The sequence below is a fragment of the Klebsiella sp. BIGb0138 genome (assembly GCF_004342285.1).
Lineage (GTDB): Bacteria > Pseudomonadota > Gammaproteobacteria > Enterobacterales > Enterobacteriaceae > Klebsiella.
Genome location: NZ_SMCV01000005.1, coordinates 1 through 113,448, shown reverse-complemented (window position 1 = coordinate 113,448; position 113,448 = coordinate 1). Strand labels below are relative to the sequence as shown.

Here is a 113,448-nt window from a genome sequence, read left to right as displayed (position 1 = left end):
GGCACTGGCAGGAGTGGCGCCGGAAGATGCCATTCATATGGCATCGCTTCACCCTGCCCGCCTGCTGGGTATCGACGATCGGCTAGGATCGCTACGGACAGGAAAATGCGCGAACGTTATTGCGCTGGACGACAGGCTACAGCTTCAGCAGATCTGGATTCAGGGCCAGGCTCTCCCCCTTTAGCCCTTTCACTATGTATCATGTTGGCCTTCGGTCTCGCCCCGCAAGGCCTTTCTTTTCCTTTCTTAAATCACGTTAAACAACACGTCACCTCAAATAAAAAATATATAAATCAATAAAATAAATAAACCTGTCGCTCTTTGATCACAGTTTTCGTTTTATTTCTTGTTTCTTTGATTGAACTTTCGATTTCTTTCCTATAAATTTTATCTAACTGATTACGTGAAAAAGTGAAACGAAACGAAAGATAGCGACAATTTTGCCAGCGTCTGATGTGGAATTCACACGACTAAGGACTGAGTTATGCCTGAAACCTATACCGCTACCTCCGCCACGACCGGCACCTGGACAGAAGCAGAGATCCGTCAGCAGCCCGCCAGCTGGATCCGCTCGCTCAACAACATCGACAATATGCGTTCGGCGATCGATAACTTCCTCGCGCCATTGCTGTGCAAAAACGATCTACGCATTGTGCTGACGGGCGCAGGGACCTCCGCCTTTATCGGCGAGATCATCTCTCCCTGGCTGTCGCGCCAGACCGGCAAAAACATCTGCGCCGTGCCGACGACCGACCTGGTCACCAATCCTATGGACTACCTGAACGCCGCGCACCCGCTGCTGCTGGTCTCCTTTGCCCGCTCCGGCAATAGCCCGGAGAGCGTCGCCGCCGTTGAGCTGGCCAACCAGTTCGTACCGGAATGCTATCACCTGTCGATCACCTGTAATGAAGCCGGCAGCCTGTACCAAAACGCGATCAACAGCGATAACGCCTTTGCGCTATTGATGCCGGCAGAAACACATGACCGCGGCTTTGCAATGACCAGCAGTATTACCACCATGATGGCGAGCTGCCTGGCGGTGTTCGCGCCTGCTGCGATCAACAGCAAAACCTTCCGCGACGTGGCGGATCGCTGTCAGACGATCCTCACGTCGCTCGGGGATTTTAGCGATGGCGTATTTGGTCATGCGCCGTGGAAACGGATCGTCTATCTCGGCAGCGGCGGGTTACAAGGCGCGGCACGCGAATCGGCCCTGAAGGTGCTGGAGCTGACCGCCGGTAAGCTGGCGGCGTTTTATGACTCGCCAACCGGCTTTCGCCACGGGCCGAAATCCCTGGTGGATAGCGCGACGCTGGTCGTGGTGTTTGTCTCCAGCCACCCGTATACGCGCCAGTACGACCTCGATCTGCTGGCAGAACTGCGTCGCGACCAACAGGCAATGCGCGTGGTAGCGATTGCCGCCGAAACCGATGCCGTTGTCGAAGCCGGTCCGCACATCCTGCTCCCGTCTGCCCGCGCCTTTATCGATGTCGAGCAGGCTTTCTGCTTCCTGATGTATGCCCAGGTGTTCGCGCTCACGCAATCCATCGGCATGGGTAATACCCCGGATACCCCTTCCGCCAGCGGTACGGTCAACCGCGTGGTGCAAGGTGTTGTCATTCACCCCTGGAATGCTTAAGAGGATCGCATCATGAGCATCATTTCCACGAAATATCTTCTGCTGGATGCCCAGGCAAAAGGCTATGCGGTACCTGCATTTAACATTCATAACGCCGAGACGATCCAGGCGATCCTCGAGGTCTGCGGCGAAATGCGATCGCCGGTGATCCTCGCCGGTACCCCGGGTACCTTTAAACATATTGCGCTGGAGGAGATCTACGCTTTATGCAGCGCTTACTCCACCAGCTATGAGATGCCGCTGGCGCTGCATCTCGATCATCATGAATCGCTGACAGATATTATCCATAAAGTGAACGCCGGCGTTCGCAGTGCGATGATCGATGGCAGCCACTTCCCGTTTGCCGAGAATGTCAGCCTGGTGAAATCGGTCGTGGATTTTTGCCACGCGCGTGATTGCAGCGTAGAGGCTGAACTCGGTCGCCTGGGCGGGGTGGAAGATGATATGAGCGTTGATGCTGAAAGCGCTTTTCTGACCGACCCACAGGAGGCCAAACGCTTTGTCGAACTGACCGGCGTTGACAGCCTGGCGGTGGCTATCGGCACCGCGCACGGACTCTATACCAAAACGCCGAAAATTGATTTCCGCCGCCTGGCGGAGATCCGCGAAGTCGTCGATGTGCCCCTGGTGCTGCACGGCGCGAGCGATGTGCCTGACGACTACGTACGCCGTACAATCGAGCTCGGGGTATGCAAAGTCAACGTCGCCACCGAGCTGAAAATCGCTTTTGCCGCAGCGGTCAAAAAATGGTTCGCCGACAACCCGCAGGGTAACGATCCCCGCTATTACATGCGCGTCGGCATGGACGCGATGCAAGAGGTGGTGCGAAGCAAAATCACCATTTGCGGCTCGGCAAACCGTCTGCTGCCCGCTGAAGCCTGATCGCCATTTTACGCCCGCTCCACAGCGTTATTCGCGGCAGGATAACGCTGACAACCGCTGATAAAACAAAAATAAAGGACCTCTGCCCCATGAACAAAGCGCTCAATATTTCGTTGCTCGCCCTCTTTATCTCTCATAGTGCCTTTGCGGCGGATTATGCACTGAATAACGACAATATGGCTTTCTCGTTCGATGATGCCAGCTCTGCTGTGGTGGTTAAAGATACGCGCTCCAGCCATCAGCTGTCGCCGCAGGAGCCGTTCTTTCTGACGCTGCCGGATGAGACCGTCATTCATACGGCCGACTTTAAAATCAAACAGGTCGAGAAAAAAGAGAATGCGCTGGTGGTGGAATATACCCATCCTGATTTCAACGTAACCATGACGCTGAGTCTGCTGAAGGGTAAGTACGCCAGTATTGATTACGCCATTGCCGCCGTCGGTAAAGCGCAGAAGGTCGCGAAAATCACCTTCTTCCCCACCAAAAAGCAGTCGCAGGCCCCCTACGTCGATGGCGCAATTAATAGCTCGCCGATTATTGCCGACGTCTTTTTCATGTTACCGGACAAACCCATCGTCAACACCTACGCCTATGAAGGCACCACGAACCTCAACGTCGAGCTCAAAACCCCCATTCAGCCGGAAACTCCGGTCAGCTACACCACCTGGTTCGGAACCGTGGCGGAAACCAGCCAGCTACGCCGCAGCGTAAACCAGTTTATCGATGCCGTGCGTCCACGCCCGTACAAACCGTACCTGCATTACAACAGCTGGATGGATATCGGCTTCTTTACCACCTACACCGAGCAGGACGTGCTGGGACGCATGGATGAATGGAATAAAGCGTTTATTACCGGCCGCGGCGTGCCTCTTGATGCCTTCCTGCTGGATGACGGCTGGGACGACCGTACCGGAAGGTGGCTATTTGGTCCGGCGTTCAGCCACGGTTTCGCTAAGGTCAAAGAGAAGGCAGATAGCCTGCATAGCTCGGTTGGTTTATGGCTCTCGCCATGGGGTGGTTACAATAAACCGCGCGATATCCGCGTTTCACATGCCAAAGAGTATGGCTTCGAAACGGTCGACGGAAAATTCGCCCTCTCCGGGCCAAATTATTTCAAAAACTTCAATGAACAAATCGCGAAGCTGATTAAGAATGAGCACATCACCTCCTTCAAACTGGACGGGATGGGTAACGCCAACTCGCATATCAAAGGCAGCCGGTTCGCCTCCGATTTTGATGCTTCCATCGCCCTGCTGCACAACATGCGCAGCGCCAATCCGAATCTGTTTATCAACCTGACGACCGGCACCGATGCCAGCCCGTCGTGGCTGTTCTATGCCGATTCTATCTGGCGCCAGGGCGATGATATCAACCTGTATGGCCCCGGCACGCCGGTACAGCAGTGGATGACCTACCGCGATGCGGAAACCTACCGTTCAATTGTAAGAAAGGGTCCGCTATTCCCACTTAATTCATTGATGTATCACGGGATTGTTAGTGCAGAGAATGCCTATTACGGTCTGGAAAAAGTGCAGACGGACGGTGATTTTGCCGATCAGGTATGGAGCTATTTCGCCACCGGAACCCAGCTACAGGAGCTCTACATCACGCCATCGATGTTGAACAACGCCAAATGGGACGTCCTGGCACAGGCGGCAAAATGGTCACGAGAAAATGCGCATGTGCTGGTGGATACCCACTGGGTCGGCGGTGACCCTACGGCGCTTGAGGTATATGGCTGGGCATCCTGGAACAAAGACAAGGCTATCCTGGGCCTACGTAACCCTTCTGATAAGCCACAAAGCTACTATCTGAATCTGACGAAGGACTTCGAAATCCCTCAGGGGGAAGCGACCCATTTCGCGATGAAAGCCGTCTATGGCCGTAACTCAACGGTACCGGAGAATTACAAAGACGCCGTAGTGATTACGCTGCAACCGCTACAAACGCTGGTCTTTGAAGCAACGCCGATGAAATAAGTGACACGGCCCGGTTTCACCGGGCCACTCGCTTATCCCTGCTGCTCGAGCGCGTACTTGTACAGGGCATTTTTCTTCACCCCGTGAATTTCTGCGGCCAACGCGGCGGCTTTTTTCAGCGGCAGCTCCGCCTGCAGTAAAGCCAGCGTGCGTAACGCGTCTGCGGGAAGGGCTTCCTCCTGGGCTTTAAATCCCTCGACAATCAGCACCATCTCGCCTTTACGCCGGTTCTCGTCCTCTTTCACCCACGCCAGCAGTTCGCCTATCGGTGCGCCGTGAATAGATTCCCAGGTTTTGGTCAGCTCGCGCGCCAGCACCACGTAGCGGGATGCACCCAGCACCGTACAGATGTCTTCCAGGCTTTCCAGCAGACGGTGGGTTGATTCGTAAAAAATCAGCGTCCTCGGCTCTTCTTCCAGCGCCTTCAGCGTGTCGCGGCGTCCTTTCGCTTTTGCCGGCAGGAACCCTTCATAGCAAAAACGATCGGAAGGCAACCCCGCCGCGCTCAGTGCCGCAATTGCCGCGCAAGGCCCTGGCAGCGGCACCACGCGAATATTCGCCTCACGACAGGCCCGCACCAGGTGATAGCCCGGATCGTTGATAAGCGGGGTACCGGCGTCAGAGACCAGAGCGATGCTTTGCCCCTCTTTTAATTTCGCCAGAAGTGTTTCGGCTTTTTGCTGTTCATTATGGTCATGCAGCGCAAATAAACGGGCGTTAATCGCAAAATGCTGGAGCAGCAAGCCGGTATGGCGGGTATCTTCCGCAGCAATCAAATCAACGGTTTGCAACACTTCCAGGGCGCGCTGCGTGATATCAGACAGATTTCCTATCGGAGTGGGCACAATATAGAGCTGCCCCTGAGAATTATCTGCTGATTCGTGTTGTTTCATTGTCTCGTCCGTATTGCCGAATTAATATTGAGCATTGAGCCAAAAAAATATCACTGGATACATATGGTACCGTCAACATTTCTTCGTTCTAAACCCGCGCGTTGTCTGCCCGTACTGCTGGCTGCTCTGATCTTTGCTGGCTGCGGCACCCATACCCCGGACCAAAGCACGGCGTTTTTACAGGGTACGGCACAGGCAGACTCCAGTTACTACCTACAGCAAATGCAGCAAAGCACGAATGATAGCAAGACCAACTGGCAATTACTCGCCATTCGTGCACTGCTCCAGGAAGGCAAAAAGCCGCAGGCCATCGACCTGTTCAATCAGCTGCCGTCTAACCTGAACAAAACCCAGGCCCGCGAGCAGTCTCTGCTGGCGGTAGAGGTGAAGCTGGCGCAGAACGATTTCCAGGGCGCTCAGGCTCTGCTGAATAAGCTTGATCCTGCCAGTTTTGAGCAGAATCAGCAGCCACGCTACTGGCAGGCGCAAATCGATGCCAGCCAGGGCCGCCCGTCAATAACGCTGCTGCGCGCCCTTATCGCCCAACAGCCGCTGCTGGGCCAGCCGAAACAGCAGCAACAGAATATCGACGCGACGTGGAAAGCGCTCACCGCCATGACCCAGGAGCAGGCCAACGCGCTGGTCATCAATGCCGATGAAAACGTGCTGCAAGGCTGGCTGGATCTGCAGCGTATGTGGTTCGACAACCGTAACGATCCCGCCCTGCTGAAAGCCGCGGTAAAAGACTGGCAGACCCGCTACCCGCAAAATCCGGGGGCCAAAATGCTGCCAACGGCGCTAGTGAATATGCAAAATTATAAACCGGCATCGGCCAATAAAATCGCCCTGCTGCTGCCATTAAACGGTCAGGCGGCGGTATTTGGCCGGACGATTCAGCAAGGTTTTGAAGCGGCGAAAAACGGCGCGCCTGCCGTTGCCGGTAGCGCCGTTCCTGTTCAGGTCGCCCAGGCGGCTAACGTTGTCAGTAACGACGTGGTGAGCCCCTCACAGGCTGAAGTAGGCGATCTGACCTCGGCCAATGCCGCACAGGCGCCGGTGCAGACCCCTGCGGCCGAACGCGTTCCGACAGCGGTTACCGCACCAGCGGAAACTCAGGCCGCGACAACGCCGGATCCGGCCGCCGCCAGCGACAGCGCAGCGACAACCGCGCAACCACCGGTGACCGCGCCGCAGGCTCAAACGGTGGCCGCTACGCCGGCAAACCCCGCTGCGGAACTGAAAATCTACGACACCACCACGCAGCCGATGAGCCAGCTGTTAGCGCAGGTACAACAGGACGGGGCGACTATCGTCGTTGGCCCGCTGCTCAAAGATAACGTCGAGGATGTCATCAAGAGCAATACTTCGCTAAACGTCCTGGCGCTGAACCAGCCGGAGAAAGTTGAGAACCGCGCCAATATTTGCTATTTCGCCCTGTCGCCAGAAGACGAAGCGCGCGATGCGGCGCACCACATTCACGAGCAAGGCAAACAAACGCCGCTGCTGCTGGCGCCTCGCGGGACGCTCGGCGATCGCGTGGTTAGCGCCTTTGCCAACGAGTGGTTAAAGCTGGGCGGCGGTACCGTTTTGCAGCAGCGTTTCGGCTCCACTTCTGAGCTGAGATCCAGCGTCAACAGCGGCATCTCCTTGACCGGCACCCCGGTCTCTACGCTGCCGTCCGCGCAGGCCCAGGATAGCGTCTCCGGTAATCAGGAAGATGCCCCCATCAGCAGCGCAGGTAGCGTCGATGCGGCCTGGATCCTCGCCACCCCGGAGCAGATTGCCTACATCAAACCGATGATTGCCCTACGCAACGGGAGCCAAAGCAATGTCACCCTGTATGCCAGTTCCCGGAGTGCCCAGGGTACCTCAGGTCCGGATTTTCGTCTGGAGATGGAAGGGTTACAGTATAGCGAGATCCCGATGCTGGCCGGCAGCAACCCGGCGCTGATGCAGCAGGCGCTGTCCGCCGTACGTAACGATTATTCGCTGGCGCGCCTGTATGCGATGGGCGCCGATGCCTGGTCACTGGCCAACCATTTCTCCCAGATGCGCCAGACCCCGGGCTTTGCGCTGAACGGTAATACCGGCGATCTGACGGCCACGCAGGACTGCGTGATCAACAGGAAAATGTCATGGCTCAAGTACCAGCACGGACAGATCGTCGCAGCCAACTAACCAAACAGACCGGCGACGCCTGGGAAGCCCAGGCTCGTCGCTGGCTGGAGAGCCAGCGGCTGCATTTTATCGCCGCCAACGTCCGTGAGCGGGGCGGCGAAATTGACCTCATCATGCGCGACGGCGCGGTAACCGTCTTTGTGGAAGTGCGCTATCGTCGCAGCGCAAACTATGGTGATGCCGCGGCCAGCGTCACGTTGAAAAAGCAACAACGCCTCCTCCACGCCGCTCGTCTGTGGCTCTCCCGACATAATGGGAGCTTTGACACTGTGGATTGCCGTTTCGATGTGGTAGCCTTCACCGGAAACGACATCCAATGGCTGAAAAACGCCTTTGGCGAATAGCGTAAATGAATTAAGGGATACCGTGCTCGATAGAATTAAAGCCTGCTTCACTGAAAGCATTCAAACCCAAATTGCAGCAGCGGAAGCCCTCCCGGATGCCATCTCCCGTGCGGCCATGACCCTGGTACAATCGCTGCTGAATGGCAACAAAATCCTCTGTTGTGGCAACGGCACCTCTGCCGCCAATGCACAGCATTTTGCTGCCAGTATGATTAATCGTTTTGAAACAGAGCGCCCTGGTTTACCCGCCATTGCACTAAATACCGATAATGTGGTCTTAACCGCAATTGCCAACGATCGCCTGCACGACGAAATTTACGCCAAGCAGGTCCGCGCGTTGGGTCACGCTGGCGACGTTCTGCTGGCGATCTCCACACGAGGCAATAGTCGGGACATCGTGAAAGCCGTTGAAGCCGCCGTGACCCGCGATATGACCATCGTCGCGCTCACCGGCTACGACGGCGGTGAGCTGGCAGGCCTGCTGGGTCAGCAGGATGTCGAAATCCGCATTCCGTCTCATCGCAGCGCGCGTATTCAGGAGATGCATATGCTCACCGTCAACTGTCTGTGCGATTTGATTGATAACACGCTTTTTCCACACCAGGACGATTAAGGAGATCACATGAAGGCTCTCTCGCCCCTCGCCATCATTCTTTCTGCCCTACTGCTACAAGGATGCGTTGCCGCAGCGGTAGTCGGAACGGCAGCTGTCGGCACCAAAGCCGCAACGGACCCGCGTACGGTGGGGACTCAGGTTGATGACAGCACGCTGGAACTGCGCGTCAACAGCGCGCTGGCAAAAGACGAACAAATTAAGAAACAGGCGCGGATTAACGTCACCGCCTATCAGGGCAAAGTCCTGCTGACCGGCCAGTCTCCGACGGCAGATCTCTCCGCCCGCGCGAAACAAATAGCGATGGGCGTCGAAGGCGCCACGGAAGTGTTTAACGAAGTACGTCAGGGTCAGCCGATTGGCTTAGGCACCGCCTCTTCAGATACCTGGATCACCACCAAGGTTCGCTCTCAGCTGCTGGGCACCGACCAGGTGAAATCGTCAAATGTCAAAGTGACGACGGAAAATGGCGAAGTGTTCCTGATGGGACTGGTCACGGATCGCGAAGGTCGCGCGGCGGCAGATATTGCCAGCCGGGTCAGCGGCGTCTCTCGCGTGACCACCGCCTTTACCTATATCCAGTAAGTGTGAAAATCGTCCCGGCTCGCGCACTGCTGAGCCGGGTGACGAACCGGGCAAGGCGTCAGCCGCCGCCCGGGATTTCACCAGATTAACGCCAGCCCACCGACAATCATGCCGCACAACGCCACCAGCCCACCGGTCAGCCACAGCGCTTTCGCCGGAAAAGCCTTACGCAGCATAATCAACGACGGCACGCTGACCGCAGGCAGCGTAATCAGCAGGGCCAGCGCCGGCGCAAAGCCCATTCCCGCCAGCATCATGGTCTGAACGATAGGGATCTCCGCCGCCGTCGGGATGACAAACAGACAGCCGGCAATCGCCATCGCCACCACCCAGAATAAGGTGTTATCTACCGCGCCATCGGCATGCGGGAACAGCCAGACGCGCGCCGCCCCCAGCGCCAGCACCGCCAGAATATAGACCGGGATAGTGTTCCAGAACAGGATCCATAGCGCCCTCAGCCAGCGGGCAAAAAAGTGGCCCTGTTCGGTCTCAACGCCAGCGGGCACGGTTGACGGCTGTACCGCCGCTTCTTGCACCCATTTTTGCACCAGCGTCGCGACAATCAGCACCGTTGCCAGACCCGCCACCAGACGAATTAGCGCAAACTGCCAGCCCAGCACAAAGCCCATGAACACCAGCGTCGCCGGGTTAAGCAGCGGGTTGCCCATCCAGAACGCCAGCGCGCCGCCCATCGACACCTGCTGCTTACGCATCCCCGCCGCCACCGGCGCGGCGCAGCAGGTACACATCATACCGGGCAGAGAAAAGAGCGTGCCTAACAGCGTTCCGCGAAAGCGCGATTGCCCCAGGGTGCGCAGCAGCCAGTCGCGCGGGATCAGCACCTGAATCAACGACCCCAGCAGTACACCCAGCACCGCCGCTTTCCAGACGGCCAGAAAGTAGACCAGCGCGTAGTCCCATGCCGCTTTCAGCGGAGAGGTCGCGGCCTGAGCCAGAATAGATTGACCGATGCTGTGGGTTTCTGCCGCCGTGAAAGCCTTGCCATAGTAAGGCTGCCATTTGACGAACCATAATCCAACGATAACAACCAGAAAAAAGAGCGCGGGCTTCCACCATTGAAACGGTGATGCCGCCTGAGATGAAGACTGACCCGTCATAGCATTCCCCAGGAAAGGTGTGGTGATGGAGTGAAGCGCAGAATACTACTCTTCGCGTGCGGCGATTTCACGCAGTTTTGCCGACGGCAGAACGGTGACGCCCTCTAGCCCAGGGGCCAGCGCTTCAGACAGCATGGCGCGTGCCACATCCTGAGCGCTGATGGATTTCCAGTTCCCCGGCAGCAGGCGAAACAGCGGCGCCAGCACCACTTCATTCGACCTTTTGTTCTCCCGCTCGCCCAGCAGCATCGAGGGACGCGCAATCGTCAGCCGCTGCCACGCCTGCGCCCGCAGCGCCTCTTCCATTTCGCCTTTCACCCGGTTGTAGAAGAACATCGACCGGGGGTTGGCCCCCATCGCGCTGACTACCAGCATATGTTTTGCCCCCAGACGCAGCCCCGTCAGCGCCGTATCGACCACCAGCGTATAGTCGGCCTGAATAAACGCCGCTTTGCTGCCCGCCTCCCGTAGCGTGGTTCCCAGGCAGCAAAAGACAATATCGACCGGGTCGACAACCTGGGCCAGGGCATCGCTCAGCTGCGGGTCATGGGGATTGAAAACGCCTTCGGCATCCGTCAACGGACGGCGGGTCACGGCGGCGATTGCCGCAATGTGCGGCTCCTGGATTAACATCCGAAGTAAGTGCCCACCAACCAAACCGGTGGCCCCTGTTATTAGCACCTGGCTCATTATCCCCCCTAAGAAATCACCCCTTCAGCGGCAGTCGCCGCGGTAACAAGAGTATGCAGGAAACGGGGAATTCTGCACGCCAGACCGCGCTTCACTCGCCCTCAGGGTGACGTAGCCAGTGCAGCTTGGTGCCAAAACCTAGCGTGTTATCGGTGAATTTAAGTTCATCAGGGCGGATTTCCCAGACCGGCGCCGGGAGCATGCGGGCTACCGGGAAGCGGCTGACATACCGCTGGCGCATCGCGGCTTCCTCTTCACCAGCAAGGCGACGGATCTGGCCTTTGAACTGCACGCCACGAATGCGGGCGACGGTTTTCGGCTGGCCATTGACGGTACCCGCGACCTGCGCCCGCTGGCCGGTCATCTGTCCGTGGCGGGTGTTCTCATCACTCAGGAGATAAAAGGCGACGTTTTGCGGGTCATACACGTAAAACGCATTGGCGCACCACAGTTCACCCTCGCGGGCGACACACCAGGTAATCACATGCTGTTTGCTGAGCCAGCGGCTGATAGCAGCGAGCGTATCCATCTTTACTCTCCAGTATGTTATGGTGCACACACCTTAACATACCGACCTTTGTACCGTGCGCTGGTTTCTCTATCTGATACGTACCGCCGATAATCGCCTCTATACCGGGATTACCACCGATGTCACACGTCGTTTTTGCCAGCACCAGGATGGCAAGGGAGCGAAAGCGCTGCGTGGCAAAGGAGAGCTGCAGCTGGCGTTTAGCCAGGAAGTTGGTGACCACTCACTTGCACTACGACTGGAGTATCGTATTAAGCAGCTAACGAAGCGCCAGAAAGAGCGCCTCGTTGCCGGAGATGGTTCTTTCGAGACCCTGCTGGAGAGCCTCAGAAGCGATTGAAGTGGTCGCTATACTCAACCAGCCCGTGTACCCCTTCCAGCGCGTCATCGGCCAGAGGGCGAATCTGAAACGCCTCAGCGGTATCCGGCCAGCGGCAACGCAGGTCGAAGCGGGCTGCCGGTTCAAACCCCAGACGGCTGTACAGGGCCGGGTCGCCCAGGGTGACGACGGCGGCATAGCTAAACTCATTCAGCGAATCCAGCCCTTCGTAGACCAGCTGGCGCCCGATGCCCTGCCCGCGGTAGCTTTCATCCACCGCCAGCGGAGCCAGACCGACCCATTGCAACTCCTCGCCTTCAACGGAGACCGGGCTAAAAGCGGCATAGCCAATAACCTGCCCTTCATCATCCGTCGCCACCACGCCCAGCGTGATCAGGCCATCTTCTCGTAGATCGTGCACCAGCTGCGCTTCAGCGTCGCTGCCAAAGGTACGACGCAACAACGCGTCAATTCCCGGCGCATCAATCCCAATTTCAACTCGAATCAGCATGCCTCACCTACCGATGTCTGTTCAGGTTTCCGCGGGCTGCGCAGCCCCGCTTCAACAAAATCCGCCAGTTGCAGCAGCATCATGCGTAGCGCTTTCGGCATCTGCTCCAGCTCAATGGCATCCATCAGGTTTTTTACATACAGCCCCAGCTCGGTATCGCCTTCGATAACCAGCCGACGCTGGAAGAACAGCGTATCCGGATCCTGCTTACGCGCGGCAATCATCAGCAGATCGCTGGCATCGGCGCTGAAGCTGACATCCGCCTCGGCCGTCTGGCTGACCACCAGCCGCCCCTCATTCACCGAGGTATACCACAGCAAACCGATATCACGCACATTAATACTTAACCAGCGGCCTTCGAGAAAATCCAGCTCTCCATCTTCCAGTGCCTGCCGGAACTGCCAGCGTAATACCTGTTCCAGCACCTGGCGCTTGAGGGCAAAAGGCGCCAGCTTAACCGGCACGCTCATTAAAGACGGACCAAAGTGGACCAGCCGGGAACGCAATTTATCCAACACAAGCCTTACTCCATGAAAGCAATAGTTTCACTATTGTGCCATATCAAATAAACGACATAGCGGCGTAAATCAACAAAATCGCGACGACGGGTGTCTATTATTGGCGCCGCCAATCCGCTTTTAACTGCCTCAAATCAAAAATTGTCACCAGAAGGTTAACTAAAATCCCTGCTCGTTAACCATTCAGCGTCCCTGACGGGCCGCGTTTTTCAGGAAAAATTATGGAGCTGCTCTGCCCAGCCGGTAACCTTCCGGCGCTTAAGGCGGCCATCGAAAACGGCGCCGATGCCGTCTATATCGGGCTGAAAGATGACACCAATGCCCGCCACTTTGCCGGCCTTAATTTCACCGAAAAGAAACTGCAGGAAGCCGTCAGCTTTGTGCATCAGCATCGTCGTAAGCTGCATATTGCGATCAATACCTTCGCGCATCCGGACGGCTACGTCCGCTGGCAGCGAGCGGTGGATATGGCGGCACAGCTCGGTGCTGACGCCTTAATCCTTGCCGATGTCGCCATGCTGGAGTATGCCGCCGAACGCTATCCGCATATTGAGCGTCACGTCTCGGTTCAGGCCTCGGCCACTAACGAAGAGGCGGTGCGTTTCTATCACCGCAATTTCGACGTTGCCCGCGTGGTGCTGCCCCGCGTGCTCTCTATCCATCAGGTGAAGCAGCTGGCCCGCGCCACGCCGGTTCCCCTGGAGGTCTTCGCCTTCGGCAGCCTGTGCATTATGGCGGAAGGCCGCTGTTATCTTTCCTCCTACCTGACCGGCGAATCGCCGAATACCGTCGGCGCCTGTTCGCCTGCGCGCTTCGTCCGCTGGCAGCAAACGCCGCAGGGGCTGGAGTCTCGCCTGAACGAAGTGCTGATTGACCGCTACCAGGATGGCGAAAACGCCGGCTATCCGACGTTGTGCAAAGGCCGCTATCTGGTCGATGGCGAGCGCTATCATGCCATGGAGGAGCCAACCAGCCTGAATACGCTGGAGCTGCTGCCGGAGCTGATGGCGGCCAATATTGCCTCGGTGAAAATCGAAGGCCGCCAGCGTAGCCCGGCCTATGTCACTCAGGTCGCGAAAGTCTGGCGTCAGGCGATCGATCGCTGCAAAGCCGATCCGCAAAACTTTGTTCCACAATCCGCATGGATGGAGGCGCTCGGCGCCATGTCGGAAGGGACACAAACCACCCTTGGCGCCTACCACCGTAAATGGCAGTGAGAAAAGTGATGAAATATTCATTAGGGCCGGTGCTTTACTACTGGTCAAAAGAGACGCTGGAAGATTTTTACCAGCAGGCAGCCCGCTCCAGCGCCGATACGATTTATCTGGGCGAAGCGGTGTGCAGCAAACGTCGCGCCACCAAATCCGGCGACTGGATTGAGATGGCCAAAGCGCTGGCGAGCAGCGGCAAGCAGGTGGTGCTCTCCACCCTCGCCCTGGTGCAAGCCTCCTCCGAGCTGGGCGAGCTGAAACGTTATGTCGACAACGGCGAGTTCCTGATCGAAGCCAGCGACCTCGGGGTGGTAAATATGTGTGCCGAGCGCAAACTGCCGTTTGTCGCCGGCCACGCGCTCAACTGCTATAACGCCGTTACCCTGCGCCTGCTGCGTAAGCAAGGTATGGTTCGCTGGTGCATGCCGGTTGAGCTTTCCCGCGACTGGCTGGTCAATCTGCTGACGCAGTGCGAAACCCTGGGGATCCGCGAGCAATTTGAAGTGGAAGTGCTGAGCTATGGTCATCTGCCGCTAGCCTACTCTGCCCGCTGCTTCACCGCCCGTTCCGAGGATCGGCCAAAAGACGAATGCGAAACCTGCTGCATCAAATATCCGAACGGGCGCAGCATGCTTTCTCAGGAAAATCAGCAGGTATTCGTCCTCAACGGCATTCAGACCATGAGCGGCTATGTTTACAACCTCGGTAACGAACTGACATCGATGCAGGGGCTGGTCGATATGGTGCGCCTGTCACCGCTTGGCACCGACACCTTTGCCATGCTCGACGCTTTCCGCGCCAATGAAAACGGGGCTTGCCCTTTACCGCTGACCGCCAACAGCGACTGTAACGGTTACTGGAAACGGCTGGCCGGACTGGAACTGCAGTCCTGATAAACAGCTCGCTTTGTTAACAGCAACAGCGCTCTTTTCATGCAGTATTAAAAGCTGCAGCTTTTCTGGCTGACGCGCGCTGAATGCGCCAGGCTGGAAGAAGACCTTCAATCTGATGACGATGCTGTAACAAAGTGAGCCTTTATGACTGACAAATCTATTCCGTTCTCGGTGCTCGACCTGGCGCCGATCCCTCAGGGTTCCAGCGCCAAAGAGGCCTTCTCGCACTCGCTGGAGCTCGCGCAGCAGGCTGAAAAACGCGGCTATCACCGCTACTGGCTGGCGGAACACCATAATATGGTCGGGATCGCCAGTGCCGCAACGTCGGTGCTGATCGGCTATCTGGCCGCCAATACCACCACGCTGCACCTGGGCTCCGGCGGGGTAATGCTCCCCAACCACTCGCCGCTGGTCATTGCCGAGCAGTTCGGTACGCTCAATACCCTCTATCCCGGCCGCATTGACCTCGGCCTGGGGCGCGCGCCGGGCAGCGATCAGCGCACGATGATGGCGCTACGTCGCCATATGAGCGGCGATGTGGATAACTTCCCGCGCGATGTCGCCGAACTGGTGGACTGGTTTGATGCCCGCGATCCCCATCCGCACGTGCGTCCGGTTCCCGGCTACGGAGAGAAGATCCCGGTGTGGCTGTTAGGCTCCAGTCTGTACAGCGCGCAGCTGGCGGCCCAGCTTGGGCTGCCCTTTGCCTTCGCCTCGCACTTCGCGCCGGATATGTTATTCCAGGCGCTGCATCTCTACCGCACCCAGTTCAAACCGTCTGAGCGCCTGGCGAAGCCGTACGCCATGGTATGTATTAATATCATCGCCGCCGACAGCAACCGGGATGCGGAGTTCCTGTTTACCTCGATGCAGCAGGCATTCGTGAAACTGCGTCGCGGCGAAACCGGCCAGCTTCCGCCGCCGGTGGACAATATGCACCAGCTGTGGTCCGCCGCTGAACAGTATGGCGTCCAGCAGGCGCTGAGCATGTCGCTGGTCGGCGACAAAACCAAGGTGCGCCACGGGCTGGAGTCCGTCTTGCGTGAAACCCAGGCCGATGAGCTGATGGTGAACGGCCAGATCTTCGACCATCAGGCGCGTTTGCATTCGTTTGATTTAGCGATGCAGGTGAAAGAAGAGCTGCTGGGATAACGTCTGTTGTCAAATGCGAAGGGCGACTCACGGAGTAGCCCTTCGCATCGTAGGCGGATTTACTGATAGACCGGCAGAACGTTGAAGCTCGATAAGAAATGCACCACCACGTTACCGACGCCGAACAACAGGATCAGCGCAATCATCGGTTTTCCGCCCCAGACGCGAAACTGTGGGCTGCCGAAGCGTTTGCGCGATGCGCGAGCCAGCAGCGCCGGCACAATCGCCGCCCAGATGGTTGCCGCGAGCCCGGCGTAGCCGATAGCGTACAGAAAACCATTCGGCTGCAGCAGGCCGCCAATGACCGGCGGAACGAAGGTCAGAAGCGCGGTCTTAAAGCGCCCCAGCGCAGAATCATCGAAACCGAAGAGATCCGCCAGGTAGTCAAACAGGCCCAGGGTTACCCCAAGGAATGAGCTGGCGACGGCAAAGTTCGAGAACACCACCAGCAGCAGATCCAGACTACGGCTGTTGAGCACCCCGCTTAATGCCTGTACCAGCACATCAATATTACCGCCCTTCTGTGCGATGCCGATAAACTCCTGACGCGGAATATTGCCCATCGTCACCAGCAGCCAGACTACGTACAACCCCAGCGCCAGCAGGGTACCGTAAACCAGGCAGCGGGTAATGGTGCGGGGATCCTTGCCATAGTACTTCATCAGGCTCGGCACGTTACCGTGGTAGCCAAAGGAGGCCAGGCAAAATGGCAGCGTCATCAGCAGGTACGGCGTGTAGGAGGCGTTTTGTTCACCGACGTTGAACAGCGTCGTCGGCTCGACATGCCCCAGCAGGCTACCGAAGGTCAGGAAAAAGGTGATGACTTTAGCCCCCAGGACGATTGCCGTCATCCGGCTTACCGCCCTGGTACTCAACCACACGATAAACGCCACCAGCAGGGCAAAACCAAACCCCGCGGCCCGCGCCGGTACATTCAGCGACAGCGCCGAGAAGGTATGATGCAGAATGGAACCGCTGGCCGAGATATAGGCATAGGTCAGAATATAGAGGACAAAGGCAATCGAGATGCCATTGACCAGGTTCCAGCCTTTGCCGAGCAGATCTTTGGTGATGGTGTCAAAGCTGGAGCCGATACGGTAGTTGAGGTTCGCTTCGAGAATCATCAGCCCGGAATGCAGCATACAGAACCAGGTGAAGACCAGCGCCGCCAGCGACCAGAAGAACCACGCACCGGACATGACCACCGGCAGCGAAAACATGCCCGCGCCAATAATGGTCCCGCCGATAATCACCACGCCGCCAAACAGGGACGGCCGGGTTGCCGTAGTGGTAAGTGTCGCCATTTGCCGAAATCTCCAGTCAATTATTCTTTTCGTTATTAACGCGCAGCACTGTACCAGTACACGAGTACGAAGGGAATAAAAAAAGCCCCAATCATCACGATCGGGGCTGTATTATTTACTTTACGCTAGCGGAATGCGCTGATTACGCATCGCCACCGAAACGACGACGGCCTGCGGAATCATCACGGCGCGGAGCCGCTGCTGCATCATCACGACGCGGAGCACGGGCGCCGTCACGACGTTCGCCGCTGAAACGACGACCATCACCGCGGCCACCTTCACGACGCTCACCACCGAATGCACGACCGCCTTCGCGACGTTCGCCGCCGAATGCACGGCCGCCTTCACGACGTTCACCACCGCCACGACGCTCGCCGCCACGGTCAGGACGCGGCTGCGCATCGCCCAGCAGCTGCATGTTCATCGGCTTATTCAGGATCCGGGTGCGGGTAAAGTGCTGCAGAACTTCGCCCGGCATGCCCTTCGGCAGCTCGATGGTGGAGTGGGTACCGAACAGCTTGATGTTACCGATATAACGGCTGCTGATGTCGCCTTCGTTAGCGATAGCGCCAACGATGTGACGAACTTCAACACCATCATCACGGCCCACTTCAATGCGATACAGTTCCATATCGCCCACGTCGCGACGTTCGCGTTTCGGACGATCTTCTCCACCACGTTCCGCACGGTCACCGCGCGGGCCACGGTCGTTGCGATCGCCGCGGCGTTCGAAACGATCATCACGGTCGCGGAATTCACGCTTAGGACGCATTGGCGCATCCGGCGGCAGAATCAGCGGACGTTCGCCCTGAGCCATTTTCAGCAGTGCCGCGGCCAGCGTTTCGATATCCAGCTCTTCACCTTCAGCCGTCGGCTGGATTTTCGCCAGCAGGGCACGGTACTGATCCAGATCGCTGCTTTCCAGCTGCTGCTGAACTTTAGCGGCGAATTTTTCCAGGCGACGTTTGCCCAGCAGCTCCGCGTTCGGCAGTTCAACTTCCGGAATCGTCAGCTTCATGGTGCGTTCGATGTTCCGCAGCAGGCGGCGTTCGCGGTTCTCAACGAACAGCAGCGCGCGACCCGCGCGGCCCGCACGACCGGTACGGCCGATACGGTGAACGTAAGACTCAGAGTCCATCGGGATATCGTAGTTAACAACCAGGCTGATACGCTCAACGTCAAGGCCACGGGCCGCAACGTCGGTCGCAATCAGGATGTCCAGACGACCATCTTTCAGACGCTCCAGAGTCTGCTCACGCAGGGCCTGGTTCATGTCACCGTTCAGCGCGGCGCTGTTGTAGCCGCTACGCTCCAGCGCTTCAGCCACTTCCAGGGTCGCGTTTTTGGTACGTACGAAGATGATCGCCGCATCAAAATCTTCCGCTTCCAGGAAACGCACCAGCGCTTCGTTTTTACGCATACCGTAAGCAGTCCAGTAGCTCTGGCTGATGTCCGGGCGAGTGGTAACGCTGGACTGGATGCGCACTTCCTGCGGCTCTTTCATAAAGCGGCGGGTAATGCGACGGATCGCTTCCGGCATGGTGGCAGAGAACAGAGCGGTCTGATGACCTTCCGGGATCTGCGCCATAATCGTTTCTACGTCTTCGATGAAGCCCATACGCAACATTTCGTCGGCTTCATCCAGTACCAGACCGCTCAGTTTAGAGAGATCCAGAGTCCCGCGTTTCAGGTGGTCAAGCAGACGACCCGGGGTACCCACAACGATTTGTGGTCCCTGGCGCAGAGCACGCAGCTGCACGTCATAACGCTGGCCGCCGTAAAGGGCCACCACGTTTACGCCGCGCATATGTTTAGAGAAGTCCGTCATCGCTTCAGCAACCTGTACCGCCAGTTCGCGGGTCGGCGCCAGCACCAGAATTTGCGGTGCTTTGAGCTCAGGATCAAGATTGTTCAGCAGCGGTAAAGAGAACGCTGCGGTTTTACCGCTACCCGTCTGGGCCATACCCAGAACATCGCGGCCGCCCAGCAGGTGCGGAATGCACTCAGCCTGGATCGGAGATGGTTTTTCGTAACCCAGATCGTTAAGGGCTTCAAGGATAGGAGCCTTCAGGCCCAGATCTGCAAAAGTGGTTTCGAATTCAGCCATGTAGTACGTGTGCCTCAAAATTAATGGCGGCCAGTCTACATAACTCAACGTGAAAATTTAGAGTAATTTTCATTGAAAAGTGTGAACCGGCTCAAAGTAGGTGTATTAACGAACAACAACGCCCTCACCCGTGAAGGTGATGGCAAACAAAAAAATGGGCTGATGTGTTCGTCAGCTATTGCTGGTCCGATTCTGCCAGGTCATCTTGCTCCTGGCCCAGGAGCGATAATTCCAACAATGCGTATCGGTGCTCAACGTAGTTGTGTACGTTGTTTGCGACCGCCAGTTTGAACAGTGCCGTAGCGCTGTCCCTGTCCCCCAGACTTAGGTAGTACTTACCTAAATAGAAGTTGGTTTCACTGAGATGCTCAGCGAGCGAGGTGTTATCCGTTGCGTCTGCCTTCAAACGGTCCATCAGCGTTTTTTCACTGATGTCGCTAAGGTAGAACTCGACAATGTTCCATCCCCATTGCTCTTTGTCCGATTTGTCGAAGCGCTGCTTCAGTGCTTCGAGTGCCTGCTTCTCGTCGAGTTTGCGCTCAGCGAGGTAAAGCCACAGGCTACGGAAAGGATCATTGGGATCGTCTTGATAAAACGCCAGCAGATCATCTTGCGCTAACTTAGCGCGACCGCCGTAATACAGGGCGATGCCGCGGTTTAAGTGCGCGTAGTTGTAAGTTGGATCAAGCTCAAGTACAGAATCAAACGCTTCATAGGCAGCATCAAAATTGCCTGCCTGCGTTAAATAAATGCCTAAGTAATTGAATACTTCAGGCATATCTGGTCGGATTGCCAGCGCTTGTGAAAAATCATTTCGCGCTAATGCCCTCAGACCGAGACTATCATACAACACTCCGCGCTCATATAAAAGCTGTGCGCGTTCGTCATCGGTTAAAGCCCGACTGGCAAGAATTTGTTCCATGCGCGCCAGAATCACTTCTTGCTGCAAAGTCGGTTGCAATGGCACCGCGAGGACTGCGTCTTTACGCCAGGCAGAATTGCTGCATCCTGCCAGCGTGAGAGCTGTCGCCACGAAACACCAGCGCAAAAAAGGCTTCATTTCCCACTCCCGAAGACAACGATTGGATGAACGTCCAGTTCCCCGGCTGCAAACAAGGCGTCCTGCCCGTAATACGCCCTCCGCCCACGCGGAGGGCAAACGGCAACCTTACTCGCCCTGCTCAGCAACCGGAGCTTCCGGCGCAGCGGCAGGCTGAGTTTGTTCAGCTGCTTCTTTGATGCTCAGACGAACGCGGCCCTGACGGTCAACTTCCAGAACCTTAACCGGGACTTCCTGACCCATCTGCAGGTAATCGGTCACTTTCTCGACGCGCTTGTCGGCAATCTGAGAAATATGAACCAGACCTTCTTTACCGCCGCCGATGGCAACAAACGCGCCAAAGTCAACGATACGGGTCACTTTACCATTGTAGATGCGGCCCACTTCGATCTCAGCGGTGATCTCTTCGATACGACGGATAGCATGCTGCGCTTTATCGCCGTCGGTTGCTGCGATCTTCACGGTACCGTCATCTTCGATTTCGATGGTGGTGCCGGTTTCTTCAGTCAGCGCACGGATCACCGAACCGCCTTTACCGATCACGTCTTTGATCTTGTCCGGGCTGATCTTGATGGTGTGGATACGCGGTGCGAACTCGGAGATGTCGCCGCGCGGCGCGTTAATCGCCTGCTCCATCACGCCCAGGATGTGCAGACGCGCACCTTTAGCCTGGTTCAATGCAACCTGCATGATCTCTTTGGTGATACCTTCAATTTTGATATCCATCTGCAGGGCAGAGATACCGTCGCGGGAACCCGCAACTTTGAAGTCCATATCACCCAGGTGGTCTTCATCACCCAGAATGTCAGACAGAACGACGTAGTTGTCGCCTTCTTTCACCAGACCCATCGCGATACCCGCAACGGCGGCTTTCACCGGTACGCCTGCGTCCATCAGCGCCAGGGAAGCGCCGCACACGGAAGCCATGGAAGAAGAACCGTTAGATTCGGTGATTTCAGAAACCACGCGAACGGTGTACGGGAACTCTTCAGTGGTCGGCATCACGGCCAGTACGCCACGCTTAGCCAGACGACCGTGACCGATTTCACGACGCTTCGGCGAACCCACCATGCCCGTTTCGCCTACGGAGTACGGAGGGAAGTTGTAGTGGAACAGGAAGGAGTCAGTACGCTCACCCATCAGTTCATCGATGTTCTGCGCGTCACGTGCGGTGCCCAGCGTCGCGGTCACCAGCGCCTGAGTTTCACCACGGGTGAACAGTGCGGAACCGTGAGTACGCGGCAGGACGCCGGTACGCACGTCCAGGCCACGAATCATATCTTTTTCACGGCCATCGATACGCGGTTCGCCAGCCAGTACGCGGCTACGCACGGCATTCTTCTCGATAGCGTGCAGGATTTCGCCCAGTTCGTTAGCGTCCAGGGTTTCATCTTCTGCGGTCAGCGTGGCGATGGTTTCCGCTTTGATCACATCAATCTGAGCATAGCGCTCTTGTTTGTCAGTGATACGGTAAGCATCGCTCAGACGCGCTTCGGCCAGCGCAGCGACGCGCGCGTTCAGCGCTTCGTTGACGGCTTCCGGCTGCCAGTCCCAGCGCGGTTTACCCGCTTCTTTAACCAGGTCATTGATGTTCTGAATGACAATCTGCTGCTGCTCGTGGCCAAAGACCACTGCGCCCAGCATCTGGTCTTCGCTCAGCAGTTCTGCTTCAGATTCAACCATCAGCACTGCCGCTTCGGTACCGGCAACCACCAGGTCCAGCTTACTTTCTTTCAGCTCATCCTGAGTCGGGTTCAGAACGTACTGGTCGTTGATATAACCAACGCGAGCAGAACCGATAGGACCGTTGAACGGAATACCGGACAGGGACAGCGCTGCGGAAGCACCAATCATCGCCACGATATCCGGGTTAACCTGCGGGTTAACGGAAACAACGGTGGCAATAACCTGAACTTCGTTGACGAAGCCTTCCGGGAACAGCGGGCGAACCGGGCGGTCAATCAGACGCGCGATCAGGGTTTCGCCTTCGCTTGGACGGCCTTCACGACGGAAGAAACCACCCGGAATTTTACCTGCTGCGTAGGTACGTTCTTGATAGTTAACGGTCAGCGGGAAGAAGTCCTGACCTGGCTTCGCTTTTTTCTGACCCACAACGGTAACGAATACCGCGGTGTCATCCATGCTAACCATGACAGCGGCAGTGGCCTGACGAGCCATCATGCCGGTTTCCAGCGTTACGGTATGTTGGCCGTACTGGAATTTACGAACGATCGGATTTAGCAAAATTCTATCCTTTATATCAATAGGTGACGCTATATCCACGACATAGCGTCAGTTGACCCGATCTCCTGCATCCTCGCGACTAATGACAACCTTTACCCGCCCCTGCGGATCAAGCCTCTCATTAGCCGCGCGAACCTCTGCACGAAGATCATTAATAGCAACAATACATGAGTTTTTAGCGAATTGCTGCCGCCTGGTCGAAAAAAGGGGCCCTGAGGCCCCTTTTTCTGAAACTCGCAGAATTAGCGACGCAGACCCAGACGCTCGATCAGCGAAGAGTAACGTGCAACATCTTTACGTTTCAGGTAGTCGAGCAGTTTACGACGCTGGGAAACCATGCGCAGCAGACCACGACGGCTGTGGTGATCTTTTTTATGCTCGGAGAAGTGACCCTGCAGATGGTTAATCTGTGCAGTCAGCAGTGCAACCTGAACTTCGGTAGAACCGCTGTCGTTTTCGCCACGACCAAACTCAGAAACGATTTTTGCTTTAGCTTCAACGCTTAGAGACATTTTAAAACTCCAAATTTAAAAGAAAGAAAGGGTGCCGATCTCTAATTCAGCGACCCCTGATGCAACGCCCGAAAATGTTAAAACACTTTTGCGGACGTTAAGCGGCGATATTCTACCCGCAGCCGGCTTTTATCGCAAGAACAGCCCTCAGCCTGGATATTCAACCACCAGACGACGCGGCGCCACGCGGCCTTCGTCGTCAATTTCACCCATACCGAGAAACTTCTCTTCTACGCCTTCCGTTACCCGCACCAACCCCTGGAGCGGCGCGCCTGAGGTGCGAACCGGGTTACCATTTTTAAAGTAAACCGCCGATGTTTCGGGAATATTAACCAACGGATAATCCGACGCCGGGCTGTCCATTGGCATCAGCAGCGGATCGAGCAGCTGCGCGGCGGGAATATCCTGCGCCGCCGCCTGTTCAACCAGCGCCTGTAACTGTTCCAGAGTGACCATCCGCTCTACCGGATATTTGCTGACGGCGAGACGACGCAGGAAAATAACGTGCGCACCGCAGCCCAGCTTTTCCCCCAAATCGTCGATAATCGTCCGAATATAGGTGCCTTTCGAGCAGTGAATCTCCAGCTCCAGTTCATCCCCTTCATGACGGATAAACAGCAGCTCGTAAACGGTAATCGGCCGGGCTTCACGCGGGACGTCGATACCCTGACGAGCATATTCGTACAGCTTTTTCCCCTGATACTTCAGCGCCGAATACATCGACGGTACCTGTTGGGTTTCGCCGCGGAAACTGTCCAGCGCCGTCGCCAGCTGTTCATCGCTGAAGGTCAGCGGGCGCTCTTCCACCACCTGACCATCGGCATCGGAGGTATCTGTACGCTGGCCCAGCTTCGCAATCACGCGATAGCGCTTATCGGAGTCGAGCAGATATTGGGAGAACTTGGTGGCCTCCCCAAGGCAAATCGGCAGCATGCCGGTTGCCAGCGGATCCAGCGCGCCGGTGTGCCCTGCCCGATTCGCGTTATAAAGGCGTTTTACTTTTTGCAGTACATCGTTGCTGGATGCGCCCTGTGGCTTATCCAGCAGCAGTACGCCGTGCACATCGCGACCGCGACGACGAGGACGACTCATCAGTCCTCCTTGCTGTCGTCCGGATTCACACGACGCTCATCGTCATGCTTCACCACGCTGGTCACCAGGTTGGACATGCGCATCCCTTCGACCAGCGAGTTGTCGTAGAAGAAGGTCAGCTCCGGCACGATACGTAGACGCATCGCTTTGCCCAGCAGTGAACGGATAAAGCCGGAGGCTTCCTGCAACGCTTTGATACCCGCCTTCACGGCGGCTTCGTCTTTGTCGTTCAGGAAGGTCACAAAGACTTTGGCATAAGCCAGATCGCGAGACATTTCCACACCGGAAACGGTGGTCATCATGCCCAGACGCGGGTCTTTAATTTCGCGCTGCAGGATGATCGCAATCTCTTTTTGCATCTCCTGAGCCACACGCTGCGGGCGACCAAATTCTTTCGCCATAATAAATTCTCCAGGTAAAGACAAAAAGGGGCTATAAGCCCCTTTTTAGAATTATTGCCGGGTGGCGCTTCGCTAACCCGGCCTGTCATCCACGATGGATTCTGCAGCACCGCTCACGCGGATACTGCGGAAACGACGCAGATTAATCGATGCTGCGCTGAATCTCGATGATCTCGAACACTTCGATCATATCGCCAACGCGAACGTCGTTGTAGTTCTTCACGCCTATACCACATTCCATGCCGTTACGGACTTCGTTAACGTCATCTTTGAAGCGGCGCAGGGATTCCAGCTCGCCTTCATAGATAACCACGTTGTCGCGCAGTACGCGGATTGGGTTATGACGCTTAATCGTGCCTTCAGTAACCATACAGCCCGCGATGGCGCCGAATTTCGGCGATTTGAACACATCACGCACTTCAGCCAGACCAATGATCTGCTGTTTCAGTTCCGGAGACAGCATGCCGCTCATCGCCGCTTTCACTTCGTCGATCAGGTTATAGATGACGGAGTAGTAGCGCAGATCCAGGCTTTCAGCTTCAATCACTTTACGTGCTGAGGCGTCAGCACGGACGTTGAAGCCAACCAGGATGGCGTTGGACGCCGCAGCCAGGGTGGCGTCGGTTTCGGTGATACCACCTACGCCAGAACCAATGATCTTCACTTTGACTTCGTCGGTAGACAGTTTCAGTAAAGAGTCGGAGATGGCTTCTACAGAACCCTGAACGTCCGCTTTCAGTACGACGTTCACTTCGTGAACTTCGCCTTCAGTCATGTTAGCGAACATGTTCTCAAGTTTAGATTTCTGCTGACGCGCCAGTTTGACTTCACGGAATTTGCCCTGACGATACAAAGCAACTTCACGCGCTTTTTTCTCGTCACGCACAACGGTCACTTCATCACCCGCAGCCGGAACGCCGGACAGACCGAGGATTTCCACCGGAATGGACGGACCTGCTTCCAGAACTTCCTGACCCAGTTCGTTACGCATTGCACGCACGCGGCCATATTCGAAGCCGCACAGTACGATGTCGCCCTTATTCAGGGTGCCTTCACGAACCAGAACGGTAGCCACCGGACCACGACCTTTATCCAGGAAGGATTCGATAACCGCGCCGCTAGCCATACCGTTACGAACGGCTTTCAGTTCCAGAACTTCAGCCTGCAGCAGGATAGCGTTCAGCAGGTCATCAATACCGGTACCCGCTTTCGCAGAAACCGGGATGAACTGGGATTCGCCGCCCCACTCTTCCGGCATCACGCCGTACTGAGACAGTTCGTTTTTAACGCGATCCATATCCGCTTCTGGTTTGTCGATCTTGTTGACCGCAACCACAACCGGAACCTGAGCCGCTTTCGCGTGCTGGATAGCTTCAATAGTCTGTGGCATTACGCCATCGTCTGCCGCAACCACCAGAACAACGATATCCGTTGCCTGAGCACCACGAGCACGCATTGAGGTAAACGCGGCGTGACCCGGAGTATCCAGGAAGGTGATCATCCCGTTTTCAGTTTCAACGTGATAGGCACCGATGTGCTGTGTAATGCCGCCTGCTTCGCCGGAGGCCACTTTGGTTGAGCGAATGTAGTCAAGCAGAGAGGTTTTACCGTGGTCAACGTGACCCATGATGGTCACCACCGGTGCACGGGCTTCCGCCGCCGCGCCGGTGTCACGGTCGCTCATTACCGCTTCTTCCAGTTCGTTCTCACGACGCAGGATAACTTTGTGGCCCATCTCTTCGGCAACCAGCTGTGCGGTTTCCTGGTCGATGACCTGGTTGATGGTCGCCATCGCGCCCAGCTTCATCATAGCTTTGATGACCTGAGAACCTTTGACCGCCATCTTGTTAGCCAGCTCGCCAACGGTGATGGTTTCACCGATGATAACGTCACGGTTTACCGCCTGCGCAGGCTTCTGGAAGCCCTGTTGCAGAGAAGAACCTTTACGCTTGCCGCCTTTGCCGCCACGAACGGCTGCACGGGCTTCTTCACGATCGGCTTTTGATTCGGCGTGCTTGTTGCCTTTCTTCGGACGCGCAGCTTTGCTGTTGCGACCGCGGCCACGACCGCCTTCAACTTCGCGATCGTTGTCATCTTCAGCCTGACGAGCGTGCTGAGACGTCGTCACGTGATAATCGCTGGTTTCTTCTGGAGCTTCTGGCGTTTCGGTCCAGTTCTTTTCGTTTTCTGCAGCCATACGGCGTGCTTCGTCCGCTACGCGGCGCGCTTCTTCTTCAAGCTTGCGACGTGCTTCTTCTTCCGCTTTACGTTTCAGCTCTGCTGCTTCGTTTTCACGGCGGATCTTTTCAGCCTGGGCGCTTTTTGTCATGTCGTCGGTTTGTTGATTGCTCACTTTGTCTTTTTCCGCAGCTTCACGTTTCGCTTTCTCAGCGACTTCACGTTTAGCTTGTTCTGCGGCCTCACGTTCAGCTTTTAATTGCGCCTCTCGCCTGGCTGCTTCTTCCGCCTCGCGATGGGCTTTCTCTTCCGCTTCACGCTGCGCCTGCTCTTCCGCGGCAAGGCGTTCTGCCTCTTGCGGGTCGCGTTTCACAAAGGTGCGCTTCTTGCGGACTTCGATTTGTACCGATTTACTTTTACCACCGGTACCTGGAATATTTAAGGTGCTACGCGTTTTGCGCTGCAGCGTCAACTTGTCGGGCGCCGAACCGTGTTCGCGGTTCAGGTGTGTCAACAAGGTTTGCTTCTCTTGCGCCGTCACAGAATCATCAGCCGATTTGCGAATCCCTGCATCAGCAAATTGCTGTATCAGGCGATCCACAGAGGTCTGAATCTCTGAGGCCAGCGCTTTAATGGTCACATCTGTCATGCTGTTCCTTCCTGCTACAGTTTATTACGCTTCGTCGCCGAACCAACAAATATTACGGGCGGCCATGATGAGCTCTCCGGCTTTTTCGTCGGTCAACCCTTCGATATCAGCCAGATCATCAATGCCCTGCTCGGCGAGATCTTCCAGCGTACAAACACCACGGGCAGCCAGTTTGAAAGCCATCAAACGTTCTAAACCTTCCAGATTTAACAAATCATCGGCAGGTTTAGTCTCTCCCAGGCTTTCTTCCTGAGCCAGCGCCAACGTGGTCAGCGCGTTTTTCGCACGCTCACGAAGTGCTTCAACGGTGGCTTCATCCAGACCGTCGATTTCCAGCAGTTCTTTCACCGGCACATAGGCCAGCTCTTCCAGCGTTGCGAAGCCTTCTTCAACCAACAGAGTGGCGAAATCTTCATCAATATCAAGATATTTAGTGAAGGTATCGATCGCCGCGTGGGCTTCAGCCTGGTGCTTCGCCTGCAGGTCGTCAACGGTCATTACGTTGAGTTCCCAGCCGCTCAGCTGTGAAGCCAGACGGACGTTCTGACCATTACGGCCAATCGCCTGCGCCAGGTTACCCGCTTCAACCGCAATATCCATGGTGTGTTTGTCTTCATCCACCACGATAGAGGCGACGTCAGCCGGAGCCATCGCGTTAATCACGAACTGCGCCGGGTTGTCATCCCACAGGACGATATCGATACGCTCGCCGCCCAGTTCGGTAGAAACCGCCTGAACGCGCGCGCCACGCATACCTACGCAAGCGCCAACCGGGTCGATACGCTTATCGTTGGTTTTTACCGCAATCTTCGCACGGGAACCCGGATCGCGAGCTGCGGCTTTAATTTCGAGAACTTCTTCGCCGATTTCCGGTACTTCAATACGGAACAGTTCGACCAGCATTTCCGGTTTAGAACGGGTGACGAACAGCTGAGCGCCGCGCGCTTCCGGACGTACCGCATACAGGACACCGCGAATACGGTCGCCTGGGCGGAAGTTTTCGCGCGGCAGCATATCTTCACGCAGGATCACGGCTTCAGCATTGCTGCCCAGATCCAGAGTGATGTTGTCGCGGTTTACTTTCTTCACCACGCCGGTGATGATTTCACCTTCGTGCTCGCGGAACTGATCGACGACCATGGCGCGTTCAGCTTCACGTACTTTCTGTACGATAACCTGTTTCGCCGTTTGCGTGGTGATACGGTCGAAGGTAACCGATTCAATCTGGTCTTCAACGTAGTCGCCAGGATTCATGCTTTCGTCTTCGTAGCGCGCCGCTTCAAGCGTAATTTCGCGAGTTGGCTGGGTGACTTCTTCGACGACCAGCCAACGACGGAAGGTGTCAAAATCACCGCTACGACGATCGATGCTCACACGCACGTCGATCTCTTGTTCGTATTTTTTCTTGGTAGCCGTTGCCAGAGCACTTTCCAGAGCTTCGAAAATCTTTTCGCGCGGCAGCGCCTTTTCGTTGGAAACGGCTTCAACAACAGCCAAAATTTCTTTGTTCATCGGGGCCTTTCACCTCAATCCAGACTGTTAAAAGTGGGGAACCAGGTTCGCCTTCTGGATGTTACTCAGCGCGAACACTTCATCTTTGCCTTCGACGGTTACCGTGATCATCTCACCGTCTACCGCTTTGATAATGCCCTGCCATTTGCGACGGTTCTGCACCGCCATACGCAATACCAGCGCGACTTCCTCACCGGAAAAACGCTCATAGTGCTCGGCGGTAAACATCGGGCGATCGAGACCAGGTGAAGACACTTCCAGGTTGTAAGCTACGGTGATTGGATCTTCGACATCCATGACAGCGCTGACCTGGTGGCTCACATCAGCACAATCATCAACATTGATGCCATCATCACTATCAATATAGATGCGCAGTGTGGATGTGCGACCGCGAATGAATTCGATGCCGACCAGCTCAAAGCCAAGCGCTTCAACCGGCGCCGTGAGCATCTCTGTTAATTTTTGCTCTAATGTGGACAAACCCACCCCCAAGACATAAAAAAAGGGCGTATAGCCCAGTTATTCTGAAGTCAGATAACAAAAAACCCCGATAAATCGGGGTTTTAGATAACTGAACCCTGCGATCGCAACTGCGATCTGGAACACCTTCCAGGAGAATTCTTTCAAATTCGGATACGAAGGACCAGGTCCTCACAGTATATTTGAAAAAGTACTCAATGGGAAAGTGGTTGCGGGGGCCGGATTTGAACCGACGACCTTCGGGTTATGAGCCCGACGAGCTACCAGGCTGCTCCACCCCGCGCCTGAAACGTGGCACATTTTACTCTTATTGAGCAAAAGACGCAAATACTGCTGGGATTTGGTACCGAGGACGGGACATAAAATCGTGGTAAAGTTTATTGATAAACCCTATATTTTGTCAACATGTATTTCACATTCTCCGGTTCTCGTTTGTGCTGACATGTCGCTCTTTTTTAGCAAAAAAGTCATGAAGCACTTCCTGTCATCCGCAAAAGATGATTAAATGAAAACTCACAATTAATGCATAAACATGCAATAAGAGTTTATTCCATTTGACGTCATTGTTGCCAACCATTCAGGCATGGACAGCGCGCAGTCACCGGGTCGCACCGACAGGGCCACATGATTTTGCGCACCGCCCGGGGCAAACATGGCAAACAGAATAGTCAAATGGGATAAGTTCGACGACCTGATAAACCGAACTCACAACAGTCTCTCTAGCAGGGTTTTATTTTATGACGACGATTCTTAAGCATCTCCCGGTTGGTCAACGTATTGGTATCGCTTTCTCTGGTGGGCTGGATACCAGCGCCGCGCTGCTGTGGATGCGTAAAAAAGGCGCGGTTCCTTATGCCTATACCGCTAACCTGGGTCAGCCGGACGAAGAAGATTACGATGCCATTCCTCGCCGCGCCAAAGAGTACGGTGCCGAGGGCGCTCGTCTGATCGACTGCCGTAAACAGCTGGTCGCAGAAGGTATCGCGGCTATCCAGTGCGGCGCCTTCCATAACACCACCGGCGGTCTGACCTACTTCAACACCACTCCGCTGGGCCGTGCGGTAACCGGCACAATGCTGGTTGCGGCGATGAAAGAAGATGGCGTAAACATCTGGGGCGACGGCAGTACTTACAAAGGCAACGATATTGAGCGTTTCTATCGCTATGGCCTGCTGACCAATGCCGAACTGAAAATTTACAAACCGTGGCTGGATAGCGACTTTATCGATGAGCTGGGCGGCCGTCAGGAAATGTCCGAGTTTATGATCGCCTGCGGCTTTGACTACAAAATGTCCGTTGAAAAAGCCTACTCCACCGACTCCAACATGCTGGGCGCCACGCACGAAGCCAAGGATCTGGAATTTCTCAACTCCAGCGTCAAAATCGTCAACCCGATTATGGGCGTCAAATTCTGGGACGAAAATGTGAAAATCCCGGCGGAAGAAGTGACGATCCGCTTTGAGCAGGGTCATCCTGTCGCCTTAAACGGTAAAACTTTCAGCGATGATGTTGAGCTGATGCTGGAAGCGAACCGCATCGGCGGCCGTCACGGTCTGGGCATGAGCGACCAGATCGAAAACCGCATCATCGAAGCGAAAAGCCGTGGCATCTATGAAGCCCCGGGGATGGCGCTGCTGCATATTGCTTATGAGCGCCTGCTGACCGGTATTCATAACGAAGATACCATTGAGCAATATCACGCTCATGGCCGCCAGCTGGGCCGTCTGCTGTACCAGGGCCGCTGGTTTGACTCACAGGCGCTGATGCTGCGTGACGCCCTGCAGCGTTGGGTCGCAAGCGCCATTACCGGCGAAGTCACGCTGGAACTCCGTCGCGGTAACGACTATTCGATCCTGAATACCGTCTCCGACAACCTGACTTACAAAGCAGAGCGTTTGACGATGGAAAAAGGTGATTCGATGTTCTCGGCAGAAGACCGTATCGGCCAGCTGACGATGCGTAATCTGGATATCACCGATACCCGCGACAAACTGTTTGGTTATGCACAATCCGGTCTGCTGAGCGCCTCTTCAGCCACCGGCGTACCGCAGGTCGAAAACCTGGAAAACAGGGATAAATAAACCCATTTATGCTCCGCTCTCAGCCGACGCTAAGCCGTCGGCTTTTTTTTACCCTCTGCCGGGAAAAGCCGCGGACGGCTCAGGTTCTCTGTCACGCGTGGTCAAAGACTCACCTCTTGCCCGGTACAAGGGTTATCGCGTCCACTTTCAGACCACCGCCCCAACCGTCCGGCAAGAATACGCGAGACGGCCTATGAACGCCCTTTCTTTGATGGTGGAAGGCATTCGCCATCGCCGGTGATTGCGGCAACGAAGTAAATCAACGCAAGGGAGCGAGCGGGACGAAAAGTGCGGTGTCGGCAAAGCAGCAGACGGCAATGACGGGCAAAAAAAAAGACGCTTTTCAGCGTCTTTTCTTCGGAATGTTGGTACCGAGGACGGGACTTGAACCCGTAAGCCCAATCGGGCACTACCACCTCAAGGTAGCGTGTCTACCAATTCCACCACCTCGGCACAGATACAACTTTTAGTGCGGGATATCGCTGCTCGGCTGCGCCGGCGCTGCTGGCTGAGTCTGCTCGGTTTTCGGCGCGCTCAGATTATCCCACTCACTTCCTTTATTGGTTTTGTTGCTATTGATATTACCCAGCACCAGACTGATGATGAAGAACAACGCTGCCAGGATACCGGTCATACGGGTCATGAAGTTACCCGAACCGCTGGAACCAAACAACGTGCCGGAAGCGCCTGCTCCGAAGGAGGCTCCCATATCAGCGCCTTTACCTTGCTGCAGCATGATCAGACCAACAAGGGCAATCGCTACAATAAGGAAAACAACTAAAAGAGCTTCTTGCATAATCAACCTGTTCCTTGCGGATTCGCCGCATACCAATTGCTTCAACCAATAAAGCGGGACGTTTTAACGTTTCCCACTGAAGCGGGTGTGAATACTAACCAAAGCGAATGACCTTCGCAAGGGCAATTTCGGTGCATTGTATCAACTGCGGAAAAAAACAGCAAAAAACGATTTTTTGGCGAATAAAAAGGCGGCAAGCGCCGCCTTTTTAAACACTTAGCGCCACGTATTATGCGTTTTTCACCGCATCGGCAATACGGTGCGCAAATTCATGCACCTGCTCTTCGTGTTCACCTTCCACCATCACCCGAATCAGCGGTTCTGTGCCGGATTTACGCAGCAGTACGCGGCCACGGTTGCCTAATGCGGCTTCAACCTCGGCCATGACCGCTTTGACGTTTTCATGCTCCAGCGGGTTGCCGCTGCCTTCGGTGAAGCGCACGTTGACCAGAATCTGCGGGAACATTTTCATCCCGCTGCACAGGTCATGCAGGCTCATGTGGTTACGTACCATCGCAGCAACAACCTGCAGGCTGGCGACGATACCGTCACCGGTGGTGGTTTTATCCAGCAGGATAACGTGCCCGGAGTTTTCCGCCCCGATACGCCAGCCTTTCTCCTGTAGCTTCTCGAGGACATAGCGGTCACCCACTTTAGCCCGGGCAAACGGAATGCCCAGCTGCTTGAGCGCCAGCTCCAGCCCCATGTTGCTCATCAGCGTTCCCACCGCGCCGCCGCGCAGCTGGCCCTGCCGCAGACCTTCCCGGGCGATGATATACAGAATCTGATCGCCATCGACCTTATTACCTTCATGGTCGACCATAATGACGCGGTCGCCATCGCCATCATAGGCGATACCCAGATCGGCTTTTTCGGCCAGCACGCGTGCCTGGAGGGCGCGTACGTCGGTTGCCCCGACCTCTTCGTTGATGTTGAGCCCGTTCGGCTCACAACCCATCGCGATCACCTGAGCACCCAACTCGCGGAACACATTCGGGGCGATGTGATAGGTCGCGCCATGGGCGCAGTCGACAACCACTTTGAGCGCATTCAAACTCAGTTCGTTCGGGAAGGTGCCTTTGCAGAATTCAATATAACGCCCCGCGGCATCCACAATACGGCTGGCTTTCCCCAGCTCAGCAGAATCGACGCAGGTGAGTTCTTTCTCCATTTCCGCTTCGATGGCTTCTTCCACATTGTCCGGCAGCTTGGTGCCTTCAATAGAAAAGAATTTGATGCCATTGTCATAGAACGGGTTATGCGACGCTGAAATCACGATCCCGGCCTCAGCACGGAAAGCGCGGGTCAGATAGGCCACCGCCGGCGTTGGCATCGGGCCGGTGAAAGAGGCTGAAAGCCCCGCAGCGGCCAGCCCCGCCTCCAGGGCCGACTCCAGCATATAGCCAGAGATACGGGTATCTTTCCCGATAATGATTTTGCGTGAACCGTGACGCGCCAGCACCTTCCCCGCCGCCCAGCCCAGTTTGAGCACGAATTCCGGGGTGATGGGCGCATCGCCTACGCGCCCACGGATACCATCGGTGCCAAAATATTTGCGGTTACTCATAACGTTTATTTTCCTTTGTGCTCAGAGTCGCTTCCACCACGCGTAGCGCTTCTACCGTTTCTTTGACGTCGTGGACGCGAATTATCTGCGCGCCCTGCATCGCTGCAATGACTGCACAAGCCAGACTGCCGCTAAGGCGTTCCGTCGGTCCGACGTTAAGCAGTTGCCCAACCATCGATTTACGCGACATACCGACCAACAGCGGGAGACCGAAATGGTGGAACTCGCCGAGCCGGGCAAGCAGCTCATAATTATGGGCAAGATTTTTACCGAAACCGAACCCCGGGTCGAGCAACAATTTCTCTTTTGCGATACCTGCCCGCTCACAACGCACGATGTGTTCGCTGAAAAAGCGCGCGACGTCGGCAAAAACATCGTCATACTTCGGCGCTTCCTGCATCGTTTTTGGCTGGCCTTGCATATGCATCAGGCATACCGGCAGCCCGGTTTGCGCAGCGGCCTCCAGCGCGCCGGGTTCGGTCAGGGAGCGGATATCATTGATAATATGTGCCCCTGCCCGCGCGGACTCGCGAATCACTTCAGGCTTCGAGGTGTCCACGGAAATCCAGACCTCAAAGCGCTGAGCTACCGCCTCGACGACCGGAATGACTCGCGCCAGCTCTTCCTCAACGCTGACATCCAATGCCCCCGGACGCGTCGACTCGCCGCCGATATCAATGATAGTTGCTCCCGCGTTAATCATCAGATTGGCGTGTTTGACCGCTTCTACCAGCGAATTGTGCGTCCCGCCGTCGGAGAAGGAGTCAGGGGTAACGTTAAGGATCCCCATCACGTGCGGATGGGAGAGATCGAGGGTTGAGCCCTGGGCTACGAGTTTCATCACGGAATCCCTGAATCAGGAGAGGTTAATCAAAAGAAAAACCCCGGAGCGGCGAACGCCCCGGGGTTGAGATATGCACAACAACGTCAACAGCGGTTAACTTATTTGTCGCCCAGCTGCTCTGACATGGTGTTACCCGGGTTCGGCGTACGCGGTTCATCGACCGGACGCGGCGCACTCGGGGTGCCATTGTTGCCAGAATTATTGGTGCCGTTTGGATCTTCCCAACCCGCAGGTGGGCGAACGGCACGGCGCGCCATCAGGTCATCAATCTGCGGTGCGTCGATGGTCTCATATTTCATGAGCGCATCTTTCATCGAATGCAGGATGTCCATGTTGTCGTTCAAAATCTGACGAGCACGGTTGTAGTTACGCTCAACCAGTGATTTTACTTCCTGGTCGATGATACGTGCTGTCTCATCGGACATATGTTTCGCTTTCGCGACGCTACGGCCGAGGAACACTTCACCCTCTTCCTCTGCATACAGCAGCGGACCGAGTTTGTCAGAGAAGCCCCACTGCGTCACCATGTTACGCGCCAGGTTGGTCGCGACTTTAATGTCGTTCGACGCCCCGGTAGAGACATGTTCTACGCCGTAGATAATCTCTTCCGCCAGACGACCGCCGTAGAGGGTAGAAATCTGGCTTTCCAGTTTCTGACGACTGGCGCTGATAGCATCGCCTTCCGGCAGGAAGAAGGTCACACCCAACGCGCGACCGCGCGGAATAATCGTCACTTTATGCACCGGATCGTGTTCCGGTACCAGGCGGCCGATAATCGCATGGCCCGCTTCGTGGTAAGCGGTGGATTCTTTTTGCGCTTCCGTCATCACCATGGAGCGACGTTCCGCACCCATCATGATTTTGTCTTTCGCTTTTTCGAACTCGACCATCGATACCACGCGTTTGTTGCCACGGGCAGCAAACAGTGCGGCTTCGTTAACCAGGTTCGCCAGGTCAGCGCCCGAGAAGCCCGGGGTCCCGCGCGCAATGATTGCCGCGTCGATATCCGGCGACAGCGGTACGCGACGCATGTGAACTTTCAGAATCTGTTCACGACCACGGACGTCCGGCAGACCCACGACAACCTGACGGTCGAAACGACCAGGACGCAGCAGCGCAGGGTCAAGAACGTCCGGACGGTTTGTCGCCGCGATAACGATAATACCTTCGTTACCTTCGAAACCATCCATCTCAACCAGCATCTGGTTCAGGGTCTGTTCACGTTCGTCATGACCACCGCCCAGGCCAGCGCCACGCTGGCGACCGACGGCGTCGATTTCATCGATGAAGATAATGCACGGTGCCGCTTTCTTGGCCTGTTCGAACATGTCACGCACGCGAGATGCGCCTACGCCGACGAACATTTCAACGAAGTCGGAACCGGAAATGGTGAAGAACGGCACTTTCGCTTCACCGGCGATAGCTTTCGCCAGCAGCGTTTTACCGGTACCCGGAGGGCCGACCATCAGGACGCCTTTCGGGATTTTACCGCCCAGCTTCTGGAAGCGGCTCGGTTCACGCAGGTATTCAACCAGTTCACCCACTTCCTCTTTCGCCTCGTCGCAACCGGCAACATCAGCAAAAGTGGTTTTGATCTGGTCTTCCGTCAGCATACGGGCTTTGCTTTTGCCGAAGGACATCGCGCCCTTTCCGCCGCCGCCCTGCATTTGACGCATGAAGAAGATCCAGACACCGATCAGCAAGAGCATCGGGAACCAGGAAATAAAGATGGAAGCCAGCAGGCTAGGTTCTTCCGGCGGTTCGCCAACCACTTTGACGTTTTTCGTCAACAGGTTATCGAGCAGCTTCGGATCGTTAACCGGAATGTAAGTCGTGTAACGGTTACTATCTTTCTTGGTAACGTTGATCTCACGTCCGTTGATACGCGCTTCGCGAACCTGGTCCTGGTTGACCTCTTGCAGGAAGGTTGAATAATCCACCTTACGGCCATTAGACTCGCTGGGCCCAAAGCTCTGGAATACTGACATCAGCACAACGGCAATGACCAGCCAGAGTATTAGGTTTTTCGCCATGTCACTCAAGGGATTAACCTCTTATTACAACTGTGTTAAAAACAGCGTCAGGATACTCTATATCCAGTGTCTTTCAAACTTTCGTTTGAAATCTACCGGTTATGGTTTACGCCCGGTCGCTACAATGTACACTTCACGCGAACGTGCGCGAGAAGAGTCCGGCTTACGAACTTTGACCTTCGTAAACAGGGAGCGAATCTCTCTTAGATACTCATCGAAGCCTTCGCCCTGGAACACCTTCACTACAAAACTACCACCCGGCGCTAATACATCACGAGCCATTCCAAGCGCCAGTTCCACCAAATACATGGCCCGGGGAATATCCACCGCCGGTGTTCCACACATGTTTGGCGCCATATCGGACATGACAACTTGTACTTTACTGTCACCTACGCGCTCAAGTAACGCTTTCAGGACTAATTCATCACGAAAATCGCCCTGAAGGAAGTCCACACCAACGATTGGATCCATCGGTAAAAGATCGCAAGCGATGATGCGGCCGCTGTTTCCGATCTGCGTAACCGCATATTGCGACCAGCCACCGGGTGCAGCGCCGAGGTCAACAATCGTCATCCCCGGTTTAAAAATCTTGTCACTTTGCTGTATTTCATCAAGTTTAAACCAGGCGCGGGAACGTAACCCCTTTTTCTGCGCCTGTTGAACATATTTATCGCTAAAGTGTTCCTGAAGCCAGCGGCTTGAGCTGGCAGAACGCTTTTTACCTGTCATTTAACATTCCCGTTTCGGGTTCATCATACTTTGCGACGTAAAAATCGACACGGTAGTTTGGCGATATATGGGAGATGGCGGTAGAATGAACCGTTTTCAATCCCAACGTAAGCAAAAAAATACGATGAATCTGAGTACTAAACAAAAACAGCACCTGAAAGGTCTGGCACATCCGCTCAAGCCGGTAGTTATGCTTGGCAACAATGGTTTGACCGAAGGGGTACTGGCCGAGATCGAACAAGCGTTAGAGCACCATGAGCTCATCAAGGTGAAAATCGCATCGGAAGACCGCGAAACTAAAACCTTGATCGTGGAAGCTATCGTGCGCGAAACCGGCGCCTGTAACGTACAGGTCATCGGTAAAACGCTGGTCCTGTATCGCCCAACTCAAGAGCGTAAAATCTCGCTGCCACGCTAAGAATATCCTGAATCTCGACACAACTTTGTGTAAAACGAGGGATTTCTACGGGTAGACGAGCAAAATGCCATGCTCCGGACGTTGATAAAAGGCCGCTATGCGGCCTTTTTCCTTTCTTTACAATCCATCAACATGGTAGCGGGAAATACGGATTAAAGGTACTCGACCTTGATAATTTCGTATTCTACTTCGCCGCCTGGCGTGCGGATTGTCACCACGTCATCCTGTTCTTTACCGATCAAACCACGCGCAATCGGTGAGTTCACAGAGATCAGATTCTGCTTAAAATCAGCTTCGTCATCACCCACGATGCGGTAAGTCTGCTCCTCATCGGTATCGAGGTTGAGGACTTTGACCGTCGCCCCAAAAATCACCCGCCCGTTGTTCGGCATTTTGGTGATATCGATAACCTGCGCATTAGACAGTTTGGCTTCAATATCCTTGATACGGCCTTCACAGAAGCCTTGCTGCTCGCGGGCGGCGTGATACTCGGCGTTCTCTTTCAGATCGCCATGTTCGCGCGCATCGGCAATAGCAGCAATGATTTCAGGGCGACGAACGGACTTGAGAAAATCCAGCTCTTCACGCAATTTTTCAGCGCCACGTAAGGTCATCGGAATAGCTTGCATTTGTTATACCTCTTTATCATTCCTTCATGGAACGGACATCTCCGTTCCGCAACCGGCCAGGCCTTAGGCAGGACAGGAGCAAAAAGAAAACCAACCCGGGAAACATTCCCCAGGTCAGCAGCAATTTTCAATTTGATACGTATTTTACCCTGAAGTTCACTATGGGTCATCGTTTACTTTACAGGGTGTTGCACCGTAGTATGACGGCTTGGTTTCAGGTTGTTAGCGCGAGATTATGCGATTTTCCAGATTTATCATCGGATTGACCGCCGGTATAGCGTTTAGCGCTCAGGCGGCGAACATTGACGAGTACATCACCCAGCTTCCTGCGGGTGCTAACCTCGCCTTTATGGCGCAGAAGGTTGGCTCCCCGACGCCGGAGATAGACTTTCACAGTCAGCAGATGGCGCTTCCCGCCAGTACCCAGAAGGTGATCACCGCGCTGGCCGCTCTGCTGCAGCTCGGGCCAAACTTCCGTTTCACCACAACCCTGGAAAGCAAGGGCACGGTTGATGGCGGCGTGTTAAAAGGCGACCTGATTGCGCGCTTTAGCGGCGATCCGACGCTCAAACGCCAGGATATCCGCAATATGGTGGCCACGCTGAAAAAAGCGGGCGTTCAGCGGATCGAAGGCAACGTTCTGATTGATACCTCGGTCTTCGCCAGCCACGACAAAGCGCCCGGCTGGCCGTGGAACGACATGACCCAATGCTTTAGCGCGCCGCCAGCGGCGGCCATCGTCGACCGCAACTGTTTTTCTATCTCGCTATACAGCGCGCAAAAACCAGGCGATCTGGCCTTTATTCGCGTCGCCTCATACTACCCGGTAACCATGTTCAGCCAGGTACGGACGCTGGCACGCGGCTCCGCGGAGGCGCAGTATTGCGAGCTCGACGTGGTGCCAGGCGACCTGAACCGCTATACCTTAACCGGCTGCCTGCCGCAGCGCAGCGAGCCGTTGCCGCTGGCCTTCGCCATTCAGGACGGCGCCAGCTATGCCGGCGTGATTCTGAAGTCCGAACTGACTCAGGCCGGCATTACCTATAGCGGTACGCTGCTGCGCCAGACGCTGGCGGACGATCCCGGTACCGTACTGGCCTCTACCCAATCCGCGCCGCTGCACGATCTTCTGCGAACCATGTTGAAAAAATCCGACAACATGATCGCCGATACCGTTTTCCGCACAATTGGCCATGCGCGCCTTGGCGTTCCGGGAACCTGGCGTGCCGGTTCAGATGCCGTGCGTCAGATCCTGCGTCAGCAGGCCGGCATCGATTTGGGCAACACCCTGATTGCCGATGGTTCCGGCCTGTCGCGGCATAACCTGATTGCCCCTGCGACCATGATGCAGGTGCTGCAATATATCGCCCAGCACGATAATGAACTCAACTTTATTTCCATGCTGCCGCTGGCCGGTCACGACGGTTCGCTACAGTACCGTGCGGGCCTGCATCAGGCCGGGGTGGATGGTAAAGTCTCGGCCAAAACCGGTTCGCTGCAGGGGGTCTATAACCTGGCAGGCTTTATCACGGCCGCCAGCGGGCAGAAAATCGCCTTTGTGCAATATTTGTCAGGGTATGCGGTGCCGCCTGCGGACCAGCGCAACCGGCGCATTCCGCTGGTGCGCTTCGAAAGTCGCTTATATAAGGACCTGTACCAGAACAACTAAAACAAAAGGGCCGCATCGGATGCGGCCCTTTTCGTTGACTCTGGATAGCCCCGGCAAGCTGAGTGCAGCCGGGGTGCCCCCAGCGGATTAACGCTTGTAGATGAACTCAACGCCTTCTTCGTCGTCTTCGTCCCAGTCGTCATCCCAGTCTTCGTCATCTTCGACTTCAACTTCCGCTTCTTCAAGCTGCTGACGATGGTAGTCATCCCACATAAACTCGACTTTTTCCGCCGGCTTCTCTTCCTGGGCGTGCACGATGGGGTTTTCGATGATAAAGGTCATCACGTCCCAGCACAGATCTTTTACCCCCTGCTGGCTTGCTGCGGAGATCAGATAGAACTTATCTTGCCAACCCAGCGCTTCGGCAATGGCTTTCGCCTTCGCTTCTGCTTCCGCTTTATCCATCAGGTCAATCTTGTTGAAGACTAACCAGCGCGGCTTCTCAGCCAGCTTCTCGCTGTATTTCTCCAGCTCACCGATGATAATGCGCGCGTTTTCTACCGGATCGGATCCGTCGATAGGCTCAATATCAATAAGGTGCAGCAGGACGCGGCAGCGCTCGAGGTGCTTCAGGAAGCGGATGCCCAGGCCTGCGCCTTCCGCTGCGCCTTCGATAAGCCCAGGGATGTCGGCGACAACGAAGCTCTTCTCGTTGTCCATACGCACTACGCCGAGGCTTGGCACCAGCGTGGTAAACGGATAATCGGCCACTTTCGGCTTCGCCGCAGAAACGGCGCGGATGAAGGTGGATTTGCCCGCATTCGGCATTCCCAGCATCCCGACGTCTGCCAGCAGCATCAGCTCCAGCTGCAGATCGCGCTTGTCGCCCGGCGTCCCCATCGTTTTCTGACGCGGAGTGCGGTTAACGGACGATTTAAAACGGGTATTGCCCAGACCGTGCCAGCCGCCTTTAGCGACCATCAGACGCTGACCATGTTTGGTCATGTCACCCATGACCTCGCCGGTCCCCTGATCGATAACACGGGTCCCTACAGGCACTTTTACCGAAACGTCTTTACCACGTTTACCGGTACAGTCGCGGCTCTGGCCATTCTGTCCGCGCTCGGCGCGGAAGGATTTTTCAAAGCGGTAGTCGATCAGGGTGTTCAGGTTCTCGTCCGCTTCCAGCCAGACATCACCGCCATCACCACCGTCACCGCCGTCCGGGCCGCCTCTCGGGATATATTTTTCACGGCGGAAGCTAACGCAACCATTGCCGCCATCACCTGCTACGACCAGGATCGTTGCTTCATCAACAAACTTCATTTTACTCTCCGAAAATCATTCGCCTGAGCGGGGCAGCGGCACAACCGCGTCACGCTTACGTAAGCGGCCCCAAAGACGGTGGCCTATGGCGGAATACATCGCGCCCGCAACCACGACAAACGCACCGAGATAACCTAACAGGTTCAACATCGGTCTGGCGAAAACATCGGGCCAGGCCAGTGATAACAAATCTGAAAAAAGCAGCGTAAACAACGGCGTTAAGGTAATCAACGCGCTCACCTGCGCCGCCTGCCAGCGCGCCATGGCTTCCGCCAGCGCACCGTAGCCTACCAGGGTATTTAACCCGCAGAAAATCAGGCACGCGAGCTGCCAGTCGCTTAACGCCAGCGCCTGCGAAGGCGTTGCCAACGGCAATAACGCTATCGTACATAAAGTGTACAGCAAAAAAAGGATCTGCTGTGACGCCAGACGGCGTAATAACACCTTTTGCGCGACGCCATAGCTAACCCAAACTGCGGTCGCTCCGACGCCAAAAATTACCCCCCACGTGTAATCCGTGAGACGGGTAAAAATTTCAATCAGGCTGGTGTTAAAGAACATCACCAGTCCGCTAATCAGCATCAATGCTCCCACGACCTGGGTACCGCGCATTCTCTCTTTGAGGATAAATACGCTGGCCACCATCATACCGACCGGAGACAGCTGGCCGATCACCTGAGACGCCGTGGGGCTAAGATATTGCAAGGAAGAGCTGAACAGAATGAAGTTACCGAACAGGCCACCTGTCGCAATGGCCAACAGCACCAGCCAGCGCGGTTTGCGAAACAGGCGCAGCGGCGGTAGTTTTCCTTTGATAGCCAGGATTGCGCCAAGGCCAATACTTGCCATCAAAAAGCGATAAAAGACCACCGTCGGCGGTTCCATCACTTCAAGGACCTGCTTCATGGCAATGGGCAATGCCCCCCAGCACATCGCGGTGGTGAGCGCCAATACAATGCCAATGCCGGCCTGCTGCTTCATACCCGTTTTCCCTGCAGAAAAATATCCGGGATTCTAATGTAAAAAGCCCCGCAACAGGTTGCGGGGCTTTAATCCGTTACCGGACCACGAAAAACTTACTCAGCAACGATGCTGATGTATTTACGGTTGTTCGGGCCTTTAACTTCAAATTTCACTTTACCGTCTGCTTTAGCAAACAGAGTGTGGTCACGACCGCAACCTACGTTAGTGCCGGCGTGGAATTTGGTGCCACGCTGACGAACGATGATGCTACCCGCCAGAACGGTTTCGCCACCGAAACGCTTAACGCCAAGGCGTTTAGCTTCTGAATCGCGACCGTTACGAGTTGAGCCGCCAGCCTTTTTATGTGCCATTTAAATCTCTCCTCAGGTCTTAGGCGCTGATGCCAGTAATTTTCACATCAGTGAACCACTGACGATGGCCCTGCTGCTTACGGTAGTGTTTACGACGACGAAACTTAACAATTTTAACTTTCTCGCCACGACCGTGAGCAACAACTTCAGCTTTGATCACGCCGCCCTCAACGAAAGGAACGCCGATCTTGATTTCTTCACCGTTTGCGATCATCAGCACTTCAGCGAACTCAACAGCTTCGCCAGTTGCGATGTCCAGCTTTTCCAGGCGAATGGTCTGACCTTCGCTTACTCGGTGTTGTTTACCACCACTTTGGAAAACCGCGTACATATAAAACTCCGCTTCCGCGCACCTCTTAGTGTGATTCAGAGTGCGCTATAAATATTCACAATAGGGCGCGAATATTACGCAAAACGCGAGCCTTTGACAAGAGCGATCCGCGATCAACGCAGAAAAAAAACACAACTTTCACGCCAACGTTTATCTATGGCAATTTTTCAGTACAATCATAGCTTCTTTTAATTCTATCTTAATCCTTCTGTGAACCCACCTGGATTCGCGGTAACAGGACATGTGGCCCGGCTTTTGCGATGAATTTAGAAAAAATCAATGAGTTAACCGCGCAAGATATGGCGGGTGTCAATGCGACAATCCTTGAGCAACTTGACTCAGATGTTCAGCTTATCAATCAGTTAGGCTATTACATCGTTAGCGGAGGCGGGAAACGTATTCGTCCGATGATTGCGGTCCTTTCCGCCCGGGCTGTCGGTTATCAGGGCGACGCGCACATCACCATCGCTGCGCTGATCGAATTTATCCATACCGCCACCCTGCTGCATGATGATGTCGTTGATGAGTCGGATATGCGTCGTGGTAAAGCCACGGCAAACGCCGCTTTTGGCAACGCCGCCAGCGTACTGGTGGGTGATTTTATCTATACCCGCTCTTTCCAGATGATGACCAGCCTCGGCTCGCTGAAAGTGCTGGAAGTGATGTCGAAAGCCGTCAACGTCATTGCTGAAGGCGAAGTGCTGCAGCTGATGAACGTAAATGACCCGGACATCACTGAAGAAAACTACATGCGGGTGATTTACAGCAAAACCGCCCGTCTGTTTGAAGCCGCTGCGCAATGTTCCGGCATCCTGGCGGGCTGTACCCCGGAGCAGGAACAGGCGCTGCAGGACTACGGTCGCTACCTGGGTACCGCTTTCCAGCTGATCGACGATCTGCTGGACTATAGCTCCGACGGCGAGCGCCTCGGTAAGAACGTCGGTGATGACCTGAACGAAGGGAAACCGACGCTGCCGTTACTGCACGCCATGCGTCACGGTACGCCTGAGCAGTCCGCCATGATTCGCGGAGCGATTGAACAAGGTAACGGGCGCCATCTGCTGGAGGCAGTTCTGGAAACGATGGCAACCTGCGGTTCGCTGGAATGGACACGCCAGCGCGCGGAAGAAGAAGCGGATAAGGCGATTGCCGTCCTTCAGGTGTTACCGGATTCTCCATGGCGCGAAGCGCTTATCGGTCTTGCTCATATTGCGGTACAACGCGACCACTGATTTCCCCCTCCCCTGTTCCCGCGCACCGCGCGGGAAAGCTCCATAAAATTCCAGTAATTGTTAAAAATTGCCCGATATCTTGATATATTCTGAATATTCAATCAACTTACCAGAACTTGTTAGAACCATACTGAATCAAGGGGTATAGTCATTCCGTCGTCCGCTTGGGGCGAACTGGATCCTTATCACCAGGAGAAGTTATGGATAAGTTCATCGACTGGCATCCGGCGGATATTATTGCCGGATTGCGCAAAAAAGGAACATCGCTGGCCGCGGAATCACGGCGTAACGGCTTAAGTTCTTCAACGCTGGCGAATGCCCTGACCCGGCCGTGGCCAAAAGGCGAGCTGATTATTGCTAATGCGCTGGATACCACGCCATGGCTCATCTGGCCGTCGCGCTATCACGACCCGGTAACCCATCAATTTATCGACAGAACGCAGAAGATACGCCCAAAGAAAAACCAGAAATGCAGAGAGTGAAGTGAGGAAGTGTAGATAACAGCCCCCGGACTGACGTCAGAGGGCTGCCGCTACGACAGGTTTACTCGCCTTTTACGCGTTCGATATTCGCGCCCAGCGCCTGCAGTTTATCTTCGATACGCTCATACCCACGGTCGATGTGGTAAATACGATCGACAATCGTCGTGCCTTCTGCGATACAGCCCGCCAGCACCAGGCTTGCGGATGCGCGCAGGTCGGTCGCCATCACCTGCGCACCGGAAAGCTGCGCCACGCCGTGGCAGATCGCCGTATTGCTTTCGATCTCCGCGTGCGCCCCCATACGGATCAGCTCCGGAATGTGCATAAAGCGGTTTTCGAAGATGGTCTCGGTAATGACGCCAGTCCCTTCTGCGACAAGGTTCAGCAGCGTGAACTGGGCCTGCATGTCCGTTGGGAAGCCGGGGTGCGGCGCGGTACGCACGTTGACGGCCTTCGGACGGTTGCCGTGCATATTGAGGCTAATCCAGTCTTCACCGGTTTCGATATCGGCACCCGCATCGCGCAGCTTGGCCAGCACGGCATCCAGAGTATCAGGCTGGGCATTACGGCACAGAATTTTACCGCCGGAGATCGCCGCCGCCACCAGGAAAGTACCGGTTTCGATACGGTCCGGCAGAACGCGATAGACGCCGCCGCCCAGACGTTCCACGCCTTCAATAGTAATGCGGTCGGTGCCCTGACCTTTAATTTTCGCGCCCAGCGTGTTGAGGAAGTTCGCCGTATCGACGATTTCCGGCTCGCGGGCGGCGTTTTCGATAACGGTGGTTCCTTCCGCCAGCGTCGCTGCGCTCATAATGGTCACGGTCGCGCCCACGCTGACCTTGTCCATCACGATATGCGCGCCTTTGAGACGCCCGTTAACCGACGCCTTCACATAGCCCTCTTCCAGCTTAATCTCTGCGCCCAGCTGCTCGAGGCCGATAATATGCAGATCGACCGGGCGCGCGCCGATAGCGCAGCCGCCCGGCAGTGAAACCTGACCCTGACCAAAACGGGCCACCAGCGGCCCCAGCGCCCAGATAGAAGCACGCATGGTTTTGACCAGATCGTACGGAGCACAGAAGACGTCAACCGGGCCAGCATCGATCCACACCGAACCGTTGCGCTCAACTTTGGCGCCCAGCTGGCTCAGCAGTTTCATCGTGGTGTCGATGTCTTTCAGTTTTGGTACATTCTGGATCTCAATCGGCTCATCTGCCAGTAGTGCAGCAAAGAGGATCGGCAGGGCGGCGTTTTTGGCACCGGAGATGGTGACCTCGCCCTGGAGGCGAGTCGGCCCCTGAACACGGAATTTATCCATTGATTCTGTTCTCTGTTAAGAATTCACCTACGCTGCGGGGAACATCCCGGCAGCTTAAAAGCCATTTAGCTTACGATCTCGCGCCCATTCCTGCGGGGTAAAGGCTTTGATCGACAGCGCATGAATGCGGTTGTCAGCAATATATTCCATCAGCGGGGCATAGATAGACTGCTGTTTCTTGACCCGGCTCATGCCATCGAACATCTCACCCACAGCAATAACCTGAAAGTGACTGCCATCGCCAGAGACGTGGACTTCCTGAAGGGAGAGTGCGTTCATTAGCACGGTCTGAATTTCATGATTTTCCATGGGTTCAATTTTTATCTGGTAGTGAAAATAGCCCAACATCTTAGAGGAAAGTGGCGCGGTCTTAAACAAGCAAAAAGCCCCATCGAACATATTGATGGGGCTTTCAGGATAACCTCAGCAGTAACGCACTGAAAAATTATGGGATCATATCGGCAGGAAGATTGTAGAGACCCGCCAAGGTCCGCACATTTTCGCTCTTGCCGATCAGTTTCGCCTCCCGGCCCTGGTGGCGAATTAAGGCGACAAAATGCATCAGTAGCGCCAGCCCGGCGGTATCTACCCGGGTGAGCTCGCTCAGGTCGATGGTCGACACGCCGTCCGTCGCTTGCCCACGGGCGTCCCACAGCGGGACCAGCAGATCCTGGTCCAGTTCCCCCTGCAGCGCCAGGCGCTCGCCGTCGCGAGTCCAGCTCAGCTGCCCGGTCATTATTTTTTCTGCTCCAGGGTGATCGGCTGCGCAGAGATCGATTTCAGCTGCGCGGTCAGTCCATCAACGCCTTTGCTCCGCAGCAGGTCGCTCCACTCGTTCTGCTTGGTGGTGATCATGCTCACCCCTTCAGCAATCATATCGTAAGCCTGCCAGTTACCGGTTTGGGTATTTTTACGCCACTGGAAGTCGAGGCGTACCGGCGGGCGACCGTTCGGATCGATAATGGTCACGCGGATAGGGACAATCGTCGCGTCGCCGAGCGGTTGTTCCGGCGCAATCTGATAAGTCTGCCCGTGGTACATCGCCAGCGCCTGGCCGTAGGCCTGTTTCAGATACTCGCGGAAGGCGGTAAAGTACGCTTCACGCTGGGCCGGAGTCGCCTCTTTGTAATAGCGGCCCAGCACCAGGGCACCGGCATATTTCACCTGTACATACGGCATCAGTTCCTGATCGACGATGTCACGCAGATAGTTCGGGTTAGCATGAATCTTCGGCTGTTCGTTTTTCAGGCGATCGAAGGTTTTCTGCGCCGCTTCATTCATCAGCTTGTACGGATTGGATTGATCTGCTGCGCTGGCAGCAGTCAATGGAGCAATCACCAGCATGGCGATCATCAGTAAGCGTTTAAACATTTCGTGTTTCTCCTGAAATTAATGCGTCGTGGCGGCCGGCGGCGTCGCGTCAGTATGACTCTCTCCCGCCGCCGAATCATCGCCAGAATTCTTATTGTCGCCGCCTTTACTGTTGTAAAGGAACTGACCAATCAGATCTTCCAGAACCATAGCAGACTTGGTGTCCTGAATAGTTCCACCATCTTTAAGGATAGACGTCCCCAGTTCCGGATCTTCGAAACCAATATTCAGCGCCAGGTACTGTTCCCCCAGCAGGCCTGAGGTGCGGATAGCCAACGAACTGGAGTCCGGAATATGGTTGTAGCTCTCATCAATATCGAGCGCCACGCGCGGCAGGTAGGTTTTCGGGTCGAGGGTGATGTCCGCCACCCGGCCCACTACCACGCCGCCAATGCGCACCGGAGAACGTGCCTTCAGCCCGCCGATATTGTCAAAGGTGGCATAGAGACGATACGTCGGCTCGGTATGCAGAGAAGTCACGTTCGCGGCTTTCAGACAGATAAACAGCGCCGCCAGCAACGCAACCAGTAAGAACACACCTACCCAGATTTCACTTTTTTTCGTTTGCATGAACTCAATTCCCAAACATCAGCGCAGTCAGCACAAAATCCAGCCCCAGAACCGCCAGCGACGAATGCACCACGGTACGCGTCGTTGCCCGGCTAATCCCGGCGGAAGTGGGGATAGCGTCATAACCGTTAAATAACGCAACCCATGTCACCGTAATGGCGAACACCAGACTCTTAATCAGACAGTTAACCAGATCCATGCGCCAGTCGACGGCGTTTTGCATCGCGGTCCAGAAGAAGCCGCTGTCGATACCTTTCCAGTTAACGCCTACCAGCGAACCGCCCCAGACCCCCACGGCGACAAAAATAATCGTCAACAGCGGGAGCGAGATCACCCCGGCCCAGAAGCGAGGTGAAATCACGCGACGCAGCGGATCGACCGCCATCATCTCCATACTGGAGAGCTGTTCGGTCGCGCGCATCAGGCCAATTTCCGCGGTTAACGCCGAACCGGCGCGCCCGGCAAACAGCAGCGCGGCGACCACCGGTCCCAGTTCGCGCAGCAGCGACAGCGCCACCAGCATCCCTAAGCTGGTTTCGGCGCTATAGGTGGTTAACACCAGGTAGCCCTGCAGCCCCAGCACCATGCCGATAAACAGCCCCGACACGATAATAATCAGCATAGATAGCACGCCGACATTATAGAGCTGGCGGATCAGCAGCGGCGCATGTTTGCGAAATTCCGGCTTGCCGACTACCGCGTTGAAAAGCATTAATCCGGCACGCCCAAACGCCGCGGTAGTTTTAATACCCCGATGTCCGAGCGCGGCCAGCGCATTTAGCAGCATCAGTCGCTCACTCCCTTGCCTAATAAATCATGGCGATAGTCGCCTGCCGGATAGCGGAACGGCACCGGGCCGTCGGCGATACCATCAATAAACTGGCGGACCCGGGGGTCGCCGTTTTCGCGCAGCGACTGCGCGCTGCCGTGCGCCACGATTTTTCTGTCCGCCACGATATACGCGTAGTCGGCAATGCTGAGCACCTCCGGCACATCGTGCGACACCACGATACAGGTCACGCCCAGCGTGCTGTTGAGTTCTGAAATCAGCTTGACCAGCACGCCCATGGTGATGGGGTCCTGTCCGACAAAGGGTTCGTCGAACATGATAAGATCAGGCTCCAGAGCAATCGCCCTCGCCAAAGCGGCGCGGCGCGCCATCCCGCCGGATAGCTCGGAAGGCATTAACTGCGCCGCCCCGCGCAGGCCGACGGCTTCAAGCTTCATCATCACCGTCGTATGCAGCAGCGCGTCAGGCAGACGCGTATGCTCGCGCAGCGGATACGCAACGTTATTGAACACGTCCATATCGGTAAACAGCGCGCCGGACTGGAACAGCATGCTCATCCGCTTGCGCACGGTATACAGGCGCGAGCGCGACATCTGCGGCACGTTTTCACCATCGAACAGGATCTCACCTTTGTCCGGCGCGATCTGTCCACCGATCAGGCGCAGCAGCGTCGTTTTACCGATCCCCGATGGCCCCATGATCGCCGTGATCTTACCGCGCGGCACTGACAGCGAGATATCGTCGAATATCACCCGATCGCCGCGAGAGAAGCGGATACCGCGTACTTCGACCAAATTCGCCTGAGTTTGGCTCATAAAATCATCCTTCCTCAACATCCCTCGGGCTAAGCATGGCGCGTACTTTCACCATAAACCCAACATTTTTACAGAATCTTACCTGCCCGGGTTAGCGAAAGCTGGCATTTGTTTTACTTTTGACAAACATAAAGTCAAAATTAAGAATTCGTTACGCTGCAGACGGATCGGTACAGCGAAGCGACGATTATACCTGAAGAAAGGACTTTAGATGCTCTTAGCGACGGCTCTGTTAATAATTGGTTTATTGCTGGTAGTGTACAGCGCCGATCGTCTGGTCTACGCCGCTTCAATCCTGTGCCGCATGATAGGGATCCCACCGCTGATTATCGGGATGACGGTGGTGAGTATCGGCACCAGCCTGCCTGAGATCATCGTCTCTGCGGCCGCTTCCCTGCATGGGCAGACCGATCTGGCGATCGGTACGGCGATCGGCTCGAATATCACCAATATTTTATTAATCCTCGGCCTCGCCGCCTTACTTCATCCATTTACCGTGCATTCTGATATCCTGCGCCGCGAGTTACCGCTAATGTTGCTGGTCAGTTTGCTGGCAAGCTTTGTGCTGTACGATGGGCAACTGTCGCGTATGGATGGCTTTTTTTTACTCGCGCTCGCCATACTGTGGCTGTTGTTTACCATTAAGATCGCGCGTCTCGCGGAGCGCCAGGGCAGCGATAGCCTGACCCGGGAACAGATGGCGGAGCTTCCCCGGGAAGGTTCGCTTCCCGTCGCCCTGCTCTGGCTGGGGGTGGCAATGATCGTGATGCCCATGGCGACCCGTATGGTCGTCGATAACGCGACGGTGCTGGCAAACTATTTCGCCATCAGCGAACTGACCGTCGGTTTGACGGTGGTGGCGATCGGCACCAGCCTGCCGGAACTGGCGACGGCGATTGCAGGAGCGCGAAAAGGGGAAGACGATATCGCCATCGGCAATATTATCGGCGCCAATATCCTCAATATCGCCCTGGTCCTCGGGTTACCAGCCCTGATTGCCCCGGGCGCTTTCGCTCCTGAGGCATTTACGCGTGACTATGCCGTGATGCTGTTCGTCAGCGCGATCTTCGCCCTGCTGTGCTGGCGGCGCAAACGGCAACCCGGCCGCCTTGCCGGCGCGCTGCTGGTCGGCGGTTTTGTGGTTTGGTTGGCGATGCTGTACTGGGCAGCACCGCTGTTCGTTGAATGAATCGGGATAACATTATGTCGCAAACAGATTTGCCAACGGATTTTGACTTTCAACGGGCAGGACGCGAGGTTCTGGAAATTGAACGTGAAGGTCTGGCTCAACTCGATCGGTACATTAATGACGATTTCACGCATGCCTGCGAGAAGATTTTCCGCTGCAGCGGCAAAGTCGTGGTGATGGGGATGGGCAAGTCCGGTCATATCGGGCGTAAAATGGCCGCCACCTTCGCCAGCACCGGCACGCCGTCGTTCTTCGTCCATCCCGGCGAAGCGGCCCACGGCGACTTAGGCATGGTCACGCCGCAGGATGTGATTATCGCCCTCTCTAACTCCGGCGAGTCGAACGAAATCCTGGCGCTGATTCCGGTGCTCAAACGCCAGCAGGTCCCCCTTATCTGCATCACCAGCCGCCCGGAAAGCAGTATGGCGCGCGCGGCCGATATTCATCTGTGCGTGAAGGTGCAGAAGGAAGCCTGCCCGTTAGGCCTGGCGCCAACCTCCAGCACCACCGCCGCGCTGGTGATGGGCGATGCTCTGGCGGTAGCGCTGCTGGAAGCCCGTGGTTTTACCGCCGAAGATTTCGCGCTGTCGCATCCCGGTGGCGCACTGGGCCGTAAGCTGTTGCTGCGGGTCAATGATATTATGCATACCGGTGATGAAATCCCGCACGTCAATGAGCAAGCCACTTTGCGCGACGCGCTGCTGGAAATCACGCGGAAAAATTTAGGCATGACGGCGGTTTGCGATGATGACATGAACATCATCGGCATCTTCACCGACGGCGACCTGCGTCGGGTGTTCGATACCGGCGTCGATATGCGTAACGCGCGTATCGCCGACGTGATGACGCCGGGCGGCATTCGCATCCGTCCCGGTATACTGGCGGTCGATGCGCTGAATCTGATGCAATCCCGCCATATCACCTGTGTGTTAGTTGCCGATGGCGACCATCTGTTGGGTGTGGTACATATGCACGATCTCCTGCGCGCGGGCGTAGTGTAAGTAAGGATAAAATAATGAATAATGCTGATGCCCTGCTGGCGACCTGCTACGGGCCGGTCAGTCCTGAGTTTATCGATCGGGCGGCGAAGATCCGTTTATTGATCCTCGACGTTGACGGCGTGCTGTCCGACGGTCTTATCTACATGGGCAACCACGGCGAAGAGCTGAAGGCGTTCAACGTCCGTGACGGCTATGGGATCCGTTGCGCGCTGACTTCAGGTATTGAAGTGGCGATTATTACCGGGCGAAAAGCTAAACTGGTAGAAGATCGCTGTCAGACGCTGGGCATTACACACCTGTACCAGGGGCAGTCCGATAAGCTGCTGGCATTTCGTGAGTTATTAAGCAAACTGGCGGTTGCTGCGGACGAAGTCGCCTACGTTGGCGACGACCTGATCGACTGGCCGGTGATGGCGGAAGTCGGTTTAAGCGTGGCGGTGGCGGATGCACACCCTCTGCTGCTGCCGCGGGCGGATTACGTCACCCGTATTAACGGTGGACGCGGAGCGGTACGTGAAGTCTGCGATTTGTTACTATTGGCGCAGGGCAAGCTGGATGAGGCCAAAGGGCAATCAATATGAGTAAAACCAGACGTTGGGTTATCATTTTACTGTCGCTGGTCGCGCTGATCCTGATCGGCCTTAACCTGGCGGGTACCGACGATACCGCCCAGCCGGAGGTCAATCCTGATGACCCGACCTATACCAGTGAACATACCGATACCGTCGTATACAGTCCGGAAGGGGCGCTTAACTATCGCTTAATCGCGGAGCACGTGGAGTATTTTTCCGCCCAGGAGCTGTCGTGGTTTACCAAGCCGGTGATGACCACCTTTGATACCAATAAGGTACCAACCTGGTCTGTCAAAGCGGATAAAGCGAAGCTGACCAAAGACCGCATGCTGTATCTTTACGGGCACGTTGAAGTCAATGCGCTGACCGCAGACTCTCAACTGCAGAAAATTACGACGGATAACGCCCAGATAAACCTGGTGACGCAAGACGTTACCTCCGATGACATGGTGACGTTGTACGGGACAACATTTAATTCCAGCGGCCTGAAAATGCGCGGAAACCTACGCAGCAAAACTGCCGAGCTGATTGAAAAGGTTAGAACCTCTTATGAAATTCAGAACAAACAAACTCAGCCTTAAGATTGCGCTCGCCAGCGCTTTACTGGCCGCCAGCCTGCCGGCGCTGGCAAAAACCGGCGACACCGATCAGCCGATTCATATCGAATCCGATCAGCAGTCGCTGGATATGCAGGGTAATGTTGTCACCTTTACCGGTAATGTCGTCGTCACCCAGGGGACTATCAAAATCAACGCCGATAAGGTGGTGGTGACCCGTCCGGGCGGTGAAAGAGGCAAAGAAGTGATCGACGGTTACGGCAACCCGGCCACCTTCTACCAGATGCAGGACAACGGTAAACCGGTGAAAGGCCGGGCGTCAAAGATGCACTATGAATTGCAGAACGATTTTGTGGTGCTGACCGGCAACGCACACCTGGATCAGCTCGACAGCAATATCCAGGGCGACAAGATCACCTATCTGGTGAAAGAGCAGAAAATGCAGGCGTTCAGCAATAAAGGCGGACGCGTGACGACGGTTCTGGTTCCTTCGCAGCTGCAAGACAAAAGCACCAACCAGCAAAAGAAGGGTAACTAATTCGTTATGGCAACATTAACCGCAAAGAATCTCGCCAAAGCGTACAAAGGCCGCCGCGTGGTGGAAGATGTCAGTCTGACCGTGAATTCCGGCGAGATTGTCGGTCTGCTCGGCCCCAACGGCGCCGGTAAAACCACGACCTTCTACATGGTGGTCGGCATTGTGCCGCGCGACGCCGGCAATATTATCATCGACGATGAAGATATCAGCCTGCTGCCGCTGCACGCGCGCGCGCGCCGGGGCATCGGCTATCTGCCGCAGGAAGCCTCCATTTTCCGTCGTCTGAGCGTTTACGATAACCTGATGGCGGTGTTGCAGATTCGGGACGACCTCAGCAGCGAACAGCGTGAAGACCGCGCGAAAGAACTGATGGAAGAGTTTCACATTGAGCATCTGCGCGACAGCCTCGGTCAGGCGCTGTCCGGCGGTGAACGCCGCCGCGTCGAAATTGCCCGTGCGCTGGCCGCCAACCCGAAATTTATCCTGCTGGATGAACCCTTTGCCGGCGTTGACCCCATTTCCGTTATCGATATCAAACGCATCATCGAACACCTGCGCGACAGCGGTCTTGGGGTGCTGATCACCGACCATAACGTCAGGGAAACGCTGGCCGTCTGCGAACGCGCGTATATCGTCAGCCAGGGCCACCTGATCGCCCATGGCACGCCGCAGCAAATCCTTGAAGACGAGCAGGTTAAGCGCGTGTATCTTGGGGAAGACTTCAGACTCTGATAGGGTAGAGGTTACAGACGTTTTAGCCGGAGATATTAGCCCTGAATATGAAGCAAGGTTTGCAATTAAGGCTAAGCCAACAGCTTGCCATGACGCCACAACTGCAACAGGCCATACGTTTGTTGCAGCTGTCCACGTTAGAACTCCAGCAGGAACTCCAGCAGGCGCTGGAGAGTAATCCATTGCTTGAGCAAACCGATCTTCACGATGAGGTAGATACCAAAGAGGTCGAGGACCGCGAATCGCTGGATACCGTCGACGCTCTTGAACAAAAAGATATGCCGGAAGAGCTGCCGCTCGACGCCAGCTGGGATGAAATCTACACCGCCGGCACGCCGTCGGGAAACGGCGTCGATTATCAGGACGACGAGCTGCCTATCTATCAAGGCGAAACGACCCAAAGTCTGCAGGATTACCTGATGTGGCAGGTGGAGCTGACGCCGTTCACCGATACCGATCGCGCGATCGCCACCTCTATCGTCGATGCCGTTGATGACACCGGCTACCTCACGATTCGGGTGGAGGATATTGTCGAGAGCATCGACGATGACGAAATCGGTCTGGAAGAGGTGGAAGCGGTGCTGAAGCGCATCCAGCGTTTCGACCCCGTCGGCGTAGCGGCCAAAGATCTGCGCGACTGTCTGCTGGTACAACTTTCACAATACGCCAAAGAGACGCCGTGGCTGGAAGAAGCCCGGCTTATCATCAGCGAGCATCTCGATCTGCTCGCTAACCATGACTTCCGCTCCCTGATGCGCGTCACGCGACTCAAAGAAGAGGTGCTGAAAGAAGCGGTTAACCTGATCCAGTCTCTCGACCCGCGTCCCGGTCAGTCGATCCAGACCAGCGAGCCGGAATACGTCATTCCCGACGTTCTGGTGCGAAAGGTTAGCGATCGCTGGGTGGTCGAGCTTAATTCCGATAGCATCCCGCGCCTGAAAATCAACCAGCAGTACGCGGCGATGGGTAACAGCACGCGCAACGACGCGGACAGCCAGTTTATCCGCAGCAACCTGCAGGAGGCCCGCTGGCTTATCAAGAGCCTGGAAAGCCGCAATGATACGCTGCTGCGCGTCAGCCGCTGCATCGTCGAGCAACAGCAGGCCTTCTTCGATCAGGGCGAAGAGTTTATGAAACCGATGGTGCTGGCGGATATCGCCCAGGCCGTCGAAATGCATGAATCCACGATTTCACGCGTGACCACCCAAAAATATCTACACAGTCCACGCGGTATTTTTGAGCTCAAGTATTTCTTCTCCAGCCATGTGAACACCGAAGGCGGCGGCGAGGCATCGTCGACGGCTATTCGTGCGCTGGTGAAGAAGTTAATCGCCGCGGAGAACCCCGCGAAGCCGTTGAGTGACAGTAAGCTCACCACCATCCTGTCCGAACAGGGTATCATGGTGGCACGCCGTACCGTCGCTAAGTACCGAGAGTCTTTATCCATTCCGCCGTCTAACCAGCGTAAACAACTGGTCTGACCCAACCGATAAGGAAGACACTATGCAGCTCAACATTACAGGACACAACGTCGAAATCACCCCCGCGCTGCGCGACTTCGTCACTGCGAAGTTCAGCAAACTGGAGCAGTTTTTCGACAGGATCAATCAGGTCTATATTGTGTTAAAAGTAGAGAAGGTGACGCAAATTGCGGATGCCAATCTGCATGTCAACGGTGGCGAAATCCATGCCAGTGCGGAAGGGCAGGATATGTATGCCGCTATCGATGGTCTTATCGATAAGCTGGCACGACAGTTAACAAAACATAAAGATAAACTAAAACAACACTAATTGTCCGGGCGTCGCCCTGGCCGGCTGCCAGCTCTCATCGGCGGTCGGCAAGGGGCGCGCTCAGGTGAAATTATGATGAACAACGATTCGGCTCTACAACTGAGCAATGTCCTGAACCAGGAATGTACCCGTAGCCAGGTTCACTGCCAGAGTAAAAAGCGCGCGCTGGAGATTATCAGTGAGCTGGCAGCTAAACAGTTAGGCCTGCCGCCGCAGCTGGTATTTGAAGCGATCCTCACCCGTGAGAAAATGGGCAGTACCGGGATTGGCAATGGCATTGCGATTCCCCACGGTAAGCTCGAAGAGGACACGCTGCGCGCCGTCGGCGTATTTGTCCAGCTGGAAACGCCGATCGCCTTTGATGCGATCGACAACCAGCCTGTCGATCTGCTGTTTGCGCTTCTGGTGCCGGCCGATCAGACCAAAACCCATCTGCATACGCTCTCGTTGGTGGCCAAACGACTGGCGGATAAAACCATTTGTCGTCGCCTGCGCGCTGCACAAAGCGATGAAGAGCTGTATGAAATCATCACCGAAGCAGGAAGCCGCGATGACGCATAACGGGAGTCGCACCCTACCCTTTATCGTACTGAGGAGAAACGGTACATGGTACTGATGATCGTCAGCGGCCGCTCCGGATCGGGGAAATCCGTCGCCCTGCGGGCGCTGGAAGATATGGGCTTCTATTGCGTAGATAACCTGCCGGTAGTGCTGTTGCCCGATCTGGCGCGCTCGCTGGCCGACAGAAACATTTCTGCCGCCGTCAGCATTGACGTGCGTAACATGCCGGAATCGCCGGAGATCTTTGAACAGGCGATGAAAAACCTGCCTGAGTCATTTTCTCCGCAGCTGCTGTTCCTCGACGCCGACCGCAATACGCTGATCCGCCGCTACAGCGACACCCGCCGTCTGCACCCGCTGTCGAGCAAAAACCTGTCGCTGGAGAGCGCCATCGACGAAGAGAGCGACCTGCTGGAGCCGCTGCGCTCACGGGCCGATCTGATCGTCGATACCTCTGAGATGTCGGTGCATGAGCTGGCAGAAATGCTGCGTACGCGTCTGCTTGGCAAGCGCGAACGCGAGCTGACCATGGTCTTTGAATCCTTCGGCTTTAAGCATGGTATCCCGATCGATGCCGATTACGTCTTCGACGTTCGCTTCCTGCCGAACCCACACTGGGATCCGAAGCTGCGCCCGATGACCGGACTGGATAAGCCCGTTGCCGCCTTCCTTGATCGGCACACCGAAGTTCACAACTTTATTTACCAGACCCGCAGCTATCTTGAGCTATGGTTACCGATGCTGGAAACCAATAACCGCAGCTACCTGACGGTGGCCATTGGTTGTACCGGCGGTAAACACCGTTCGGTCTACATCGCCGAACAACTGGCCGATTACTTCCGCTCGCGCGGTAAGAACGTGCAGTCTCGCCATCGGACGCTGGAAAAACGCAAATCATGACCGTAAAGCAGATCGTTGAAATCACCAATAAGCTGGGGATGCATGCCCGCCCGGCGATGAAGCTGTTTGAGCTGATGCAGAATTATGATGCGGAAGTCCTGCTGCGCAACGACGAGGGGACAGAAGCGGAAGCCAATAGCGTGATTGCTCTGCTGATGCTCGATTCCGCCAAGGGTCGGCAAATTGAGATTGAGGCCAACGGTCCGCAGGAAGTCGAGGCGCTGGCAGCGGTTATCGCGCTGTTCAATGCCGGTTTTGACGAAGACTAGTTTTCCCGGTCACGCGACGCTGACCGGGACGACCTCCCTCCGGCTTCGCCTTAATCCAGCCTATGCGCTCGCATAAACCCTTCCCCGCCTAACTGACGCATCTGGCGCAGGATCCATGCCTGTCGGCTGCGAATATAGCCGGACGGCGCATCGGCGCGAAAACGAATCGGATTGGGTAAGACCGCCGCCAGGAGCGCGGCTTCAGACGCGGTTAACTTGCTCGCAGGCTTATGAAAATAGCGCTGTGACGCGGCTTCAACGCCAAAAATTCCTTCGCCGAACTCGGCAATATTCAGATAGACGCAGAGAATGCGTTTTTTACTCCACACCGTCTCAATGCCTACCGTTAACCCGGCTTCCAGCCCTTTGCGCAGCCAGCTGCGGCCATCCCATAGAAACAGGTTTTTCGCCGTCTGCTGTGAGAGCGTGGATGCCCCACGCACCCGGCTTTCGTGCCGTTCGTTGTGCGCCAGCGCTTTTTCTATCGCCGGAAGGTCAAAGCCCCAGTGTTCAGGGAATTTTTGATCCTCAGCGGCAATCGCCGCCAGCCCCATCCACGGCGATATCTCATCCATCCCGACCCAGTCGGAATGGGCGATGTAATGAAAATCCCCGCCCAGCCACGCGCCTAGCTGCCGCTCCAGCATCACCGCCGAATAAGGGACCGGCAGCACGCTGAACAACGCAATACCACCGCCGCAAAAGACCGCGCCGATCAGCAGTACGCGCAGCAGCAGGCGCTTGATCATCCGCCACGGCGACAGACGAACGCTCATTCAGCCAGAACCAGCACGCGGGCCACCAGCTTCTCAATCCCGGTCGCCGCTTCCGCGATGTTCTGCGCCAGCATATAGGCCGGCGTCGTCACCACTTTGTTCTCTTCATCCACCACGATGTCATCGACCGGGCAGGGCACATGTTCCGCGCCCATCTCCTCCATGACGTCCGCAGTGTCGATATCGGTACCAATGGTTACCCGCAGCGGGATCGGCAAAATTTTTGGCAGCAGCGCCGGGGCGATACACATAAAGCCCAACGGTTTACCCGCCTGATGCATCGCCAGAGTCAGCGCTTGCAGGTCGCTGTCGACGGCGCATTCGGCCCCCTGCGCGGCAAAACTGCTAAGATTTTTCGCCGCGCCAAACCCGCCGGGGACAATCAGCGCATCGAGATCGTCAGCCCGGGCGCGAGCCAGAGGCTGGATATCGCCGCGGGCAATACGCGCCGCTTCAATCAACACGTTGCGGCTTTCAGCCAGCGGCTCACCGGTCAGATGGTTGATGACATCCGTTTGGCTTTTATCAGGGGCGAAACAGACCGCCTGCGCGCCGCCACGGGCTATCGCCAACAGGGTAATGACCGCTTCATGGATCTCCGTTCCGTCATAGACGCCACAACCGCTCAGTACCACACCTATCTTTTTCATACTGCCAGCTCCTTAGTGCAACTTGCTGAAACCAGTCAAAAATTTTGATTTACCCGCATTGCTTCACATATTTTACTGATTCACGTAACAAATTATTTAAGGTTTGCTATCTTAATGAGCGAGCAAACCCAATCCTCAGGTTGCGCTACGTAAAAAATATCTCTCATTATTCTGGCGCAACGACCCGTTCCCTGGTGTTGGCGCAGTATTCGCGCACCCCGGTTTATCCGGGGTCATTTTTTATCTGCCGCCGCCACCCACGCTTTCAGCACCGCCACATCGTTCTGCCACTCTGATTTCATCTCTTCGACCCATTCACCAACGTTATCTGACCACGCCGGCAGGTCCGGAGTCTGAATCTGCTGCCCCAGCTGCTGGATATGGCGCAGGCCGATAGAACCCGCTGCCCCCTTAATCTTATGCCCTTCATCGACGATCCCTTTCTGGTCACGAGCAGTGAGGTTAGATTCCAGCACCGCCAGATAGCCCGGCATCATCTTCTCAAAAACCGCCAGGCCATCGTTGATAAGCTGCGGCCCCACCAGCTCGATGTACTGCTCCAGCATCGGAACATCCAGTACGGCAGACGATTTGCTGACATCAACGCCTGGCATTTCACTGACCTCTTCTTCCGGCGCATCCCAGAATTTTTTAATGATGGCGGTTAACGCCGGTACCGATAGCGGTTTGCTCAGAACATCGTCCATCCCGGCATCGAGATACTCTTTTTTGTTCTTCAGGACGTTGGCGGTGAGCGCGACCAGAGGCGGCAGCTCGTCGGCAGCATATTGCTGCTTGAGTTGACGAGAAATGTCGAGACCGGTCATGTCCGGTAGCTGAATATCCAGCAGCACCAGGTCGTATTCGCCCGGCTCAAACATCTCCAGCGCCGCCTTACCGGTCATCGCAACATCAACGCTGTTACCCAGCTTCTCCAGCACCGAACGCGCGACAATCACATTGAGCTCGATATCCTCAACCAGCAGCACATTCAGCGCCGGCAGCGGCATTTCATCTTCCGTCAGCGTATCTTCCACCTCTTCCGCCACCGCGGGCGCATGCACCGTCAGGGTAAACGTCGCGCCCTGGCCCGGCTGGCTGGAGACATTAATATCCCCGCCCATATTGCGCGCCAGACGACGCGATACGGCAAGGCCAATTCCGGTCCCGGTCGCCGGTTTACCGCCGTGGCTGTCTTTCACCTGATAATACATGGCGAAGATCTTATCCTGCTCCGCCTGCGGAATACCAATGCCGGAGTCTTCTACTTCAAAATGCAGGATGTCGCCTTCATCATAGCGAACGCGAACGGTGACGTTTCCGCCCTGTGGGGTGAATTTCACGGCGTTGCTGATGAGGTTCCACAGGATCTGCCGCAGCCGCGTTCCGTCGGTCACCACCTGATGCGGCAGGGGTAACGTCGGATCCATCACGAAACGCAGCCCTTTCTGCTGCGCCTGCAGGCCGGAGAGATTCTCCAGATCGGCCAGGAAGCTGGTAAAGTCGACCTGCTGGTTATCCAGCTGGACTTTTCGCCGCTCCATCTTATCCATATCAATAATATCGTTGAAAATATTACCCAAAGTCACCGCCGAAACATGGATCGTTTTCAGGTATTTTTCCTGCTCGCCGGTCAGCTCGGTATCCAGCAGAATGCGGCTCAGCCCCACGATGCCGTTCAGCGGCGTACGCAGCTCATGGCTGATGGTCGAGATAAATGTCGTCTTGTCGCGGCTGGCGCGTTCCAGCGCATCCTGATAGCGCTTCCGTTCGGTAATGTCGCGCCCAAAGCCCATCAGGCCGCGGCGCTTACCGACGCGGTCATAGTAAGGGACCTTGCGGATTTCAAAGCAGGCTTTGCGCCCGTCCGGATAATCCAACCACTGCTCGTAGGTCAGCGACACGTTATGCCGGAAGACCTTTTCGTCGGTCTCCAGCACTTTCTCCGCCGCTTCTTCGTTATAGACATCCTGCGGCTTGAGGTGGATAAGCTGTTTCTCGCTTTTACCCGTCAGCAGTTCCATCGCCCGGTTACAGCCGGAAAACTCTTTGTCTTCATTGCGATAGAAAACCAGATCCGGCGAGGCATCGAGGAAAGAACGGAGGAAGGAGGATTGTTGTTCCAGCTGAATTTGCGTCTCTTCACGCTCTTTCATCTCAATCTTCAGCTGTTCCAGGGTCGTCTCGCGCTCGGCTTCCGCTTTCTCACGTTCGCCAATCTCCTGATTGAGCTGCGCGATATTGTCTTTAAGCTGCACGTTAAGCTTGAGGTCGCGCTCGCGCATCTCCTCGAGTTTGTCGACCAGTCGCGAGAGGCGCTGTCGCGACTCTTCCAGCTGCTCCACCACCACCGACAAAAAGTAGACCGCCCACGGGGTGATCAGCAGGCCAAAGAAGATAGAGCGGATGACATCGATGCTCTCGACCTGGCCATGCAGGACCATCGTAACGGCCATCTGCACGACGATCGCCAGCACCACCAGAGCCAGGGCCAACAGCATGGAAAAACGCACCAGACCCAGTTTCATCATCAGGTCGACATAGTACTGCGCCAGCATACGGATTTGCTTCATAAGGGATTCCTTCGCGACAACTCCGCACAATAATACCCAATTCTGAGCAATACGCTGTAAGTTGTGCAAAAAATGCGTATCCCCTTACGCTCCTGAGGCTGGCGGGATCCAGCCACGCCCCAGCGCCGAGCCCTGGACGCCGTATTGATTAAGATAGCGGTCAAGTTCAACCATCCCGGTCCAGCGGTTCTCGCACCACTGCGGGGCCAGCAGCGTCGGGCGACGGGCGCTGGCCGAAATGCGGTGATAAATCACCTCCGGCGGAGTATGACGAATCATCTCTCCGGCGGTGGCGGTATAGTCATCCAGCGCGATCGCCTGTAAACGCCCGGCCTGCCAGGCTTTCGCCATAATGCTCCCGGTCACGATATGCAGCGGATGCAGCTTGATACCATCGACGCCGGTTTCCACGACCCGCGCCAACGTTTGCAGGCAATGGCTCTGCTCTTCGCCCGGCAACCCGACGATTAAATGCGCGCATACGTTAAGGCCGCGCTCGCGCGCCAGACGAGTGGTGCGCTGGTAGCAGGCGAAATCATGACCGCGGTTAATACGCCGCAGCGTTTTGTCGTGCGCCGTTTGTAACCCCAGCTCCAGCCACACTTCGTAGCCCTGTTCCCGGTAGCCGCTGAGCAGATCGAACACCGCCTCCGGGACGCAGTCCGGGCGGGTGCCTACACACAGCCCGACGATGCTGGCCTGGCTCACCGCCTGCTGATACATCTCGCGTAAGAGTTCGACTTCGGCAAAGGTGCTGGTATAGGCCTGAAAGTAGGCCAGATAGCGTTGCGCCCGGTTGACCCGCTGCGCCTGATACGCCAGCTGTTCAGCAATCGAGTGTTGCCGCTGCGCCTCATCGGCAAATGAGGCCACGTTGCAGAACGTGCAGCCCCCGCGGCCAATCGTGCCATCGCGATTCGGGCAGCTAAACCCGCCGTGCAGCGTCAATTTATGCACCTTTTCGCCATAGCGCCGCGAAAGATCCCCACCAAACATATTGACTAATTTCTGTAACTGCATAATCTGATAGACCGGCCTGAATAAAGGGGCCAAGCCTGCCATTTTTAGTCACCTACGGCGATGACCTGGATCAATCGTCAGAGTGGCCGCTCACCTCATTGCATAACCACTCAAGATAACTGCAATTTCATTCACCCGTGCTATGATGAGTTTTGCTTATACTTAACCCCTGGTTTGCCATTATCTTCATCAGGGTAAAAAACAGTGTTATTTCTCGCCTCTGAGATAATAAGCAGATAAATACTCTGCTATAAATAGCCAGTTCAGCACAGAACGATAATGTTACGCTATCGATATAGTGAGACAGATCACACTAGATTAGGCTTTCCGCTACGTTTTATTGCCGCTTAAAACACGACTATTACCTTAACTATCATATAGTTAAACTCTGTATAGCACATTTTTGTATAAATAAGATTGCCATTTGACGTAAGTGCGGATTCCCGATAAGTTGGGAATCCGCTGGAAGCTTTCTGGATGAGTGCTCTGCTCATCATATTTATGCAGTAATTGAGATTCCCTCTTACAGCAAGTCCTCAAACTTGCGTACCGATGCGAAAAGGATTTAAAGAGGGCGAATGCGAGGTGCAAACCCCGTCGCCATGCTCTTTCTGTGCCCGTGCGCAATCGGTATCGGAGGGTGTCCCGTAGAGCCTGGGGAGGTTCACTGATATGTTGTACGATAAATCCCTTGAGAGGGATAACTGTGGTTTCGGCCTGATCGCCCACATAGAAGGCGAACCTAGCCACAAGGTAGTGCGTACCGCTATACACGCACTGGCCCGAATGCAGCACCGCGGCGCGATCCTTGCCGATGGTAAAACCGGCGACGGTTGTGGCTTGCTGCTGCAAAAACCCGATCGTTTCTTCCGTATCGTTGCGGAAGAGCGCGGCTGGCGTTTAGCCAAAAATTACGCCGTCGGGATGTTGTTCCTGAATAAAGATCCTGAGCTGGCGGCGACCGCACGCCGCATCGTCGAAGAAGAATTACAACGTGAAACCCTGTCGATCGTCGGCTGGCGCGAAGTGCCGACCAACGAAGGGGTTCTCGGTGAAATCGCCCTCTCCTCGCTGCCCCGTATTGAACAAATTTTTGTTAACGCCCCGGCTGGCTGGCGCCCGCGCGATATGGAACGTCGTTTGTTCATCGCTCGCCGCCGCATTGAAAAGCGTCTGCAGGAAGATAAAGATTTCTACGTTTGCAGCCTGTCGAACCTGGTGAACATTTATAAAGGTCTGTGTATGCCGGCGGATTTGCCGCGCTTCTACCTGGACCTCGCGGACCTGCGTCTGGAGTCGGCAATCTGCCTGTTCCACCAGCGCTTCTCCACCAATACCGTGCCGCGCTGGCCGCTGGCCCAACCGTTCCGCTATCTGGCGCATAACGGCGAAATCAACACCATTACCGGCAACCGCCAGTGGGCGCGCGCGCGTACCTATAAGTTCCAGACGCCGTTAATCCCGGATCTGCACGATGCGGCACCGTTCGTTAACGAAACCGGCTCCGACTCCAGCTCCATGGATAACATGCTCGAGCTGCTGCTGGCCGGCGGTATGGATATTGTACGTGCGATGCGTCTGCTCGTTCCGCCAGCCTGGCAGAACAACCCGGATATGGATCCGGAGCTGCGCGCGTTCTTTGACTTTAACTCCATGCACATGGAGCCGTGGGATGGTCCGGCGGGCATCGTGATGTCCGACGGCCGCTACGCGGCCTGTAACCTCGACCGTAACGGTCTGCGCCCGGCGCGCTACGTCATCACCAAAGACAAGCTGATCACCTGCGCTTCCGAAGTCGGGATCTGGGACTATCAGCCTGACGAAGTGGTCGAAAAAGGCCGCGTTGGCCCAGGCGAGCTGATGGTGATCGACACCCGCGGCGGCCGCATTCTGCACTCTGCGGAAACCGACGACGATCTGAAAAGCCGCCACCCTTATAAAGAGTGGATGGAGAAAAACGTCCGTCGCCTGGTGCCGTTCGAAGATCTGCCTGACGAAGATGTCGGCAGCCGTCAGCTGGATGATGACACCCTCGCCAGCTACCAGAAACAGTTTAACTACAGCGCTGAAGAGCTGGACTCCGTGCTGCGCGTTCTGGGCGAAAATGGCCAGGAAGCCGTCGGCTCGATGGGCGATGACACCCCGTTTGCGGTGCTCTCCAGCCAGCCGCGCGTCATCTATGATTACTTCCGCCAGCAGTTCGCGCAGGTTACCAACCCGCCGATCGACCCGCTGCGTGAAGCGCACGTGATGTCGCTGGCCACCAGCATCGGCCGTGAAATGAACGTCTTCTGCGAAGCGGAAGGCCAGGCGCACCGCCTGAGCTTCAAATCGCCGATCCTGCTGTACTCTGATTTCAAACAGCTCACCACGATGAAAGAGGAGCACTATCGCGCCGATACGCTGGATATCACCTTTAACGCCACGGAAACCTCGCTGGCCGAAACGGTGAAAGCGCTGTGCGATAAAGCAGAACAGATGGTGCGTAACGGTACCGTCCTGCTGGTGCTCTCCGACCGTAATATCGCCAAAGACCGCCTGCCGGTTCCGGCACCGATGGCGGTGGGCGCCATCCAGACTCGCCTGGTCGATAAGAGCCTGCGCTGCGACGCCAACATCATTGTTGAAACCGCCAGCGCCCGCGACCCGCACCACTTCGCAGTACTGCTGGGCTTCGGCGCAACGGCTATCTATCCATACCTGGCCTATGAAACGCTGGCGAAACTGGTCGATAGCAGAGCCATTGAGAAAGATTACCGTACGGTGATGCTGAACTACCGTAACGGCATCAACAAAGGCCTGTACAAGATCATGTCCAAAATGGGCATTTCGACCATCGCCTCCTACCGCTGTTCGAAGCTGTTCGAAGCCGTCGGTCTGCATCGCGAAGTGTCCGATCTGTGCTTCCTCGGCGTTGTCAGCCGTATCGGCGGCGCGGGCTTCGATGACTTCCAGCAGGATTTGCTGAATCTGTCCAAACGCGCATGGCTGGCACGTAAACCGCTGGATCAGGGCGGCCTGCTGAAATACGTGCACGGTGGCGAATATCACGCCTATAATCCGGACGTCGTCCGCACCCTGCAACAAGCCGTACAAAGCGGTGAATACCAGGATTATCAGCAGTATGCGAAGCTGGTGAATGAACGTCCGGCCGCAACGTTGCGCGACCTGCTGGCGCTGAATCCAGGCGATGACGCCATCAGCATCGACCATGTTGAATCGGCCAAAGAGCTGTTCAAACGCTTTGATACCGCCGCCATGTCTATCGGCGCGTTGAGCCCGGAAGCGCATGAGTCGCTGGCGGAAGCCATGAACAGCATCGGCGGTTTCTCTAACTCCGGCGAAGGCGGTGAAGACCCTGCGCGCTACGGCACCAACAAAGTGTCGCGGATTAAGCAGGTCGCTTCCGGTCGCTTCGGCGTCACCCCGGCTTACCTGGTGAACGCCGATGTTATCCAGATCAAAGTCGCGCAGGGCGCGAAGCCGGGCGAAGGCGGGCAGCTGCCGGGGGATAAAGTCACCCCGTATATTGCCAAACTGCGCTACTCGGTTCCCGGCGTTACCCTGATTTCACCGCCGCCGCACCACGATATTTACTCTATCGAGGATCTGGCGCAGCTGATTTTTGACCTCAAACAGGTTAACCCGAAAGCGATGATTTCCGTGAAGCTGGTTTCTGAACCGGGCGTCGGCACCATCGCTACCGGCGTGGCCAAAGCCTATGCCGACCTCATCACCATCGCCGGTTATGACGGCGGCACCGGCGCCAGCCCGCTTTCCTCAGTGAAATATGCGGGATGTCCGTGGGAACTGGGCCTTGTTGAAACCCAGCAGGCGCTGGTGGCCAACGGCCTGCGTCACAAGATTCGTCTGCAGGTGGACGGCGGGCTGAAAACCGGCCTCGACATCATCAAAGCGGCGATCCTCGGCGCGGAAAGCTTCGGTTTCGGTACCGGCCCGATGGTTGCGCTCGGCTGTAAATATCTGCGCATTTGCCACCTGAACAACTGCGCAACCGGCGTAGCAACCCAGGATGACAAACTGCGTAAGAACCACTATCACGGCCTGCCGTTCAAAGTAACTAACTACTTTGAATTCATCGCCCGCGAAACCCGCGAGCTGATGGCTGAGCTCGGCGTGAAGCGTCTGGTAGACCTGATTGGCCGCACCGACCTGCTGAAAGTGCTGGATGGCTATACCGCGAAGCAGCAGAAGCTGGATCTGAGCAAACTGCTGGAAACCGCCGAGCCGCATCCGGGTAAAGCGCTGTACTGCACCGAAAGCAACCCGCCGTTTGATAACGGCGTGCTGAACGCGCAGCTGCTGCAGCAGGCAAAACCGTTCGTTGACGGCAAACAGAGCAAAACCTTCTGGTTTGATATCCGTAACACCGATCGCTCGGTTGGCGCATCCCTGTCCGGCTATATCGCCCAGACCCACGGCGATCAGGGACTGGCAGCAGACCCGATTACCGCGCACTTCAGCGGTACCGCGGGCCAAAGCTTCGGCGTGTGGAACGCCGGTGGCGTGGAGCTGCATCTGACCGGCGATGCCAACGACTACGTCGGCAAAGGGATGGCGGGTGGTCTGCTTGCGATCCGTCCTCCGGTTGGCTCCGCCTTCCGTAGCCATGAGGCAAGCATCATCGGCAACACCTGCCTGTATGGCGCGACCGGCGGTCGTCTGTACGCGGCAGGCCGCGCAGGCGAACGTTTTGCAGTGCGTAACTCCGGCGCCATCACCGTGGTAGAAGGCATCGGCGATAACGGTTGTGAATACATGACCGGCGGCATCGTCTGCGTGCTGGGTAAAACCGGCGTCAACTTCGGCGCAGGGATGACCGGCGGCTTTGCTTACGTACTGGATGAAGATGGCGACTTCCGTAAACGTGTGAACCCGGAACTGGTGGAAGTGCTGGACGTCGACGCGCTCGCGATCCATGAAGAGCACCTGCGTGGTCTGATTACCGAACACGTGCAGCTGACCGGTTCGTCTCGCGGTGAAGAGATCCTGGCTAACTGGCCGGCCTTCGCAGCGAAATTCGCGCTGGTTAAACCAAAGTCCAGCGATGTTAAAGCACTGTTGGGTCACCGTAGTCGTAGCGCAGCAGAGCTGCGTGTGCAGGCGCAGTAAGGAATTCAGATGAGCCAGAACGTATACCAGTTTATCGACTTACAGCGCGTTGATCCGCCAAAGAAACCGCTGAAGATCCGTAAAATTGAATTTGTAGAAATTTACGAGCCGTTTTCAGAAGGCCAGGCCAAAGCCCAGGCAGACCGCTGCCTGTCCTGCGGCAACCCGTACTGCGAATGGAAATGTCCGGTCCACAACTACATCCCTAACTGGCTGAAGCTGGCCAATGAAGGGCGTATTTTTGAAGCGGCAGAACTGTCGCATCAGACCAACACGCTGCCGGAAGTCTGCGGGCGCGTCTGCCCGCAGGACCGCCTGTGTGAAGGTTCCTGTACGCTGAACGATGAGTTCGGCGCGGTGACTATCGGCAACATCGAGCGTTATATCAATGATAAAGCGTTCGAAATGGGCTGGCGTCCCGATCTCTCCGGCGTCAAGCAGACCGGTAAAACGGTCGCTATCGTCGGGGCAGGTCCGGCAGGGCTGGCCTGTGCCGACGTGCTGACCCGTAACGGCGTCAAAGCCGTGGTATTTGACCGCCATCCGGAAATCGGCGGCCTGCTGACCTTCGGTATTCCGGCGTTTAAGCTGGAAAAAGAGGTGATGACCCGCCGCCGGGAAATCTTCACCGGCATGGGGATTGAGTTTAAACTCAATATCGAAGTGGGCCGTGACGTTCAGCTTGACGATCTGCTGAAAGATTACGATGCCGTCTTCCTCGGCGTGGGGACCTATCAGTCCATGCGCGGCGGGCTGGAAAACGAAGATGCGAACGGTGTCTTTGACGCCCTGCCATTCCTGATCGCCAATACCAAGCAGACCATGGGCTTTGGCGAAACGGCGCACGAACCGTACGTCAATATGGAAGGTAAACGCGTGGTGGTTCTCGGCGGTGGCGACACCGCGATGGACTGCGTACGTACCTCCATACGTCAGGGGGCGACTCACGTTATCTGTGCCTACCGTCGTGACGAAGAAAACATGCCGGGCTCTAAACGCGAAGTGAAAAACGCGCGTGAAGAGGGCGTCGAATTCCAGTTCAACGTTCAGCCTCTGGGTGTGGAAGTGAATGCCAACGGTAAAGTGTGCGGCGTGAAAATGGCGCGTACTGAGATGGGTCAGCCGGATGCGAAGGGCCGCCGTCGTGCGGAGATCGTCGCCGGTTCCGAGCACGTGGTTCCGGCCGATGCGGTGGTGATGGCGTTTGGTTTCCGCCCGCACAGCATGGAGTGGCTGGCGAAGCACGACGTTGAGCTGGATTCCCAGGGCCGTATTATCGCGCCGGAAGGCAATGAGAATGCGTTCCAGACCAGCAACCCGAAAATCTTCGCCGGCGGCGATATCGTGCGCGGTTCCGATCTGGTGGTCACGGCGATTGCCGAAGGTCGTAAAGCGGCTGACGGGATCCTGAACTACCTGGAAGTGTAATCCATCAGCCCGGATGAACCTTTCATCCGGGCTTAATCCGCGACAAAGCCCGATGGTGAAAAGCCAGCGGGCTTTTTTATTCTCTAAGCAGTCCGGCGCGAACCTTGATGACCACCTTTTTCACATCGCTGGAGGCCGTGACCCGACAGCCGGGCTTATGCGGCTCGCCGGGCATGAAGACCGCAAACATCTCAGGCTGCAGCGTCAGCACCTGCTCTCCGGCAATGCGGTTGCACAGCTGATAGTCCTCTGCAGGATGCGGCTCCTCGCACTCGCGCGCCGACCCCATCAGACCATAAAAAATGCGCTCCTCGCCCGCCAGCAGGATCTGGATGTCGATATACTGGGTATGCAGCTCCGCTTTCTTCTCCTCAGACGCCCCGGTAGTGAACTGCATCACATTCATCAACACATTGTCGCCCTGCAGCTCATAGCTCCCTGGCGCCTTATTGTACAGGTCGTGAGCCTGGGCCAGGGCGATAGCCCGCCTCAGCGCTCCCGGCAGCCCGGCCGCCAAAGGCTGCTGTAAATTGCCCACAATCATCTGTTTTCTCCCCGTCCCCATAATGCAGCCCCTAGCAGACCCGCATCATGCCGATAGTAAGCTTCCCGCAGCGGAACATGATAGACCGCGGGCTCCTGTAACAGATACTTCTCAACCAGCGGCAGATAGCCGCTGGCCAGACCGATACTGCCGCCCACCACCACGCACTGGCAGTCGGTGACGGCTTTCAGATCGGCAATCAGCCGCGCCAGCGTTTGCGCCGATCGCTGGATCAGGGAGCGCGCCTGCTGATGGCCCTCGCCGGCAAGAGCAAAAATAGCTTTCGCATCCAGGCCGCTGAGCTCCCCTACGGCCGCCGCCGCGATGCCGCGCCCGGAAGCGATAGCCTCGACGCAGCCTTTCCGCCCGCAGCCGCAGACTGGCCCATGGGGATCCGCCAGCGTGTGGCCGCAGTGCCCTGCCAGACCACCGCTGCCGGTTTGCAGTCTGCCATGGCTGACGATACCGCCCCCGACGCCCGTCGAGACGGTCAGAAACAGCATCTCACCCACCTTCTCCGCTAATGCATGATATTCCGCCCACGCCGCGGCCTGAGCATCATTGAGGGCAATACCGGGCAACGCCGTGAGGTCGGATAAACACGCCTGCAGGGGAAAATGCGCCAGTCCTCCCAGATTCGCTGGATTGATGGCGGTCAGAATGCCGTCCTGAATAATGCCGGTGGAAGCAATGGCGAAACGCGCCGCGCGCGCCGCCAGTGGCGCCACAAGTTCGCCTAATGCCGCGGCTAACGCCGCCGGCGTCTGGCTGGCGGGAGTAGCCATTTCACGTCGCGCAGCAATCGCCAGTTCGCGGTCTATCAGCGCGGCGGCAAGCTTGGTGCCGCCAATATCAATCGCCAAAGTGGTCATGACGCCGCCTTTTTCAGCGCCGTGTTGTACCACCCGCAAATATGTTCCAGACGCGTAATCGCAGATCCCACGGTGACCGCCCATGCGCCATGCCGCATGGCCTCAGCCGCCTGAGCCGGCGTGTTGTAGCGCCCTTCGGCAATCACCCGACAGCCCGCCTCGTGTAGCGCCTGGACCAGCGTGAGATCGGGCTCATCCGGCGTGTACGGCGTAGTATAGCCCGACAGGGTGGTGCCGATAATCTCCGCTCCCAGCCGCTGACACCGTCGCCCATCATCAACCGACGAGCAGTCGGTCATCGCCAGCTTCTGCTGCTGATGAATTCTCGCCAGCAGCGCCTCTATCGCCACCGGACGCAGGCGATCGGTGCCATCGATGGCGATAATATCGGCCCCCGCCTGCGCCAGCGCATCCACATCCTCCAGAAATGGCGTAATGCGTACCGGTGAATCGTCAAGGTCGCGCTTCAGAATGCCGATAATCGGTACCGTCACCGCCGCGCGGGTGGCACGCAGATTCTCCACCCCTTCAATACGCAACGCCACCGCCCCGGCCTGTTCGGCCGCCAGCGCCATCGCCGCGACGATGGCCGGCGTATCCAGCGGGCTGCCGGGAACCGGCTGACAGGAGACAATTAACCCGCCGTTGGCGCGGATGCGGCTATCCAGTTGTTCAAGCAAAGACATAATAACTCCCTGAGTACGCTTAATGCCCGGCCTGGGGGCCGGGCACAGATTACCTGGTTTTCATTAATTCACTTTTAGCGGCGCCGAACGGCACTGCGCCGCTCAGCGGTTTGCCATCAATCGCATCATGGGTACGCACGGCTTCCGGGCGGATCCAGCGTTGCACGCGCGAGGGCATATCCAGACCAATAAGCAGGATCACCACAAAGGTCAGGCCGAACGAGAGCGATCCCAGCGTGGTGCCGAGATCCATACGTTGCGCAATCAGCGCGCCGAGGACCGGCGCAATCGCGCCCCCCAGCGCCCCCACGTTATAGGTAAAGCCCAGGCCAGCCGCCCGTTGATCGGTATCGAAGTAGCCGCCGATCAGTTTGGGTAAGATCCCGGAGATCCCCTGCCCAAGCATCTGCTGGAAAAACAGTAGCAGGCCCAGAACCCATACGTTTGCGCCGCCGATAGCAAAAACGGGAATAATCAGCAGCTGGGAAGCCAGCAGACTGCAAACGTAAGCTTTTCGCGTCCCCAGCCAGTCGCCGAGAAAGCCGCCGACGCAGCAGCCTACAGCCGCGCCAAAACCGCTAAAGAACAGAACGTTCGCCACGGTCGTATGATCGTAGGCCAGCTCCGTTTTGAGATAAGTCGGTAATAGCGCCTGAATAGGCCATGAATAGAGGAAGGCGAACAGGACGACCACCATCAGCGTCACACCCGTTGGCCAGCGTTTACCGCTGCTTTGCACCATAAAGCTGATAAAAATCGTCGCGCAGAGCAGCCCCAGCGCAACGACGATGCCGGCATTGTTGAGCTCACCGGCGAAGCAGAACCACAGCGCCGTCGCCGCCACAGCGGTCAGGAATATATTGAGTACCCGGTATTTTCCGCGGTACAGGATATCCACCATCGTCCGGACCGGCGTTTTGCCTTCATGCTTCTCTTTCCAGTCCTCTGCTTCGGGAATATTCTTTCGCAGCCACAGCGCAAAGACGATCGGCACGATGCCAATGAAAAACAGCGCGCGCCACCCCCACACCGGCACCACCAGGCTGTAGATCTGTGCCGCAATAACCGCTCCGACGGAAAAACCGGAGATCAAAAAACCGCTGGCTTTATTTCTCAGCTGTTTTGGCCAGCTTTCAATAACATAGGTTGCACTTGAACCGTATTCGCCGGCCATCCCCATTCCAATCACCAGGCGGGCGATAAATAGGGTGGTATAGCCCGGCGCGAAGCCGCATGCCAGCGTGCCCACTGAAAAAAGGACAATGCTGGTGACCATGGCCAACCGCCGTCCATAGCGATCGCCCATGGCGCCCAGCATCAGCCCGCCGAACCAGCGTGAAATGAAGGCGGCAGAGATCAGACTTGCCGCTTCAACGGTTGTCAGGCCAAAGTCCCCCTGAATTTCCGTTAACACCAGAGCGATTAATACAAAATCAAAACCATCAAGCAAATAACCCAACCAGGCGGCGGAGAAAGCCCGCCATTGCGCCCGGTTGAGATGGCGATACCACGGGATGTTCTGGGTCGTTGTACTCATTTTGCTCTCCCGCGATGGGTCAGACCCACGCTTGGTTTTTCATACCGGATGTCGCTATCGCCACACCAGGTATAGACAATGTTGTCGCCCGAACACGGCGCCCGGTGGCGCAGTCCGGGAGTTCCCCCGCTCGCACCATGCGTGCGGGGCCAGCGATGGCTCAACCCAGCCGTTCTTTCTCCTGCTGCAGCTGCTGCGCCAGCGCCTTCAGCTGCGGCAGGAATTGCTCATCGACCGGGGCGAAAGGCTTGCGGCACAGCGGCTCAGCTACCACATCCATGTAGTGAAGAACGCTTTTCAGACCGCGGAATACGCCGGTTTTAATCAACAGATCGATCGCCTTGTTGCATTCACATTGCAGCCTTTGCGCCTCGGCGATATCGCCGGCGCGCAGCGCTTTGACGATCCCCTGATAGCGCCAGCCCATAATGTTATAGGTACTGCCGATCCCGCCGTCGGCCCCCGCCAGCAGGCCGGAGGCAAAGATCTCATCATAGCCGTTGTAAAGGACCAGATCCGGATGGGCGCGGCGGATCTGCTCCATCTGGTAAAGATCGCCAGAGGTTTGTTTCAACGCCCCTACGCCCGGCAGGGTCACGAGGGAGCTGATCTGATCCAGAGTCAGCTTAACCCCGCTCAACGCCGGGATGTTGTAGACCACCATCGGTAAGCCGTTAGCTGAATCAATAATGGCCCGGTAGTGGGCGCAGTGCTCCTCGAAGCTGAAGGGGTAGTAGAACGGGGTTACGGCGGAGACGGCATCGTAGCCATAGCCTTCCGCCACCTGTGCCAGCTGCTGGCTTTCGAGCGTGCTGACGCAGCCGACGTGGGCAATCAGGGTCATTTTCCCCTTTGCTTCGTCGGCGACGATCTCCAGCACTTCCTGACGCTCTGCGCTGCTTTGCACGAAAGCCTCGCCGGTAGAGCCGCCGACGTACAAGCCATCGATTCCCTGACTCAGGTTGAAACGCACCAGCCGCCGCAGGCTTTCTCTATCCAGCATTTGTTGCCCGTCAAACGGTGTAAGCAGTGCCGCCATAACCCCACGTAAATTGACCGCCATATAAACCTCTTTATGCTATGCGTTATGATTAACTATGTACCTTTATACCTGTTATACCAGAACAGATAAGCAACAGCCCCATACAGAACGCTTAATATGCGATCTGCTTCACTAAACAACGATCCTGACGATCGTGTGAATTACTGACGCGGCTGTTTTTTCTGGCCGAAGGCGTGCCAGGTGGCGGAAACGCTATTGAGGTGGGTCTGCAAGGCGCGATCGGCTTCATCTGGGTCGCGGCGACGAATAGCCGCTACGATATCGATATGCTGTTGATAGCTTACGTTATTATGCTCGTGCAGCTCGTGCTCAGGTACTTTAGGACGCGCGGCGATCAGCCAGTCCAGCAGGGCGACATGGATAGCCAGGAAGATCGGATTGCCGGGAATCTCCGCCAGGACGCGGTGAAATTCGACGTCAGAACGAATAAACAGCGCGTTATCATCCAGCGACTGGCTATTGATCTTCAGCGCCAGCTCCAGCTTTGCAATCTGCTCATCGCTGGCGTGTTCCGCTGCGTAACGGACCAGGCTGGATTCGAAAAACAGGCGCAGCTGTTCAAAATGCGCGATCCCGCCTGGGTGGGCGAGAAAATCCTTCGCCATCCCCGAGAGTTCACCGATGATGGTGTCGGCAGAAGGCCGGGAGACGCGGGCGCGTTCGCCGTTGCTGATCTGCACCAATCCTTTACGCTTTAAGGCGGCCAGCGCCTCACGCACGGAGGGACGGCCGACGTTGAAGAAGGTCATCAGCTCACGCTCAGAAGGTAACTGCTCACCTTCGGTAAACTCGCGACGGCGGATCATATTCTCGAGCTCTTCTTCCACCATTTCCGACAGTTTTTTTCGCGCCAGAGGACGGCGGCGCAGGCTGCTGCCGATTGCGGATGAACTCTCTTCAGTCTGGGGATCAAATGCGCTCATAGGGACCATGTGTGATTGGTGACAGCAAGTGACGACCGTACCATCTTAACACAACAATTGTATGCTGGCGGCGTAGATAACAGAACAGGCCCCGAAGGGCCTGCAATCTGTATATCCATGATGCGGGATTATTTCACGACGCGCAGCGCCGGACGCCCGCCGCGCGATGGCGGCGGCGTATCATCAGGATCGTCCTCGTGATCATCCGGCTTATCACCGTCGATCACCGACATGACCGTTTCATTCTCATTGCCTGATGAGGCTTCGTCATCATTCAGGGTGGTGACGTCTTCATCATAGGCGGCTTCAGGTTCGAACATCGTCCCTGCGCCGTTTTCGCGGGCATAAATCGCCAGCACGGCAGCCATTGGAACAGAAACGTTGCGCGGAACACCGCCGAAGCGCGCATTGAAACGCACTTCGTCATTCGCCAGTTCCAGATTACCTACGGCACGCGGCGCAATATTGAGCACGATTTGCCCGTCGCGCGCGTACTCCATCGGAACCAGTACGTTCGGCAGTGTCACATCCACAACCAGATGTGGAGTCAGCTGGTTATCCAGCAGCCACTCATAGAACGCCCGCAGTAAGTACGGGCGACGCGGCGTTAGCTGCGATACATCCATCGGTTAGCCCCGACCGAGACGCATTTCACGCTCGGCTTCAGTTAAAGAAGCGAGGAAGGAATCACGTTCAAAGACGCGAGTCATATAGCCCTTGAGCTCTTTCGCGCCGGCACCAACAACTTCAACACCGAGAACCGGCAAACGCCACAGCAGCGGCGCCAGATAGCAATCAACCAGGCTGAACTCATCGCTCAGGAAGTAAGGTTTTTGCGTAAAGACCGGCGCAATCGCCTGCAGCTCTTCACGCAGCTGCTTACGCGCGGTATCCGCTTGCGCGGCGGTACCGGTCTGAATGGTATTCATCAGCGAATACCAGTCTTTTTCGATGCGTTGCATGTACAGACGGCTTTCTCCACGCGCCACCGGATATACCGGCATTAACGGCGGATGTGGGAAACGCTCATCCAGATATTCCATAATGATGCGGGATTCCCACAGAGTGAGCTCACGATCCACCAGCGTAGGTACGCTTTGATTCGGGTTGAGGTCAATCAGATCCTGAGGTGGGTTGTCCTTCTCCACGTGTTCTATCTCAAAACTAACACCTTTTTCTGCCAGCACGATGCGGACTTGGTGGCTATAGATGTCAGTAGGACCAGAAAACAGCGTCATTACCGAACGTTTGTTGGCAGCGACAGCCATGAAAACCTCCAGGTATATTCAGAATTTTTGTACTGCTACCAGCCACGCGTGGCCAGCCAGATGTAAAAACCCCATTCGCGTGAACGTCATTCCCGTTGATGCAAAAAATGAACAATCACCAGCATTTGGGCAGAAAATTGGATGATAGTTTACCAGATCTTGAAGGCGTTGTGGTGAGGGGATTCTGGAAATGCTGAAAAAGTGGTAAGAACAGGCGATTTGCTTGTGGATAACGGGGGATTTATTCATAAAAAAACCCGCCGAAGCGGGTTTTTTCGCAAATTGTTCTGCGTGAGCAGAAAACAATTAACGTTTGGAGAACTGAGGACGACGACGTGCTTTACGCAGACCGACTTTCTTACGTTCAACCTGACGAGCATCACGGGTAACGAAGCCAGCTTTACGCAGTTCGCCACGCAGGGACTCATCATACTCCATCAGAGCGCGGGTGATACCGTGACGGATCGCACCAGCCTGACCAGAGATACCACCACCTTTAACAGTGATGTACAGATCCAGTTTCTCAACCATGTCGACCAGTTCCAGCGGCTGACGAACTACCATGCGGGCAGTTTCACGACCGAAGTACTGTTCCAGAGAACGCTGGTTGATAACGATTTTGCCGCTGCCTGGTTTGATGAAAACGCGAGCTGCGGAACTTTTGCGGCGACCAGTGCCGTAATATTGATTTTCAGCCATTGCCTATAATCCCGATTAGATGTCAAGAACTTGCGGTTGCTGTGCCGCGTGGTTGTGCTCGTTACCCGCGTAAACTTTCAGTTTACGGTACATAGCACGACCCAGCGGGCCTTTTGGCAACATGCCTTTAACCGCGATTTCAATCACACGCTCAGGACGGCGAGCAATCATCTCTTCAAAGGTCGCTTCTTTAATACCACCGATGTGACCGGTGTGATGATAGTACATTTTGTCTTCGCGCTTGTTGCCGGTAACAGCCACTTTTTCTGCGTTCAGAACGATGATGTAATCACCAGTATCTACGTGCGGAGTGTATTCCGCTTTATGCTTACCGCGCAGGCGACGAGCCAGTTCAGAAGCCAGACGGCCCAGAGTTTTACCGGTCGCGTCAACAACATACCAGTCGCGCTTTACGGTTTCTGGTTTAGCTGTAAAAGTTTTCATTAAAAGCTTACCCAAATAATAAGTTACACGTTGGTGAACACCCAAACGTTTAGTCAGTTGAGGTTCACACGACATTGTCCAGCAAACCTACCCCTTCGAATAGCCTATGCCGGCACTATAGAAAGTTTTGGGAAAAAAACCTTCTTGTAACGTGGGGTCGCAAGATTATAGAGAAGTCGGGGCCAAAGATCGACCCCTTTATGTGATTTGGACCTGGTTTTTTCGCCAGGTCCGCGCCGCCGATTTTCCCTGCCCCACCGGCCAGAGCGGGCATGGAAAAGGCGGGGTTTCAGGGCATATGCGGGCGCTTCAGATACTCTTCGCTCTGCATTTCCTGCAGGCGCGACAAACAGCGCTGGAACTCAAACTTCAGGCGTTCCCCCTGATAAACGTCATACAGCGGCACCGCCGCGCTGACCACCAGCTTGACGTGGCGCTCGTAGAACTCATCCACCAGGGCGATAAAACGCCGGGCTTCGCTTTCCAGCTGCGGGGTCATCACCGGAACATCGAACAGCATCACGGTATGGAACTGGCGCGAAAGCGCAATGTAGTCGTGCTGGCTGCGCGCATCGACGCATAGCGTGGCAAAGGAGGCCGCCAGGGTCTGGTTCTCGACCCCTAACGTCGGCAGCGGACGGTGATTAATCTCCAGCGTCGGCATCTGCTCACGCTTCGCCCCCGCCAATGCCAGCCACAGTTTATCCATCTGCTGCTGCGTCTGCGCGTTGAGCGGCGACAGCCACAAATGCGCCTGGGTTAAGGTACGCAGTCGATAATCAATTCCCGCATCGACGTTCATGATGTCGCAATGTTGTTTAATCGCATCGATTGCCGGCAGGAAGCGGGCACGCTGCAGGCCGTTGCGGTACAGATCATCCGGCGGGATATTAGAGGTGGCGACTAAGGTGATCCCGCGGGCAAACAGCGCTTTCATCAAGCCGCCCAGCAGCATGGCGTCGGTAATATCGGAGACAAAAAACTCATCGAAACACAGAACGTCGGTTTCCGCCTTGAAGCGGTCAGCGAGAATTTCCAGCGGATCGCTATGCCCCTGCAGGGTAATTAACTCTTCATGGACGCGTAGCATAAAGCGGTGGAAGTGCAGCCGCTGCTTACGCTCACCCGGCAAACTCTGATAAAACAGATCCATCAACCAGGTTTTTCCCCGCCCTACGCCACCCCACATATAGAGGCCGCGGACGGCAGCGGTATCGACAGTGGTCTCACGCTTGCCCAGCAGCTTGCCGAATTTTGCCCGCAGACCGCCGCTTTGCGGCGCCGGCGCAGGTTTATTCTGCAGTTCACGATAGATGGTATCGAGGCGGCTGACCGCTTCTTGCTGGACATCGTCAGGTTGATGGCTGCCCTCCTGGAGGGCTAAAAGGTAACGCGATGTTGGGGACAGGCTTTGCATGATCTAATTGTTATTCCTTGAAAACCGTAATGCCGGAGCTCACGATTGACGAAAAAAAGGCCGTTCTACACTACGCGATGATACGCCAGGATTCCACTTCTGTGGAATTAGCGGTTATAGTGGCACTATCGGGCGCAGGCGGAGAGCCTCATAGCCACCCTACGGAACCACAAAACAACGGGAGATGTACATGACCTGGGAATATGCGCTAATTGGGCTAGTTGTCGGTATCATCATCGGTGCCGTCGCCATGCGTTTTGGCAACCGCAAATTACGTCAACAGCAGGCGCTGCAGTACGAACTGGAAAAGAATAAAACAGAGCTTGAAGAGTATCGTGAAGAGCTGGTTAGCCATTTTGCCCGCAGCGCTGAACTGCTGGATAACATGGCGGATGACTATCGCCAGCTGTATCAACACATGGCGAAAAGCTCCAGCAGCCTGCTGCCGGACACCATGGCGGAAGCGAACCCGTTCCGCAACCGCCTGGCAGAATCAGAAGCCGGTAACGATCAGGCGCCGGTCCAGATGCCGCGCGACTATTCTGAAGGCGCATCCGGTCTGCTGCGCGGTGGCGCAAAGCGCGACTGATTTTTCGCTGACAGCAAAAATATTATCCGGGCGCGCTCCCTGCGCCCGCCTCCCCCCGCATTCCAGCTATTATTTAAGCATTGACCGCATTGTTAGCGGGTCGAAAATTCAATAACATCAGACCATTCGGGACGTTTTTCCATACACCTCAGGTTACGAGAGCCAGCATCTAATGAAGAAACAGACTTTGCTGTTGAGTGCGTTAGCGTTAAGCATAGGGTTATCGCTGTCGGTCTTACCTACGGCTACGGCATCGTTACCCACGCAGGTACCTGGCCAGGGGGCATTGCCGAGCCTTGCGCCGATGCTGGAAAAGGTACTGCCTGCGGTGGTGAGCGTACAGGTTGAAGGTACCGCAGCGCCGGTACAAAACATGCCGGAAGAGTTGAAAAAGTACTTTGGTGACAATGCGCCGCAGGAACAGGCTCAGCCTTTTGAAGGCCTCGGCTCCGGGGTAATCATCGATGCGGCGAAAGGCTATGTGTTAACCAATAATCACGTTATCAGCCAGGCGCAAAAAATCAGCGTGCAGCTCAACGATGGCCGTGAGTTTGACGCGAAGCTGGTCGGCAGCGACGATCAGAGTGATATCGCCCTGTTGCAGATCCAAAACCCCAGCCATCTGACGCAAATCGCCGTCGCCGATTCCGATAAGCTGCGCGTTGGCGATTTTGCTGTCGCCGTCGGCAACCCGTTTGGCCTCGGGCAAACCGCGACCTCCGGCATTATCTCGGCGCTCGGCCGCAGCGGGCTTAACCTCGAAGGGCTGGAGAACTTTATCCAGACCGACGCCTCCATCAACCGGGGTAACTCCGGCGGGGCGCTGCTGAACCTGAACGGCGAGCTGATTGGCATCAATACCGCGATCCTGGCTCCGGGCGGCGGTAGCGTCGGGATCGGCTTTGCTATTCCGAGCAATATGGCGCAAACCCTTGCCCAGCAGCTGATTCAGTTTGGTGAAATCAAACGCGGCCTGTTGGGCATTAAGGGTATGGAGATGAGCGCGGATATCGCCAGGGCGATGAATATCGACGTACAGCGCGGCGCCTTTGTCAGCGAAGTATTACCTAATTCGGGGTCGGCGAAAGCCGGGATTAAATCCGGGGACGTGATTGTCAGCATGAACGGCAAAGCGCTCAGCAGTTTCGCCGAACTGCGGTCGCGGATCGCCACCACCGAGCCGGGCACCAAAGTGAAGCTGGGCGTGTTGCGTGACGGGAAGCCGCTGGACGTTGAAGTAACGCTGGATAAGAGCACCTCCTCTACCGCCAGCGCCGACCTCATTATCCCAGCTCTGCAGGGTGCATCGTTGAGCGACGGTCAGATGAAGGACGGCACCAAAGGCGTCACCGTTGACAACGTCGATAAAGGCAGCGCCGCGGCACAGGTTGGTCTGCATAAGGATGATATTATCATCGGCCTTAACCGCGAGCGCGTTCGTTCTATCGCCGAATTGCGTAAAGTGCTGGAGAGTAAACCGGCCGTCATCGCCCTTAACGTTATCCGTGGTAATGAAAGCATCTATTTGCTGCTGCGTTAAGGCCCATTTCCGGGCATCGCCTGCAGTGCGATGTCCGGATAACTCGTGCTATGCTGCGCTTGTCCATCCATCAACGATACCTGCATCATGCCTGGAAAGTTATTACGTTCTATACTCATCGGTTTGATCGTCGGGGGCCTGCTTCTGGCCGTGATGCCCTCGCTACGTCAATGGCATCTGTCGACGACGACCCAGTACGATAGCGCGGACGAGTCGCCCGTCAGCTATAACCCTGCCGTTCGCCGCGCCGCGCCTGCGGTGGTTAACGTCTATAACCGCGCGCTGAATGGCAGCAGCCATAATCAACTGACCCTGGGTTCAGGGGTCATTATGGACCAGCGCGGCTACATTTTAACCAATAAACACGTCATCAACGATGCGGATCAGATTATCGTCGCCTTGCAGGACGGCCGCGTCTTTGAAGCGCTGCTGGTCGGTTCGGACACGTTGACCGACCTGGCGGTGTTAAAAATTAACGCCAACGCCGGCTTACCGGTTATCCCGATCAATCCGAAACGGGTGCCGCATATCGGCGACGTGGTGCTGGCCATTGGTAACCCGTATAACCTCGGGCAGACGATTACCCAGGGGATCATCAGCGCGACCGGTCGTATTGGCCTGAACCCCACCGGGCGGCAAAACTTCCTGCAAACCGATGCCTCGATTAACCACGGTAACTCCGGCGGGGCGCTGGTGAACTCGCTGGGCGAACTGATGGGCATCAACACCCTATCATTTGATAAAAGCAATGATGGTGAAACGCCGGAAGGGATCGGCTTTGCTATTCCCTTCCAGCTGGCAACAAAAATTATGGATAAACTGATCCGCGATGGCCGCGTGATCCGTGGCTATATTGGTATCAGCGGCCGTGAAATTGCGCCACTGCATGCTCAGGGCGGTGGCATCGATCAGCTGCAGGGGATTGTGGTTAACGATGTCGCGCCGGATGGCCCGGCGGCGCAGGCCGGGATCCGCACTAACGATGTGATCATCTCGGTGAATGACAAACCTGCGGTTTCAGCCCTTGAAACTATGGATCAGGTCGCGGAAATTCGTCCTGGCTCAGAAATTCCGGTGGTTATCATGCGTGACGATAAGAAAATCACCCTGCATATCGCCGTTCAGGAATATCCGGCGACCAACTAGCCATCATAAAAAAACCGGAGCCATGGCTCCGGTTTTTCCAGCACATCGTTATCTTATTTATTAACGAAATCTTCGCCCAGAGCGATATCTTTCTTCAGCGTATCCAGCATGCCTTCCAGCGCCTGTTGTTCAAAGGGACTGAGCTTACCGATAGTCTGACGCTCTTCGATACCATTTTTCCCCAGCAATAACGGCTGCGAGAAGAAGCGCGCGTACTGCCCATCGCCTTCAACATAGGCGCATTCTACCACCCCTTTTTCACCCTGCATGGCGCGGACTAAGGAGAGACCGAAACGGGCTGCCGCCTGACCCATGGAGAGCGTCGCCGAGCCGCCACCGGCCTTGGCTTCAACCACTTCGGTACCGGCGTTCTGAATGCGTTTTGTCAGATCGGCCACTTCTTGTTCGCTGAAGCTCACGCCAGCAATCTGTGACAGCAGTGGCAGGATGGTGACGCCGGAGTGGCCGCCGATAACCGGCACTTCGACGTCTGATGCGGATTTACCTTTCAGCTCAGCCACAAAGGTATTCGAGCGGATGATGTCCAGCGTAGTCACGCCAAACAGTTTGTTCTTATCGTAAACGCCCGCTTTCTTCAGCACTTCCGCCGCAATCGCCACGGTGGTGTTCACCGGGTTGGTAATGATACCGATGCAGGCGTGCGGGCTGGTTTTGGCAATCTGTTGCACCAGATTCTTCACGATACCGGCGTTGACGTTAAATAAATCGGAGCGATCCATACCTGGCTTACGGGCTACGCCAGCGGAAATCAGCACCACGTCTGCCCCGACAAGCGCCGGGGTGGCGTCTTCACCGGAAAAACCTTTGATTTTTACGTCGGTAGGGATATGGCTAAGATCAACCGCCACGCCCGGCGTTACCGGAGCGATGTCGTACAACGAGAGTTCTGAACCTGAAGGCAGTTGGGTCTTAAGTAGTAGGGCAAGCGCCTGGCCTATTCCACCAGCGGCGCCGAGGACTGCAACTTTCATCCTAAACTCCTTATTATGGTTAATATCGTCTTTCGTTACTCCGTCGCCTGGACCTTAATTCACAAGATGAACAATTACAATAAGTATGGTTGAAGAATGCGTTCTGGTGCGCAGCGATGCATCCGCTTCGCATTTTCATCCCTGAGACTGACCATCCAGCAAAACCGAGTACCGGATCGACTATTGGTTACAATACACCCAGCTCGCTCGGCAAAACAACACCATTCTCATAACATTTAATTTACTTTTACAGCTATTTACGCGCTGTGATGAAGGCATGTTCCTTATCAGGGTTATTTGCTAAAATATGCCCCCTTCATAACATTATTTACTTTATCCCCTTGCGGATTATTTGCATAAAAATTCATTGTTATGCATAATGATGTTGTTTTTACCACCATAATCTGGGTGACTTATGCGAAGTTCGGCAAAACAAGAAGAACTGGTTAAAGCGTTTAAACTGCTGCTTAAAGAAGAAAAATTCAGCTCTCAAGGTGAAATCGTCCAGGCGCTGCAGGAGCAGGGATTCGATAATATCAACCAATCGAAAGTCTCCCGCATGCTGACAAAATTTGGTGCGGTTCGTACCCGTAACGCCAAAATGGAGATGGTCTATTGCCTGCCTGCCGAGCTCGGCGTCCCGACGACCTCCAGCCCACTGAAAAACCTGGTGCTGGATATCGACTATAACGATGCCGTGGTGGTTATCCATACCAGCCCGGGGGCTGCGCAGCTGATTGCCCGCCTGCTGGACTCTCTTGGCAAAGCGGAAGGTATTCTCGGCAGCATCGCCGGTGATGACACGATCTTTACCACCCCGGCCAGAGGTTTCACCGTCAAAGATCTGCACGATGCCATTCTCGTTCTGTTCGAACAGGAACTCTAGGCGTCCCCCCTCTGGTCGCCACCAGAGGGCCCCCTCAAAAATGCAGCATTCCTTTAACATTTAGTGTGGTTTTTCGCCTCTATACATTCCTTTACTGAATGACAGAGTCAGAAGCGCACAAAATATCAAAATCACCTATCATTATGATTTTATTGGCTATAACCACCAATCCTGGCCAATAAATGACATTTCTAATTCTTATACGTTATAAAAAAGACAATTCTTTGTAATTATTTACGCAAACAATCATTAGCACGGTATTAATATTTTTAGTGATTAGTGTATACTTGATTTTGTGATGAGGGTCACGAAACGAAGAACCCTCAATAATAAGTTTCGACGAGGTGAACATCATGAAAATCAAAACAACTGTCGCTGCACTCAGCATCCTGTCTGTTCTCTCCTTTGGCGCTTTCGCCGCTGATTCTATCAACAGCGAGCAGGCGCAAGGTCGCCAGGCAATCGGTACGGTTTCCGTCGGCGCGGTGAGTGCTTCCCCGATGGATATGCATGAAATGCTGAACAAAAAAGCACAAGAAGAAGGTGCTTCTTCCTATCGCATTATCGAAGCCCGTACCGGTGACCATTGGCACGCGACGGCTGAGCTTTATAAATAAGCGTTAACAATTGTCGGTAATCAACTAAATACAAAATTTCCAGCGGCCCAGGTCCATAAGAAACCTCCCGCCGCTGCAACAATATGGTTGGAGTAAAAATTATGAAAAGTGCAATGATCATCGCATCCCTGGGCCTGGCTTCCGTACTCTCTTTCGGCGCCAGCGCCGCCGTACATCAGGTCAACGCGGAACAGGCGCAAAACCTGCAACCTATGGGCACCATCTCTGTTTCTCAGGTAGGCAGTGCCCCGATGGATATGCGCCACGAACTGGCGGCTAAAGCCGAAAAAGAAGGCGCAAGCAGCTACCGTATTATTGAAGCCCGTACCGGGGATACCTGGCACGCTACGGCTGAGTTGTACAAATAAACCCTCGTCGTCTTATCCGACGACTTGCCCCCGCCTGTCGGGGGCTTTTTTATGCCTGTCGGGCGTTAAAGCGTAACTCCCCTTCCAGCTCTTCTTCAGCTTCATCAAACAGCAATATTAAGGCGCCAAAACGCCGACGCTGCTTATCGCTTAAGTGAATAAACTCAATTTCGAGCGGTAATGGCAGCAGGCCGCCCATCACCGTCTCCCACAGTGAATCGAGATTGTTGACCTTTTCACGATTGAGCGCGAAGGTACGTGAAAACTCACGATAGAAATCCTGCTGTTCGGCTATGTCATCAAAATCAAATGTATAGATAGTCATCGCCAGCACCCTGTCAAAACCGCACCATTGCCACCCGTCCCGATACGCGATAGCCGCCGGGTCTTCTCTTTCTTCACTCCGGTACTGAGCGCGAACGCTCCCGATGATTAAGTATAGTGATAAAAAAACCGACGCTTCAGCGTCGGTTTTAGGGAGTTAGTGATTGGTGAAAGCGTACTGGTATTTTCGCAACATCTCCACCAGTCGCCGGACCGGTTCGGTTACCTGCGGCGATGCCTCCCAGACCTGCAGTTTTTCCTGATAGACATCCAGCTCTGCAAGCAGACGGGCGAAATAGCGACGCCGCTTATCATCGTTGCTGGCGGAAATCACATGGTCCGCGGTGCGTCGCAGCTGGCGATGGAATGCCGAGAGATCTTCGTTGACCGGTACCGGAGCATCCCGCAAACGTTGATGGGCAATAATCAGCGTCAATGCGAGGCGGAAACGGGCAATGTCATCGGGAAACTTATTCAACAGTAAGAACAGCTGCTGATAAAGCGCCGGAAGATGGTTCTCTTTACGACGAGCGGTATTGGTGGTCAGCGATGAGACCGCCGCCGAAACAAACTGATTCAGCAGCACGCGCCCGGTACGTTCCCGAGAGTTATCCCGCACCAGCAAAATCACCATCAGCGCCAGGAAACAGCCGACGATCTGTCCCAGCGCACTATCGAGAAACTGGCTGAACTGAAACTGCATTGGGTTGTCCAGCACCAGAATATTGATGGTACCTGCCAACGCCCCCATCGATCCCAGCCGGCGCTTCTGGACTTCAATCCCAATGAAGAATGCCATCACCGCCAGACTAATACACAGCAGCAGCATACTTTGCTGCGTCGCGGGCATGATCACGAGGAAAAACAACGCCCCCAGCGGTAGGGCTACCAGCATCCCGTAGAGGAAATCCAGCGCCACCATTCGCGGGTTCGGTAGGCGCATCGCCAGCGCGGTCACCACGGCGATCATCACCATCGCCCCGCTGCCGGAGGTCCAGCCGGTCCACAGCCAGAATAACGTACCGAGGATGCAGGAGATGGAGGTGCGCCAGAAGTTGACCATCGCATGATGACGTTCGGCGGACCCCGCTTTGATCACCACTTCATCCTGCAGAACGTCATCTTCAATCCGGCTGATTTTGGTATTGCCAACCACACCGCGTTTCAACAGCAGATAGCGCGTCGCCGCACCTACCCAGCTGTAGATCGTCACCGGCGTGTTGTGCTCCCCTTTCCAGGTCAGAAAGCGGCGCATCCTCTTCAGCTGCCGGTGGACGTCCTGCACGCTCTCAACCGGTTCGGCAAACAGCTCGCGATAATCATCGGTCACAATTTCCGGGCGTGAATTCTGGATTAAATAGGTTTCACAGGCCTGAGTAATCAGCGTCAGGGAGAGGGTGTTAATGGCCTTCAGGCGGCGGTTAACCTTTGCCCACCGCGACGACTCCATAATCAGGTTGCCGCGCATGCCTTCCAGGGCGCTAGTCCGGCGTACCAGCGCTCCCCATGCTTTGTCGACCACCTCGCTGTCGCCGTGCGCAATGCACAGTTGCATCAAGCGATATTGATCAATCAACAGGTTATCCAGCTCGAGATCGATCTCTTTTTTAATCGAACGCGGGGAAAAAAGCAGGTCCGCCACAATGGCGCTGACGATCCCCACCACAATCTCGCTGCAGCGCTCAACGGCAAACTGCGGCGCCAGCATCGGCTCGCTGTTGATGGTAATGACAATGATCAGCGCAGTGTAGCCCGCCAGGCCCCAGGCGTAGGAGTTTTCGACGCGCACCAGCGAGGAGATCCAGGTGCAAAACCCCGCCCACAGACAGCATACCAGCATCATCAACAGCGGCGCGCGAATCATCAGAATGATAATCGTCAGCGCAGCAATACAGCCGATAAAGGTTCCGACGATACGCAGCATCCCGCGATAGCGGATGGCGCCAGAATAGGGTTCTCCCCCGGCGGCGAATGCCGGACCGGCGGCAACGATAGCCGCCGTCAGCACCGCCCAGCGCGGGGTTTCCAGTTGAAAGTGGAAGCCGACGAATAACGCCAGCACCACCGCACACGCTAATTTAATGGCGAAGCGGAGGTGCCGGGGAGCAATGGTGAAGATCCCCATGGCGATTAACCAAACTCACGCAGGCGCATCGCCAGTTTCTGGAAAAAGTTCGCCTGGCGGGTATCACGATCCTCTTTACCGGTAATGACCACCGTCGCCGTCGTGCCCGATGGCCACAGGTTGCCCTGCTGCTGATCGAGACGAATACGCACCGGAACGCGCTGCGCCAGACGCACCCATTCGAGGTTAGAGTCCACGGAGGCCATCCCTTTGGCATCGCTGCTGCTGCTGGCGTTGGTCACCCCGGCGGCAATGCTGTCGACCGTACCTTTAATCGTGCGGCTGCTTCCCAGCGGGGTGATTTCCGCACGGTAGCCCTGGCGCACGCCTTCCAGCTTAGTCTCTTCGAGGTAGGCAATCACGTAGAAGGTGTTCTGTTTCACCAGCGCCACCGCCGTCGAACCGCGGGTAATAAATTCGCCGCTGTAAACGTTGAGGTTGGTCACCCAGCCATCGGCCGGCGCGCGGATAACCGTACGTTCAAGATCGAGTTTCGCCAGATCGCGGGTTGCCACCGCTTTTGCCAGCTGATGCTCCACCGTTTGTAATACGTTGTTGGCCTGGTCTATCTCCTCACGGGACATCGCCTGTATGCCAAGCCGGTTACGACGCCCGGCCTCGGTACGCTTTTCCTGCGCCAGGGTCTGGTAGTAAGCCACGTCGGCCTGAGCCTCTTCGAGGGCTTTCTGATAACGCGGCTGATCAATCACGAACAAAACCTGGTCTTTCTTAACCAGCTGGTTATCCTTGACGTCGACCTGCGTAATCAGCCCTGACACATCCGGCGCGATCGCCACGATATCGGCGCTAAAGCGTGCGTCACGCGTCCAGGGCGACGCGGTGTAATACACCCATGCGCGAAAAATCGCGACAAATGCCAGGATAACCAGTATCACAGTGATTGCGGTACGGAAGATATTTCTTGTTAGTGTTTTCACATCAACCTCAAACGAACAAACGCGATATCAGATAAAAAAGGCAGCAATATAACGCGGTATTAAAAAGTGCAGGGTGCCAGACAAAATCATAGATGCCGGTAGGAACCAGCAGGCGATGCACCAGCCAGAAAATAGCCAGTGAAATGAGCAACTCAAAGAAGATCGGCGGAAACGACAAGCCGAAAATCACGATGACAGGAAACAGACTCATGATGACCTTGATAAGAAGCGTACAGGTGGTAAGCGTAAAACGTTTATTATTTAGCTAACAATATAGTAACGTAACAATTGCAGCATGATCTATATTATGTGATCTAAATCACTTTTAAGTCAGAGTGAACAATGGAACGACTAAAACGCATGTCCGTTTTTGCCAAAGTGGTTGAACTGGGTTCATTTACCGCTACGGCCCACCAGCTCCAGATGAGCGTTTCTTCGATCAGTCAGACCATCTCCAAACTGGAAGATGAACTCCAGGTGAAGCTGCTCAACCGCAGCACCCGCAGCCTTGGCTTAACGGAAGCCGGTAAGATTTATTACCAGGGCTGCCGCCGGATGCTGTTCGAAGCCCAGGACGTCCATGAGCAGCTGTACGCGTTTAACAATACGCCCATCGGCACGCTGCGCGTCGGCTGCTCTTCAACTATGGCGCAAAATGTCCTCGCCCACATTACCGCCAGCATGCTGAAAGAATACCCCGGGCTCTCGGTCAATCTGGTCACCGGTATTCCGGCGCCGGATCTCATTGCCGATGGCCTGGACGTGGTGATCCGCGTCGGCGCATTGCAGGACTCCAGCCTCTTTTCACGCCGTCTCGGCTCGATGCCGATGGTGCTGTGTGCGGCGAAGAGCTATCTGCAGCAGGCGGGGTGCCCGGAAAAGCCCGCGGATCTCGCCAGCCATTCGTGGCTGGAGTACAGCGTACGCCCCGACAATGAGTTTGAAATTATCGCCCCGGAAGGGATTTCAACCAAACTGATCCCCCAGGGCCGCTTTGTCACCAACGATCCCATGACGCTGGTACGCTGGCTGACCGCAGGGGTCGGGGTTGCTTACGTTCCGCTGATGTGGGCGATCGAAGAGATCAACCGCGGTGAGCTGGAGATCTTGCTGCCAAGCTACCAGTCCGATCCGCGTCCGGTGTACGCGCTGTATACCGAAAAGGACAAGCTACCGTTGAAGGTACAGGTCTGTATTAACTCGCTGACGGAGTATTTTGTCGAAGTGGCGAAGATTTACCAGGGAATGCACGGCCGCGGGATCGCCCGCTAACGACAAAGCCAGGGAGCGGGTGAAAAACAGGTGCGCCTCCGCAGGCTGCGGAAGCGCATTCAGGACGATCAGGCGGTGCCGCCGACGGTGAGATTATCCACTTTCAGCGTCGGCTGGCCAACGCCGACCGGTACGCTCTGGCCCTCTTTACCACACACGCCGACGCCGCTATCCAGCTTCAGGTCGTTACCTACCATCGAAATCTGCTGCATCGCTTCAATCCCGGAACCGATCAGGGTCGCGCCTTTGACGGCCTTCGTCACTTTGCCTTTTTCGATCAGGTAAGCTTCGGAGGTCGAGAACACAAACTTACCGGAGGTGATATCAACCTGACCACCGCCGAAGTTGGGGGCATAGATACCGTAATCAACCGATTCGATAATCTCCTGCGGCGTGGATTTACCTGCCAGCATATAGGTATTGGTCATCCGCGGCATCGGCAGATGGGCGTAAGACTCGCGGCGGCCGTTGCCGGTCGGGGCGACGCCCATCAAGCGGGCATTAAGTTTGTCCTGCATATAGCCTTTCAGGATGCCGTTTTCGATCAATACGTTATATTGCCCCGGCGTCCCTTCGTCATCCACCGCCAGCGAGCCGCGGCGATGGGCAATGGTGCCATCATCCACCACGGTGCACAGCTCTGAGGCCACCAGCTCCCCCATATGACCGCTGAACACCGACGTGCCGCGACGGTTAAAGTCACCTTCCAGGCCGTGCCCGACCGCTTCATGCAGCAAAACGCCAGGCCAGCCCGCGCCAAGAACCACCGGCAGCATCCCGGCCGGCGCCGCGACGGCGGTCAGATTCACCAGCGCCATCCGCACCGCTTCTTTCGCCCAGGCATCAGCACGGACTTCTCCTTCCTCGGAAGCCAGGAAGTAGTCATAGCCAAAACGACCGCCGCCGCCGCTGGAGCCGCGCTCACGCTTGCCATTGTCTTCCACCAGCACGCTGACGGAAAGGCGGACCAGCGGGCGAACGTCCGCCGCCAGCGTGCCATCGGTCGCCGCGACCAGGATCAGTTCATAGACGCCGCTCAGGCTGGCAGACACTTCCTGCACGCGGTTATCGGCGGCGCGGGCCGCTTTATCGACGCGACGCAGAATATCCAGCTTCTCTTCGCGGCTCATGCTCTGCAGCGGGTCGATACTGGTATACAGAGAGCCGTATTCCACCGCCCCCAGGGTACGGACTTTGCCATCACCGCTGTCGCGCACGATGGTACGCGCCGCCTGCGCGCTCTGTTCCAGCGCCAGCAGGCTAATTTGGTCCGCATAGGCGAAACCGGTTTTCTCTCCGCTCACCGCGCGGACGCCAACACCCTGGTCAATATTGTACGAACCATCTTTAATGATGCTGTCTTCCAGAACCCAGGATTCGTGATAGCTCGACTGAAAATAGAGATCGCCGTAATCAAGACGGCGCTCGGCCAGCTGGCCAAGAATGGCAAAAAGGTCCTGATGGTTCAGGCCATTTGCCGACAGTAATTGTTCACTTACCAGGTTCAGACTCATCGTTATGCTACTCGTTTGTTGCCGCGTATCAGGCGGAAAGAGATACCCTAAATAGTTCAAGTTGCACAAAGGCGGCAAGCGAGAGAACCCCAGCAGCATAGAAAACTATGTCGCCAGGTGAACACGCGTAGCCAACGCATCTGCGGCTTGAAAGACCACGGGTATAGAACGCTATCTATTGAGAGTGCGATAATTCCCCGCAATCGTCAAATCATTGCTTTTTGTCGCTACGCGCCTGGCGCAGCACTTCATTGATTTGCGGCTGATCGATAGGACCGGTGATGCGATAGCGCAGGATAGACACTTTGTTCCACAGCGGCCCCAGCACCTTACTGGCCGCAAAAACGGCGGCGCCGACAATAGGGTTAATCGCAAAGGCCGTCGCTACGCCGACGGTCGCCGAAATTTCCGGCGCGACGACGGCCTGCAGGTCCAGCTGGCGGCGCACGAGATCGACCGCTCCCTTAATCGCAATATCCGCCTCCAGGCCATCCACCAGCGTATCATCGGTATTCAGCACGCCATCTTTAATCCACGCGGTGCTGCGGATCGAATCGAAGTAGAAACCTTCGCTAAAGGTATCGCTGAAGTCGAAGCGCAGTTTACGCAGCAGCGCATCGACACTCAGCAGGCGTAACAGTTGCCCGGCATGACCGGTGCTGATGTCGGTAAACTCGCCTTTTCCAAGATGGCTTTTCAACACCCCATTAAGAGACGCCACATCCGGCTGCCACGGCGGCGCACGCCAGTGCAGATCATAATCGACATCGAATGACGACCCTTTCACCGGGGTTGAAATACCGAAGAAACTGGCGAAGGCATCCGTTTTATTGCCGTGCAGTTTGCCTTTCAGCGAAGTCCGCACGCCGCCCGGCGCATTTACCCATACGCCATCGGAGGTGAGACGGCCAAAACCGGTATCCACCAGCCCGTTTGCCAGCGTCAGCGTATCGCCTTTAATCGAGAAATCACCATCAATGCGCCCATACTTTTGCCCCCAGAGCCAGCACTCCGCGCAGCGGAGCTGGAGATCAGGCCAGCCGCGGAAATCAATGCGCTTATCGGCAAAGAGGCTGGCGTCGCCTGTCGCCGGGCTGCTGTTCTGAGCGGTCGCCGGGTTGTAATAGAGGTAGCGAATCGCCGCCTGCCAGGGGGCGTTTTTACGCATCGTCAGCGAGGCGTTAATTTCTCGCCCCTGGGCTTCAACCTTCGAGCCGCCGGCATCGGGCTGAGCGACCAGACTCACATTGTTCCAGTTTTGGCCGGCAAACGTCAGCGTCGGCGTCCGTAAGGTGATGCGTTGCGGGAAAAGGATATTGCTACTCACCTCATTGACGGCGCCGCCCTGGAAAAGGGCCAGCCACTCCGCACCATCCATCGGCGGCATATTCAGCTCCACGCCCGCCTGATCCGGCAGCGGAGAGATCGCCTTGCTATCCGAGGTCAGAATCGCCCGATCCAGCGTCAGCTTGCGATTCAGCAGCCAGCGGCTGTTGATATGGTTTTTCCCGCCGATGGCGCCGGTCAGATTGAAACTGTTGAGTCCGCCCTCGACGTTGATTTTGACCGGCAGCGGCTCACCCGCCTTTTTATCGACCGGTGAAGGTAAGTGACTACTTACATTTTTCAGATCGCCGTTGATATCGACTTTATAGCTCGCGCCGCCGTGATACGGTAGCTCAATGGCGACCTTGCCCTCCCACGGCACGCTACCGCTCAGCGCATCCTCAACCGCTTTTGGCAGCAGACCGGTACGCGACGGCTGCCAGTTCGCATTCATCCCGACATTGACCTGAAAGGCTTTCGGCCCTTCGATGGTGGCAAAATCAAGATTCAGCGGCTGATTAAACCAGCTGGCGCTCAGAGTTTCACTTTGCAGATCGCCATTCACAAAGCTGAATTTACCGGTCAGGTTGTTCAGCGTCGTATCTATCGGTTTGATAAACAGACTGTTATCTTTCAGATTCACATCGCCTTTGGCGGTGGTAAGCTCGCCATCCAGCGGAATATCAAGATGTAAGCGAGCGCTCACATCGCCATCTAACTGCAGCTCATCCAGCGCTGAGCCCAGCGTCTCTTTTAGCGGCGTCGCTTTGAAGTAAGGGCCGACCTCTTTCCCGGGGCCGTTAATATCGGCATCAATGAACAGTTTTTCCCGCGAGTAGTCCGGAATCACCGCATCAAGGTTGCTGGCGGTCACATTACCCAGCATCGCCTTATCGGCCTTCATCCATAACCCGTTATTGATGAAGTCCAGATTGATGTTCAAGCCGGTTAATGCCGGCCAGTCGGGCTGGAAAGCAAACGTGGCGTTGGTTAACGGTACCGAAACCTGGAACTGACCTTCGTTGTGAAGATACGGGAAGAGATGCGGATTGCCGCCGTAAACCAGAGTGGCGTCCATGGCCTGTCCGCCTTTAATGGCGCCGCTGAGATAATCCACCAGCTCTTTGCCCATCAGATTTTCCGGGAAGTAACGCCATGCCTGGCCGCCGTCATTGGTGCTGATTCCGGCCAGAATTCCCAGCCAGGGCTCATCGCCCTGCGGTTGTAGGTAGCGGAATCCGCCTCGCGCACGCACGCCGGTCGCCTGCACGTCAATGTTGCGCCCATCGAGCATGAAGCCTTTCTCATTCTTCACCCAGCTAAGGGTGGCGTCGCCTTTGACAATCTCCAGCGGAGCGCGAAAGACCGTGGCATAGGGCATTTTCGCCTGAGCTATGCTGGCATGCAGAGACCCGTTCTCCACGCTGCCGGCGATGCTGCCTGAGAAGTGCTCAGCCCCGGGCAGCAGCTTCCACTGTTTCCAGGCCAGGTCGCTCCAGCGGGCCTGGAAACGAGATTTTTCCGCCGCCTGCAGCGGAATATCCAGCGCCAGCAGCGTGATATTTCCTGCAGGCTGGGTGGTGCGCCATATTTCACCCAGTTCAGGGGCCAGCCTGTCGGCAAAAGGCAACAGCCCGGTCAGGCCGCTGAGATCGAGATTGCTGGCGCGAATACGCAGCTCATCGCTGCGCAGGTGGCCCTCTCCGCCGACGTCCTGCGCCGGGATCCACGCCATCGCCAGCGCACCGCGCGGCCAGGCTTTGCCATCAATGGAGATGCTAGTATCCGGGATATGGAAACCCCAGCCCTGTTTCTCACGAAAAATATGCGCCGTCAGGTTATCTACCGCCAGATGATGGGGTTGACTATCGCCCTGCCAGCTGGCGCCGCCTTTCTTCAGCCAGACGTCGCCGCCGGTGATGTCGCCTTTGTCGATCGCCATCCAGCCTTCGAGACTAAAGCGCGCGGTCTGCAGCGCGATATTGTCCTGCATCCAGCGGCCCAGCCATGGCTTAACGTCGATATCGTCCGCCTGGAGCCACACCCGCCCTTTGTTCAGCAGACCGTTTTCATCACGTAGATCCATTCGCACCTGCATCACCCCATGCTGACCGGTGAGGCTGGAGAGGCTCAGCTGTCCTTCCGCACGGTGGCGATTGTTGGTGTTCAGCCAGGTGAGCTGTGGAACGGCGAGTTCCGCGCGCTGACCGGATATCGTCAGGAAGCTCAAATGGCTGTCGCGCAGCGTAAAGTGATCGAACTGACGGAGAAAAAGATCGCCGATATGGTCGGTTTTCAGGCTCTCGCCGCCGTCGTTGGTCTGGATCGGCGAATTGGTATGAACCTGCAACTGCCAGAAGGTGAGATCGCGGAACTGCCAGCGCATATGCAGCAGGCTTTGCCAGACATCCAGCGCAAGGGTCACCCGTTTAACGGAGAGCTCGCCGCCATCTTTCAGGCCGGCGGTAATATCGCGAACGTCGAGAGTGGGGCCAAAATTCTCCCAGCTGGCCGTGAGCTTTGAGGCATTGACCGGCGAACCGGAGAGAGCGGAGATCTTTTCCAGCAGCTGCGGGCGCCAGGCGTCCAGCTGCGGCAGCACGAGACGCAAACCGCTCACCAGCAGTGCGACGATAACAGTCAATGTTGCCGCGGTGAGCAGTAATATCCCGGGCAGTCGCCTCACGCCTCTCTCCTTGTCAGACTTTTACACATCATCCGTCCGTTTGTCTCTGCGTCAGCGGCGCTCGCTCCCGTGACGAGACATCGCTTCTCTGTTGCCGAACGCCTGCACAGAGACAAACCCGATGATTACATCATAACGACATCGAACTGCTCTTGATTATAGAGCGGTTCAATTTGTACTTTGACCTGTTTGCCGACAAAGATTTCGACTTCCGCCAGCGCGTGCGACTCTTCCCCTTTCAGGGTTTCCGCTACCGCAGGAGAAGCATAGACCAGGAAACGATCGGAATCGTAGGCATGGTGCACCCGCACGATCTCACGCATGATTTCATAGCACACCGTTTCGACCGACTTCACCGTACCGCGACCGTGGCAGGTAGGGCAATCCTTACACAAGACATGCTCCACGCTTTCACGGGTACGTTTACGGGTCATCTCCACCAGCCCAAGCTGGGAAAAGCCGTTAATACTGGTTTTCACCCGATCTTTGCTCAGCGCCTGTTCTAATGAATGCAGAACCCGACGGCGATGATCCTCATTATTCATATCAATGAAATCAATGATGATAATGCCGCCCAGGTTACGCAGACGCAGCTGGCGCGCGATGGCCTGGGTAGCTTCAATATTGGTATTGAAGATCGTATCGTCGAGATTACGGTGACCAACGAACGCCCCGGTGTTGATATCCACGGTGGTCATCGCTTCGGTCTGATCGATAACCAGATAGCCGCCGGACTTCAGCTCCACCTTACGCTCCAGCGCGCGCTGAATTTCATTCTCCACGTCAAAGAGATCGAAAATCGGCTGGCGGCCGCTGTAGTGCTCCAGCTTGCTGGTCATCTCCGGCATATATTCGGCGGTAAACTCCATCAGCGACTCATAGGTCAGGCGAGAGTCCACGCGGATACGGTCGAGGTGCGCATCGGCGAAATCACGCAGCACCCGCTGAGCCAGCGCCAGCTCGCCATAGAGTTGATAGCGGGTCTGCTGACGTTTCTTACGCTCCATGACCTTCGTCCAGACACGCTTGAGATAGGCGGCATCGGCGGCCATTTCCTGTTCATGCACGCCTTCCGCGGCGGTACGAATGATAAAGCCGCCCTGCTCATCGCAATAGTCGGCAACGACTTTCTTTAGCCGCTCGCGCTCGGCTTCGCTTTCGATGCGCTGCGACACGCCGACGTGTGAAGCCCCGGGCATAAATACCAGGTAGCGGGAAGGCAGCGTAATATCGGTCGTCAGGCGGGCGCCTTTGGTCCCCAGCGGATCTTTCACCACCTGCACCATCAGATCCTGGCCCTGGCGTACCAGCTCGGAAATATCGCGCACGGTGAACTGTTTTTGCTCTTCCCCGGCGACGCACTCGGTATGCGGCATAATATCTGACGCATGCAGAAATGCGGCCTTGTCCAGGCCAATATCTACAAAAGCCGCCTGCATCCCCGGCAGTACACGACTGACACGACCTTTGTAGATATTGCCTACGATTCCGCGTCGCGCTTCGCGCTCAATATGAATTTCCTGCAGAATACCGCCATCAATATACGCAACGCGCGTCTCCGATGGCGTTACGTTAACTAATAATTCAGCCGTCATCTTTATCCCTTTTCTTCACGCAGTGAGTTAAAGTTACTCAGCAACTCATACGTTTCTACCAGCGGTAAGCCGACCACGGCGTGATAGCTACCATTAATCTTCCTGACGAAACAGCCACCCAACCCTTGAATACCGTATGCACCTGCTTTGTCTAAAGGTTCGCCGCTGGCCACATAGCCGGCGATATCCTGCTCAGAGAGCAGGCGGAAGGTCACTTCCGTCACCACCAGGCAATCCAGCGTCTGCTGCTTATCCGCCAACGCCACGGCCGTCATCACCTGATGGGTTTTACCGGAAAGTTTGCGCAGCATCTCTGCGGCGTGCCCGGCGTCGCGCGGTTTTTCCAGCACTTCGCCGTTAAGGGTGACAATGGTATCAGCTCCCAGCACCGGCAGATCGCGCGCAGCCATCGCTACGCCAGCCTGCGCTTTTTCTCGCGCCAGACGCGCAACATAATGCTGAGCGCTCTCCTGAGTACCGCGTCGTTCCTCAATACCGGGAACCAGACGCTCAAAAGAGAGCCCCATCTGAGTCAACAGTTCCTGCCGACGCGGAGAACCTGAAGCGAGATACAGAGTCGTCATATCAACCTTATTGCACCGCAAATTGCTGACGCACTTTACGCATGAGCAGGAATAACCATGGCCAGAGCACACCGTTTACTACACTACTCCAGAACACTTCCGGACGGAAAGAGACGTTGATCACTAAAAACTCTGCCCAGAAAACAACGATATCCACCGCAAGGGATAACATCATCACCACCAGCGCCTGCTGCCAGAGCGCCAGATTGCGGAACAGCTGATATTTCAGTGCCACCAGATAGGCGATGATACTTAACGATAGCGCACGCACGCCCAGCGTCGAGCCGCTGATCAGATCGAGGATAGCTCCCATCACGAAGCCCGTCCCCACGTTCACCCGATGCGGTAGGGCGAGGATCCAGTAAAGCAGGATCAGGAACACCCAGTTCGGCCGGAAGACGGTGAGATCCGCCGGCCAGGGCATAACCTGTAGCAATAGCGCGATAAGAAACGAGAGCCAGATAACCCAGCGTCCCTGGCTTCGATAACTTGCCACTATTGCCCCCCTGCAGGCAGAGGTTGCTGAGGCGGCGTCATGCCGGTGGCGGGAGCGGGCATTTGCGGCCCCATGGCGTCAGGTGCCGGCAGCACCTGCGGCATCATCTGCATCAGGCGCTCATTCGCCACGCGATGAACCTCTTCCGGGGTCATCGGGTTAGTGCCGTTACGATCGGCTCCCCACAGCAGCAGCAGATAACGCAAACGCTGCAGACCCGCCGTTGGACGCGCCTGAATGACCGTATACGCACGCTGCGTATCCAGCTTCACAGAAGAGACCACGCCGACCGGATAGCCTTCCGGGAAACGCCCGCCAAGGCCGGAAGTGACCAGCACATCGCCGACGCGAATATCGGTATTGGCCGGCAGGTGCTCCAGTTGCAGATCGTCAGTACAGCCGTTACCGGCCGCAATCACGCGGATATCGTTGCGCAGCACCTGAATCGGCAGCGCGTGCGTCGCGTCGCAGATCAGCAGCACGCGGCTGGTCATCTTCGCCACGGCCACCACCTGGCCGACCACGCCTTTGTCGCTGATGATCGGCTGGCCCTCATACACGCCGCTGGCGCTGCCTTTATCGATGACGACCTGATCGCTGTAGGGATCGTTAACCGTTGAGATGACCTGAGTCACCATCTTTTGCTCATCCTGGCGCAGCGGCGAACCCAGCAGTTCACGCAGACGCGCGTTCTCCTGTTTGTACTGACCCAGCATCAGCAAATCGCTGTTCTTCAACAGCAGTTCCTGACGCAGCGCGCGGTTTTCCAGTTCGAGCTGATCGCGGGTTGCCAGCGTTTGCGATACGCTGTCCAGCAGTTCCCGGGGACCATTTGAGATAAAGTAGAAAGGACTGACGGCTGTGTCCATGTACGTTCGAATCTGACTGAACGTACCCAGGCGGCTGTCGGCGATAATCACGCCAAGCGCCACCAGAACCGCCAGGATAAGGCGAATCTGTAGCGACGGGCCACGGCTAAAAATTGGCTTCATAGGCTATGCGTATTCTCGTGTCAGTTAAGACCGAGGGCAGCCCTCAAGGCTACCCTGGACCTTCGGCTGACTACTCTTCGCTAAACAAGTCGCCGCCGTGCATATCGATCATTTCCAGCGCTTTACCGCCGCCACGCGCGACGCAAGTCAGTGGATCTTCTGCAACTACGACAGGAATACCTGTCTCTTCCATCAACAGACGGTCGAGGTTGCGCAGCAGCGCGCCACCGCCAGTCAGAACCATACCACGCTCGGAGATATCGGAAGCCAGCTCCGGCGGGCACTGTTCCAGCGCCACCATCACCGCGCTGACGATACCGGTCAGCGGCTCCTGCAGCGCTTCAAGAATTTCGTTCGAGTTCAGGGTGAAGCCACGGGGTACACCTTCAGCCAGGTTGCGCCCGCGAACTTCGATTTCACGCACTTCATCGCCCGGGTAAGCCGAACCAATTTCATGCTTAATACGTTCTGCCGTCGCTTCACCGATCAGGGAACCGTAGTTACGACGCACATAATTAATCACGGCTTCATCGAAACGGTCGCCGCCGATACGCACGGATGAGGAGTAAACTACCCCGTTCAGGGAGATGACCGCGACTTCGGTGGTACCGCCACCAATATCCACCACCATCGAACCGGTTGCTTCAGAAACCGGTAAGCCAGCACCGATCGCAGCCGCCATCGGCTCTTCGATCAGAAACACTTCACGAGCGCCAGCGCCCTGAGCAGATTCACGAATCGCACGACGCTCAACCTGGGTCGCGCCGACCGGCACGCACACCAGAACACGCGGGCTTGGACGCATGAAGCTATTGCTATGCACCTGTTTAATAAAGTGTTGGAGCATTTTTTCGGTAACGAAGAAGTCGGCGATCACGCCGTCTTTCATCGGGCGAATCGCCGCGATATTGCCCGGTGTACGCCCGAGCATCTGCTTCGCTTCATGACCAACTGCAGCGACGCTTTTCGGCGAACCGGCACGATCCTGACGAATGGCCACAACGGAAGGCTCATTCAATACGATGCCTTGTCCTTTTACATAGATAAGGGTATTCGCGGTACCCAGGTCAATGGACAGGTCATTGGAAAACATGCCACGAAATTTTTTTAACATACTAAGGGATAATCCTGAAAGCTGGGGCGGAAAACAAAATCCGCTTACTTTACCAACCACACGCAGCAGCGACAAGGCGCAAAAATCATCTGCTACGGTGAAAATTAGTGCAGTTCATTTCCTTCGTTACAAATTTACCGGTCCATTCAGTGCTGAAATCTTCAACAGCGCTCCGCGCTTGAATCTGTAACCCGTCAAAGGTTATTAACTGGCATTTACATTGCGATAATCCGGCAGGTAGACAAGCACACCCCCTTCACTATGGCGCGCGTTATTCTACGTGAAATCACGCTAAACGGCAGATCAAACCGAGTATCTTTGCGAATATTTTTTCACATTTGTGTCAAGTGGCTGTGAGGCGGCAAAAAATTCTCCCTGACCACCGGTCACACCGCATTGAGACAGCACCTGCCACTCGCTGCGACTGCGTACCCCGGTTGCAAAAACCTGGACCGGCATGCCTTTACAGGCCTCCACCAGGCTCTGAACCAACAGCTGGTTCTCACTGCGTTTTTCGATATTGCGCGACAGCCCCTGATGCAGCTTAATCACCTCGACGTCCAACTGCTTGATCCAGCTGGTTCCAACCAGCGTTAATCCGGCCTGAACAACGGCAACCCGGATGCCCAAAGCATTCACCAGGCGCATTACCGGTTGTAAGCGGCCGATATATTGACAAACATCTGCCTCTGCAAGTTCAAAAATAATCCGTCGACGTTGCGATTTTTCACACTGCATCAAGGTATCGCGCAGCCAGCGCTGAAATCGCGGGCGGATCAACGACTCCACCGTCACCTGCAAAGCCAGGTTTTCTTCCGGCCAAAAGCTTAAAAACGGCAGCAAGCGCGTAATCTGCAGGCGGTCATACTCTTCCGCCAGGCCAAACTGCTGCACCATCGGCATGTATTCCGCCGCGATCACCTCTTCCGTACCGTCATACAACCGGGACATCAGTTCACGATGATGGACGCGGCCATCGCGGGTGACGGCTGGCTTCTGATACAGCCGCGGTCCGCCGCGGCTGAGCATTTGTTCAATCAGCGTACGCCAGCGGACGTTACCGCGCCCTTTCTCCGGCAACGAATCATCGTAAACCGCCCAGCTATTGCTGCCCTGCAGCACCGCGTTACGCGTTGCTGCCTCGGCATGCTCCATCACCTGAGCCGGGGTTTGCCCGCTGCGGAAGGCGCAGATACCGATGTGCATCATGTCATCGCGGTCCAGAATCCGCGTCGGAGGCAGCGCATCCATCGCTTTTAACAGCTGCCCGGCGATGCTATCGGCCTCTTTTAAGGTACGGTGCGGCAGCAGAACGGTGAAATCGCTCCGGTGGTAGCGCGCCAGCAGCGCCCCCGGATAGCGCATAATAAAAGTAGAAAGCAAATTGATGAGCGTAAAGTAATGTTCTTCCGCGGCGGCCCGTCCCCAGTTATCGCGCAGCAGATCGAATTCCGGAAGGCGGATCATCATCACGATGCCGTACGAGCCAACCTTCTCCTGATCTTCCAGCAGGGTGGCCAGCTGATTGTCAAAGAACAGGCGATTATTGAGCCCGGTTTTGGTGTCCTGCGCGGCATAAGAACGAATAAGCGTATCCATGCGGCTGCGCTGATCGCTGGCAAACTGCAGTTCGGATAGCAGCATATCCAGCGCGCTGCTGGTACTCGCCGGCCATTCGTGTACCGACCCTCGCACCTGTGGCCCGCGTTCACCGTTGAGAATACGCGCCGCGCGCACCTCAAGCAGCTCCTGCCCCGCCAGCTGACGGCGGATCCAGCGGACGGAGAAAAAGATAACCAGCACCATAAAGCCAATGGCGACCGATAGCGGCGCGGTGATATGCAGCGAGCGGAAGTAATTGACCATCGGATCGAGATAGACCAGATGGATCGTCATGCCAGGGTGCTTTAGCGACGGCACCGTGATGTCGCGAAACTGATTATTGCTGCCCGGCGGGCGATAGCTTCCGCTACGCGAATGGTTGTAGACCGGCTTGCCGTTGAGCAGGAAGTCAACGTGGACGACCTCCACCGGTGTCATCAGCTCATCCATCTGCGGTTCGAGCGACGCAAAGGAGGAAGAGACCAGACGGTTATCCAGCATCGTCGCCACGGCCTGGACGCGATTCTCCATTTTCTGCTGGATACCGTTATAAAAACTCAGCGAAGCACCTATAAGCGTAACAAAGATGGTCAGGCTGGTAAGCAGCGTGACAAATGCTGAGAACTTCGTCGTTAATCGCATCCCTGTGTTAACTCCGCGAGTGAATGACCGCCCGATAGATATTCAGGCACCGGTACTGGCGCTTTACCTAAAGTAAGCACTAACTTTCTAAAGCGCGAGGCATACTATCAAAGCTGACGTTTCTGGCAATTTATTGCGTTATGTCGGCGTAATAATGCCGATAGCGAGTATAGTCTGCAGTAAAATTTTTCCAATCTTTGCACAAATAAGGACCCGCAGATGCAGGCTTTAATATTAGAACAGCAGGATGGCAAAACAATCTCTTCGGTGCAAACCATTGACGCCGGGCAGCTTCCGGCGGGTGATGTTACCGTCGATATTCAATGGTCAAGCCTCAACTATAAAGATGCGCTGGCCATCACCGGCAAGGGAAAAATCATCCGCAACTTTCCGATGATTCCTGGCATCGATTTCGCCGGCACCGTCCACGCCAGTGAAGATCCGCGCTTCCACTGCGGCCAGCAAGTGCTGCTCACCGGCTGGGGCGTGGGTGAAACCCACTGGGGCGGCCTGGCCGAGCGCGCACGCGTGAAAGGCGACTGGCTGGTGGCCATGCCTGACGGTCTTGATGGCCGCAAAGCGATGGTTATTGGGACCGCGGGTTTCACCGCCATGCTGTGCGTCATGGCGTTAGAAGATGCCGGTATCCGTCCACAGGAGGGTGAAATCATCGTGACGGGCGCTAGCGGCGGCGTCGGCAGCACGGCGGTCGCCCTGCTGCATCGTCTGGGATATCAGGTCGTTGCGGTTTCCGGCCGCGAAAGCACTCATGCATACCTGAAAAGCCTCGGCGCGCAGCGTATTCTCGGTCGCGACGAATTTGCCGAATCCCGTCCGCTGGAGAAGCAGCTGTGGGCCGGAGCGATTGATACCGTCGGGGATAAAGTGCTGGCGAAGGTGCTGGCGCAGATGAACTATGGCGGCTGCGTCGCCGCCTGCGGTCTGGCCGGGGGGTTCGCGCTGCCGACCACGGTGATGCCTTTTATTCTGCGTAACGTGCGCCTGCAGGGCGTGGATTCGGTCATGACGCCGCCCGCGCGCCGCGCAGAAGCCTGGCAACGGCTGGTTCGCGACCTGCCGGATTCGTTCTTCGCCGAAAGCGCCACGGAAATTACCCTCGCAGAAGCCCCGGCATTCGCCGACAAGATCATGAACAACCAGATCCAGGGTCGGACGCTGGTGAAGATCGCCTAATCTGCAATTTTTCGTGACATATTCGCGATAAATCTCCGCCTCCGTCATGCTTAGGAAAAAGCATGCCGGAGGATGTCATGAAACCGAAGAAACTCACGGAAGCCGACGTAACGGCAGAATCCGTTTTTATGCTGCAACGCCGCCAGGTCCTGAAAACCCTGGGCATTACCGCGACAGCCCTTTCGCTTTCCCCCACGGCGCGGGCCGATCTCCTGGACTGGTTCAAAGGCCACGATCGCCCGCCGGCTCCGGCAGGTAAAGCGTTGACGTTCAACAAGCCTGCGGAATGGCAAAGTACGCTGGCGCTCACGCCGGAAGATAAAGTCTCTGGTTACAACAACTACTATGAATTTGGTCTGGATAAGGCCGACCCGGCGGCCAACGCCGGCAGCCTGCGTACCGATCCCTGGACCCTCACCATCGGCGGCGAGGTCGCCAAACCGCTGACGCTCGATCATGACGATTTGACCAAACGCTTTCCGCTGGAAGAGCGTATTTATCGGATGCGCTGCGTCGAGGCCTGGTCGATGGTGGTGCCATGGGTAGGATTTCCGCTGCATAAGCTGCTGGCGCTGGTTGAACCCACCAGCAATGCCCGCTTTGTGGCGTTTAAAACCGTCTATGCGCCAGACCAGATGCCGGGACAGAAGGACCGCTTTATCGGCGGCGGGCTGGCTTATCCCTATGTTGAAGGGCTACGGCTGGATGAAGCCATGCATCCCCTGACGCTATTGAGCGTCGGCGTCTACGGGAAGGCGCTGCCGCCGCAAAACGGCGCGCCGGTGCGCCTCACGGTTCCCTGGAAATATGGCTTTAAAGGCATCAAGTCCATCGTCAGTATTGAACTGACCCGCGAACGTCCGCCAACGACCTGGAATCTGGCCGGGCCGGATGAATATGGCTTTTATGCCAACGTCAATCCGCATGTCGATCATCCGCGCTGGTCGCAGGCCACGGAGCGCTTTATCGGTTCAGGCGGCGTGCTCGATGTTAAGCGTCAGCCGACGTTGCTCTTCAACGGCTATGCTGAAGAGGTGGCATCGCTCTATCGGGGTCTGAATCTGCGGGAGAATTACTAGTGCGCCTGAGCGTAAAACAGATTACCTGGCTGAAGGTCCTTCTCCATCTGGCCGGTTTTTTACCCTTTATCTGGCTCTTCTGGGCCGCACAACAGGGCTACTTTAGCGCCGACCCGGCAAAAGATATTCAACACTTTACCGGTAGGATGGCTCTTAAATTTCTGCTCGCGACCTTGCTTGTCTCGCCGCTGGCGCGCTACGCTAAACAACCTTTATTGATTCGCACCCGGCGTTTATTGGGACTATGGTGTTTTGCCTGGGCGACGCTGCATCTCACCAGTTATACCTTGCTGGAGTTAGGTATCAACAACCTGGCGCTGCTGGGTTCGGAGTTAGTCAGCCGGCCATATCTGACGTTGGGGTTGATCAGCTGGCTGATTTTACTGGCGCTGGCCGCGACCTCTACGCAGGCTGTACAACGAAAATTAGGCCGACGTTGGCAAACGCTGCATAACTTCGTCTATCTGGCAGCGATCCTTGCCCCTATCCACTATTGGTGGTCGGTGAAGATATTATCCCCGCAGCCGGTGATTTACATCGTGCTCGCCGCCTTGCTCTTAGCATGGCGTTACAAGAAGTTCCGCCTGTGGTGGCGATAACCCACAGATATGTGCAGTTTCCCGCAGATCTTTTATCAGCCGCGGCTCTTTTAACGATAGCGGTTGATAATCTTCCCTGATAAGACCAGTATTTAGCTGCCAATTGCTACGAAATCGTTATAATGTGCGACTTTGGTTTTCCTGACGGGGTTTTCTGACCCTGAAAAGGTGACAAGCGCGCATCGAAGGTATATTTTGTTTTTTACCCGAAAATGGCAGGAGATAGCCACGTAATGGCTGACAAGTTTCGCATTTTGCTTTTAAACGGACCTAACCTTAACATGCTTGGTACACGCGAGCCTGAGAAGTATGGCACCCTTAAGCTTTCTGAGATTGTTAACCGTCTGGAATCAGAAGCTTCGGCTCTGAACGTGGCGCTGGATCACCTGCAATCCAATGCGGAGTTCGCGCTCATCGACCGAATTCATCAGGCTAAAGACACTGTGGACTATATCCTGATTAATCCGGCCGCGTTTACGCACACCAGCGTGGCTATCCGCGATGCGTTACTTGCGGTGAGCATCCCGTTTATCGAGATTCACCTGAGCAACGTACATGCACGCGAACCGTTCCGCCACCACTCTTATCTGTCGGATATCGCCGCGGGCGTTATCTGCGGACTGGGTGCGGACGGCTATTCATACGCTTTACAGACGGCGGTAAAACGCCTGTCACAATCACACTAAACAAAGAGTACGGAACCCACTCATGGATATTCGTAAGATTAAAAAGCTGATCGAGCTGGTTGAAGAATCAGGCATCTCCGAACTGGAAATTTCTGAAGGCGAAGAGTCTGTACGCATCAGCCGCGCCGCGCCGAATGCAAGCTACCCGGTAATGCAGCAGGCTTATGCCGCGCCAATGATGCAGGCTCAGGCACCGGCTGCAGCAGCACCGGCCGCCGCTGCTCAGGCAGAAGCACCGGCGAAAGCGGAATTCAGTGGTCACATCGTACGTTCCCCGATGGTCGGTACTTTCTACCGCACCCCGAGCCCGGACGCCAAAGCGTTTGTGGAAGTCGGCCAGAAAGTTAACGTGGGCGACACCCTGTGCATCGTCGAAGCGATGAAAATGATGAACCAGATCGAAGCCGATAAATCCGGCGTGGTGAAAGCCATTCTGATCGAAAGTGGCCAACCGGTAGAATTTGATGAGCCGCTGGTAGTCATCGAGTAACGAGGCGAACATGCTGGATAAAATTGTTATCGCCAACCGTGGCGAGATTGCACTGCGTATCCTGCGTGCCTGTAAAGAACTGGGCATCAAGACCGTTGCTGTGCACTCCACTGCGGATCGCGATTTAAAACACGTATTGTTAGCGGATGAAACGGTCTGTATCGGCCCGGCTCCGTCCGTAAAAAGCTATCTGAATATCCCGGCGATCATCAGCGCGGCTGAAATCACCGGCGCGGTGGCGATTCACCCGGGCTACGGTTTTCTCTCCGAGAACGCCAACTTTGCCGAGCAGGTAGAACGTTCAGGCTTTATCTTTATCGGGCCAAAAGCCGACACCATTCGTCTGATGGGCGACAAAGTGTCGGCAATTACCGCCATGAAGAAAGCCGGCGTTCCAACCGTTCCGGGCTCTGACGGCCCGCTGGGCGACGACATGGATGCTAACCGCGCCCATGCGAAACGCATCGGCTACCCGGTGATTATCAAAGCTTCCGGCGGCGGCGGCGGTCGCGGTATGCGCGTGGTGCGCAGCGATGCTGAACTGGCGCAATCCATCTCCATGACCAAAGCTGAAGCGAAAGCGGCTTTCAGCAACGACATGGTTTACATGGAAAAATACCTGGAAAATCCTCGTCACATCGAGATCCAGGTACTGGCTGACGGCCAGGGCAACGCTATCTATCTGGCTGAACGCGACTGTTCGATGCAGCGTCGTCACCAGAAAGTGGTCGAAGAAGCGCCGGCGCCGGGCATTACCCCGGAACTGCGTCGTTACATCGGCGAGCGCTGCTCCAAAGCGTGTATCGATATCGGCTACCGCGGGGCAGGTACTTTTGAGTTCCTGTTTGAAAACGGCGAGTTCTACTTCATTGAAATGAACACCCGTATTCAGGTTGAACACCCGGTTACCGAAATGATCACCGGCGTGGACCTGATCAAAGAGCAGCTGCGTATTGCTGCCGGTCAGCCGCTGTCCATCAAGCAAGAAGAAGTCCAGGTTCGTGGCCATGCGGTGGAATGCCGTATTAACGCCGAAGACCCGAACACCTTCCTGCCGAGCCCGGGTAAAATTACCCGCTTCCACGCGCCGGGCGGTTTTGGCGTACGCTGGGAGTCTCATATCTACGCAGGCTACACCGTACCTCCGTACTATGACTCAATGATTGGCAAGCTGATCTGCTACGGCGAGACCCGTGATGTCGCGATTTCACGCATGAAAAATGCGCTGCAGGAACTGATTATCGACGGTATCAAAACCAACGTCGATCTGCAGATTCGCATCATGAATGACGAGCACTTCCAGCATGGTGGAACCAACATCCACTATCTGGAGAAAAAACTCGGCATGCAGGAAAAATAATCCTGCATGCGCAGCAAAAGGCCGGATCATCCGGCCTTTTTTCTTTTTCTCTCTCGTGATCTTGTCCATGCGGTACAATCCCCGCTTTCTTCATCCACCTGGGACTAAAAAATGGACAAACGGTTTGTTCAGGCCCACAAAGAAGCGCGCTGGGCGCTGTGGCTGACCCTTCTCTATCTTGCCGCCTGGCTGGCTGCAGCCTATCTACCGGGTAATGGAATCGGTATAACCGGCCTGCCGCACTGGTTCGAAATGGCCTGCCTGCTGGTGCCTCTGCTGTTTACTTTGCTGTGCTGGGCGATGGTACGGTTCATCTTCCGCGATATCCCTCTGGAGGATAACGATGCAGCTTGAAATCATCGTCGTGCTAATAGCCTACCTGGGCGTGGTATTCGGTCTGTCCATCTACGCCATGCGTAAACGCAGCGAGGGCAGCTTCCTGAGCGAGTACTTCCTCGGTAGCCGCTCGATGGGCGGCTTTGTCCTGGCCATGACGCTGACCGCCACCTATATCAGCGCCAGCTCGTTTATCGGTGGCCCGGGGGCCGCTTACAAATACGGACTCGGCTGGGTCCTGCTGGCGATGATCCAGGTCCCGACGATCTGGCTCTCTTTGGGGATCCTCGGGAAAAAATTCGCGATCCTCGCCCGGCGCTACAACGCCATCACGCTCAACGATATGCTGCAGGCTCGCTATCAGAGTCGGGCGGTGGTCTGGATAGCCAGCGTCAGCCTGCTGGTCGCCTTCGTCGGGGCCATCGCCGTACAGTTTATCGGCGGCGCGCGCCTGCTGGAGACTGCTGCGGGCATTAAGTATGAAACCGGCCTGCTGATCTTCGGCATTACCATCGCGCTGTATACGGCGTTTGGCGGCTTTCGCGCCAGCGTGCTGAACGACACCATGCAAGGTATGGTTATGCTGATTGGAACCATCGTGCTGCTGGTGGGTGTCGTACACGCGGCTGGCGGCCTGCATCATGCGGTGGATACCCTGCAGCAAATCAACCCGCAGCTGGTGTCGCCCGAAGGAGTAGGCGACATTCTGACCCCCACCTTTATGACGTCGTTCTGGGTGCTGGTCTGTTTTGGCGTGATTGGCCTGCCGCATACCGCCGTGCGTTGTATCTCTTATAAAGACAGCAAAGCCGTCCACCGTGGGATCATTATCGGTACCGTGGTTGTCGCCTTGCTGATGTTTGGTATGCACCTGGCGGGGGCGCTCGGTCGCGCGGTACTGCCGGATCTGACCGTCCCGGATCAGGTGATCCCGACCTTGATGGTGCAGGTTTTGCCACCGTGGGCCGCCGGGCTGTTTCTGGCCGCACCGATGGCAGCGATCATGTCGAACGTGAACGCCCATTTATTGCAGGCATCGGCTACGATCATTAAAGATCTTTGGCTGAGCGCACAGCCGACCAAAAGACACAATGAGCTGAAGCTAAAACGGATCTCAACGGCCACCACGCTGGTGCTAGGGATCCTGATGATGCTGGCAGCATGGCGACCACCGGAAATGATTATCTGGTTGAACCTGCTGGCCTTCGGCGGCCTGGAAGCGGTGTTTTTATGGCCGCTGGTGCTGGGGCTGTACTGGGAGCGTGCAAACGCCGCCGGCGCGCTCAGTGCCATGCTCGTGGGTGGCGTACTGTATGCCGTACTCGCAACATTCAATATTCAGTACCTGGGCTTTCATCCGATTGTGCCCTCGCTGCTGCTAAGTTTGCTGGCTTTTGTGGCGGGTAACCGTTTTGGTCAACCCGTACCACCGGCCCCCCTTATGACTACTGACAAATAAAGAGTTTTGCTATGCCTTGGATCCAACTGAAACTGAATACCACCGGCGCACATGCGGAAGAGTTAAGCGACGCACTGATGGAGGCCGGCGCGGTCTCCATCACCTTCCAGGATACTCACGATACGCCGGTATTCGAACCGCTGCCGGGTGAAACTCGTCTGTGGGGAGACACGGACGTTATCGGCCTGTTTGATGCCGAAAGCGATATGCATGAAGTGGTGGCTATTCTTGAGCAGCACCCGCTGCTGGGCGCTGGTTTCGCGCATAAAATCGAACAGCTGGAAGATAAAGACTGGGAACGTGAGTGGATGGATAACTTCCACCCGATGCGTTTTGGCGAGCGGCTGTGGATTTGCCCAAGCTGGCGTGAAGTCCCGGATGAAAATGCGGTCAACGTCATGCTGGATCCGGGTCTGGCATTTGGTACCGGAACTCACCCGACAACGTCGCTCTGCCTGCAGTGGCTGGATGGTCTGGACCTGACCGGTAAAACAATTATCGACTTCGGCTGTGGCTCGGGCATTCTGGCGATTGCCGCGTTGAAACTTGGCGCGGCGAAAGCGATTGGCATCGATATCGACCCACAGGCGATTCAGGCCAGCCGCGATAACGCCGAACGTAACGGCGTCTCCGAGCGTCTGGAACTTTATTTACCGCAGGATCAGCCAGAAGCCCTCAGCGCCGATGTCGTGGTCGCCAACATTCTGGCAGGCCCATTACGTGAGTTAGCCCCGTTAATCAGCGTGCTGCCCGTTTCAGGCGGCCTGCTGGGCCTTTCCGGTATTCTCGCCAGCCAGGCGGAAAGCGTCTGCGAAGCCTATGCCGAGCGCTTTACCCTCGACCCGGTGGAGGAAAAAGAAGAGTGGTGCCGAATTACCGGCCAGAGAACGTAACCGTGGAATGCGGCCTGCGGGCCGCATTTTTGTTTCCAGTAGCCACCGAATGATGCCAGGAAATGAGAGCCAGATCGCATTACGAAGCACTTTTTTGGCTACAAAAACAGCGTTTTATGCCGTCTGCAGCCACCTTTTTCTAAGAAAAATCGAGAAGTTTTGCGATTTTATAAATGGACACAAATTATCCACTGGCGATTAACGCAATGATTAATATAATAATTTACTCATCGCTTTTACGTTCATCCTGGATTCATTGATCTGTGACAGAGGATTGTTCAAAGTTTGGCCTTTCATCTCGTGCAAAAAATGCGTAATATACGCCGCCTTGCAGTCACAGTATGGTCATTTCTTAACTCATGCGCATCGGACACTATCAGCTCAGAAATCGCCTGATCGCAGCGCCTATGGCTGGCATTACTGACAGACCATTCCGGACGCTGTGCTATGAGATGGGAGCCGGTTTAACCGTTTCCGAGATGATGTCCTCCAACCCGCAGGTTTGGGAGAGTGACAAGTCTCGTTTACGGATGGTGCACGTTGATGAGCCCGGTATTCGTACCGTGCAAATCGCCGGTAGCGTACCGGAAGAGATGGCCGCAGCCGCCCGTATTAACGTGGAAAGCGGCGCCCAGATTATTGATATCAATATGGGGTGCCCGGCGAAAAAGGTGAATCGCAAGCTCGCAGGTTCAGCCCTCTTGCAGTATCCCGAGCAGGTGAAGTTAATCCTGACGGCGGTCGTCAAGGCAGTGGACGTTCCCGTGACACTCAAGATTCGCACCGGTTGGGAGCCGGAACACCGTAACTGTGTAGAAATTGCCCAACTGGCTGAAGAGTGTGGCATTCAGGCTCTGACTATTCACGGACGCACACGCGCCTGTTTGTTTAACGGAGACGCTGAATACGACAGTATTCGGGCAGTTAAGCAGAAAGTTTCCATTCCGGTTATCGCGAATGGTGACATTACTGACCCGCTTAAAGCCAGAGCCGTGCTCGACTATACGGGGGCAGATGCCCTTATGATAGGCCGCGCGGCTCAGGGAAGACCCTGGATCTTTCGGGAAATCCAGCATTATCTGGACACTGGGGAGCTGCTGCCCCCGCTGCCATTGGCAGAGGTTAAGCGTTTGCTTTGCGCGCATGTTCGGGAATTGCATGACTTTTATGGCCAGGCAAAAGGGTACCGAATTGCACGTAAGCACGTCTCCTGGTATCTACAGGAGCACGCCCCAAATGACCAGTTTCGGCGCACATTCAACGCCATAGAGGATGCCAGCGATCAGCTGGAGGCGTTGGAGGCATACTTCGAAAATTTTGCGTAAACAGAAATAAAGAGCTGACAGAACTATGTTCGAACAACGCGTAAATTCTGACGTACTGACCGTTTCTACCGTTAACTCTCAGGACCAGGTAACTCAAAAACCCCTGCGTGACTCGGTTAAACAGGCACTGAAGAACTATTTTGCTCAACTGAATGGTCAGGATGTGAATGACCTGTATGAGCTAGTACTGGCTGAAGTTGAACAGCCCCTGTTGGACATGGTGATGCAATACACCCGTGGTAACCAGACCCGTGCGGCCCTGATGATGGGCATCAACCGCGGTACTCTGCGTAAGAAACTGAAAAAATACGGCATGAACTGATACTAATCAGTTAATTGCTTGTTTTAAAAGGCGCTCTTCGGCATGGGGAAGCGCCTTTTTACTCTCTGACGTTTTTTTCTCATCCCCTCTCTGCCTTCATTCCCATAATACTTATTGCTGCGGTTCCCTTTCCTCCCGGAATAACGTCATACTGTCCATGATGGTAATGACCTGAAACCACTTAACAAACGTCGTCAGGCGCTCCCTGGTCACATTCTCCGCCTTTATTCCGATCGAACAGTATCTGTTGACCCTTATGGGCCTGAGGGCCTCTACGGCCATTATGGGAACACGTTTAGCTCCCCGTCCTGACGAGTAATCTGAAGCCGCCATTCCCTTTCTTTTGGCCAACGATATGACGAGACGACGATTTAAAAATCAATCTGTTATATCAAGATCTCAGTAATTACGCGGTTTTCTGCGCTATTTCATTATTTTATTCCGCATATTTCCCACATAATTCCCCACTTATCTCCATGATATTTACGCCGGTCATACATTGAGATTATTTCAGCTAGCTGGCGGTTATCGTGTCGATGGTAAAATAGGCCATTCCGTACCGTATCGCAGCCGATACCACCTGACGGATTATTCAGAGGTCTTATTATGAAAAAATTTATTTTAGTGACGCTGCTGGCCACTTTACTCGCCGGCTGTGCACACGATTCTCCCTGCGTACCGGTTTATGACTCTGAGGGCAGATTAGTTCATACCAATACCTGTATGAAAGGGACCACCCAGGATAACTGGGAAACAGCGGGAGCCATTGCAGGAGGTGCAGCGGCTGTGGCGGGTTTAACGCTGGGGATCGTCGCGCTGACCCGTTAACTCATACCGCTGATACTGTTGCCAACAAACAGCAGTAAAACAAGGGGCCCGGTCTATCGACCAGGCCCTTTTTGTTTAGCTGGGGGTTGCCTGTTTAGCGAAACAGTAACCACATATGCGTCATGCGAACAGCAGAAAAGCAGAAGGCCCAGTCTTTCGACTGGGCCTTCTGCTTTATTTGATGCCTGGCAATTCCCTACTCTCACATGGGGAGACCCCACACTACCATCGGCGCTACGGCGTTTCACTTCTGAGTTCGGCATGGGGTCAGGTGGGACCACCGCGCTCTCGTCGCCAGGCAAATTCTTTTCAAAGTGCCGAACTTTAACCTAAAAACTGGTGCTGATACCCAGAGTCGAACTGGGGACCTCACCCTTACCAAGGGTGCGCTCTACCAACTGAGCCATATCAGCACACTTAATTTGATGCCTGGCAGTTCCCTACTCTCACATGGGGAGACCCCACACTACCATCGGCGCTACGGCGTTTCACTTCTGAGTTCGGCATGGGGTCAG

Annotated in this window: 111 protein-coding genes, 3 tRNA genes and 2 rRNA genes (1 of these 116 only partly in view); 49 read left to right on the top strand and 67 right to left on the bottom strand. The window is 55.8% G+C overall.

Annotation, left to right across the window (positions count from 1 at the left end):
• The 4 genes from nagA to EDF73_RS13215 all read left to right on the top strand — a co-directional run.
• On the top strand, nucleotides 1-184 hold the end of the coding sequence (nagA, locus tag EDF73_RS13230; protein ID WP_132729580.1) for an N-acetylglucosamine-6-phosphate deacetylase. The gene continues 950 nt to the left of window position 1, outside the view; the window shows 184 of its 1,134 coding nt (coding positions 951-1,134); its start codon lies off the left edge, out of view; it ends in the stop codon at nucleotides 182-184.
• Between the two features lie 300 nt (nucleotides 185-484).
• Complete coding sequence (locus EDF73_RS13225) at nucleotides 485-1,639, top strand: SIS domain-containing protein (protein ID WP_132729579.1); 1,155 nt, start codon at nucleotides 485-487, stop codon at nucleotides 1,637-1,639.
• A 12-nt stretch (nucleotides 1,640-1,651) separates the two neighbouring features.
• Nucleotides 1,652-2,521 (top strand): tagatose-bisphosphate aldolase subunit KbaY, encoded by an 870-nt coding sequence (kbaY, locus tag EDF73_RS13220; RefSeq protein WP_132729578.1) that lies wholly within the window; start codon nucleotides 1,652-1,654, stop codon nucleotides 2,519-2,521.
• Nucleotides 2,522-2,610: 89 nt separating this feature from the next.
• Nucleotides 2,611-4,500 carry an enterotoxin gene (locus EDF73_RS13215; RefSeq protein ID WP_132729577.1) on the top strand — a complete coding sequence of 630 codons (1,890 nt, stop codon included), beginning with the start codon at nucleotides 2,611-2,613 and terminating at the stop codon, nucleotides 4,498-4,500.
• Nucleotides 4,501-4,532: 32 nt separating this feature from the next.
• Here EDF73_RS13215 and rsmI read toward each other — a convergent pair whose 3' ends face one another.
• Nucleotides 4,533-5,393 (bottom strand): 16S rRNA (cytidine(1402)-2'-O)-methyltransferase, encoded by an 861-nt coding sequence (gene rsmI, locus EDF73_RS13210; RefSeq protein WP_132729576.1) that lies wholly within the window; start codon nucleotides 5,391-5,393, stop codon nucleotides 4,533-4,535.
• A 63-nt stretch (nucleotides 5,394-5,456) separates the two neighbouring features.
• On the opposite strand from rsmI, the gene EDF73_RS13205 reads away from it, so the two are divergent.
• Genes EDF73_RS13205 through dolP form a run of 4 tightly spaced genes read left to right on the top strand, consistent with a single transcriptional unit; the run spans nucleotide 5,457 to nucleotide 9,113 of the window.
• Nucleotides 5,457-7,571 carry a penicillin-binding protein activator gene (locus EDF73_RS13205; RefSeq protein ID WP_132729575.1) on the top strand — a complete coding sequence of 705 codons (2,115 nt, stop codon included), beginning with the start codon at nucleotides 5,457-5,459 and terminating at the stop codon, nucleotides 7,569-7,571.
• Complete coding sequence (locus EDF73_RS13200; RefSeq protein WP_132729574.1) at nucleotides 7,529-7,915, top strand: YraN family protein; 387 nt, start codon at nucleotides 7,529-7,531, stop codon at nucleotides 7,913-7,915. Before EDF73_RS13205 ends, EDF73_RS13200 begins: the two co-directional genes overlap by 43 nt.
• 22 nt (nucleotides 7,916-7,937) lie before the next feature.
• A complete protein-coding gene (gene diaA / locus EDF73_RS13195; RefSeq protein ID WP_002918211.1) occupies nucleotides 7,938-8,528 on the top strand; it encodes a DnaA initiator-associating protein DiaA in 591 nt (196 codons plus the stop codon).
• A 9-nt stretch (nucleotides 8,529-8,537) separates the two neighbouring features.
• Nucleotides 8,538-9,113: a division/outer membrane stress-associated lipid-binding lipoprotein gene (gene dolP / locus EDF73_RS13190; RefSeq protein WP_132729573.1), complete on the top strand. Its 576-nt coding sequence runs from the start codon at nucleotides 8,538-8,540 to the stop codon at nucleotides 9,111-9,113.
• Nucleotides 9,114-9,190: 77 nt separating this feature from the next.
• On the opposite strand, the gene EDF73_RS13185 is transcribed toward dolP, so the two are convergent.
• The 3 genes from EDF73_RS13185 to EDF73_RS13175 all read right to left on the bottom strand — a co-directional run bounded on the left by EDF73_RS13185 (nucleotide 9,191) and on the right by EDF73_RS13175 (nucleotide 11,450).
• Nucleotides 9,191-10,231, bottom strand: a complete 1,041-nt coding sequence (locus EDF73_RS13185; RefSeq protein ID WP_132729572.1) for a permease — start codon at nucleotides 10,229-10,231, stop codon at nucleotides 9,191-9,193.
• A gap of 45 nt (nucleotides 10,232-10,276) precedes the next feature.
• Nucleotides 10,277-10,921: an NAD(P)H-binding protein gene (locus EDF73_RS13180; RefSeq protein ID WP_132729571.1), complete on the bottom strand. Its 645-nt coding sequence runs from the start codon at nucleotides 10,919-10,921 to the stop codon at nucleotides 10,277-10,279.
• A gap of 91 nt (nucleotides 10,922-11,012) precedes the next feature.
• Nucleotides 11,013-11,450 carry a YhbP family protein gene (locus EDF73_RS13175; protein WP_132729570.1) on the bottom strand — a complete coding sequence of 146 codons (438 nt, stop codon included), beginning with the start codon at nucleotides 11,448-11,450 and terminating at the stop codon, nucleotides 11,013-11,015.
• A gap of 55 nt (nucleotides 11,451-11,505) precedes the next feature.
• On the opposite strand from EDF73_RS13175, the gene EDF73_RS13170 reads away from it, so the two are divergent.
• A complete protein-coding gene (locus EDF73_RS13170) occupies nucleotides 11,506-11,790 on the top strand; it encodes a GIY-YIG nuclease family protein (RefSeq protein WP_132729569.1) in 285 nt (94 codons plus the stop codon).
• On the opposite strand, the gene EDF73_RS13165 is transcribed toward EDF73_RS13170, so the two are convergent.
• Nucleotides 11,777-12,280, bottom strand: a complete 504-nt coding sequence (locus EDF73_RS13165; protein ID WP_132729568.1) for an N-acetyltransferase — start codon at nucleotides 12,278-12,280, stop codon at nucleotides 11,777-11,779. The two genes, EDF73_RS13170 and EDF73_RS13165, sit on opposite strands and share 14 nt — an antisense overlap.
• Nucleotides 12,274-12,798, bottom strand: coding sequence for an SCP2 domain-containing protein (locus tag EDF73_RS13160; RefSeq protein WP_132729567.1), 525 nt, complete (start codon nucleotides 12,796-12,798; stop codon nucleotides 12,274-12,276). Before EDF73_RS13160 ends, EDF73_RS13165 begins: the two co-directional genes overlap by 7 nt.
• 221 nt (nucleotides 12,799-13,019) lie before the next feature.
• On the opposite strand from EDF73_RS13160, the gene EDF73_RS13155 reads away from it, so the two are divergent.
• The 3 genes from EDF73_RS13155 to EDF73_RS13145 all read left to right on the top strand — a co-directional run bounded on the left by EDF73_RS13155 (nucleotide 13,020) and on the right by EDF73_RS13145 (nucleotide 16,054).
• On the top strand, nucleotides 13,020-14,015 hold the full coding sequence (locus tag EDF73_RS13155; RefSeq protein ID WP_132729566.1) for a peptidase U32 family protein: 996 nt from the start codon (nucleotides 13,020-13,022) through the stop codon (nucleotides 14,013-14,015).
• Between the two features lie 8 nt (nucleotides 14,016-14,023).
• Nucleotides 14,024-14,902: a U32 family peptidase gene (locus EDF73_RS13150; RefSeq protein ID WP_132729565.1), complete on the top strand. Its 879-nt coding sequence runs from the start codon at nucleotides 14,024-14,026 to the stop codon at nucleotides 14,900-14,902.
• A gap of 144 nt (nucleotides 14,903-15,046) precedes the next feature.
• Entirely contained in the window at nucleotides 15,047-16,054 is a 1,008-nt protein-coding gene (locus EDF73_RS13145; RefSeq protein WP_132729564.1) for a luciferase-like monooxygenase, read from the top strand.
• Between the two features lie 59 nt (nucleotides 16,055-16,113).
• On the opposite strand, the gene mtr is transcribed toward EDF73_RS13145, so the two are convergent.
• From mtr to EDF73_RS13085, 12 genes are all read right to left on the bottom strand, one after another.
• Nucleotides 16,114-17,358 (bottom strand): tryptophan permease, encoded by a 1,245-nt coding sequence (gene mtr / locus EDF73_RS13140; RefSeq protein ID WP_132729563.1) that lies wholly within the window; start codon nucleotides 17,356-17,358, stop codon nucleotides 16,114-16,116.
• Nucleotides 17,359-17,500: 142 nt separating this feature from the next.
• The gene (locus EDF73_RS13135; protein ID WP_132729562.1) at nucleotides 17,501-19,465 is read right to left on the bottom strand and encodes a DEAD/DEAH family ATP-dependent RNA helicase; all 1,965 of its coding nucleotides are present in this window, start codon (nucleotides 19,463-19,465) and stop codon (nucleotides 17,501-17,503) included.
• The gene (gene yrbN / locus EDF73_RS13130) at nucleotides 19,458-19,538 is read right to left on the bottom strand and encodes a protein YrbN (RefSeq protein WP_099001532.1); all 81 of its coding nucleotides are present in this window, start codon (nucleotides 19,536-19,538) and stop codon (nucleotides 19,458-19,460) included. The genes EDF73_RS13135 and yrbN overlap by 8 nt, the downstream gene beginning before the upstream one ends.
• A gap of 102 nt (nucleotides 19,539-19,640) precedes the next feature.
• On the bottom strand, nucleotides 19,641-20,525 hold the full coding sequence (gene nlpI / locus EDF73_RS13125; RefSeq protein WP_132729561.1) for a lipoprotein NlpI: 885 nt from the start codon (nucleotides 20,523-20,525) through the stop codon (nucleotides 19,641-19,643).
• A 108-nt stretch (nucleotides 20,526-20,633) separates the two neighbouring features.
• On the bottom strand, nucleotides 20,634-22,769 hold the full coding sequence (gene pnp, locus EDF73_RS13120) for a polyribonucleotide nucleotidyltransferase (protein WP_132729560.1): 2,136 nt from the start codon (nucleotides 22,767-22,769) through the stop codon (nucleotides 20,634-20,636).
• Between the two features lie 242 nt (nucleotides 22,770-23,011).
• The gene (rpsO, locus tag EDF73_RS13115; protein ID WP_004868066.1) at nucleotides 23,012-23,281 is read right to left on the bottom strand and encodes a 30S ribosomal protein S15; all 270 of its coding nucleotides are present in this window, start codon (nucleotides 23,279-23,281) and stop codon (nucleotides 23,012-23,014) included.
• Between the two features lie 147 nt (nucleotides 23,282-23,428).
• Nucleotides 23,429-24,373 carry a tRNA pseudouridine(55) synthase TruB gene (gene truB / locus EDF73_RS13110; RefSeq protein WP_132729559.1) on the bottom strand — a complete coding sequence of 315 codons (945 nt, stop codon included), beginning with the start codon at nucleotides 24,371-24,373 and terminating at the stop codon, nucleotides 23,429-23,431.
• Nucleotides 24,373-24,774: a 30S ribosome-binding factor RbfA gene (gene rbfA, locus EDF73_RS13105; protein WP_004106092.1), complete on the bottom strand. Its 402-nt coding sequence runs from the start codon at nucleotides 24,772-24,774 to the stop codon at nucleotides 24,373-24,375. Before rbfA ends, truB begins: the two co-directional genes overlap by 1 nt.
• A 142-nt stretch (nucleotides 24,775-24,916) precedes the next feature.
• A complete protein-coding gene (gene infB / locus EDF73_RS13100) occupies nucleotides 24,917-27,601 on the bottom strand; it encodes a translation initiation factor IF-2 (protein WP_132729558.1) in 2,685 nt (894 codons plus the stop codon).
• Between the two features lie 24 nt (nucleotides 27,602-27,625).
• Complete coding sequence (nusA, locus tag EDF73_RS13095; RefSeq protein WP_132729557.1) at nucleotides 27,626-29,113, bottom strand: transcription termination factor NusA; 1,488 nt, start codon at nucleotides 29,111-29,113, stop codon at nucleotides 27,626-27,628.
• Between the two features lie 27 nt (nucleotides 29,114-29,140).
• Nucleotides 29,141-29,593 (bottom strand): ribosome maturation factor RimP, encoded by a 453-nt coding sequence (gene rimP, locus EDF73_RS13090; protein WP_004868075.1) that lies wholly within the window; start codon nucleotides 29,591-29,593, stop codon nucleotides 29,141-29,143.
• 206 nt (nucleotides 29,594-29,799) lie between these two features.
• Nucleotides 29,800-29,876: transfer RNA gene (locus tag EDF73_RS13085), tRNA-Met, on the bottom strand.
• Nucleotides 29,877-30,330: 454 nt separating this feature from the next.
• On the opposite strand from EDF73_RS13085, the gene argG reads away from it, so the two are divergent.
• Nucleotides 30,331-31,674: an argininosuccinate synthase gene (gene argG / locus EDF73_RS13080; protein ID WP_132729556.1), complete on the top strand. Its 1,344-nt coding sequence runs from the start codon at nucleotides 30,331-30,333 to the stop codon at nucleotides 31,672-31,674.
• 366 nt (nucleotides 31,675-32,040) lie between these two features.
• Here argG and EDF73_RS13075 read toward each other — a convergent pair.
• The 6 genes from EDF73_RS13075 to rlmE all read right to left on the bottom strand — a co-directional run bounded on the left by EDF73_RS13075 (nucleotide 32,041) and on the right by rlmE (nucleotide 37,643).
• Nucleotides 32,041-32,127, bottom strand: a tRNA-Leu gene (locus tag EDF73_RS13075).
• Between the two features lie 13 nt (nucleotides 32,128-32,140).
• Nucleotides 32,141-32,470, bottom strand: a complete 330-nt coding sequence (gene secG, locus EDF73_RS13070; protein ID WP_132729803.1) for a preprotein translocase subunit SecG — start codon at nucleotides 32,468-32,470, stop codon at nucleotides 32,141-32,143.
• A 229-nt stretch (nucleotides 32,471-32,699) separates the two neighbouring features.
• Nucleotides 32,700-34,037 carry a phosphoglucosamine mutase gene (glmM, locus tag EDF73_RS13065; protein WP_032690579.1) on the bottom strand — a complete coding sequence of 446 codons (1,338 nt, stop codon included), beginning with the start codon at nucleotides 34,035-34,037 and terminating at the stop codon, nucleotides 32,700-32,702.
• Nucleotides 34,030-34,878 carry a dihydropteroate synthase gene (gene folP / locus EDF73_RS13060; RefSeq protein WP_132729555.1) on the bottom strand — a complete coding sequence of 283 codons (849 nt, stop codon included), beginning with the start codon at nucleotides 34,876-34,878 and terminating at the stop codon, nucleotides 34,030-34,032. The genes glmM and folP overlap by 8 nt, the downstream gene beginning before the upstream one ends.
• A 101-nt stretch (nucleotides 34,879-34,979) precedes the next feature.
• The gene (gene ftsH, locus EDF73_RS13055; RefSeq protein WP_132729554.1) at nucleotides 34,980-36,914 is read right to left on the bottom strand and encodes an ATP-dependent zinc metalloprotease FtsH; all 1,935 of its coding nucleotides are present in this window, start codon (nucleotides 36,912-36,914) and stop codon (nucleotides 34,980-34,982) included.
• Between the two features lie 99 nt (nucleotides 36,915-37,013).
• A complete protein-coding gene (gene rlmE, locus EDF73_RS13050; protein WP_004106110.1) occupies nucleotides 37,014-37,643 on the bottom strand; it encodes a 23S rRNA (uridine(2552)-2'-O)-methyltransferase RlmE in 630 nt (209 codons plus the stop codon).
• A 124-nt stretch (nucleotides 37,644-37,767) separates the two neighbouring features.
• Here rlmE and yhbY point away from each other — a divergent pair, with 124 nt between their 5' ends.
• Complete coding sequence (gene yhbY / locus EDF73_RS13045; protein WP_132729553.1) at nucleotides 37,768-38,061, top strand: ribosome assembly RNA-binding protein YhbY; 294 nt, start codon at nucleotides 37,768-37,770, stop codon at nucleotides 38,059-38,061.
• A gap of 152 nt (nucleotides 38,062-38,213) precedes the next feature.
• On the opposite strand, the gene greA is transcribed toward yhbY, so the two are convergent.
• The gene (greA, locus tag EDF73_RS13040; RefSeq protein WP_004868107.1) at nucleotides 38,214-38,690 is read right to left on the bottom strand and encodes a transcription elongation factor GreA; all 477 of its coding nucleotides are present in this window, start codon (nucleotides 38,688-38,690) and stop codon (nucleotides 38,214-38,216) included.
• A gap of 235 nt (nucleotides 38,691-38,925) precedes the next feature.
• Between greA and dacB the strand changes: the two genes are divergently transcribed.
• Entirely contained in the window at nucleotides 38,926-40,359 is a 1,434-nt protein-coding gene (gene dacB, locus EDF73_RS13035) for a serine-type D-Ala-D-Ala carboxypeptidase (RefSeq protein ID WP_132729552.1), read from the top strand.
• A gap of 87 nt (nucleotides 40,360-40,446) precedes the next feature.
• On the opposite strand, the gene cgtA is transcribed toward dacB, so the two are convergent.
• From cgtA to rplU, 4 genes are all read right to left on the bottom strand, one after another.
• Nucleotides 40,447-41,625: an Obg family GTPase CgtA gene (cgtA, locus tag EDF73_RS13030; RefSeq protein ID WP_132729551.1), complete on the bottom strand. Its 1,179-nt coding sequence runs from the start codon at nucleotides 41,623-41,625 to the stop codon at nucleotides 40,447-40,449.
• Between the two features lie 15 nt (nucleotides 41,626-41,640).
• On the bottom strand, nucleotides 41,641-42,606 hold the full coding sequence (locus EDF73_RS13025; protein ID WP_132729550.1) for a DMT family transporter: 966 nt from the start codon (nucleotides 42,604-42,606) through the stop codon (nucleotides 41,641-41,643).
• Nucleotides 42,607-42,701: 95 nt separating this feature from the next.
• Nucleotides 42,702-42,959 carry a 50S ribosomal protein L27 gene (gene rpmA, locus EDF73_RS13020; RefSeq protein ID WP_012135319.1) on the bottom strand — a complete coding sequence of 86 codons (258 nt, stop codon included), beginning with the start codon at nucleotides 42,957-42,959 and terminating at the stop codon, nucleotides 42,702-42,704.
• A 19-nt stretch (nucleotides 42,960-42,978) separates the two neighbouring features.
• Nucleotides 42,979-43,290: a 50S ribosomal protein L21 gene (gene rplU / locus EDF73_RS13015; RefSeq protein ID WP_004106123.1), complete on the bottom strand. Its 312-nt coding sequence runs from the start codon at nucleotides 43,288-43,290 to the stop codon at nucleotides 42,979-42,981.
• Between the two features lie 260 nt (nucleotides 43,291-43,550).
• Between rplU and ispB the strand changes: the two genes are divergently transcribed.
• Nucleotides 43,551-44,522: an octaprenyl diphosphate synthase gene (gene ispB, locus EDF73_RS13010; RefSeq protein WP_132729549.1), complete on the top strand. Its 972-nt coding sequence runs from the start codon at nucleotides 43,551-43,553 to the stop codon at nucleotides 44,520-44,522.
• A gap of 200 nt (nucleotides 44,523-44,722) precedes the next feature.
• Entirely contained in the window at nucleotides 44,723-45,004 is a 282-nt protein-coding gene (gene sfsB, locus EDF73_RS13005) for a DNA-binding transcriptional regulator SfsB (RefSeq protein ID WP_132729548.1), read from the top strand.
• 61 nt (nucleotides 45,005-45,065) lie between these two features.
• Here sfsB and murA read toward each other — a convergent pair whose 3' ends face one another.
• From murA to mlaF, 7 genes are all read right to left on the bottom strand, one after another.
• Nucleotides 45,066-46,325 carry a UDP-N-acetylglucosamine 1-carboxyvinyltransferase gene (murA, locus tag EDF73_RS13000; protein WP_132729547.1) on the bottom strand — a complete coding sequence of 420 codons (1,260 nt, stop codon included), beginning with the start codon at nucleotides 46,323-46,325 and terminating at the stop codon, nucleotides 45,066-45,068.
• A gap of 54 nt (nucleotides 46,326-46,379) precedes the next feature.
• Nucleotides 46,380-46,634: a BolA family iron metabolism protein IbaG gene (ibaG, locus tag EDF73_RS12995; protein ID WP_132729546.1), complete on the bottom strand. Its 255-nt coding sequence runs from the start codon at nucleotides 46,632-46,634 to the stop codon at nucleotides 46,380-46,382.
• A 136-nt stretch (nucleotides 46,635-46,770) separates the two neighbouring features.
• Entirely contained in the window at nucleotides 46,771-47,061 is a 291-nt protein-coding gene (gene mlaB, locus EDF73_RS12990; protein ID WP_132729545.1) for a lipid asymmetry maintenance protein MlaB, read from the bottom strand.
• Nucleotides 47,061-47,696, bottom strand: coding sequence for a phospholipid-binding protein MlaC (gene mlaC / locus EDF73_RS12985; protein ID WP_132729544.1), 636 nt, complete (start codon nucleotides 47,694-47,696; stop codon nucleotides 47,061-47,063). The genes mlaB and mlaC overlap by 1 nt, the downstream gene beginning before the upstream one ends.
• Nucleotides 47,697-47,714: 18 nt before the next feature.
• Nucleotides 47,715-48,266, bottom strand: a complete 552-nt coding sequence (mlaD, locus tag EDF73_RS12980; protein ID WP_132729543.1) for an outer membrane lipid asymmetry maintenance protein MlaD — start codon at nucleotides 48,264-48,266, stop codon at nucleotides 47,715-47,717.
• A 4-nt stretch (nucleotides 48,267-48,270) separates the two neighbouring features.
• Nucleotides 48,271-49,053 (bottom strand): lipid asymmetry maintenance ABC transporter permease subunit MlaE, encoded by a 783-nt coding sequence (gene mlaE, locus EDF73_RS12975; RefSeq protein WP_132729542.1) that lies wholly within the window; start codon nucleotides 49,051-49,053, stop codon nucleotides 48,271-48,273.
• Nucleotides 49,053-49,871 (bottom strand): phospholipid ABC transporter ATP-binding protein MlaF, encoded by an 819-nt coding sequence (gene mlaF / locus EDF73_RS12970; protein ID WP_132729541.1) that lies wholly within the window; start codon nucleotides 49,869-49,871, stop codon nucleotides 49,053-49,055. The genes mlaE and mlaF overlap by 1 nt, the downstream gene beginning before the upstream one ends.
• Before the next feature lie 211 nt (nucleotides 49,872-50,082).
• Here mlaF and EDF73_RS12965 point away from each other — a divergent pair, with 211 nt between their 5' ends.
• The 11 genes from EDF73_RS12965 to npr all read left to right on the top strand — a co-directional run bounded on the left by EDF73_RS12965 (nucleotide 50,083) and on the right by npr (nucleotide 57,981).
• The gene (locus EDF73_RS12965) at nucleotides 50,083-51,060 is read left to right on the top strand and encodes a calcium/sodium antiporter (RefSeq protein WP_132729540.1); all 978 of its coding nucleotides are present in this window, start codon (nucleotides 50,083-50,085) and stop codon (nucleotides 51,058-51,060) included.
• Nucleotides 51,057-52,061, top strand: coding sequence for an arabinose-5-phosphate isomerase KdsD (gene kdsD, locus EDF73_RS12960; RefSeq protein WP_165905715.1), 1,005 nt, complete (start codon nucleotides 51,057-51,059; stop codon nucleotides 52,059-52,061). Before EDF73_RS12965 ends, kdsD begins: the two co-directional genes overlap by 4 nt.
• A 14-nt stretch (nucleotides 52,062-52,075) precedes the next feature.
• A complete protein-coding gene (gene kdsC / locus EDF73_RS12955) occupies nucleotides 52,076-52,642 on the top strand; it encodes a 3-deoxy-manno-octulosonate-8-phosphatase KdsC (RefSeq protein ID WP_132729538.1) in 567 nt (188 codons plus the stop codon).
• On the top strand, nucleotides 52,639-53,214 hold the full coding sequence (gene lptC, locus EDF73_RS12950) for an LPS export ABC transporter periplasmic protein LptC (RefSeq protein ID WP_132729537.1): 576 nt from the start codon (nucleotides 52,639-52,641) through the stop codon (nucleotides 53,212-53,214). The genes kdsC and lptC overlap by 4 nt, the downstream gene beginning before the upstream one ends.
• The gene (gene lptA, locus EDF73_RS12945; protein WP_132729536.1) at nucleotides 53,183-53,728 is read left to right on the top strand and encodes a lipopolysaccharide ABC transporter substrate-binding protein LptA; all 546 of its coding nucleotides are present in this window, start codon (nucleotides 53,183-53,185) and stop codon (nucleotides 53,726-53,728) included. Before lptC ends, lptA begins: the two co-directional genes overlap by 32 nt.
• A 6-nt stretch (nucleotides 53,729-53,734) precedes the next feature.
• Nucleotides 53,735-54,460 carry an LPS export ABC transporter ATP-binding protein gene (gene lptB / locus EDF73_RS12940; protein WP_004206203.1) on the top strand — a complete coding sequence of 242 codons (726 nt, stop codon included), beginning with the start codon at nucleotides 53,735-53,737 and terminating at the stop codon, nucleotides 54,458-54,460.
• A 47-nt stretch (nucleotides 54,461-54,507) separates the two neighbouring features.
• Nucleotides 54,508-55,941 carry an RNA polymerase factor sigma-54 gene (gene rpoN, locus EDF73_RS12935; RefSeq protein ID WP_132729535.1) on the top strand — a complete coding sequence of 478 codons (1,434 nt, stop codon included), beginning with the start codon at nucleotides 54,508-54,510 and terminating at the stop codon, nucleotides 55,939-55,941.
• Between the two features lie 22 nt (nucleotides 55,942-55,963).
• The gene (hpf, locus tag EDF73_RS12930; RefSeq protein ID WP_132729534.1) at nucleotides 55,964-56,251 is read left to right on the top strand and encodes a ribosome hibernation promoting factor; all 288 of its coding nucleotides are present in this window, start codon (nucleotides 55,964-55,966) and stop codon (nucleotides 56,249-56,251) included.
• 72 nt (nucleotides 56,252-56,323) lie between these two features.
• Nucleotides 56,324-56,812 (top strand): PTS IIA-like nitrogen regulatory protein PtsN, encoded by a 489-nt coding sequence (gene ptsN, locus EDF73_RS12925; protein WP_132729533.1) that lies wholly within the window; start codon nucleotides 56,324-56,326, stop codon nucleotides 56,810-56,812.
• A gap of 45 nt (nucleotides 56,813-56,857) precedes the next feature.
• On the top strand, nucleotides 56,858-57,712 hold the full coding sequence (gene rapZ, locus EDF73_RS12920) for an RNase adapter RapZ (RefSeq protein ID WP_132729532.1): 855 nt from the start codon (nucleotides 56,858-56,860) through the stop codon (nucleotides 57,710-57,712).
• Nucleotides 57,709-57,981, top strand: coding sequence for a PTS phosphocarrier protein NPr (gene npr, locus EDF73_RS12915; RefSeq protein ID WP_004868176.1), 273 nt, complete (start codon nucleotides 57,709-57,711; stop codon nucleotides 57,979-57,981). Before rapZ ends, npr begins: the two co-directional genes overlap by 4 nt.
• A gap of 50 nt (nucleotides 57,982-58,031) precedes the next feature.
• Here the strand turns inward: npr and mtgA are convergent, their stop codons facing one another.
• From mtgA to EDF73_RS12895, 4 genes are all read right to left on the bottom strand, one after another.
• Entirely contained in the window at nucleotides 58,032-58,757 is a 726-nt protein-coding gene (gene mtgA / locus EDF73_RS12910; protein ID WP_132729531.1) for a monofunctional biosynthetic peptidoglycan transglycosylase, read from the bottom strand.
• Complete coding sequence (gene elbB / locus EDF73_RS12905) at nucleotides 58,754-59,407, bottom strand: isoprenoid biosynthesis glyoxalase ElbB (protein WP_132729530.1); 654 nt, start codon at nucleotides 59,405-59,407, stop codon at nucleotides 58,754-58,756. The genes mtgA and elbB overlap by 4 nt, the downstream gene beginning before the upstream one ends.
• 233 nt (nucleotides 59,408-59,640) lie before the next feature.
• Entirely contained in the window at nucleotides 59,641-61,980 is a 2,340-nt protein-coding gene (gene arcB / locus EDF73_RS12900) for an aerobic respiration two-component sensor histidine kinase ArcB (RefSeq protein WP_132729529.1), read from the bottom strand.
• Between the two features lie 84 nt (nucleotides 61,981-62,064).
• A complete protein-coding gene (locus EDF73_RS12895; RefSeq protein ID WP_132729528.1) occupies nucleotides 62,065-63,000 on the bottom strand; it encodes a TIGR01212 family radical SAM protein in 936 nt (311 codons plus the stop codon).
• Between the two features lie 672 nt (nucleotides 63,001-63,672).
• Here EDF73_RS12895 and gltB point away from each other — a divergent pair.
• A complete protein-coding gene (gene gltB / locus EDF73_RS12890) occupies nucleotides 63,673-68,133 on the top strand; it encodes a glutamate synthase large subunit (RefSeq protein ID WP_132729527.1) in 4,461 nt (1,486 codons plus the stop codon).
• A 9-nt stretch (nucleotides 68,134-68,142) separates the two neighbouring features.
• Nucleotides 68,143-69,561: a glutamate synthase small subunit gene (locus tag EDF73_RS12885; RefSeq protein WP_132729526.1), complete on the top strand. Its 1,419-nt coding sequence runs from the start codon at nucleotides 68,143-68,145 to the stop codon at nucleotides 69,559-69,561.
• A gap of 76 nt (nucleotides 69,562-69,637) precedes the next feature.
• Here EDF73_RS12885 and nanQ read toward each other — a convergent pair whose 3' ends face one another.
• The 11 genes from nanQ to zapE all read right to left on the bottom strand — a co-directional run bounded on the left by nanQ (nucleotide 69,638) and on the right by zapE (nucleotide 79,014).
• Nucleotides 69,638-70,105, bottom strand: a complete 468-nt coding sequence (nanQ, locus tag EDF73_RS12880) for an N-acetylneuraminate anomerase (protein WP_132729525.1) — start codon at nucleotides 70,103-70,105, stop codon at nucleotides 69,638-69,640.
• Complete coding sequence (locus EDF73_RS12875) at nucleotides 70,102-70,977, bottom strand: N-acetylmannosamine kinase (RefSeq protein ID WP_132729524.1); 876 nt, start codon at nucleotides 70,975-70,977, stop codon at nucleotides 70,102-70,104. The genes nanQ and EDF73_RS12875 overlap by 4 nt, the downstream gene beginning before the upstream one ends.
• Nucleotides 70,974-71,663: an N-acetylmannosamine-6-phosphate 2-epimerase gene (locus EDF73_RS12870; protein ID WP_132729523.1), complete on the bottom strand. Its 690-nt coding sequence runs from the start codon at nucleotides 71,661-71,663 to the stop codon at nucleotides 70,974-70,976. Before EDF73_RS12870 ends, EDF73_RS12875 begins: the two co-directional genes overlap by 4 nt.
• A 49-nt stretch (nucleotides 71,664-71,712) precedes the next feature.
• On the bottom strand, nucleotides 71,713-73,200 hold the full coding sequence (locus EDF73_RS12865) for an MFS transporter (protein ID WP_132729522.1): 1,488 nt from the start codon (nucleotides 73,198-73,200) through the stop codon (nucleotides 71,713-71,715).
• Nucleotides 73,201-73,360: 160 nt separating this feature from the next.
• Nucleotides 73,361-74,263, bottom strand: coding sequence for an N-acetylneuraminate lyase (gene nanA, locus EDF73_RS12860; RefSeq protein WP_132729521.1), 903 nt, complete (start codon nucleotides 74,261-74,263; stop codon nucleotides 73,361-73,363).
• Nucleotides 74,264-74,403: 140 nt separating this feature from the next.
• Nucleotides 74,404-75,195 (bottom strand): transcriptional regulator NanR, encoded by a 792-nt coding sequence (gene nanR, locus EDF73_RS12855; RefSeq protein ID WP_132729520.1) that lies wholly within the window; start codon nucleotides 75,193-75,195, stop codon nucleotides 74,404-74,406.
• Nucleotides 75,196-75,314: 119 nt separating this feature from the next.
• Nucleotides 75,315-75,812 (bottom strand): ClpXP protease specificity-enhancing factor, encoded by a 498-nt coding sequence (gene sspB / locus EDF73_RS12850; RefSeq protein ID WP_132729519.1) that lies wholly within the window; start codon nucleotides 75,810-75,812, stop codon nucleotides 75,315-75,317.
• A gap of 3 nt (nucleotides 75,813-75,815) precedes the next feature.
• A complete protein-coding gene (gene sspA / locus EDF73_RS12845; protein WP_132729518.1) occupies nucleotides 75,816-76,454 on the bottom strand; it encodes a stringent starvation protein SspA in 639 nt (212 codons plus the stop codon).
• A 306-nt stretch (nucleotides 76,455-76,760) separates the two neighbouring features.
• A complete protein-coding gene (rpsI, locus tag EDF73_RS12835; protein WP_003025138.1) occupies nucleotides 76,761-77,153 on the bottom strand; it encodes a 30S ribosomal protein S9 in 393 nt (130 codons plus the stop codon).
• Nucleotides 77,154-77,168: 15 nt separating this feature from the next.
• Nucleotides 77,169-77,597: a 50S ribosomal protein L13 gene (rplM, locus tag EDF73_RS12830; protein WP_004868222.1), complete on the bottom strand. Its 429-nt coding sequence runs from the start codon at nucleotides 77,595-77,597 to the stop codon at nucleotides 77,169-77,171.
• Between the two features lie 289 nt (nucleotides 77,598-77,886).
• Nucleotides 77,887-79,014, bottom strand: coding sequence for a cell division protein ZapE (gene zapE / locus EDF73_RS12825; protein ID WP_132729517.1), 1,128 nt, complete (start codon nucleotides 79,012-79,014; stop codon nucleotides 77,887-77,889).
• A gap of 190 nt (nucleotides 79,015-79,204) precedes the next feature.
• On the opposite strand from zapE, the gene zapG reads away from it, so the two are divergent.
• From zapG to degS, 3 genes are all read left to right on the top strand, one after another.
• Nucleotides 79,205-79,603, top strand: coding sequence for a Z-ring associated protein ZapG (gene zapG, locus EDF73_RS12820; protein ID WP_132729516.1), 399 nt, complete (start codon nucleotides 79,205-79,207; stop codon nucleotides 79,601-79,603).
• A gap of 172 nt (nucleotides 79,604-79,775) precedes the next feature.
• A complete protein-coding gene (gene degQ / locus EDF73_RS12815; RefSeq protein ID WP_132729515.1) occupies nucleotides 79,776-81,143 on the top strand; it encodes a serine endoprotease DegQ in 1,368 nt (455 codons plus the stop codon).
• An 87-nt stretch (nucleotides 81,144-81,230) separates the two neighbouring features.
• Nucleotides 81,231-82,289 (top strand): outer membrane-stress sensor serine endopeptidase DegS, encoded by a 1,059-nt coding sequence (gene degS, locus EDF73_RS12810; protein WP_132729514.1) that lies wholly within the window; start codon nucleotides 81,231-81,233, stop codon nucleotides 82,287-82,289.
• A 53-nt stretch (nucleotides 82,290-82,342) separates the two neighbouring features.
• On the opposite strand, the gene mdh is transcribed toward degS, so the two are convergent.
• Nucleotides 82,343-83,281: a malate dehydrogenase gene (gene mdh, locus EDF73_RS12805; protein ID WP_132729513.1), complete on the bottom strand. Its 939-nt coding sequence runs from the start codon at nucleotides 83,279-83,281 to the stop codon at nucleotides 82,343-82,345.
• 415 nt (nucleotides 83,282-83,696) lie between these two features.
• On the opposite strand from mdh, the gene argR reads away from it, so the two are divergent.
• From argR to yhcN-B, 3 genes are all read left to right on the top strand, one after another.
• A complete protein-coding gene (argR, locus tag EDF73_RS12800) occupies nucleotides 83,697-84,167 on the top strand; it encodes a transcriptional regulator ArgR (protein ID WP_132729512.1) in 471 nt (156 codons plus the stop codon).
• 353 nt (nucleotides 84,168-84,520) lie between these two features.
• Complete coding sequence (yhcN, locus tag EDF73_RS12795; RefSeq protein ID WP_132729511.1) at nucleotides 84,521-84,784, top strand: peroxide/acid stress response protein YhcN; 264 nt, start codon at nucleotides 84,521-84,523, stop codon at nucleotides 84,782-84,784.
• A 101-nt stretch (nucleotides 84,785-84,885) separates the two neighbouring features.
• Nucleotides 84,886-85,152 carry a DUF1471 family stress response protein YhcN-B gene (gene yhcN-B / locus EDF73_RS12790; protein ID WP_132729510.1) on the top strand — a complete coding sequence of 89 codons (267 nt, stop codon included), beginning with the start codon at nucleotides 84,886-84,888 and terminating at the stop codon, nucleotides 85,150-85,152.
• Nucleotides 85,153-85,201: 49 nt separating this feature from the next.
• Here the strand turns inward: yhcN-B and EDF73_RS12785 are convergent, their stop codons facing one another.
• The 4 genes from EDF73_RS12785 to aaeX all read right to left on the bottom strand — a co-directional run bounded on the left by EDF73_RS12785 (nucleotide 85,202) and on the right by aaeX (nucleotide 88,750).
• Nucleotides 85,202-85,477 (bottom strand): hypothetical protein, encoded by a 276-nt coding sequence (locus EDF73_RS12785; RefSeq protein WP_132729509.1) that lies wholly within the window; start codon nucleotides 85,475-85,477, stop codon nucleotides 85,202-85,204.
• A gap of 156 nt (nucleotides 85,478-85,633) precedes the next feature.
• A complete protein-coding gene (gene aaeB / locus EDF73_RS12780) occupies nucleotides 85,634-87,601 on the bottom strand; it encodes a p-hydroxybenzoic acid efflux pump subunit AaeB (RefSeq protein WP_132729508.1) in 1,968 nt (655 codons plus the stop codon).
• A 5-nt stretch (nucleotides 87,602-87,606) separates the two neighbouring features.
• Nucleotides 87,607-88,539: a p-hydroxybenzoic acid efflux pump subunit AaeA gene (gene aaeA / locus EDF73_RS12775; protein ID WP_132729507.1), complete on the bottom strand. Its 933-nt coding sequence runs from the start codon at nucleotides 88,537-88,539 to the stop codon at nucleotides 87,607-87,609.
• Between the two features lie 7 nt (nucleotides 88,540-88,546).
• Nucleotides 88,547-88,750 (bottom strand): p-hydroxybenzoic acid efflux pump operon protein AaeX, encoded by a 204-nt coding sequence (gene aaeX, locus EDF73_RS12770; protein ID WP_004868260.1) that lies wholly within the window; start codon nucleotides 88,748-88,750, stop codon nucleotides 88,547-88,549.
• A gap of 131 nt (nucleotides 88,751-88,881) precedes the next feature.
• Between aaeX and aaeR the strand changes: the two genes are divergently transcribed.
• On the top strand, nucleotides 88,882-89,811 hold the full coding sequence (aaeR, locus tag EDF73_RS12765; protein ID WP_132729506.1) for an HTH-type transcriptional activator AaeR: 930 nt from the start codon (nucleotides 88,882-88,884) through the stop codon (nucleotides 89,809-89,811).
• A gap of 68 nt (nucleotides 89,812-89,879) precedes the next feature.
• On the opposite strand, the gene tldD is transcribed toward aaeR, so the two are convergent.
• The 8 genes from tldD to csrD form a co-directional block, all read right to left on the bottom strand.
• The gene (tldD, locus tag EDF73_RS12760; protein WP_132729505.1) at nucleotides 89,880-91,325 is read right to left on the bottom strand and encodes a metalloprotease TldD; all 1,446 of its coding nucleotides are present in this window, start codon (nucleotides 91,323-91,325) and stop codon (nucleotides 89,880-89,882) included.
• Between the two features lie 211 nt (nucleotides 91,326-91,536).
• On the bottom strand, nucleotides 91,537-95,337 hold the full coding sequence (gene yhdP, locus EDF73_RS12755) for an AsmA2 domain-containing protein YhdP (protein WP_132729504.1): 3,801 nt from the start codon (nucleotides 95,335-95,337) through the stop codon (nucleotides 91,537-91,539).
• 125 nt (nucleotides 95,338-95,462) lie between these two features.
• Entirely contained in the window at nucleotides 95,463-96,932 is a 1,470-nt protein-coding gene (gene rng, locus EDF73_RS12750) for a ribonuclease G (protein ID WP_132729503.1), read from the bottom strand.
• Nucleotides 96,933-96,934: 2 nt separating this feature from the next.
• Nucleotides 96,935-97,516, bottom strand: coding sequence for a nucleoside triphosphate pyrophosphatase (locus EDF73_RS12745; RefSeq protein WP_132729502.1), 582 nt, complete (start codon nucleotides 97,514-97,516; stop codon nucleotides 96,935-96,937).
• A 7-nt stretch (nucleotides 97,517-97,523) separates the two neighbouring features.
• On the bottom strand, nucleotides 97,524-98,012 hold the full coding sequence (mreD, locus tag EDF73_RS12740; RefSeq protein ID WP_004868276.1) for a rod shape-determining protein MreD: 489 nt from the start codon (nucleotides 98,010-98,012) through the stop codon (nucleotides 97,524-97,526).
• Nucleotides 98,012-99,004: a rod shape-determining protein MreC gene (gene mreC, locus EDF73_RS12735; protein ID WP_132729501.1), complete on the bottom strand. Its 993-nt coding sequence runs from the start codon at nucleotides 99,002-99,004 to the stop codon at nucleotides 98,012-98,014. The genes mreD and mreC overlap by 1 nt, the downstream gene beginning before the upstream one ends.
• A gap of 70 nt (nucleotides 99,005-99,074) precedes the next feature.
• The gene (mreB, locus tag EDF73_RS12730) at nucleotides 99,075-100,118 is read right to left on the bottom strand and encodes a rod shape-determining protein MreB (RefSeq protein WP_002918653.1); all 1,044 of its coding nucleotides are present in this window, start codon (nucleotides 100,116-100,118) and stop codon (nucleotides 99,075-99,077) included.
• 303 nt (nucleotides 100,119-100,421) lie between these two features.
• Nucleotides 100,422-102,362, bottom strand: a complete 1,941-nt coding sequence (gene csrD, locus EDF73_RS12725; RefSeq protein WP_132729500.1) for an RNase E specificity factor CsrD — start codon at nucleotides 102,360-102,362, stop codon at nucleotides 100,422-100,424.
• A gap of 219 nt (nucleotides 102,363-102,581) precedes the next feature.
• Here csrD and EDF73_RS12720 point away from each other — a divergent pair, with 219 nt between their 5' ends.
• The 12 genes from EDF73_RS12720 (at nucleotide 102,582) to EDF73_RS12665 (ending at nucleotide 112,933) form a co-directional block, all read left to right on the top strand.
• Nucleotides 102,582-103,556 carry an MDR family oxidoreductase gene (locus tag EDF73_RS12720; RefSeq protein ID WP_132729499.1) on the top strand — a complete coding sequence of 325 codons (975 nt, stop codon included), beginning with the start codon at nucleotides 102,582-102,584 and terminating at the stop codon, nucleotides 103,554-103,556.
• Nucleotides 103,557-103,633: 77 nt separating this feature from the next.
• Nucleotides 103,634-104,635 (top strand): protein-methionine-sulfoxide reductase catalytic subunit MsrP, encoded by a 1,002-nt coding sequence (gene msrP, locus EDF73_RS12715; RefSeq protein ID WP_132729498.1) that lies wholly within the window; start codon nucleotides 103,634-103,636, stop codon nucleotides 104,633-104,635.
• Nucleotides 104,635-105,234, top strand: a complete 600-nt coding sequence (gene msrQ, locus EDF73_RS12710; RefSeq protein WP_132729497.1) for a protein-methionine-sulfoxide reductase heme-binding subunit MsrQ — start codon at nucleotides 104,635-104,637, stop codon at nucleotides 105,232-105,234. The genes msrP and msrQ overlap by 1 nt, the downstream gene beginning before the upstream one ends.
• Before the next feature lie 233 nt (nucleotides 105,235-105,467).
• Complete coding sequence (aroQ, locus tag EDF73_RS12705) at nucleotides 105,468-105,920, top strand: type II 3-dehydroquinate dehydratase (RefSeq protein ID WP_132729496.1); 453 nt, start codon at nucleotides 105,468-105,470, stop codon at nucleotides 105,918-105,920.
• 22 nt (nucleotides 105,921-105,942) lie between these two features.
• Nucleotides 105,943-106,410, top strand: coding sequence for an acetyl-CoA carboxylase biotin carboxyl carrier protein (gene accB / locus EDF73_RS12700; protein ID WP_132729495.1), 468 nt, complete (start codon nucleotides 105,943-105,945; stop codon nucleotides 106,408-106,410).
• 10 nt (nucleotides 106,411-106,420) lie between these two features.
• On the top strand, nucleotides 106,421-107,770 hold the full coding sequence (accC, locus tag EDF73_RS12695) for an acetyl-CoA carboxylase biotin carboxylase subunit (RefSeq protein ID WP_132729494.1): 1,350 nt from the start codon (nucleotides 106,421-106,423) through the stop codon (nucleotides 107,768-107,770).
• A 111-nt stretch (nucleotides 107,771-107,881) separates the two neighbouring features.
• Entirely contained in the window at nucleotides 107,882-108,124 is a 243-nt protein-coding gene (locus tag EDF73_RS12690) for a YhdT family protein (protein WP_132729493.1), read from the top strand.
• Nucleotides 108,114-109,565: a sodium/pantothenate symporter gene (gene panF / locus EDF73_RS12685; RefSeq protein ID WP_132729492.1), complete on the top strand. Its 1,452-nt coding sequence runs from the start codon at nucleotides 108,114-108,116 to the stop codon at nucleotides 109,563-109,565. The genes EDF73_RS12690 and panF overlap by 11 nt, the downstream gene beginning before the upstream one ends.
• Nucleotides 109,566-109,576: 11 nt before the next feature.
• Nucleotides 109,577-110,458, top strand: a complete 882-nt coding sequence (gene prmA / locus EDF73_RS12680; RefSeq protein ID WP_132729491.1) for a 50S ribosomal protein L11 methyltransferase — start codon at nucleotides 109,577-109,579, stop codon at nucleotides 110,456-110,458.
• A gap of 359 nt (nucleotides 110,459-110,817) precedes the next feature.
• A complete protein-coding gene (gene dusB / locus EDF73_RS12675) occupies nucleotides 110,818-111,783 on the top strand; it encodes a tRNA dihydrouridine synthase DusB (RefSeq protein WP_132729490.1) in 966 nt (321 codons plus the stop codon).
• A 25-nt stretch (nucleotides 111,784-111,808) separates the two neighbouring features.
• Complete coding sequence (fis, locus tag EDF73_RS12670) at nucleotides 111,809-112,105, top strand: DNA-binding transcriptional regulator Fis (RefSeq protein ID WP_000462905.1); 297 nt, start codon at nucleotides 111,809-111,811, stop codon at nucleotides 112,103-112,105.
• A 606-nt stretch (nucleotides 112,106-112,711) separates the two neighbouring features.
• Nucleotides 112,712-112,933, top strand: coding sequence for a lipoprotein (locus tag EDF73_RS12665; protein ID WP_041147475.1), 222 nt, complete (start codon nucleotides 112,712-112,714; stop codon nucleotides 112,931-112,933).
• A 183-nt stretch (nucleotides 112,934-113,116) separates the two neighbouring features.
• Here EDF73_RS12665 and rrf (EDF73_RS12660) read toward each other — a convergent pair.
• The 3 genes from rrf (EDF73_RS12660) to rrf (EDF73_RS12650) all read right to left on the bottom strand — a co-directional run.
• Nucleotides 113,117-113,232 (bottom strand): 5S ribosomal RNA (gene rrf / locus EDF73_RS12660).
• Between the two features lie 38 nt (nucleotides 113,233-113,270).
• A tRNA-Thr gene (locus tag EDF73_RS12655) sits at nucleotides 113,271-113,346 on the bottom strand.
• A gap of 14 nt (nucleotides 113,347-113,360) precedes the next feature.
• Nucleotides 113,361-113,448, bottom strand: a 5S ribosomal RNA gene (gene rrf, locus EDF73_RS12650); the annotation flags it as partial.

Excerpts from the sequence above, each read along its gene's own strand:
- EDF73_RS12785 (WP_132729509.1), bottom strand. The coding sequence starts at position 85,477 with ATGACTATCTATACATTTGATTTTGATGACATAGCCGAACAGCAGGAT.
- degQ (WP_132729515.1), top strand. The coding sequence starts at position 79,776 with ATGAAGAAACAGACTTTGCTGTTGAGTGCGTTAGCGTTAAGCATAGGG.
- mtgA (WP_132729531.1), bottom strand. The coding sequence starts at position 58,757 with ATGAGCGTTCGTCTGTCGCCGTGGCGGATGATCAAGCGCCTGCTGCTG.
- nanA (WP_132729521.1), bottom strand. The coding sequence starts at position 74,263 with ATGGCGGTCAATTTACGTGGGGTTATGGCGGCACTGCTTACACCGTTT.
- accC (WP_132729494.1), top strand. The coding sequence starts at position 106,421 with ATGCTGGATAAAATTGTTATCGCCAACCGTGGCGAGATTGCACTGCGT.
- rpoN (WP_132729535.1), top strand. The coding sequence starts at position 54,508 with ATGAAGCAAGGTTTGCAATTAAGGCTAAGCCAACAGCTTGCCATGACG.
- rpsI (WP_003025138.1), bottom strand. The coding sequence starts at position 77,153 with ATGGCTGAAAATCAATATTACGGCACTGGTCGCCGCAAAAGTTCCGCA.
- rpsO (WP_004868066.1), bottom strand. The coding sequence starts at position 23,281 with ATGTCTCTAAGCGTTGAAGCTAAAGCAAAAATCGTTTCTGAGTTTGGT.
- rplU (WP_004106123.1), bottom strand. The coding sequence starts at position 43,290 with ATGTACGCGGTTTTCCAAAGTGGTGGTAAACAACACCGAGTAAGCGAA.
- folP (WP_132729555.1), bottom strand. The coding sequence starts at position 34,878 with ATGAAACTCGTAGCCCAGGGCTCAACCCTCGATCTCTCCCATCCGCAC.
- mtr (WP_132729563.1), bottom strand. The coding sequence starts at position 17,358 with ATGGCGACACTTACCACTACGGCAACCCGGCCGTCCCTGTTTGGCGGC.
- greA (WP_004868107.1), bottom strand. The coding sequence starts at position 38,690 with ATGCAAGCTATTCCGATGACCTTACGTGGCGCTGAAAAATTGCGTGAA.
- yhcN-B (WP_132729510.1), top strand. The coding sequence starts at position 84,886 with ATGAAAAGTGCAATGATCATCGCATCCCTGGGCCTGGCTTCCGTACTC.
- rlmE (WP_004106110.1), bottom strand. The coding sequence starts at position 37,643 with ATGACAGGTAAAAAGCGTTCTGCCAGCTCAAGCCGCTGGCTTCAGGAA.
- yrbN (WP_099001532.1), bottom strand. The coding sequence starts at position 19,538 with ATGAAAATTACTCTAAATTTTCACGTTGAGTTATGTAGACTGGCCGCC.
- argR (WP_132729512.1), top strand. The coding sequence starts at position 83,697 with ATGCGAAGTTCGGCAAAACAAGAAGAACTGGTTAAAGCGTTTAAACTG.
- gltB (WP_132729527.1), top strand. The coding sequence starts at position 63,673 with ATGTTGTACGATAAATCCCTTGAGAGGGATAACTGTGGTTTCGGCCTG.
- EDF73_RS13185 (WP_132729572.1), bottom strand. The coding sequence starts at position 10,231 with ATGACGGGTCAGTCTTCATCTCAGGCGGCATCACCGTTTCAATGGTGG.
- rpmA (WP_012135319.1), bottom strand. The coding sequence starts at position 42,959 with ATGGCACATAAAAAGGCTGGCGGCTCAACTCGTAACGGTCGCGATTCA.
- EDF73_RS12870 (WP_132729523.1), bottom strand. The coding sequence starts at position 71,663 with ATGTCTTTGCTTGAACAACTGGATAGCCGCATCCGCGCCAACGGCGGG.
- argG (WP_132729556.1), top strand. The coding sequence starts at position 30,331 with ATGACGACGATTCTTAAGCATCTCCCGGTTGGTCAACGTATTGGTATC.
- rapZ (WP_132729532.1), top strand. The coding sequence starts at position 56,858 with ATGGTACTGATGATCGTCAGCGGCCGCTCCGGATCGGGGAAATCCGTC.
- dusB (WP_132729490.1), top strand. The coding sequence starts at position 110,818 with ATGCGCATCGGACACTATCAGCTCAGAAATCGCCTGATCGCAGCGCCT.
- mlaB (WP_132729545.1), bottom strand. The coding sequence starts at position 47,061 with ATGACCGGGCAGCTGAGCTGGACTCGCGACGGCGAGCGCCTGGCGCTG.
- EDF73_RS12875 (WP_132729524.1), bottom strand. The coding sequence starts at position 70,977 with ATGACCACTTTGGCGATTGATATTGGCGGCACCAAGCTTGCCGCCGCG.
- EDF73_RS13215 (WP_132729577.1), top strand. The coding sequence starts at position 2,611 with ATGAACAAAGCGCTCAATATTTCGTTGCTCGCCCTCTTTATCTCTCAT.
- murA (WP_132729547.1), bottom strand. The coding sequence starts at position 46,325 with ATGGATAAATTCCGTGTTCAGGGGCCGACTCGCCTCCAGGGCGAGGTC.
- aaeX (WP_004868260.1), bottom strand. The coding sequence starts at position 88,750 with ATGAGTCTGTTTCCTGTCATCGTGATTTTCGGCTTGTCGTTTCCGCCG.
- lptA (WP_132729536.1), top strand. The coding sequence starts at position 53,183 with ATGAAATTCAGAACAAACAAACTCAGCCTTAAGATTGCGCTCGCCAGC.
- EDF73_RS12745 (WP_132729502.1), bottom strand. The coding sequence starts at position 97,516 with ATGACGACTCTGTATCTCGCTTCAGGTTCTCCGCGTCGGCAGGAACTG.
- nanQ (WP_132729525.1), bottom strand. The coding sequence starts at position 70,105 with ATGATTGTGGGCAATTTACAGCAGCCTTTGGCGGCCGGGCTGCCGGGA.
- EDF73_RS13025 (WP_132729550.1), bottom strand. The coding sequence starts at position 42,606 with ATGAAGCAGCAGGCCGGCATTGGCATTGTATTGGCGCTCACCACCGCG.
- sfsB (WP_132729548.1), top strand. The coding sequence starts at position 44,723 with ATGGATAAGTTCATCGACTGGCATCCGGCGGATATTATTGCCGGATTG.
- arcB (WP_132729529.1), bottom strand. The coding sequence starts at position 61,980 with ATGAAGCAAATCCGTATGCTGGCGCAGTACTATGTCGACCTGATGATG.
- EDF73_RS12895 (WP_132729528.1), bottom strand. The coding sequence starts at position 63,000 with ATGCAGTTACAGAAATTAGTCAATATGTTTGGTGGGGATCTTTCGCGG.
- aaeB (WP_132729508.1), bottom strand. The coding sequence starts at position 87,601 with ATGGGGATCTTCACCATTGCTCCCCGGCACCTCCGCTTCGCCATTAAA.
- fis (WP_000462905.1), top strand. The coding sequence starts at position 111,809 with ATGTTCGAACAACGCGTAAATTCTGACGTACTGACCGTTTCTACCGTT.
- rsmI (WP_132729576.1), bottom strand. The coding sequence starts at position 5,393 with ATGAAACAACACGAATCAGCAGATAATTCTCAGGGGCAGCTCTATATT.
- dolP (WP_132729573.1), top strand. The coding sequence starts at position 8,538 with ATGAAGGCTCTCTCGCCCCTCGCCATCATTCTTTCTGCCCTACTGCTA.
- sspA (WP_132729518.1), bottom strand. The coding sequence starts at position 76,454 with ATGGCTGTCGCTGCCAACAAACGTTCGGTAATGACGCTGTTTTCTGGT.
- EDF73_RS13180 (WP_132729571.1), bottom strand. The coding sequence starts at position 10,921 with ATGAGCCAGGTGCTAATAACAGGGGCCACCGGTTTGGTTGGTGGGCAC.
- EDF73_RS13175 (WP_132729570.1), bottom strand. The coding sequence starts at position 11,450 with ATGGATACGCTCGCTGCTATCAGCCGCTGGCTCAGCAAACAGCATGTG.
- accB (WP_132729495.1), top strand. The coding sequence starts at position 105,943 with ATGGATATTCGTAAGATTAAAAAGCTGATCGAGCTGGTTGAAGAATCA.
- csrD (WP_132729500.1), bottom strand. The coding sequence starts at position 102,362 with ATGCGATTAACGACGAAGTTCTCAGCATTTGTCACGCTGCTTACCAGC.
- yhbY (WP_132729553.1), top strand. The coding sequence starts at position 37,768 with ATGAATCTGAGTACTAAACAAAAACAGCACCTGAAAGGTCTGGCACAT.
- EDF73_RS13225 (WP_132729579.1), top strand. The coding sequence starts at position 485 with ATGCCTGAAACCTATACCGCTACCTCCGCCACGACCGGCACCTGGACA.
- truB (WP_132729559.1), bottom strand. The coding sequence starts at position 24,373 with ATGAGTCGTCCTCGTCGTCGCGGTCGCGATGTGCACGGCGTACTGCTG.
- secG (WP_132729803.1), bottom strand. The coding sequence starts at position 32,470 with ATGCAAGAAGCTCTTTTAGTTGTTTTCCTTATTGTAGCGATTGCCCTT.
- mreC (WP_132729501.1), bottom strand. The coding sequence starts at position 99,004 with ATGAAGCCAATTTTTAGCCGTGGCCCGTCGCTACAGATTCGCCTTATC.
- hpf (WP_132729534.1), top strand. The coding sequence starts at position 55,964 with ATGCAGCTCAACATTACAGGACACAACGTCGAAATCACCCCCGCGCTG.
- sspB (WP_132729519.1), bottom strand. The coding sequence starts at position 75,812 with ATGGATGTATCGCAGCTAACGCCGCGTCGCCCGTACTTACTGCGGGCG.
- dacB (WP_132729552.1), top strand. The coding sequence starts at position 38,926 with ATGCGATTTTCCAGATTTATCATCGGATTGACCGCCGGTATAGCGTTT.
- prmA (WP_132729491.1), top strand. The coding sequence starts at position 109,577 with ATGCCTTGGATCCAACTGAAACTGAATACCACCGGCGCACATGCGGAA.
- kdsC (WP_132729538.1), top strand. The coding sequence starts at position 52,076 with ATGAATAATGCTGATGCCCTGCTGGCGACCTGCTACGGGCCGGTCAGT.
- mlaC (WP_132729544.1), bottom strand. The coding sequence starts at position 47,696 with ATGTTTAAACGCTTACTGATGATCGCCATGCTGGTGATTGCTCCATTG.
- EDF73_RS12865 (WP_132729522.1), bottom strand. The coding sequence starts at position 73,200 with ATGAGTACAACGACCCAGAACATCCCGTGGTATCGCCATCTCAACCGG.
- glmM (WP_032690579.1), bottom strand. The coding sequence starts at position 34,037 with ATGAGTAACCGCAAATATTTTGGCACCGATGGTATCCGTGGGCGCGTA.
- zapE (WP_132729517.1), bottom strand. The coding sequence starts at position 79,014 with ATGCAAAGCCTGTCCCCAACATCGCGTTACCTTTTAGCCCTCCAGGAG.
- yhcN (WP_132729511.1), top strand. The coding sequence starts at position 84,521 with ATGAAAATCAAAACAACTGTCGCTGCACTCAGCATCCTGTCTGTTCTC.
- EDF73_RS12665 (WP_041147475.1), top strand. The coding sequence starts at position 112,712 with ATGAAAAAATTTATTTTAGTGACGCTGCTGGCCACTTTACTCGCCGGC.
- EDF73_RS13135 (WP_132729562.1), bottom strand. The coding sequence starts at position 19,465 with ATGGCTGAATTCGAAACCACTTTTGCAGATCTGGGCCTGAAGGCTCCT.
- msrP (WP_132729498.1), top strand. The coding sequence starts at position 103,634 with ATGAAACCGAAGAAACTCACGGAAGCCGACGTAACGGCAGAATCCGTT.
- EDF73_RS13200 (WP_132729574.1), top strand. The coding sequence starts at position 7,529 with ATGGCTCAAGTACCAGCACGGACAGATCGTCGCAGCCAACTAACCAAA.
- nlpI (WP_132729561.1), bottom strand. The coding sequence starts at position 20,525 with ATGAAGCCTTTTTTGCGCTGGTGTTTCGTGGCGACAGCTCTCACGCTG.
- elbB (WP_132729530.1), bottom strand. The coding sequence starts at position 59,407 with ATGAAAAAGATAGGTGTGGTACTGAGCGGTTGTGGCGTCTATGACGGA.
- EDF73_RS13145 (WP_132729564.1), top strand. The coding sequence starts at position 15,047 with ATGACTGACAAATCTATTCCGTTCTCGGTGCTCGACCTGGCGCCGATC.
- EDF73_RS12720 (WP_132729499.1), top strand. The coding sequence starts at position 102,582 with ATGCAGGCTTTAATATTAGAACAGCAGGATGGCAAAACAATCTCTTCG.
- tldD (WP_132729505.1), bottom strand. The coding sequence starts at position 91,325 with ATGAGTCTGAACCTGGTAAGTGAACAATTACTGTCGGCAAATGGCCTG.
- ptsN (WP_132729533.1), top strand. The coding sequence starts at position 56,324 with ATGATGAACAACGATTCGGCTCTACAACTGAGCAATGTCCTGAACCAG.
- EDF73_RS12690 (WP_132729493.1), top strand. The coding sequence starts at position 107,882 with ATGGACAAACGGTTTGTTCAGGCCCACAAAGAAGCGCGCTGGGCGCTG.
- lptB (WP_004206203.1), top strand. The coding sequence starts at position 53,735 with ATGGCAACATTAACCGCAAAGAATCTCGCCAAAGCGTACAAAGGCCGC.
- kbaY (WP_132729578.1), top strand. The coding sequence starts at position 1,652 with ATGAGCATCATTTCCACGAAATATCTTCTGCTGGATGCCCAGGCAAAA.
- aaeR (WP_132729506.1), top strand. The coding sequence starts at position 88,882 with ATGGAACGACTAAAACGCATGTCCGTTTTTGCCAAAGTGGTTGAACTG.
- nanR (WP_132729520.1), bottom strand. The coding sequence starts at position 75,195 with ATGGTCCCTATGAGCGCATTTGATCCCCAGACTGAAGAGAGTTCATCC.
- lptC (WP_132729537.1), top strand. The coding sequence starts at position 52,639 with ATGAGTAAAACCAGACGTTGGGTTATCATTTTACTGTCGCTGGTCGCG.
- mdh (WP_132729513.1), bottom strand. The coding sequence starts at position 83,281 with ATGAAAGTTGCAGTCCTCGGCGCCGCTGGTGGAATAGGCCAGGCGCTT.
- EDF73_RS12965 (WP_132729540.1), top strand. The coding sequence starts at position 50,083 with ATGCTCTTAGCGACGGCTCTGTTAATAATTGGTTTATTGCTGGTAGTG.
- EDF73_RS13165 (WP_132729568.1), bottom strand. The coding sequence starts at position 12,280 with ATGCTGATTCGAGTTGAAATTGGGATTGATGCGCCGGGAATTGACGCG.
- cgtA (WP_132729551.1), bottom strand. The coding sequence starts at position 41,625 with ATGAAGTTTGTTGATGAAGCAACGATCCTGGTCGTAGCAGGTGATGGC.
- ftsH (WP_132729554.1), bottom strand. The coding sequence starts at position 36,914 with ATGGCGAAAAACCTAATACTCTGGCTGGTCATTGCCGTTGTGCTGATG.
- ibaG (WP_132729546.1), bottom strand. The coding sequence starts at position 46,634 with ATGGAAAATCATGAAATTCAGACCGTGCTAATGAACGCACTCTCCCTT.
- mlaD (WP_132729543.1), bottom strand. The coding sequence starts at position 48,266 with ATGCAAACGAAAAAAAGTGAAATCTGGGTAGGTGTGTTCTTACTGGTT.
- npr (WP_004868176.1), top strand. The coding sequence starts at position 57,709 with ATGACCGTAAAGCAGATCGTTGAAATCACCAATAAGCTGGGGATGCAT.
- infB (WP_132729558.1), bottom strand. The coding sequence starts at position 27,601 with ATGACAGATGTGACCATTAAAGCGCTGGCCTCAGAGATTCAGACCTCT.
- rng (WP_132729503.1), bottom strand. The coding sequence starts at position 96,932 with ATGACGGCTGAATTATTAGTTAACGTAACGCCATCGGAGACGCGCGTT.
- mlaE (WP_132729542.1), bottom strand. The coding sequence starts at position 49,053 with ATGCTGCTAAATGCGCTGGCCGCGCTCGGACATCGGGGTATTAAAACT.
- ispB (WP_132729549.1), top strand. The coding sequence starts at position 43,551 with ATGAATTTAGAAAAAATCAATGAGTTAACCGCGCAAGATATGGCGGGT.
- kdsD (WP_165905715.1), top strand. The coding sequence starts at position 51,057 with ATGAATCGGGATAACATTATGTCGCAAACAGATTTGCCAACGGATTTT.
- aroQ (WP_132729496.1), top strand. The coding sequence starts at position 105,468 with ATGGCTGACAAGTTTCGCATTTTGCTTTTAAACGGACCTAACCTTAAC.
- rbfA (WP_004106092.1), bottom strand. The coding sequence starts at position 24,774 with ATGGCGAAAGAATTTGGTCGCCCGCAGCGTGTGGCTCAGGAGATGCAA.
- EDF73_RS13205 (WP_132729575.1), top strand. The coding sequence starts at position 5,457 with ATGGTACCGTCAACATTTCTTCGTTCTAAACCCGCGCGTTGTCTGCCC.
- degS (WP_132729514.1), top strand. The coding sequence starts at position 81,231 with ATGCCTGGAAAGTTATTACGTTCTATACTCATCGGTTTGATCGTCGGG.
- nusA (WP_132729557.1), bottom strand. The coding sequence starts at position 29,113 with ATGAACAAAGAAATTTTGGCTGTTGTTGAAGCCGTTTCCAACGAAAAG.
- EDF73_RS13155 (WP_132729566.1), top strand. The coding sequence starts at position 13,020 with ATGGAGCTGCTCTGCCCAGCCGGTAACCTTCCGGCGCTTAAGGCGGCC.
- zapG (WP_132729516.1), top strand. The coding sequence starts at position 79,205 with ATGACCTGGGAATATGCGCTAATTGGGCTAGTTGTCGGTATCATCATC.
- EDF73_RS13150 (WP_132729565.1), top strand. The coding sequence starts at position 14,024 with ATGAAATATTCATTAGGGCCGGTGCTTTACTACTGGTCAAAAGAGACG.
- rplM (WP_004868222.1), bottom strand. The coding sequence starts at position 77,597 with ATGAAAACTTTTACAGCTAAACCAGAAACCGTAAAGCGCGACTGGTAT.
- panF (WP_132729492.1), top strand. The coding sequence starts at position 108,114 with ATGCAGCTTGAAATCATCGTCGTGCTAATAGCCTACCTGGGCGTGGTA.
- mlaF (WP_132729541.1), bottom strand. The coding sequence starts at position 49,871 with ATGAGCCAAACTCAGGCGAATTTGGTCGAAGTACGCGGTATCCGCTTC.
- mreB (WP_002918653.1), bottom strand. The coding sequence starts at position 100,118 with ATGTTAAAAAAATTTCGTGGCATGTTTTCCAATGACCTGTCCATTGAC.
- EDF73_RS12885 (WP_132729526.1), top strand. The coding sequence starts at position 68,143 with ATGAGCCAGAACGTATACCAGTTTATCGACTTACAGCGCGTTGATCCG.